We start from the raw sequence: 115,343 nt of genomic DNA, 5'->3' as shown, positions 1-115,343 counted from the left end.
AGCAAGATAATTGGCCTCTTGAAAAAGAAAAGAGCAAGCGTTTAGGTATTGCTGTGCCAAAATATGGTGATGGAATGCTTATATTTGAAAATGCACTAAAGTATTTTTGTTAAAATTTATTGGTAGGGGTTTATGGTCGAAATTATCCCCTGATATTGCAAAAAATTACTTTACAAGTTTCGCCAGTCCCCTTATTATGATAATAAGGGTATTTATGACTCAAAACTTGTTTTTGACCTGCAGGCTCAATGACAAAATTCAGTAAAAAACTCAGGGTATTTATTGGCGGATTACATAAAATTATAGCGGCTGCATGTCTTTTTTATTTTTTCTACATTCAGCCAAATCGCGCTTATTTTAAGCGTTAGCACATTATTACAGCGCCACTTACAGTAATATAGAGTCAAAACTCGCACCACGGGAGTTCTTTGCCTTTTTTTTTATTTGGTAAATTTCTTAATGTTTGTAGCTAAAGCAACTTAAGAGACCGAAAATGGTGTCATTCCAGCGCGTGACGCTGGAATCTAGTCTTTATTATGCAGCCACTTATTTAAAGTTAAGTTTTCTGGATCCAAGTAGTCAGGGCACTGGGATGACACCTTGACGATTTGAAGAATCGTCATCCCGCTACTTGTTAGCGGCTAAGAGATACCGCGGCGGTATGACGTAGGGACTCCGCCAACAATATTGGAAGAAATCTGAAACTTGAGAAAACTATTTCCCGAAAGCTTCTACAAAAAGAACAGAGAGTTGAATTTATTTATAGAGCTAGTGATCAAATAACCATATGTCTCGATGAATAATAAATGGGAGAGCTAATGGGCAACAAGAAATTAATAGTTTGTATTCGTTGTAGTTATGAAGTGAATAGATTAGCAGAGTTGTATCTATTAGATGCATATGAAAAATTAGTGTTAAGTAAACCAATAAAAGTGAGCAAAAAGGAAGAAAACTCTGAATGTAAGAAAGTAGATTTGAGGAGGGTTAAATGGTAACAGTTAGATTATATGCAAGAGTTTCTTCAGGGAGACAAGCACAAGAAGGTACAATAGCAAGTCAAATTGCTGCTATAGAGAATCAAATTAGTATGGACGGACATAAATTATTAAATGAATATAAATTTATTGATAATGGTTCTAATATAATCCGTCCTGGTTTAGAAAAATTACGTGATAAAATAGCAGAAGGTAGCATTGATAAGGTTTATATTCATTCTCCTGATCGTTTATCTCGCAAGTATGCATATCAGATGGTATTACTTGAAGAGTTCAAGAAACTAGGAGTAGAAGTCATTTTTTTTAATTAGCGATAATCCAGAATCTCAATTACTATTACAAATGCAAGGTATGATAGCAGAATATGAACGTGCAAAAATCATGGAAGGAAGCTGCCGAGGAAAGATTTATGCAGCCAATAAGGATTATATAAGTGTAATGAGAGCTGCTCCTTATGGCTATCATTATATAAATAAAAATACAGAGACAGGACAAGCCTTATTTGAAATTTATGAAGAAGAAGCTGAAGTTGTGCGTAAAGTATTTTTTTGGGTAGGAAGAGAAAGAGCGAGTATAGGAGAAGTATGTCGTGGGCTAAGTGCTATGTCCGTTATGACGCGAACAGGAAAAGAATATTGGGATAGGGCTGTAGTTTTGAGTATGTTAAAAAACTCTGCTTATAGAGGACAAGCAGCTTTTGGTAAAACAAGGTTAGGCGTAAAATTAAAACATATAAGACCAAAAAAAACTCCTGCGAGCAACCAAAAGATAATTATTCTACTTATCCTGTTCCAAAAGAGGATTGGATTTATATTAAAGTACCTAGTATAGTAAACGAAGATTTATTTGATATAGTTCAAGAACAATTAGCAGAGAATAGAAAAATAGCAAGAACAAGACAAAGAGGAGCAAGATATTTATTGCAAGGTTTAGTAGTATGTAAGCTTTGTAATTATGCATATTATGGTACTAGCACTGCAAGGAATAAGGAGGGAAAAAAACTAATAATCAGGTGTATTATCGTTGTATTGGCACGCCGTTTTGGTGGTAATAAAATGTGTAACAACAAATTAATTCGTACAGATACATTAGACATAGCTGTGTGGGAAGAAGTAAAGCATCTATTAAAAAATCCGAATAGAATATTAGAGGAGTATAAACGAAGACTTTCAGAACTTACCACTAGATCAAAAAAGCGCTTTGCTTGAAGCACAAGAAGATAAATTAAAACGTGGTATTGCAAGGTTAATTGATAGTGATGCTCAAGAATATATTGATCAAGAAGAATTTGAGCCAAGAATTAAAGCAATGAAACAAAACTTAAAAATGGTTGAAGAACAAAAGAAAAAAACATTTGATCAGAAAAAACTCACACAAGAGTTCACTCTAGTAGTAACAAATTTAGAGGGATTTTCCTCTAGTATTAACTCAAGTCTTGATAATGCAGACTGGCTAACTAAACGTGATATTATTAGAACGTTAGTTAAGCGAATTGAGATTAATTTTGAGGATGTGAACATCGTGTTTAGAGTGAAAGAGCTTCCAGACTCTTCTCATGGGGAGAAAAATCAATACTTGCAATGTTGTTGTAGGGGTAGTCATCCCGCTACTTGTTAGCGGGATCTAGAGATACTGCGGCGGTATGACGTCTCGCTTGGGTCAGCTATACCTTTTTTCTACTTAGTTTGGGTTATGCAAGAAGTCTATTATAATCAGGCTTTAAGTGTGCGGAAGTAATTTTTTGCATTAGAGTAAAAAATTTTTTCTATAGCTAATCAAAGTGGGATCAAGAGAAACTTACCACTTTCTTTACAAAGGGTTTGATGTTACCATTTGATGAACTATTCTGAATTTATTGAATGAACATTAACATAAAGAATCTAGTTCATGCTTTTTCTAAATTGCCAAGTTTAGGACCATCATCATCACGCAGGTTGGTTATACATTTACTCCAAAACAAAGAGAAAGTTATGCTACCACTTGTATCTTTGATTAAAGAGCTAGCAGATCTTATAGTAGAATGTGAGATTTGCGGAAATCTAGATACTAAATCACCTTGTTCTATTTGTACTAACCCAAAACGTGACACTAAGTTACTGTGTGTAGTAGAAGAATTGGGTGATCTATGGGCGTTTGAAAAAGGAAATATATATTCAGGTTTATACCATGTTTTGGGGGGCAGATTGTCTGCAATAAACGGCATAGGTCCAAAAGAACTTAACCTTGATACTATTCTGGAAAGAGTGACAAAATCTAAAGTTGAAGAGATAATTATTGCAATTAATCCGACATTAGAGGGTCAAGTTACTGCACAATATATAATTGAATTGCTAAAAAATTTGGATGTGAAAATATCACGTCTTGCTTGCGGCATACCAATGGGCGGAGAAATTGACTATCTAGATGAAGGAACGTTAAAAGCAGCCCTCACTTCAAGACAAGAATATGAGTTAAATATAAAATAAGGTATGTGCTTAAAAAAACTTGCATCGTTAATAACGTTCAAGAAGAAAGAAACAGCGCCACCACTTCAAGTGGCGGCTTGGGAAAATGACCGTCTAAACTATAAGCAATTTTCAGGCAAATTCAACACTATAATTAAAACGATTGATCAGTTTTTTATAATAATATCTTTAGAAGGATATGACGGATGGGGTAAGACGTTTTTTCTGAAAGAGTGGGTAAAAGAGTTAAAACAGCAAAATGAAATTGCAGCTTACTATAACGCATGGGATATCAATGCACTGGATCAACCACTTCCTTCTTTTTTAAATTTTCTATTTGAAGATTTATTTGCATCGTATGAAGTAAAAAGAAGCGTTATACAACAGTTCAAGAACATAAACCAAGAACTATTTTCTCTAAACACACTAGGAAAGCTGATCAGTAAATCTCCACTTGCTATGCTTTCCGTATTGCTTGACGCTACAAAAGAGGCTGATAGGAAAGATATTGGTTCTGTACTGAGAGAGTTGAATACTCTTCAAAGAAGAGAAGAAAACATTAAGGATTTTAAAACACAATTGGCAAAAGTAGTTAATAGAATTAGAAAAGACAAAAACATTTATATAATGGTGGATAATCTTGATGTGTGCCGCCCTAAATTCGTTGTCGATTTTTTGGAATCTATAAAGTATATGCTTGATGTGGAGGGGCTGGTTTTCATTATTTCTGTAAGTAAAGATAAGAGCAATGTGCATAAAGCCATTAGCACGATACTTGGACCAAATTTTGACCTAAAATCTTTTACTGATCTCTCTTTACATTTACCGAAGCAACCGATAGAAAAATTTACAAAAGAACTATTTGAAAATATTAAATTACCGAAAAAGTCAAAAAATTTGATTGTAGATAGTTTTATATTTTATGCAGAAAGCCTTTTACTATCGTTAAAAACAATAGAATACTGCGTAAAAAAAATAAAGCTGTGTCTTCTGAATTACACAAGAGAAGAATTACCTGCTCCAAATTTGTTTTCGTTTTTGGTAATACTGCAATCAGTAAATACTGATTTGTATGAGGAGTTAGATTCCTCATGTCAAAGAGCATTGGAAAAAATTGAAAATGAATATAAATCTTTAATTCTAAATGGTCAAGAGGAATGGGAAAAACTTAAAACCTCTCTAGAAGCTGCTTTTGCAGAGAAGGAATCAAAAATTAACAAAGCTATAAAGGATATAATATTTTGAAAAGATACCCTACCTTTGCATATACAAAGATAGGGTAATATTTGATTAACGCCCCTTTACTATGTTATTACCTTGTTCAAACTTTCTGATTAATTCGCTTACGTTGACATTAGATAATTTTTTACCTGCAGATTTGTCATTATGTGAAGCATCAGGTTTACGAAGGTCTTCCTTACTGTTACTCCTAGTAATATTACATCTGACAATGTTTGAATTATTAGACTTATCGCTTATATCTGAAATATTGCTTTTTTCACTACATGAAGACGAATTACTCGACATATTGTCTAAGCTAAAGCGCTTTTTACCTTGATAGATTGGATTCCAATCAAGTGGATTGTAAGCTTTAGCTTTTTTATCAAGAGTACTGCTACTAACATCACTGATACCACTATCCCCTGAATCACGGCGTTGTTTGTTAGAAGTGCTATGAATATTGTCTTTCATGAGTTTTTGCATTGTTGGGCCAAATGTTCTTCCAAGATTGCTACTTACTGTTTTATTACTATCATTTGCTTGGGAATGAGATGCATTTCGCTCAAAAATCGCTTTTATTCCAGCAAATTTAGCTTGGGAAGATTTCGGAGGAACAGGTGGAGCAACTTTCTTAAGCTTTACTATTTTTTCTAACTCATTCTGCGACGATAACTTGGTCTCTGGTGCTCTTGGTGGTACCGGTGGGGCAACCATACCTTTTGAGTTAATCTTTCCTTCATTTTTAGGAAAAATTTTTGGATTATTTTTTTCTACTGTAGTATTCATTTTTTTACCTCTAAGCCTATTAACTAGTAGAATTATAAACTTAGAGGTATTAATTTTGTAATAACGATGCTAATAGGTTTCAAATAAGCATCGCCAGAGGACTCTCTATATAATGCTTAAAGGCATTTAAAAATTTTGCTCCTAATGCTCCATCAACTGCTCTATGGTCAACAGAAAGTGTTACTGTCATTATTTCTGCTATCTCTATTTTCTCATTCATAACAATTGGTTGTTTTTTGGATGCACCAACTGCCATAATGCAAGATTGCGGCGGATTGATTATAGCACTGAAGGCTTTTATACCAAACATTCCTAAATTGGAAATAGTAAACCCACCTCCTTGAAATTCTTCTGGCCTTAATTTTCCAGATCTTGCTCTGCTTACTAAATCTTTCACTTCTTTTGATATAGATAAAATACCCTTTTTATCAGCATTTTTTACTATAGGAGTAATTAGCCCATCTTCAAGTGCCACAGCGATTGAAATGTCTACATTCGAGTATTTAAGTATTTTATTATCTATCCACGAAGAATTTATATCAGGAAATTTTTTCATGCTGAAAGCTGCAGCTTTTATGATTAGGTCATTAATTGTTACTTTGTTATTTTCATCTGCTGAGCTAATCTCGTTTTTTAACGATATTAACTTATCAACCTGGCAGTCTACAGTTAAATAAAAATGTGGAACATTCTGTTTGGATTCAGTTAAGCGCTGTGCTATCACTTGGCGCATATTGCTTACTTCAACCATGGTATCTTCCTCGGGCCTTTCACGACTTTCAATGCGTGTACCACTACCTAAAGACTCCAACACATCAGCCTTAATTATGCGACCATATGGTCCTGTACTTTTTAATTGCTGCACATTAACCCCTTCATTTTGAGCTATTTTCTTAGCTAATGGGCTTATTTTTATTCTACCTTCTACATAACCCTCTGTCATCTGAGTAGCTGACACTGGTTCTTTTCTTCTGGATTCCAGCGTCACGCGCTGGAATGACACCGAAGAATGACTTGTTGGCTTTCCGTTTAAATCTTGGTGTTCTGATTTTTGATTATCAACAGCACTTTTTGTCACTTCCTTTTTAACTGCACTATTGATGGAAGTTGAAGTATAGTTGTTAAGTGCACTTTCATCTTCTCCTTCTTCCAGCATTAAAGCTATTGGTTGATTTACAGGCACGCCACTTGTTCCTTCTGTTACTAAAATTTTTGCTAAAACTCCTTCATCTATAGATTCAAACTCCATTATGGCTTTATCAGTCTCTATCTCAGCAATTACGTCGCCTACTTCAACTTTGTCTTGTTCTTTTTTATGCCACTTGACAATTTTTCCTCCAGTTTTGCTCATTGTCGGTGAAAGAGCAGGCATTAATATTTCTATAGGCATTGATTTTGCATTTAAAGATCTATTCAATTTTTAATTTACTCTTTATCTTATGTCAATCTAATCGTGAATTATGATGAATAAGTCTGTTACACTATCCCTCACGTCATCCCAGTGCGTGACACTGGGATCTTGGTTCAGTACTATTATCCTATTGTTTTTATTATTTAGTCATAGCTTGTTTGCTAATAACTTTGTTTCAACAAAGTCAAACAAAATCAACATGAGAACAGGGCCAGGGTTTCACTATCCTGTAAAATGGATATACACTTGCAAAAATCTGCCCCTGAAAGTGATAGAAGAGTTTGAGAGTTGGAAAAAGGTCTGCGATATAGATGAAGACTGCGGATGGATAAAAGGCAATCTGCTTAGTGATAAGCACCACGCAATGATAAAAGAAGATACTTATGGATATCAAAAACAGAGTGTAGACAGCAAGATTACTATGAAAATAGACAAGTTCGTTGTAATGAAAATAGAAAAATGCAACGAAGAATGGTGCTTTCTTTCCACCCCAAAACGTAAAGCATGGGTACAAAAAAAACATATATATGGGGTTGATTAGGTTGATAAAGGATCTGGATTAACACTAGTTTCCGGACCTTCTGTAGCAGACTCTTCAGATGAAGCAGGAGTTGCACTAACTTCTTGAGGTTCTGGAGAATTATTTTGCCATATAGTGCTGTCACAAAAACTCTGTAACATCTCCTCAGCAGATGAGTTTAAAATTTGTACAATAGACTTTTCACTTTGTTCTCTTAGCGATTGATCCATTCTAGAAATCAACTTAAGAAACTCACTACCTGATTTTTCAGCTTCACTTTTTATTTTGCTTTCTATGCTTGCAATATTACCTTGATCAATTTTTTCTTTTGTTATGTTGAATGAATTTGCAACATCTTAATATCCAATCTTGCAATTTCCACAACCAATTATGCAAAAAGCAATAGAATTAGATATTTCATTTGCAGCCCACTTATGTATAGTGGTAGCCAAATAATTGTCATGGTATTTAATGCTAAATTGTTGTTCTATTAGCTCAGAAATTTTATTCTTTAGAGACATAAAGCACCCTCCTACATTCGTTATACCTTTTTGTTAAGATACACCATTTACTACATGCTTTACTTTAATTAATTATTAAAACGAGAGCATAATTTTCAGAGTTATATCTTTTTACCTTAACAATTCTTTTTTGATTTCCTCTTCAACTTTCTCTCTTATATTCACATTAAGGTCCTTCGTCGAAAAATCAATCATAGCTTCAAGATCATATAGATCTCTTGTCACTTTTTCAATAGCATCATTTATTTCTTCTTTGTCAAATTCCTTTATAATAGGTCTAATCTTCACATACCCTGGAGAGCCTTTACCATAAATTTCTTTGCTTTTATAAATGCAACCACCTGCACCAGGTTTACTGCTTCTCAAACCACTTCCACACTCTATTATTTCATACTTGACTTGACCATCTTCTATATATGTTATTTTATTATCTTCAGTAGACTTCAATGCACTTGCTGGTATGACTGTTTTTTCTAACTCTAAACTCGGTTCATGAATTATTGTGTCCCGATAACTTGTACGTTCAGGACCATATGTTCTATACATACCTCCACCTGCAACAGTGATTAATGGCTTGCAATCTTGTTTGTCTGAACGACACATTTTTATAAAAATAGGTCCTCCGTCCTTATCTGAGGAGTTATTTTCCTGGTTACCCCCTCCCTCTGTAACTTTCACCTTAATTACAGGATAATTAGGGTCAATTTTCAGTTTAGCTTTAATATAATCGCCTGGCATTCCTGCTCTACTTTCAGTGGAACATACAGAAGATTCGCAGTTAATAGGTGTATCTTTTATATGACCTGCTTCACCACTTCCCCACGCTTCTATTTCAACACGATCAAATTTTATTGATAAGTCATCTGTATAAACATCTTTATTTTCATGATCATAGGATTTTTCATTATTTTTTTCAAGATCTGGTTTCTTATTTTTCAGCTGTTCCTTGATTATCTCTTTTAATTTTTCTTTTAATTTCTTTTTGAGACCTTCTAAATCGAACCTACACAATTTATCAGCGTAAAAGACCTCTGTTCTATCTGCTTTAATCAGTTGATCTTTTAATTGTGTACACTTTTGTACTTCATTTTTTTCATCTCTTAATACTTTACCATACTTATCTTTACAATCCACTTCCTCATACCTTAAGTAGAATGGCTTATCATTTTCATTTTTATTCAAATATTGTTTTGAACGGCTGCATTTTCCATCAGAGCAGATGCAACCATCATCACCTTGATTACATTTTTCTCTATGCTCTACATCCGTCAATTTGTATACTACTTTCAGTCCTTTACCAGATTTAAATGCCTTGTCTATCTCATCATTTCTTTTTACACAGTAACTGCATTTCCCCTTTTCCTGTTTATTGTCGTCAGGGAAGAAAACATACCCTTGCTTATTAAATATTATTTTATCCAACTGATCTTGAAGTCTTTTTATTTTTAAGAGGTCGACTGTTTCCCTTTCCTTGCTTGGAAGATAATAGAACCGATTTGATTCCTTTGAATAAACAGCATTGTATTTAATATATTTTGTTCCCATTAATTTTAGTGGTATTATTTTATTTTCTCTTTCAAGAACAAACTCTTCTGGTTCTGGCTGCCATCCAGAAAGACAAAGCATTCTACTGTTAGAATTTTCTTTATATTTTATTTCTACTTCTGGTTGTCCTAAGCTGTTCAATTTGCATTTATTTCCTTGAAACTCTTTACATTCTGTTTCAATATCAGGAACATAGTCATATTCTTTCAGAACTTTAAATTGTTGCGGATTACTTTCTAATATACCTTCTATAATATTATCAATATAACTTTTTTCGTTATTACTATCAGTTGTTTTTTTAACTATTCTCGGTTTTACTACCTTTAAAGATAGAGGGCCAATGTTTGTAGAAGAACCAGCATTAACATTAAAAGTACATAAACCATTGCTGTAGGTTCCACGTGCTTCATAAGTACAAGTGTTCTCACTCATCTTCATTCTTATCTTTAACGTGTTACTCTGTTTTCCAGGCGTGTTACTTTTTACTATCTCTACTACTTCAGGCTCTGGAGTAGGTGGTGCCGGGAAACAGCGGACGAACTGTGGATTTTTTTCATCTATACTTTGAGTTCCAAGGTATTCAGCGCAGAGCTTATCTTTTTCTCTATAAGTTTTGAAGTAGTACGTGATGCCATCTTTGTCTAAAATAGAGCGCCACTCAGCTTTATCTTCTCCATACCCTTTAGGGAAATCTAATTTTTCTCCAATTTCTCCATCTCCTCCTTTCAGATCACCAATGATTACCTTAACTTTAGGGTTAAAGTAATCATTGTCTTCATCTGTTATAGGAACAATTCTAACTTGTGGAGGTGACATCGCAAGTTGCTCACAGAACGGAGGGGGGCCAGGTGCAAGTGGCACAGGGGCACATTTTACTTTTTCCTGATAGCAAGTATCACAAACATTTTCCATTTCTCCAGGGCGAAAGATATTTTCCCCTGAAAAAACTCTAGAATCCCATGCAGAAATACCTGATATACAAGCACCCTTTTGACTGCAAGCGCATATTTTAGGAGAGTTAGCGAATCTTCTTTTTTCCTCATCAGTAACACCATCTGCCCATTCCCACTCAAGACCCCGTGTCACCTGTCCATGAATTTTTCCACCATTCAGCATTTTATCCCCTCCCCAGTCAATAAAAGCTGCAGCAGAAACACCCCCACCTGTACTTTGTGTTCCATATATTTGGCGGCAGGATTCCCCGCTTTGTAAGTCATAACAATAACTTTTTCCATCATAAGCACATACTCTAATTTTAGGATTAAAATAGCCATCAACTCCTTGATCTTTTATTGCTTGTACTTTAATTTCTTTTACCCAATCTCCGCTAACTATTGCTTCGAACCAAGTATTACTCGTTACAAAATTCGGACAATCAGCATATCCTTGATACGAAAGACCAAGTATCAAAAAGAACATCAATAAGAAATTAAGCTTTACACTTCTCATAAAACACGGGTAACCACTCATTAACTTCTTCTCCTTTTTCCTTTATTGCCTCGTACATATACTTTATCGTCTCTTTGTTAGCTGAAAGTACATGTATTTCTTGCATATTCTTTAAATCTAAATTTAAAGTTACTAACCCTTTATACTGCTTTATCAAAAATAAACCTTCCTGTGTTGGCGTCTGCAGAATTATATTCAGCTCCTCTTTCGATAAAGAAAATGCTTTCATGTATAACCTATTTGCATTGACGTTTGGCATCAAGATCCTTGTATCAACATGTTTATCTAAATATTGAGTAAATTTGCTAGCAAATGCGAGGTTTAAGTTTTCAGTACTTAGGATTACTACAACATTTAGTTCCGTCATTCTTTGCATCCAGTTATCAAACTCTTTCTCTGTAGGAAAGATATTACTTATCTCCCATGCTTCATCCAAAACAAGTATTGCAGGCGAGCCATCACATTTTGCCTCAAAAGAATATAAAAAATAGTAAAGTATCACGGACATACATTCTTTTCGTTTTGTGAGGTTTGCGGTGTTGAGAGATATAATTTTTGTTTCCCAGTCAATATCTGATTCATTACCATCTTGAAATAAGTAAGCAAACTCACCACCGTCACACCATCTACTTATTTTACCCCCGAGGAGCAAAAGCACCTCAGAAATTTGCGCAATAGAACGTGACTCCTTGGGTATAGCAAATATAGAATCCACAATTTTTCTTATCTTTTCTTCTACGTCCACCAAGCTCGTATCGGCTACCATTCTTTTGATCAGTTCAACCAACATATTGCGATTGGAAGCACTATCTTCAATGTTTAGTGGATTAAATTTTAGGCTTTTGTCCTTATACTTCGGATCGATTATATAATATTTACCACTCACTGCTTTAGTAAAAATTATCGACTTTCCAGTGTTATCCAATATGACAATTCTTGGGTTAAACTTTCTTGATTCTGATAATAGGAAATTAATGAGTGAAGTTCTGCCTGAATTTGGAGCTCCAAGTATCGTAGTATGGCCATTATTTCTTTTTCCATAGAAATTAAAGAAGTAAGGATTTCCTTCTTTTGAGAAAAAAACTGTTACCGCTTCTTTCCACCTTCCTCCTTTTAATGTACCTGACGTAAAATCATGCAGCATAGCAAAACTGCAAACATATTTTGCTAATATATTTTTCGGTTGTGTAATAAAGGTAAAATTGCCCGGAAGTTGTGCCCAAAAATGACTTTCCATATGTAGATCAGTTCTAAATATCATGAAGCCAATTAATGACATTATAGAAGATAAATCACTAATATTTTCGGCTAACTTATTCCTATCGTCTGCAAATATTGTAAAAATAATTTTCTGTTGGCAGAAGTCTAGACTAGAGGTCTTTTCAAGCTCTATTATTTCTTCAATTCCTGAGCTTTTAAGTAAGGTATTATCCTCACTAATTTGCAGCATGTTAATTTGTTTATTAAATTCTTTTATTGCCTTACTATTACTAGTAAATATCATTATTTCTGTAATGATAAATTCAGATTCAAGCTGCAAGCACCTATCTATATTGCCTAAGGAGATTTCTCGGTATTCCTTTATGCTGAAAACAGAGCCAAATTTCTGTTGATTTTCAAAGATTGTCTGAAACGTATTGAAACCAAAAGCTATTTTAAAATTTCTAATATATTGCGACAGGTCCCTTTCATGTATTGGATAATCTTTGTGCGTTAATGTAACAATATAGTGGAGAAATTCTATCATTTCAGAATATATTTTACCTTCACTAAATCTTAGACCCAGTTTTTTAGCTCCAAAAGGTCCTAAATCATCGTGAATTAAGTCAGTTATCTTTTGCAACTCCTGGTGGCTTTCTTGTAAAGACAGCTTATGCTTATTCTTTATTCTATTAAAAAAAAATGAATTATTAGTATGCTTACCAAAATCGCTAAACAATATTACAATATATAATTCATTTATATACTGTAATTTACTATCAGTGAGTTTATCAAACCACGCTGAATGTAGCTTATCAGAGAAGTCTTCAGTTTTATTCCATTTTAAGCTCAATTTATTGCGCTTTCGGACAGTATGAATCCAAACGGTAAAATATAGGCTATTAATATTTTTTGATATGCTTTTTCTAATTTCAGTTCTAAGGTCGCTGTAATTATCAACAGAAGAATAATCTTCTAACTTGATTATTTTTAACAACTCTCCCTGTTTTGTTAGTATAGTTTCTTCATTGTAATGACAAGCATAAGGAATGAAATCTAAATCAATGCTCTCTAGTAATGCTAAGTTGTTCTTTTTTTCAAACTTAGAGTTAATTGCTTGTACTTTTAGCTGCATATGCGTATTCAATAAAGATAATTAAAAAAGATAAAAATACTATCTTAATTTTTATCTTTTTTTTCGCTATCGGATTGTAATTTTATATCTTTTGCAAAATTAAATTTTTCTTTTAAGTAGTCTGTTGCCTTTTCTGTACTACCAAACATCATGATCAGTACACCAAACATTATCATAAAAAAGATTAGACCTCTGAACACTACTGCAAGTATCACCGCAGCTATACACAACCCTATGATTGTTGAAGGACTCATATTTTCTACAGTATCTTTAATTGAAAATGAAGAAATAAAATCTTTTACTGTTTCTTGTACATCCTTTAATTCATCACTCACCGAAGCTTCGCTAGAATATGATGCAAAAATGAAACTTAATAAGGCTATAAAAACCAAAACTTTATTCAATTGAATGCGCATCAACTAAATACCCTTTAAATATTCCTCAAATATAACAACTTTTATATCAATAGGCAAGAACTGAATTCACTTATCCACTACAAGTAACACATATTTAATTTTTACAGATGTGAACATGCTGTAAGCTTTTTATCATCAACAAGAGGTTCCACATTAATGGATGTTAATTTACTTGATAGGAAGTTTGAATGCAATTCAGCTACTGCTGCTATAGCAAACACTGCAGCCATAGCAAGTAGTCCTGCTCCTACCAGTCCTGATGTCATTGCTCCTGCAACAATGCACCCTATTGTAGAGAGAGCACAACCTGCTACAAGTGCAACGTGAAGATTTCTGTTATTGGGTTGTTTAAGTGGAGTATCTTCACCCTTTTTCTCATTCACAGGAGGTTTCTGCATGGTTGTAATGGTATTTTTTTTGTCCTTTTGTTCTTCAGATTTCACTGGCTGACTACCTGTCCTCTGAGTAGCCTGACCACTTGGGTCCATATTTTCTTTTTTTTTGGATCCCAGTGTCACGCACTGGTATGACACCTGAGCTGGCTTTTTTTCTGTGGTCTGTTCTAGCAGCACTTTATTTTCAGTTTCTGCTTTTTGTGGATTACTATCTTCTTCAGTAGAGCTTATACTGCTCCTTACTGGTAATTCCAAACTTTCTTCACTCTTTCTAGGTGAATCTATTCTACTATCTGAATCATTATCATTACTGAGTTCAGAAGTCTGCTTATGCTCCTTTATTTCTTCCACAACCTTGCTATCTTTTTCAAGTATTTCTTCTGTAATACCTAAATTACTAAGTATTTTATTATCACCACTTTTTTTCTCAGCTATATTCAAGGGTGTTTCTTGTGTGTTGTTTTGCTCTTCAATATGTCCTAGCTGCATTTGATCTTCAATATTTTCTTTAACAGCACTTGGTATTGAGCTTACACTGCTGCTCTTGCTAACAACATCTAAAGTTATTAGTTCCATAATTATTTTTTCTATTTCCGTTCTTTTTGCTGTAGTTAGTTTTTTTGAGTTTGTTATTTCTACTTCCAATGCTGGAAGAAATTTCTCGGTGTAATAATTATAGTATTTTTGATATTTTTCTTGCTCTCTCAGTGATTTTTCTAATTGAATTAATACGTTAGGGTCAGCTCCTTTGTTGAACAACTCTATGCATTTTGCGATAGTTCCATCTCCATTTTTTTTTGGACTTTGATTACTATGTGTTTTTTTTGTTACCTTTTTGTATATAGTGTCGCGCAATTGTTGGTTAATATCTTTTTTAGAACTTGGCATAGACTTCTCCATACATAATAAAATGTATAGATACCTTTTTAGCGTTAATTTTACATTAAAACTGGGCAATTATGCCGTATTATGGATAATTATTTGCTCTTCTACTTCTACATTTCAATATAATTGTTTGCCTGTTGAATTAATATGTCTATCACTTCTTTTACAGGCTTTTCCCTATCAACCATGCCAACACTTTGACCGGCCATTAAAGATCCCGTTTCAACATCTCCATCAATTACTGCTCTTCTTAAAGCTCCAGCCCAGAACTTTTCTATTTCAAGCTGCCCATCTTCTTTTGAGATCTGTCCCTTTTGGTATTCATCAATAACTTTTTTTTGATGCTTCATAAAATCATCACTTGCTTTGTTGGCTATAGCTCTTACTGGAATTACAGGAAAATCAGCACTTATCTGTACAGAAGGTATTGCATTACGTGCGGCTGATTTAATAAACACTTTCTTAAAATTTTTGTGGGCAATTGACTCATTAGTGCAGACAAATAATGTACCTATTTGACAGCCACTTGCCCCCATTTCTAAGTAATTAACTATCATTTCACCTCTTCCTATTCCACCTGCAACAAACACTGGTATTTGTTCATTTTTAAAATGAGGCAATATCTCTTGTGCGAGAACAGAAGTGCTAACTGGCCCTATGTGCCCGCCTGCTTCCATTCCCTCTATTATTAACGCATCTACTCCCATTTTTACTAACCTTTTCGCAAGGCTTAATGCTGGTGCAAAGCACATAACTTTAATGCCTGCACTCTTGATTTTTTCTATATTAGGCTTCGTTGGTAATCCGCCAGCAAGCACTATATGGCTCACTTTCGTTTCAATGCACACATCTATCAACTCACTCAACTTTGGGTGCATAGTAATTAGGTTTACACCAAATGATTTGTTAGTTAATTTCTGTGTCTCTATGATTTCTTTTTTCAATAGGTCTGGAAACATTGCACCACATGCAATTACACCAAAACCACCAGCGTTTGAGATTGCCGAAACCAAGTTTCTCTCTGAAACCCAGCTCATAGCACCACCCATTATCGCAAACTCACTACCAAGAAAATCTGTTCCTTTTTTCCAGAGGCTACTTAACATATAACCTATATCATACGTTTAAAAATGTTTTGCTTATCTATAAATGTGTGTTTCAAAGCGCCAAGTATATGCAAGATTATAAAGAGTACCATAAAACATGCAAGCATCGAATGTAGCTGATTAGCCGTGTTAGCTAGATCTTTGTTTTGATTAATCAACAAAGGGATATGAAAAAAATACTTGATCTTTTTGCCAGAAGCAGAAGACATAACATAGCCAGATAGTGGCATTAGCACCATTAAAGAATATAAACCAAAGTGTACTGTTTTACTTGCATTGATTACAAATCGAGAAAAATTTGCTGGAAGTCGTGGAACATAAGTAAAGACGCGAAAAAATATGCGTACTATGATTAGTCCAAGAATAGTGATACCGCAAGCCTTATGAATAGCGTATATGTTGAACTTAATCTCATTGCTAAGTGGTAAGCTTTTCATATAAAGTCCAGAGCAAAGCATACCAATAATAAAAACAGCCATCAACCAATGGATAACTCTTAAACCTAGGCTATATTTATCGTCTTCCATTTTGATTACCCTAAAGTAGCATTTATATAATAGAAAAACTATTTTTCAATCAAAATTATTAAAGCAATTTAGATTTACCGACAATGTAGCTATATAAATTCGACCCAGCCGGGAGTCAAGTAGCTGGCCGGCACCTAAGCCATAAACGGATTAAATGCAAAACTTCCTTGACAAACTCCGCCAACCCCCTTATTGTAGTATTAAGGGTATTTCTGACTCAAAACTTGTTTTTGACCTGCAGGCTCAATGACAAAATTCAGTAAAAAACTTAGGGTATTTTTTGGCGGATTACATAAAATTATAGCGGCTGCATGTCTTTTAAATTTTTTCTACATTCAGCCAAATCGCGCTTATTTTAAGCGTTAGCACATTATTACAGCGCCACTTACAGTAATATAGAGTCAAAACTCGCACCACGGGGCTTCTTTTGCCTTTTTTTTCGTTTGGTAAATTTCTTAATGTTTGTAGCTAAAAGAGCCCAAGAGAGGTGTCATCCCGCTGCTTGTTAGCGGGATCTAGAGATACCGCGGCGGTATGACGTAGAGCTCGCGTTAGCTATGCTTTTATACTCACCAACTTAGTGTCCAATCTGGATCCCAGTGTCTGGGCACTGGGATGACATCATAGAGGCGCTGGGATGACACCCTGACAATCGTCATCCCGCTGCTTGTTAGCGGGATCTAGAGATACCGCGGCGGTATGACGTAGAGCTCGCATTAGCTATGCTTTTATACTCACCAACTTAGTGTCCAATCTGGATCCCAGTGTATGGGCACTGGGATGACATTATAGAGAGGCGCTGGGATGAACACCCTGACAATCGTCATCCCGCTGCTTGTTAGCGGGATCTAGAGATACCGTGGCGGTATGGCGTAGAGCTCGCGTTAGCTATGCTTTTATACTCACCAAATAAGTTTGCTTGCTTACAAGCAAACTTTCCTAGATTCCAGCGTCACGCGCTGGAATGACATTGTGGGGTGTTAGGTATTATCCAAGTAGCGTGACTACTTGCTGTATTACCAAGTCCAATTAAGTGCAGCATCATCACTTGGTGGAATGTCAAAGGACGGTTGTGACATTTCCTCTTGCACAGCTTCTTTAAATTCTGGGCTTTTTATATTTATCGCTGCTATATGCTTTTGTAAGGCTTGATCAGCAGCTGATGGACTTGTTCCATCTTTACCATCTTTTCCTGGATCCCCTTTCTCTCCTTGTAGGCCTTTCTCTCCTTTCTCTCCTTTTGGGCCTTGAGCTCCATCTTTTCCTGGATCCCCTTTCTCTCCTTGTAGGCCTTTCTCTCCTTTCTCTCCTTTTGGGCCTTGAGCTCCATCTTTTCCTGGATCCCCTTTCTCTCCTTGTAGGCCTTTCTCTCCTTTCTCTCCTTTTGGGCCTTGAGCTCCATCTGCTCCTTGTAGCCCTTTACCTCCTAAGAACGCCTTTGCTGTTTGGTCATTTGTACCATCATACTTTGCTTTGTCTGAGCTACCAAGAAATTCTCCTAATGTACCCACTAGAACTGATTTATTATTATCTTTTGTACTAAGTAAACTTCCAAGAGCTGTTGCTAAACCATCTACCTTGTACTCTACTGCAGGTTTTTTATCTGGTGTATATTCCAATTTAAGATCATCTCCTGTTACGTCTAAAGTATATTTATTACCCTTCTTATCTGCTAAAGTTATAATTTTAACATGACTTAAATCTGTTGCTGCTGTTCCTACAGCGCTTTCAAATTTTAAACTAGCCGACATATCACCCTCCATTAATTACAAAAACCATAGCATGCATGAAAATAGTATAATTTTCGTTAATGCTAGATTTTACATAAGATTTCCTTGAAACTTTTCATTTTAGAATTCTTCTCTTGTCATCCCACTCCCCTCTCCTGTCATCCCAGTGCATGACACTGGGATCCATTTTTCCATCATCAGAAACGTTGTACTTTAATATAAAACGGCTACTTTTTGCTCATCAACTTAACTAGATCCCAGTGTCTGGGCACTGGGATGACACCGAAGGGGCTACTTGGATGACAGCTAGCCTGACAACCGTCATCCCGCTACTTGTTAGCGGGATCTAGAGATACCGCTGCGGTATGACGGTTCGCGGTGGTATGACGTAGGACTGCTGTCATCCCGCTACTTGTTAGCGGCTAAGAGATACCGCGAATGAATCGCGGTATGACGTGTTGCTTGGGTCAGCTATACTTGCCTCCTTGTATGTATTAGATGTAGGCTGAGTTGTGGTCGTGATAAATGTGGTCGCTTGTGTAATCAAACATTTTCACAAAGCCATTCTCTAGATAAAGATTATATTCGTGATGTTGATCTGATAATACAATATTATCTTGCTCCCCTAAATTGAAATGACTTGAATCTGACAGCAATTCGTAATTTGGATTATCTATTTTACTAATGCTGCTTATTACTTTGCCATTACCACTTGATATAGCTAAACTATAACTATCACCATCCTTCATTATTTTGATGGACACCTTATCTTCAGGTAACACTATAAGCTTCTTTGTGCCACTATCGTGGATTACGAATTTGCCTTTTTCAAAATAGTATTTGTCTTACGGCAAAGCACCAACCTTATATCCTGATTCAGCCAATTTGTGCCAAAACTTTAACACAGATTGCTTTTCTGCTCCTTCCGCTCTATCATACAAGGCTTTCACATCATTATAATCTATGGTTACATTTGCCTTGTGCTTCCCTTCTGAGTCCTGCTCGCGACTCTTTTCTATTTTGAGAATTGTGTCTTTTAATACTACCTGTTCTTGCTCTTTCTCCTCCACTGAAGCTGTTCTTTTCGTTCTTGTTAAACTTTGTGATGGAATTGGCTGATCAGACTGCATTTCACTATTGTCGTTTGATACAGTTCTCTCTTCAGCAGCTTGTGCAACAACATTAGTAGTATTGTGACTTATGTGTGATGTATCAACTTCTGTCTTAGTTTCACTTACTTGCCCTTTTGGACTTTCGGTTTGTTTCTCTTTTGTGAATATTCTCTGATAGTCCGTGTAGCCTCTATTAGTGTCACCGATATCACCATCACCTTGATCGAAAGTTATTTTTTTACTTCCATTCCCCATGTCCTCAATTTCAACTTGAGGAGAAACAGATGCGAGGAAGTCGTTATAACTGTAGTTATAATCAGCAGAAAAGAATATTTTCCCTTTGAAGTTATGGAAATTATTAGATAACATTCCAATTTCTTCATCAGTATCACCATCAAATAGTTTTACTTTAGTGAAATATGCTTGATCTTTTATTCTAACTATTTCACCGCTAGAGTTTCTTTGTATTTGGTAATCATTTGGATCGTACTTTATAGCAAAAAGTTTGCCAGAGCCATATTTCTCTAAGTTTATAAGGCCCACATTTACATGTTTATGGGAATAATCTCTCTTCTCATATTCATGTGCAAATATTGGATCTATATATCTATATTCATCTGGTATGCCATTATACTCTCTCCCTTCAGAATCAGATGGTGCTAACTTATATTGTCCATCCTTTTGCACTAACTTTAGATGAGTAACTTTTTCAGGTAACTCATAGCGCACATTTTTTCCGTGATCATGAATGAACAAGTTACTTCCATTTGTAATTTCACCTCTTTCATTTTTCACCTCTTCGGTAATATAAAAGCCCATATTTTTGAATTCATGTAAGCGCTCGTCTCCTTGCTTTACAACCGCTTCGTATACATCGTCGTCTGTCCTATCTGTTCCCTTATTATCCAGTAATTTTCCTTTTTCCACGATTACTCCATTTGCCTTTTGCTCATCAGAATATTGTGCATGCTTTGAATCCTGATGATTCAAAATTTTGGTACCTCTAAGGAGCAGAGAATCTAAATCTTTTTGGATGTGTCCAGTGCTAGGATGCAACAATTCATTTTCATGTAAATGTGCTTCATCAAAGTATTCATCGCGTTCAACTGTTCTGCCATCTATCAGAGAAGCTTTATAATGACCATTTTCTTTTGTAACCGCCATATAAGCACCACCATCATATTGAACATTTAAGTTGTGCAATATCTCCTCAAAAACAAAAGTTTCTTTAGTTTGGCCTTCAACTTGCTTAAAAAATCCTGATTCGCTCAATAATTCTCCAAGCTTTGTATTTCCGTCATATATAGACAGTGCACCCATATCTCCTTGACCATGAGCTTGCATAGAAAAAATCTTACCTTCTTGTAGATTAATGTGAGTACCTCTGATTAAGTTTGGATCGATATTGATCATCTCTTCTAACATCTTTTCTACATCGATGTTCTTAGTCGCTTTTACTTGTTCTAATCCAGTGTTTATGGTTTTATCAAGCAAGGTACTTTTTAAATTTTCATACTTATCTAGTATTGCATCTTTCAGTTGTGTATATTTGTCTTGTGTAGCACTATATAATCTCTTATCTTCATTACAATAATTAGTGCTGGCTGAATTGCATTTTTCTACAAATTTCTCATAAGAGATCTCTCCTCTTTTGTGTTGCTCGTATGCATCATGATGCTGTGTTTCTTCCTGTTCACGCAGGCCTTTCAACACATCATCATATTCTATATCCTTCTGCTTATCTAAGTCTTCTAGCTCGCTCGCACGTATTTTTTCTAAGTCTTCTTTCCCATTAGAGTAAGATTTTCTTAGATCTTCACCATATTTTGATAGCATCCTTAAAGCTTGCATTTTATACTCTTGACTGTTTTGATATTCATTACCTTGTTGGTCAGAGTAAGTCAGCTTAACCTGCACATCAGCAGTTTTTACTGCCTTTAAGAAATGATATTCCTTTGATATATCGAGGTTATCATTTGTTGCCCTATTAACAGCACGAGCATAATCATAAAACGACACATGTTCTACAGGAGAAAAACTTCCAACGTTTTCTCCATCTATTTTTTCTATATTTGCTTTATAGTAGGATATGTTTTTAATTTCTCCACCAACTATTTCTTGACCAGTTGCTATAAAATCTCCTTTTGTAACTTGTAGGGCATTAATTTCTTCCATAGCAGTTTCTGTATCATTCTCAGCAAGCCAACTTTTGAAGTCAGCATCATGTCCTTTTATGTCTTTCAAGAAACTTTTTGACTCATCTGAGTTACCTTGACGTAAAGCATCTAGGTAGTCTCTTAATAAACTAGGATCTTTTTCCTGTAAGTACATTATCAACGCATGACCTGTTTTATAAACCAGGCTATTTGCTTCGCTGTCCTTTGAATATTCTAAACTTAAAATTTTATCTAAATCCAAATTTGCAGCTTCAGTTTTATCGATACTTGATCCTTGAGAATTGAATTTATGATCTGAATGATGCTCAAAGTAATCTGCAATTCCTTCCATTAATACTGTAGGTAGGTGCTTACCTCCTGTAGCCAAGTAAGTTAAACCATGTGCAAATTCATGCTGAAGGTTATGAACGCCACCTTGCTGATAGACATACATTTCAGCAAAAACATCAGCTTCCCCTTTGTAGTAACATTTACCACCCTCATCTCCAAGGTAAGAACCGAAACGCTCGCTTCCGCCAAGGTGAGTGTAATCATCCTTGTCATCAAACATATAAATTTTAAATGTTTGTTCTGAGTTGCTGTGTTTTAACTTGAATGTATCTTTAAAACTAGTAGCTGTTTCTTTTATCTCACTTTCAATTGTTGCAATTTTACTTGCTCTTAAATTATGAGAATAAACTTCTACTTTAATATTTAAATCTTTAACTTCTACAACATGTGGCGAATTAAACCCTTTGCCGTTATTGTTAAAGTATTCTTCTTTAGTTATATTTTTATTTATTTGTTGATTGATTGTCATAATTCTAACCTCTAATTTATTAACTCTTCAAATATAAGGTGATCTCTACTAAAAAAGTGTGAATTTTCATATTGGTATAATCTATATCTTAGTGAAGAAATATAAGTAATTAATTTAATATGAACAATATAAGATATAGCTATAACTAAAGCAATTTAGATTTACCGATAATTTGGTAAGCTATGAACTCGTCATTCCGCTACGTGTTAGCGGAATCTATGCTGAGATACCGCGAATGAATCGCGGTATGACGTAGGAAAACCTGACCTGCACTAGCTATAGGCTCTATAGCTTGACCACAAAAAAAATCTAAATTCTAACGTTACATTAGGATAGGGTAAGAATTTAAAAGCAAATTGACTTTCATTCCACCAAAGCACTATACTAAAACCACGATGGGTAATTAGCTCAGTTGGTAGAGCACTTGCTTGACGTGCAAGCGGTCGCTGGTTCGAACCCAGTGTTACCCACGTTTTTGTTCATGAAAAGATTTTATATGACAGCAGTGCATAACGGCAAACACTCAGCAGCACAGTCCAAGCGCTTAATCTATTCCATAATAATAGTTGCGATAACAATGTTTATGGAAATAGTAGGTGGAATAATTTCACATTCGCTTGCTCTACTATCAGATGCAGGGCATATGCTCACTGACCTCTTTGCCTTAGTTTTAAGCTGGTTAGCACACAAATTTTCAGCTAAGAAATCTGATTTGCAAAGATCATACGGGTATCATCGGTTGCAGATAATTGCAGCATTTGTTAATGGTTTAACTTTATTCTTCATTGCAGTAATCATTATAATTGAGTCAATAAAAAGATTTATTTTTCCGGTAAATGTTGAGTGGAAAGTAATGTTAGTAATTGCTACACTTGGCCTGATCTCTAATATTATAGTCTTTTTTATATTACATAGTAAATGCGAGAGCAATATAAACATAAAAAGTGCTGTACTACACGTTATAGGAGATATTTTAGGTTCTGTAGCTGCTATACTTGCATCCATAATTATCATGTTTACTGGATGGCAAATGGTGGATCCGATTTTATCGGTATTTGTCAGTATAATCATTTTGAATAGTGGCTACAAAATTCTAAAGAATTCTTGCCACATACTTCTTGAAGGCACACCTGAAGGGATATCTACTGAGGAAATAAAAAGTAAGATCACATCAGAATTATCTGAAGTGATAGATGTGCACCACATACATGCATGGTCACTGTCTGATAATTATTTTATAATTACCATGCATGCCAAAGTAAAGCAAGATGCACAACACACTGATATTTTGTATGAGATAAAAAAAATACTACTAAATAGGTTCGAGATAGCACACTCTACAGTCGAGATCGAATACGATGAGTGTGCGGATAATAAGATACTTAAACATTGACGTTTTAAATTACTATGCTATTACTAGAGCGTAATGATGTTGAAGGTAAGCTATGATAGGTATCTCTCAAATACAATTTCCTCGCAGTGGTTCCAGTAAAGTTAGAATTGCTCTCTATTTATCTTTTTATTATGCGTTAACTATAGTAACCATTCCTACTTCGATAATAGCTAGCTTAGTATCTACTCTATATGATACAGAAATTAAAACATTTCTTGGATATAAAAAAATAAAAGGTGGGGAAAAAATAAGTAATAAAGAATATTGGAAAATATTTGGTCAAGGTAACATAATCAAGTCAATCGCAGTTTCATGTATTGCTGGGCTAACAATTTATTATTTTTTCTCTAAGTCTTTAATATTAGCTTGGCTGCTGGCGCCGATACCATTGGCAATTGGAATAATCCTATTGCAGCCCGAAACAAGGCCAGCAACACTTAACCCTATAGCCTTACTTAAAGCTTCATTAAAGCTACTTTCCGATGGTTTGTATGAGAATTTAGTTGGTACAAAAAATGTAATAAATGCTATGAAAGAACATATGATGCCTCATATGGCAAATGATAGCATTATTGACAGTATTAATACACTAAAAGATAAATATGGTGAGAAGATACCAGAACCTAATGGTGTTATACATAATGATGAATTTGTTAAGTTTATTAAGTTCGTAGAAGGGGAAAAAGAGCTTGGAAACAATAATAAAAAAGAATTTATTAACTTTCTTAATGAATGGTGCAATAATGATGAACAAGTTCATGTTTCTGGACTCATGGGGGGGGCAAATTTTATATTTGGTTCTAAAGGCTTGTAATAGTGGAGATAGTGAATCAGTTGCAGTAAAAAGGCAAGAGTTAGTAAAGTCTTTAATGTATGCCATGAACTATGCTAAAGGAACAATTGTTCCTGAAACCTGCTTTACTGGTATTATTGGTGCAATGTTAAAGTCATTAGAAGGAATACACCCTGGTATTAGAGTAGAATACCTTGTAGAAGATAGAATTGGAATATGTGCAGAAGATGAGGCATGTGAGTTTATTAAGAAAGAGCTGCAAAAAAAGAAGAATCATAAAGAAATCCTCAATGCCTGGGATAAGTCAGATGATAGCAGTAACCAAATAACTTCTAATTTTATTCAAGAAATCAAGATACCTTTAATGAGAAATTTGTTTAGCTTGGATTGTAGTGAACAGAATGTAGTAGATACAATAGAAAATCTTGAATATATTAATCCAGGAAAATTAACCGACCCAAACATCGATAATATAAGAAGCAACAGGGTCAGCACATGAATTATAAAAATTTATGTTCCTTGCCTTGCAGAAGATTCATAATATTCTTGTAGTGCTTGAGAAAAACTAGTGTTCCTATAACTAGTAATGTTAAGAACAAATTCCTCTGAAAAAAAAAGGACCATGCTACAACCGTTGAAGTAGCAGTCAAAGAAGCAAGAGAAGAGTATCTAAAGATAAAAAATACCACTATCCAGGCAAATATAAACACTAATGCCACAGGTATGTTAAACGCTATCAACACTCCCAGAGTTGTTGCAACTCCTTTACCTCCTTTAAATTTTAGCCAAATAGGAAACATGTGCCCTAAAACTGCTAAAATTGCAGATACATATATATAAAAATCGTTATTATCACAAAATTGTTGTGCTATATAAACTGCGATGAATCCTTTTAAGGAATCCAGAAGTAATGCCAGAGCAGCAAGACATTTATTTCCTGTTCTTGCAACGTTTGTAGCGCCAATGTTTCCTGAACCTACTTCTCTTAAGTTTATCCCTTTTATTTTTGTAATGATTAAGCTAAACGGTATTGAACCTAATATGTAGGATAGTATAAGGACTACATGCTTTTCCATTATACCAAGAACCTAATTAATTTTATTATTCCTCAGCCTTTTTAGGTAGCACTGAACTTCATCGTTAATCTGATTACTAAACAGTATAAGCGCTGTCATATTGATGAGAGCTAAACAAGAGAACAAAGTTCCACCGATATTGGCAATAGCCATTATATCTTTAGAAAGAGCAGAAAAAAACGCTACAATTATTACTGCTATGCGATATATCACTATACTTTTTGCACCGAATAAATATAGCCACCCCATTTCACAACAATATACAAACGAAATTACTGAAGAAAATGCAAACAAAGGTGCAGCTATGGTTAAAAGTATAGGAAACCATGAAGAAACAGTTTCAAATGCCTTTTGAGTGATTAATATCCCTTCACCAACACTAGTCTGGTATGCACCTGTTATTACTATCGTTATTCCAGTTAAACAGCAAGTGAGCATTGTATCAAAACACGGTTCTATCATAGCAACAAGCCCAGTTCTTACTGGTTCTTCATCTTTAGTTGTTGCATGAGTAATTGCAGCAGAGCCGACACCAGCTTCGCTGGCAAAAATTGCTCTTTGAATTCCAGCAACAAATGCTCCTACCATCCCTCCGCCAACAGCATTAAAATCTATCATGCTGGAAAATAATATCTTAAATGTGTGACCAAGATTGTGGATATTAAATCCAATAATAATAAGGCAGCTACATATATATATGAGTGACATAATAGGCACTAGTGCAGAAGATACTCTAGCTATCCTTTTAATTCCGCCAATAATCACTAGAGCAAGCAGCGCAGAGATTATGGAAGAAAGAAACCAAGAGTGACCATCTACCCAACTTGAATAGCCAGATAATATTGAAACCATTTGGTTGGTTTGAAACGCTACACTTCCACCAAGACCTGATAATACAAAGAATACTGCATATATTGCAGCTAAAACAATACCAAGTTTTTTAAATCCAAATTCCTCCAGACCATTCCTTATATACTGAAAGGGACCACTAAACAATTGCTCCTGATCTTCTGTTCTATGTCTAAATGCTAAAGTCACTTCGGCAAATTTTGCTGACATACCAAAAAAACCTGTAATCATCATCCAAGGCACCGCTCCTGGCCCTCCCATTGAAACTGCAATTGCGACTCCAGCAACAGTTCCAAGGCCTACTGTGCTTGAAAGTGCAGTCATAAATGCCTGAAAATGCGTAATATGACCATCATGGTGATTCGTGTCATATTTTCCACATAAAATAGCAAACGCATGCTTAAACATTCTTATGTTGAGAAATCCAAAACGTAATGTTAGAAACACATAACCAAAAGCTAGTAGAAAGATTATAAATGGCACGTAAAGGATTTTGAAAAACAGCACTTCATTCATGAAGTTATTTATTCCATTCAACACAGCATCATAACTTTCATAAAAACCTGAAGCAGCGTACACATCATTAAACAATAGGCAAAATAACACCATACAAAGTAATCTATAAATCATGTTAATACCCTTTAGAATTGTAATAAGAATCTATTGTATTCAAAACTTCCCTTCTTAGTAGATATATTGCAACAGCATTTGGAATCATAAGGCACATGAACAAACTGTCGCCTAGGTAAGATATAAATTCTATATTTTTTGACATACAACTGATATATACTGAAACCACTATAAGAATTTGGAACGGTATCAGTATTTTTTTATTACCAAATAAATACAGCAGAGCAACTTCACAGTAGTAACAATAAGCTATTATTGTAGAAAATGCAAAGGAAAACATCATTAGCGGAAAAACTAACTTGCTGAACAAGGGCAAAACTGTTGAAAATACCGAACTAATTAGTGTAATATCACCCACGTTATCAGTGCTATGCATACCAGTAATAATTATCACGATACCAGTCAAAAATGAGATTAGTATTGTGTCTATAAGTGGTGCAATCATTGCAACGCATCCAACTTTAATTGGATCTTCTTCTTTTACAGCTGAATGTGCTATAGCTGCTGTTCCGGTACCTGCTTCGTTAGCAAACACTGATCTTCTCACTCCTGCTATTAATCCGCTCAATACTCCGCCTCCTATAGCTGATTTATTGAAGATGTCTTGGAATATTATGGATAGAGCATTCAGCAAATTACTTCTGTTTACATAAATTAAATATATACACATACCCATATATAGCACTATCATAATTGGTGCTAAGCTCGTTGAAACGAAAGCAATGCGCTTTATTCCTCCCAATATTACAATAAAGACAAGCAGGGATATAATAATAGATGCGTTGTATTCGAAGAGGTTATTTGACAATGCTGCTATCTGATTCGCTTGAAATGGTATACCGCCCAAAATCATTGCAATAAGTAGCATAATCGCATAAGTAAAGGCAAGAAATCTACCAGTTTTTGCAAATCCAATTTTTGCAAGCCCGTACTTCATGTAATAAAAAGCCCCGCCAGTTGCATTTTCAGAGCGATAGGTGAATGCAAGCACCACCTCGGCAAACTTTATCGACATACCAAGTATTCCGGTAATTACCATCCAAAAAACTGCACTTGGGCCCCCTATTGTGATAGCTATTGCAACTCCTGATATTGTTCCAAGACCAACTGTTCCTGAAATTACTGTTGCAAACGCTTGAATATGAGTGATTATGCCATTGTTATTGTTATTACACTTTAGATTGAATAGCGTCTGTATTCCATGCTTGAACAATCTAAAGTTAGTGAATTTGAATTGGATGGTACAAAAAACCCCAGTTGCAATTACCCAAATAATTATAAATGGAATGTTGAATATCTTTATGTACAGAAATGAATTTAACAGTTCACTTATTTTTACAATCATGCTGCTCACTACTTTTTATTACAACTTATAGCTAACGAGCTTTATACGAGTAATATATATAAAGCCCAGTGCTTACTGGAATAGTAAGTACATACACTACACCTAAAATTGGTAGCGTCATCCAGGGCTTACTGATGAAAAATATAATAAGTACTCCAAAAAATGACACAAATATATAGGATAGGCTTTTGGGAACATAAATATATTTTGCAGAGAAGGTTGGAATGTGACTTATCGAAAAAAATGAAATGGCCAGAAAGTAACAAGCTACGTTTCTTGTGTTAAAAAATCGCTCTATGAGAAGTAAGTATTCACTCTCATGAGATTGAAAGGTAATAATTATTGGTAACAAAGAAAGTAAAGCACACACTGGAGCTGGAACACCAGAAAAGAAAAATTTTTCCCAGTGTGATTGTTCTGAGTGTAGCGAAACATTAAATCTTGCAAGTCTTATTGATATGCAGATTACGTATATCATTACTAAAATCCAACCTATGACTTTGATTTCGTTTAGCTTCCAAAAATACAAAAGAAATGCAGGCGCTGCACCAAAATTTAGAAAATCTGCAAAAGAATCAAGCTGGGCTCCAAAATCGCTAGTTGATTTTAGAATTCTAGCTATTCTGCCATCCATTCCATCTATTATTGCTGCAATGATGATAAAAATTACTGAGAATTCCCATTGTTCATTAAATGTAAATTTAAGTGAAGTGAGACCAGAACATAAACCCAATAAAGTTATAAAGTTTGGGAATAATTTAGTAATAGGTAAGAATCTACTGTTACTTCCATCGTTATTCATATAACGTCAAAAGTAAGCTTCTCTTGAACGTTTTCCTTATTTAAGTTTGCTATAATTGTTTCACCACCAATAACAGTTTGCCCTTCTGAAACTCTGACTTCTATATCAGCAGGAACATAAATATTCACTCTACTACCAAATCTTATAATTCCAAACCTTTCACCTGCTTTCACATTCTGGGATACTCCTAAATTACAAACGATACGACGTGCAATTAATCCAGCTATTTGCTCCACAATAATTTCTTTTCCCTTTTCGTATTCAATCACAATAACCTGCTTTTCATTTTCATTACTAGACCTATTGCTCATTGCGGATACAAACTTGCCTTTTTTATAATTCATTTCCTTTATCGTACCAGATATTGGTATACGGTTCACATGGACGTTCAAAACACTTAAAAATATGCTAACAAGCGTGAACTTCTTCTCTTCTCCATTTTCTGCCGATAAAGGATAATTAACTTCTTCAATTTTTGAAATCACACCATCAGCAGGACTTAATATAAGATCCTTGTTGTTTGGCACAGCTCTTGTTGGATCGCGAAAGAAATAAGTACACAATAATGTCGGAAACAAGCACGTAACACCAAACCCCCAAGATATAGAGAATGCTATACACGTTACTATAAAGGCAACGACTATAAATAAATAACCTTCCCTGTTTATATTAGGTAAACTAAAACACATAATCTTATTCACAATAACCTATTGTTAACAATTTATCATTTATAATTTCTCATGAAAAGCTTTTTTTAACTGCTTCAGCAAAGTCCTCTTGATACAAGGTAACATTACAGATTAGCACACACCGTCATACTGTAACAACCCATCCAACACAAACTAAGTTTAGATCAGAACACTGATTCTTCTAAAAGTTGCTCACTATCCTCGTCTATTATAATAGAATTATCATGATTTCTGAGTAAATCTCTGATTTTCATTTCTATTTCATTTGCGACTTCTTTGTTTGTTTTTAGGTAAGTTTTTACATTCTCTCTTCCTTGTCCAAGACGTGTATTGTTATATGAATAGTAAGCACCTGCTTTTTCAAGCACACCAAGCTTTGCTCCCATATCTATTATTTCTCCGAGTTTTGATATACCTTCATTGTACATTATATCAAATTTCGCTTCTCTAAATGGAGGAGCAACTTTATTTTTTACAACTTTAACTCTTGTTTCATTGCCTGTAATATTTTCTTTGTCTTTTATTACACCAACTTTTCTTATGTCAAGCCTTACAGAAGTATAGAATTTTAATGCATTTCCACCCGTGGTAGTTTCAGGATTTCCATACACTACTCCTATTTTCATACGAATTTGATTAATAAATATCAATATACAGTTCGCTTTTGAAACGGCAGAGGTTAGCTTTCGTAGCCCGTGACTTAGAAGCCTTGCTTGCAGCCCCATATGTTGATCACCCATATCACCTTCAATTTCAGCTCTTGGAGTTAACGCTGCAACAGAGTCAATAACTATCACATCAACCGCACCAGAACACACTAAGTACTCAACAATGTGTAATGCTTGTTCCCCAGTGTCTGGTTGCGAAATTACTAAATCATCAGTGCTTACCCCAAGTTTACGAGCATATAAGACATCCAATGCATGTTCTGCATCGATAAATGCGCATGATCCTCCTTTTTTTTGTGCTTCAGCAATCACGTGCAAGGCAAGAGTGGTTTTACCAGAACTCTCGGGACCAAATATTTCAATTATACGTCCTTTTGGCAGACCTCCAACACCTAGAGCCGAATCAAGCGCAATTGATCCTGTGGATATTGTGTCTATTTTCTCTACAGGGTTTTGCTTCAACTTCATTATTGCACCTTTACCAAATGCTTTTTCAATCTGGCTTATTGCGTTATCTAATGCTTTTTGCTTATCATTATTTCTTTCTTCTGAGTTGTTTGCCATGGATCATTTATTAACTTGTATAACTTCCATGATAATCAAACGTGAACAACCTGCCAAGGGTTTTTTAATAACGAAGAACGTTATCGTAGAAAAATTAGCTACCTAAATTATATTAAGATAGAAAGTTAGATAGACTCTGCAGTGCGATACAAAATAACGATAGAATACAATGGTAGTAGTTTCTCTGGCTGGCAGAAGCAGCAACATTCTGCTAATTCAATCCAGGAAGCCATAGAAAATGCTATATTTAATTTTAGTGGTGAGAAAGTTACTTTGTACTGCGGTGGCAGGACTGATGCAGGGGTTCATGCTTTAGGACAAATTGCTCATTTTGATATGGAAAAGGAATTTGAGCTTTATAGAATAAGAAACGCAATAAATTATCATTTAAAATCAATTCCCATAGTTGTACTGAATGCAGAAGTTGTAGATGATGCGTTTCACGCACGGTTTTCAGCAAAAAAAAGATATTATGAATACAGAATAGTTAATCGCTATGCTCCTGCCGCTCTGGAGACAGGTTATGTATGGCAAGTGTTTAACCCACTTGATGTAAATATTATGCGTGAAGCTGCTAAACATCTACTTGGAAAACATGACTTTTCAAGTTTTCGTTCAAAAGATTGTCAAGCCGCAAATCCGATGAGAACAATTGATGATATCGATATAATACAAAATGGGAATCATATACACATCAAAATATCTGCTATTTCCTTTTTACATAACCAAGTGAGGATCATTGTGGGTACTTTAGTTGAATTTGGAAAAAATAGAACTAATCCACAAGAAATGCTAAATATATTAAACCAATGCAAAAGAAATGCAGCTGGAGTTACTGCACCACCTTTTGGCTTATATTTGGTAAAGATAGATTACTAATTTAATAAAAAGTAACGTTCTTAGTGAAATAAGTGTCATACCGCCACGGTATCTCCAGATCCTGCTAACAAGAAGCGGGATGACAAGTTTAAGTTCTCATTGGCATCACTACATATAATACACTTGAATCGTCTTCATCAGTGATAATTGTAGCACTATTACCATCGGCTAAGCTAAACTTACATTTATTTTTTATGCAGGATAGAACATCAAGTAAATAACGCGAGTTAAACCCTATTTCTATAGGGGCTTCATTGTAGTCCACTTCTATGGATTCAGTTGCATCATTGCACTCTTGAGAGTTTGAATGCAGAGTCAGCAGCTTTTCTTGTAGTGAGAATTTAATGGATTTTACTTTATCAGATACAACAACGGAAACTCGATCTATAACATCTGAAAGTTTTTTACTTTCAATAATCATATGCTTATCTTGAGATGCTGGAATAACTGCTTTATAATTTGGAAAAGTCCCATCTATTAATTTTGATATTAGAATATATTCACCGCATGTAAACTTGATTTTTCTGTCTGAGAGTTTTACATTAATTTCATTACAGTCGTCCAATATTTTTAACAGCTCCATAACAGTTTTACGTGGAATGATCACACCAAATTCGCCATTGATGTTCCCAGGCTTTGGTCTCTTTATACATGATAAACGGTGACCATCAGTTGCAACGCAGTACAGAAACTGCTCGTCTGTATGTAGATATATTCCATTTAAATTATACCTTGTATCATCTAGTGATACAGCAAATTTTGTTTTAGTTAATAAGTCTATCAGGTCCGTATTTAGTAGAATAAAATCATGTTTATAATTGTCTTCTTCAAGAGCAGGAAAGCTGCTTGAAACTACATTCGGTAAAGAAAAGTTTGCATTTCCGCAAGACATCAATAATTTTCTTTGGTTGTTTACTTCAAAATTGACATCCAAATCAGCGGGTAACTTCTTCACTATGTCATGTAAAGTATGCGCTGAAATTTTTACTTCTCCTTCTGTTAATACGGTTGCAGCAAGTGAGGCAAACATTGAAATGTCAAGATCAGTTGCCATTAATTTTATGCTGCCGTGTTGTGCTTTGATATTTATACATGCCAAAACATCTATTGCATTACGCCTTTCAACCACTCCACTTACTCTGGATAATGTATTTAAAAGACTTGTACGGCTCACGCTAAAACGCATCTGCTCGCACACAGAATTTTTTTTGATTTCTGTATCTACACCTGCAACCTCTGACATTGCTAACTCTCAAAAATATATTTTAAATGATATCCACATCCTATATAAAGTAAAGTGCTATTTATATTTCCATTGAAAGAGTAGTCCAGTTTATACTATAGCTGGGTATTTTGTTACAATGATTTACTTTGTATGACATAAATCATGCATTTTTTGATACGCTTTTTGAAAACCAAGTAGGGAATAAGTATCATCAATGGTCACTGTTTTTGTTTTTCCATTAACTACCATTGATAATCCCTGCTTCATTTTTAGAATGAGATCTTGATCTATTTTTGTATGCTCTGCCCACGCAAAACTTCCCTGTATTATAGGCAGTGTATATTTAATTTTTTTGTCGATATTGAGAGCTACAGGCTCCTTATCATACTGAAAACCAGAGGTAACGCTTACCTCATCTGCTTTTTTATCAACATAACTGACCATTACATACGGCTTGCGATTGGTTGTATAATGCTCGCTTTTTGTCTTAGGGTAAGATACAATGTAACACACTTTCTCTCCATCTTCTGATGCAGTATATACAAGCCAGTCTTTGTATTTTTCCTTCAATTGCACATCACTAACCGATGCAAAAGCGCCTATTGGAAAAAATATTAGAAATATAAAAAAACTACGCATGCAAACCAAATTTCAAACTTTCTGATTGTATATATTGTTTTACCTTAGCCATCGCCTGCTCAGCCAACTGTCTTATTCTTTCTCTTGAAACACAATATTTTTTACTAAGTTCATCTAGAGTTTGAGTGTTTTCAGACAAATATCTACTGATAAAAATGTCTCTTGCCCTTTCGTTAAGGCTTGCTAGTGCATTGTTTAAAATTGTTTCTTTTAATTCTTTTTCTTCATGATTCTGATAGGTTACTTCTTGACTGACCAAGTTACATGGGATCATATCTTGCAACTCCCTTTTAGAGTCATCACCTATTTTTATGCAATCGTTTAGCGACTGATCCTTACAAGCCAAACGGTAATTCATCTGCAGAACATCTCCTTCGGATACAGAAAGCTCATTAGATATTGCTTTTATTTCTTCATTGCTTAAAGTCTCTCTGTTTGTATACTGTAAAATTCTTTTTTTTATTTTACGTAAACTAAAAAATAATCTTCTTTGTGCTTGCGTTGTGCCTATTTTCACGAACGACCAAGATTTCAATATAAAGTCTTTTATTGAAGCTTCAATCCACCACACTGCATAAGTTGAAAAACGAAACCCTAAATCAGGATTAAACTTTTTTACTGCATGCATTAAACCCATATTCCCTTCCATGACCAGGTCCATCAACAATAGTCCATAATTTTTGAATTTCATTGCAATTTTCACTACCAAATTCAAATGGCTGGTAATCAATTTATGAGCAGAAGAAATATCCTTATATTGGTTCCAATTTTTTGCTAATCGTACCTCTTCCTCTTGAGACAGCATAGGAAATTTTTGCACTCTAGCAATATATTGCATGAGATTGGTTCTGCTATCAACACATAAGCTTGCCATTGGGGTCAACATAACAACTTAAATTAAAACTTCATATATATAATATATTGATTTTCAAGAAAAAATTCAAGCTTTGATTTGAAAAAAGTATAAACCTTCTATCTAATTGGGATCTTAAAGACGATAAGCCCCAGCACAGCTACCTGGGTAACACTATATATGACATCCTGCCAGCGTGTAATGATGAACATTATAGTTTAAATACTTAGTAAGTGGTGTTATTCCAGTGCCTTGACACTGGAATCCACATTTCTTTTTTCTAGATCCCAGTGGGCTTTGTTGCATAGCAACGTAAGTTTTTTCCAGAGTAAATAATTTTATGCGACTATTTCAAATTTAGGCATACCAATTGCAGTAAATTTGTTCATTAAGTAGCATTTAATAAGCAGTTTCTTCTCTCTATTTGTCTCAGATTTATTCTTAAAACTAAACCCAAATATTCGCTTCAACCTTGAGAAAAATCCTTCAATATACGATCTTTTTCCGTAATTTACTTCTTCTTTCCATCTTTTTATACCATTCTCACCATGTAATTTCATTAACTGAATAGCGGCATTTCTATCAAGCATATAATCCAATTTTGGATGCTCTGCTGCGTTGTTTTTCGGAGGAATTTTCGTTTTTATGCCATATTGATTACACAGCTTATAGAGCTTTTATAGCATATTTAACATCAAATTTCCCCAATGCTCCATAGTGATCAGAGTAAACGCCATTACTGTATTTTGTAGCTATGACTTGTTTGCTCAACATTATGTGCAATTTTCTTACTTGTTTATAGCCGTGGTACTCTCTATCTTTGCTATTCTCTTTGCTGTGTGTTGTTGTATATACTAATTCCTGTACTGTCTATAGCAATTTCGATATCTTCCATGTTATTTTTATCAACTCTGCAATCATTGATCTTAATATCAAGTTTCTTTTGATGCTTGTGAATAGCTGCAAATTTTTTCCTATTTGTTCAATGTATCCCTCTAAAAATCCCACTCAAACCTATTCTGAATAGATGGGTTATTATACGTATCAAAATTACCACTTTGTTGCTGTAAATATTGTTGCCACCCTACATTTTTGGCCCAATTTCATACCAATTTTCTATGGCTTCGTTGATATAATGAAAAATATTTCCTCTTTTTTCTAGAAATTTGTTATATTCTCTATGGTTACTGACTCTCATTTTTTGTGGCATATTTATCCTTAAATCGTCATTTTATAATGAATTTAGTCAGTAATCACTAGCTTTTCTGCTGCTATGCAACAAAGCCCACTGGGATCCAGATTGGATACTGAGTTGGTGAGTATAAAAGTATAGCTAACGTGAGCTCTGCGTCATGCCGCCACGGTATCTCAGCAGATCCCGCTAACAAGCAGCGGGATGACGATTGTCAGGGTGTCATCCCAGTGCCTCTTTTTTGTCATCCAAGTAGCCCCTTTTTTTGTCATCCCAGTGCCCAGACACTGGTTCACTCTATAATGGCAGTGCCTCTATGATGTAAGGAATCCAGTTTTTATGCAATCTCATCAAGAACGTTGTGTTTTAACGTAAGGTTGGCTACTGTTTACACTCACTAACTTAGCTGGATCCCAGTGTCTGGGCACTGGGATGACAGCAGTCCTACGTCATACCGCGATTCATTCGCGGTATCTCTTAACATAGATCCCGCTAACAAGCAGCGGGATGACACCTCTCTTGGGCTCTTTTAGCTACAAACGTTAAGAAATTTACCAAACGAAAAAAAAAGGCAAAAGAAGCCCTGGTCATTGTCTATTTTCTGTATTGGCGTTTTTTTAAGTCTTAAACACTGCAATTTAGCTGCTTTTAATTGCAACTAACCTACGCTGCAAATGTTTAAGAAATTTACTAAGCAGAAAAAAAGGCAAAAGAAACCCCGTGTTAGCTAGTTGTCACTCTCTAATCCTGCAAATTGGCGTACTATACTGTCTTAAACGACTTATAAGCGCGTTTCAGCTTATATAGGTAAAAACCCAGAAATGTTGTGAAGACATAAGGTGCACATAGTGCAAAAAATTAAAAATAAGACGCCAACTACGTTGTTTTCTTGCTGTTTAATCTGCACAGATGAAGGTAACTGAATACCTTCACTATCATAATAAGGGGGCTGGCGGAGTTTGTCAAGTAGTTTTGCATTGTGAAAACAACGATCACAAAAATCCTATATCACCGGTCATGAATACGTTATTTGCCCATTCGATTAATAACTTACCTCCTGGTAAATCTACTGAAGTCTGTTGGGCAGTCAGATATCCACGTAGTGTGGATGCAACAAGTGCTGCACAGGCTGCACTACCGCATGATGCAGTAATGCCTGTACCTCTTTCCCAAACTCTTAAAGCTATTTCTCCAGACTTTTCAACTTGTGCAATACTAATATTAATTTTCTGAGGAAATAGTACGTGATTTTCTAGCTTTGGTCCTAAATTTCGCAATGGTATTTCACTTATGTTATCAACAAAAAAAACTATATGAGGGTTACCAATATTTACTGCAACAGGATCTTTTAGCATTTCAAGCTCTATAGGTAAGTGAAGAGTGTCACACTCAGTAGACAAGGGAATTTCATGCCATTTTAGCAAAGGTTTACCCATGTTAACCTTTATGGATTTATCACCAACTTTAAAACACTCTAAAATGCGTTTGTTTACCAGCTCAATAGTGATATACTCAGTACCTTTTTCTGACATTATCAAATATCCAACACAGCGTGCTGCGTTTCCGCACATTTCAGCTCGACTACCATCAGCATTATAGATATGTATAAAGCAGTCTGCAGCATTAGACATTGTTATAATTATCACTTGATCACAACTGCTTTGATCAGCAATTTGTCTATAGTTCCAGTCTAAATTGTTTGTTGAACGTGAGTCTATGATAACAAAATTATTGCCAGTACCGTGCATCTTGATAAAATTTTTAGGACCTTGGCCACTCATCATAAAAAAATATTTCTTCTATTGGTCTTCTTTTTTTCTTACTTGTTTCAGCACCCTCTTCTTCGTAACCAACCGCTATCACTGACATTACATTAAAATCATCGGATATGTTGAATCTTTCTACTATTTTATCTCTATCAAATCCACCCATTTGATGAGCCATTAAGTTCACAGATGCAGCCTGTAGCATAAGTGCGTAATTTGCTGCACCAGTATCATGACTAGCCCAAAGATTTTCTCCTTTACCTCGTTTACGGAAGTTTTTAGCACTGAAAGATATGATTAACACTTGTGCATCTTTTGCCCATTTTTGATTAGATTCATCAAGACAATTTAGCAGCTTTTCCCATGCGCTTTGATTGTTCTGTTTGTTGCATATCACATATCTCCAAGGTTCATCACCAAAACATGAGGGAGTCAGCCTTACAGCTTCCATTAAAATATCCATGTCTTCCTGAGATATTGCTCTTGTAGTATCGTATGAACGTCCGCTGTGTCTTGCTTTCATCAACGATAATAGATCTTGTTTACTTATCATTTTTAATTTAATAGTGCATAAATAATTCATTGTAGCACAATATAAGCAAAATTTAAATTGCAAAACCTCTTATATATATTATATTTTATAAGTTATTTTTATTGGGAAGGTATGTTTATAACACAATCTAGCAGTAGATCAACACTGGCTGAAATATTGTCTTGCGTTTTACTTTTATTCTTGATGGCTCAAATAAGCGTACCATTGCAGCCTGTGCCTATCACATTGCAAACTTTAGGAGTAATGCTTATTGGGCTTAAATTTAACCGCAGAACAGCATTCTATTCTGTGCTTACATATCTATCACTTGGTGCAGCAGGATTTCCTGTTTTTGCGAATTTTTCTGGTGGTTATCACATTTTTCTCGGACCAACAGGTGGATATTTAATTGGCTTTTTAGCTGCTGTCATAGTGATGGGTGAAGTAAATGAACTCTTAAGCCTTAAATGTGAATTACTCGCGCGCAATTCTTTAAGTTGTCTGGCTGGTACAGTTGTAATCTTTATTTGTGGTGTTAGTTGGCTTGCTGTTTACTTGGGTCTGGGACAAGCAATAATGGTGGGTGTTTTACCATTTATCCTTCCTGGTTTGGTAAAAATTTTTCTACTCGTAGCGGTTTTGCAGTATTTGAAAAAGTGATAAGGTTTCGTCCTCATCATTTCATGTGCACCTTCGCGTTTCGGGGATATGGGTATTCTCAGGGTTTTGTAGAAAATTATAAAAAGATAGCAAGCAAAGTAATGAGTGATCCTAACACTCAAATCAAAGTAGTTGGCAATCTTGATAGTATTTGTAGTGCTTGCCCAAACCAGACTAAACAAGGTAAATGCACCGAACAAGCTAAAGTTTTAGAGCTAGATAGAAGGCATATGGGAATTTTAGGAATAAAAATTGGCGAGACTTTAACTTGGAATGAGGCGGTAAAAAAGATTAGAGAGAAAATGTCTTTAAAGAAATTTGATTACGCATGTGAGGGGTGCAACTGGCAGCCATATGGAATATGTAAAAATGCCCTTTTAAATTGTCGTTCCTATAAAGGTAGTTGACAAAATGTTAAGATAAATTGAAGCATTTTTGTGGAAATAGACTTCTTGCACTACCTCCCAAGCCACAACTGTCATTCAGTAGAAAAAAAACTTGCTTGACAAACTCCGCCAGCCCCCTTATTATAATAATAATGGTATTCATGACTCAAAACTTGTTTTTGACCTGCAGGCTCAATGACAAAATTCAGTAAAAACTCAGGGTATTTATTGGCGGATTACATAAAATTATAGCGGCTGCATGTCTTTTTTATTTTTTCTACATTCAGCCAAATCGCGCTTATTTTAAGCGTTAGCACATTATTACAGCGCCACTTACAGTAATATAGAGTCAAAACTCGCACCACGGGGCTTCTTTTGCCTTTTTTTTCGCTTGGTAAATTTCTTAAATATCTTCTTAAATTTTATAGCTAATCAGTACTGGGATGACATTATAGGAGTACTGGGATGACATTATAGGGGCGCTGGAATGACACCCTGACAATCGTCATCCCGCTACTTGTTAGCGGGATCTAGAGATACCGCGGCGGTATGATGCAGGAAAACCTAGCCAGCGTTAGCCATAACACAACACTTTTATACTCACCAAACCCAATGCATTACTTGCAATTAAGTTTCCTGGATTCCAGACTAGAATGACACCGTCATAAAAGAACCAGTGTCAGCTACTTGCATGACACCTTCCTGATAGACAATGTTCGTACAGTGTCAGCTACTCAGATAACAGGAAGAAGGTGCTGGGATGACAGGAGATGCCGTCTTGTTAGTCAACAAAAAAATTATAAAATTTCCCAAGTTGCATCATAAAATCAAAAAATACTTCCAATTGTGTAACAGTACACAGATTATAGTTAGTGGATATGTTGATAAGTAAATTAGTTTTATACGCACAAAACAGATGAAATTTACTTATCAACATATCCACTAACCAACAACATTCAATAAATTTGTGTAAGATACCACTTTACATAAGATAGATAGGAAGCATTTTTGATTTTAAAGTACTAAACCTTCAGTCAACCTCCTAGCCCTGTAGTTTTTGATATGGTTAGGATCAAAAGCACTTTTGGATGTCAGAATACCGAAAATGATATGGAGTAGCTTACGCATTGCAGCACCAACGATGGCCATATTATGCTTACCCTTTTCCTTTAATCTTTGGCAAAAGCTCATAATGATAGGATTGTGATTCTTAGCTACTATGGCAGGAAAGAAAAGTGCCTTACGTAATGTTTGTGAACCGGATTTACTTAATCTGGGTTTGGCATATACAGAGGAACCTGACGTCATATTTCGTGGTATAACTCCTGTATATGCTGCCAATTGCCTGGCATCTCTAAAAACCTCTATATCAGAAACTTCAGCTAAAATAGCTATTGCTGATTCTTCTCCTATGCCTGGAATAGTCAATAGAAGTTGAAAATTTTCCAACAATTCTTTGTGTTGATTTAATAGTTCACGTACGGAGTTTTTTATTGTTTCTATTTTTTGAGCTATATTCATTGCAAGGTCTTCCCAAGCATTTGCAACTTCTTTAGGCAGTCTCTCTTTTTTTTCTAAGTGGTTATTTACTAATGTTAACTCATCTTTTAACGCAACTGAGCAACGATAAAGATGTTTTAATTTTTTCATTTCAGGAGAAGGTGGTGTCCAACTAGAAGGTTCCTGTCTTTGGCAATAATCAGCAATAACTTCTGCATCGGTCTGATCATTCTTTTGTCGTATCAGCTTACTCCTTGCATAAGATTTTATGCAATAAGGATTTACAACACTTACAAAATGTCCAGCATTGTGTAGAAATTCAGCCAGTGCTTCGCTATAACAACCAGTAGATTCCATGCAGGTTTTTACTTTTTCTACATTATGTTTGTGTAGAAAATTCAGTAGACTTTGAAACCATCGTTCTTAAAGCTTCTTTTTCTAGTTTCACGCTTTCCTTTTTTGCTTATAAATGAGAGAAAAACATCAAAGCGATCTTTTGATATATCTATGCCCAAAAAGTTGTTGATCATATATAACCCCATACGTTACCATTAAAAATGAAAAGTAAGGCTAGTCTTGTGAATACAGAATTAGAACCATTCAGGTCTTTCTACGATACCGTCCAGCCTATACTTTTGAGAAGGGAATTCTTATCTCCTCTACAGATTTTATATCTAAGAAGAAGCACAGAGTTCCTCCCTTCTCCACCTAATGCTTAAGCTTAAAACATTAGATGCTTTTGACAAGATACAAGCATCGAACAGACGAAATCTGTCAAATCAGAAAGAAACACACAAATTTAAGTTTTTAGTAGTTTTCAAGTATAGTTGTACAGAGAGCGCCTCTGCAGTTATGACCGACATTTTCAATGGTGCCTAAGTGCCCGTATGCAAGCATGGTTTTGGAAGGAACGGTCAAATCATTGATGGAGTCATTTAGACTACCTCGGTTAGGAGATTGTACTATCAACCGTTCCAAGCTGAAGCGTTTCCCTATTACAAATTATATGTAGGAGTTACCATGAAAAAAGCAAAAAGTAAATTAGAAATAGTGAATCCTAATGCAGCAGGAATAGACATTGGTTCAGCTGTACACTATGTGTGTGTACCTGAAGGAAGAGATGAACAACGCGTTCAGAAATTTGGCTGCTTTACTGAAGACCTTCATAACTTAGCACAGTGGTTGAAAAAGTGTAAAGTTACAACAGTAGCTATGGAATCAACAGGAGTATACTGGATTCCTTTATTTCAAATACTTGAGTCATACAAATTCGAGGTAAAATGCACGGCATGTAAAGAATGTACCTGGTAGGAAGTCTGACGTTCAAGATTGCCAATGGCTCCAACAACTGCATAGCTACGGACTGCTTCATGGATCGTTTAGGCCAGATAATCAGATGTGTGTATTGCGCAGTTACGTGCGGCAACGCAAAAATCTCACTGAAAGTGCATCTACACATATTCTGCGTATGCAGAAGGCATTAATTCAAATGAATATACAATTACACAAGGTTATTAGTCATATTACTGGGATAACTGGTATGAAAATCATTGAAGCTATAATTGAAGGCGAAAGAGATTCTGAAAAATTAGCAGAATTCAGGGACGTGCGAATGAAAAATGATCAGTCTACTATTGCAAAAGCGTTAGCTGGTGACTATAGAGAGGAACACTTATTCACGCTAAAGCAAGAATTTGAATTATATAATATTTATCAAGAAAAAATAGCAGAATGTGATAGAAATATTGAAGCCTATTATAAAACGTTTGAAACAAAGTCTTGTGAAAGCAAACAGCTAAGTAAGCAAAAGAATAAAAATAGCAAAAGTAAGCCAAGCTTTGCTTTGTATGAGGAACTGCACCGAATAACTGGTATGGATTTCACTAAAATTCCTGGATTTGATGTATTAAGTATACAAACCATAATTTCAGAAGTTGGTATAAACCATAGTAAATGGCCAACAGAAAAGCACTTTTCGTCGTGGTTGGGACTCAGTCCTGCTAATAAAGTTACAGGGGAAAAAGTGTTTAACACAAGAACACGTAAAGTCATTAACCGTGCTGCGAATGCTTTGCGAATAGCTGCTCATTCTGTAGGAAATAGTAAAAGTGCGTTGGGTGCATACTACAGAAGATTGAAAAAACGACTAGGAGCACCAAAAGCAATAACAGCTACTGCAAGAAAAATGGCATGCATATTTTATAGTATGCTCAAATACGGACAGGAATATGTAGAAAAAGGAATGGAATACTATGAAACACGCTATAAAGATAGAACTGTAAAAAATTTGATCAAAAAAGCGAGCGAATTTGGCTACATATTAGTTCAACAAGAAGAGTTAGTTGAGTGAGTTTCTTAGGAGAAGTCTATTGTTGGTTAATGTTTTATGGCTTTACGGAAAGTTTATAGCTATACAACTTATCTTAAAAGCAATATAGTGTTCACTATGCAATGAATCAAAGATAGTAAGTAAAGTCTATGAAATTTCAAATCACTACACATTTTCAACCCGCTGGAGATCAACCGCAGGCAATCGATAGTTTAATTGCGGGGCTAAATAGCAATAAAAGAGACCAAATTTTACTTGGGGTTACTGGTTCTGGGAAAACTTTCACTATGGCAAATGTTATAGCAAGGACAAACAGACCTGCGCTGATCATGGCACACAATAAAACCTTAGCAGCACAACTTTATGAGGAAATGAAAGGATTATTTCCCAATAATGCTGTTGGATATTTCATTTCTTATTATGATTACTATCAGCCCGAAGCTTATTTGCCGCAAACTGATACTTATATCGAAAAAGACTCTGCAATCAACGACAGAATTGACATGCTGCGTTATTCTGCCGTCTGCTCCCTCTTGGAGCGCAGGGACACGATCGTAGTTGCCAGTGTTTCTTGCATATACGGTCTTGGTTCGCCTGAAAGCTACCGCAGCATGACTATATCTTTAAGTGTTGGAGATAAAATTCATGTTAATGATTTCTTGAGTAACTTAGCTGATCTCCAATACAAGCGCTCTGATACCAGGTTTGAGAGAGGATATTTCAGAGTGCGTGGCGATATTATCGATATATTTCCTGCCTATTATGAAAATAAAGCTTGGCGTTTATCGCTGCTTGGTGATGAAATAGAAGAAATTTCTGAAATTGATGCTATAACGAGTAATATTACCAAAAGCCTAAATACAATCACCATTTTTCCAAACAGCTATCACATTACATCACGTGAGACTCTGTTGCAGACAGTTGAGCTAATCAAAAAAGAGCTGCATGAATGCTTGGATTATTACTACTTGCAAAACAAGATTGTTGAAGCAAAGCGCCTCGAGCAACGCACTAATTTTGATATTGAAATGATGAGGACAACAGGAATATGTAAAGGTATTGAAAATTATTCGCGTTATCTCTATGGAATGGAAGCTGGGGATCCACCGCCTACTTTGTTTGAATATTTACCCAAAGACGTAATTTTATTTGTTGATGAGAGTCATGTCACCGTTCCTCAGATTGGTGCAATGTACAGTGGTAATGAGGCGCGTAAAAAGAAATTGATTGACTATGGCTTCAGGCTCCCTTCCGCTTTTGATAATCGTCCATTAAAATTTGAAGAATGGGAGAAAGTTAGGCCGCAGACTATTTACATTTCAGCTACTCCTGGAAAGTATGAGTTGGCAAAGACCAATAATGTATTTATAGAGCAAGTTATCCGTCCAACAGGGCTTACAGACCCAATCTGCATTGTGAAACCAATAGAGAGTCAAATTGATGATGTAATTCATGAGGCACAAGTGACAATAGGAAAGGGATTTTGTGTTTTAATCACTACACTGACAAAAAAAATGGCTGAAAATTTAGCTGAATATATGAGTGAATTAAATATGAGAGTGAGTTATTTGCATTCTGATATTGGTGCGCTGGAGAGAATAGAAATTATATGTAAATTAAGATCTAAAGAAATTGACGTTTTAGTAGGTGTTAACTTGCTTAGGGAAGGTCTTGATATTCCAGAGTGTGGTTTGGTTGCAATTTTAGATGCTGATAAAGAAGGATTTTTGCGATCAGAAACATCGCTCATTCAAACGATCGGTCGTGCTGCACGTAATGCTGAAGGTAGAGTAATTTTGTATGCAGATAAAATCACTGGTTCTTTAGATCGTGCATTAAGAGAGACTGAAAGAAGAAGAAAAAAACAAGAAGAACATAATATATTGCACAATATTGTCCCGAAGACTATAATAAAACCTATATCAAACACCTTACAGGAGAGGGCAATAGCAGAACCAAAAGTAAATACTAATAAGGATGACTTGAGAAAGCAAATGATAGAGCATGCTGAAAATTTAGAGTTTGAAGAAGCAGCAAGAATAAAAAAATTATTGCAAGGTTAAGTAATATATGATGCTATGGGCATAGCATGAAAGTGTAAACAACTAAACTTCCACTATTCTTCTTTTTATTTTAACTCATCTTTTTGAGACTTTTGACAATTTCTTAGAACTGAAGAAGGAAAGGTGTATTTTTTTATTGACTTACCTATGTATTACGGTAATCACTAAAGAATTAGTGAGTAATGGTTATAGAATATGAATGGTGGGGTACCAAGCAAGGGATTAAATGAACAATTACGTGACATTTTAGATAAGTTAGAACAGGATATCAATCTATTAGATAATCCCGGTTATATTCAACATATAATGTTTCTTCTAGGAGCAGGAGCTGATCCAAATACAACAGGAACCCAAGGTGAAAAAACTCTGTCAGATTACTCAAGTGAAAAATTACGTGACATTTTAAATGAGTTAGCAAGCAATAGCGATCTATTAGATAATTCCAATTATACTCGATATATAATGTTTCTTCTATAAGCAGGAGCTGATCCAAATACAACAGGAACCCAAGGTGAAAAAACTCTGTCAGATTACTCAAGTGAAAAATTACGTGACATTTTAAATGAGTTAGCAATCGATAGAAGTCTATTAGATAATTATGCTCAACATATAATATTTCTTCTAGGAGCAGGAGCTAATCGAGATACACAAAACCGATATGGAAAAACTCTGTCACATTACTTAGATAAAAGATTATCTGATATTTTAGGTTGGTTAGCAATCGATAGAGGTATATTAAATGATTATATTCAACGTATAATGTTTCTTCTACAAGCAGGAGCTAATCCAAATGTACAAAACCAAGATGGAAAAACTCTGTTACATTACGTTGCTGAACGTAACGATACTGACGGTATAGGATTTCTTTTAAAAGCAGGAGCTGATCGAAATGTGCAAGATCAAAGTGGAAAGACTCCATTTGAATATGTTACTGAACATAACTGCCTTCAAGCTTTGAAGGATTTAGGTTGTAGTTCTAATGATGAAACAACTTGTACTAAATTAAGTGATCCGGATCCAGACAAGGATCAGGGCTATTATTCAGATGATTCTCGTAAAAATGAAGGGAATGGCTCCGGTGATGATAATAAAACAGTTCCTACTAAAGATAAAGGGAATTTGACAAATAACTCTAGTAATTACCCTAACAAGCACAATGATGATCAGACACTTCGTGATGATCCAGGGTATAGCTCCGGTGACGATAATAAAACAATTTCTACTGAACCGAGTGATTGTGACCGGAAAGACGAGGATTCGAGCTGTAGTTCAAGTGATCATCTTTTTCTAGAAGACTTACTTTCGATGAAGCTAGAAATACCATTAACTACAAGCGAAGAGGGGCTAATTAAAGATTTTTGTGAGAAGATAAGAGGTATAACAGCACAAAATAAACAAGAATCTGAAGAAAGTATTGAGAAAATAGTAAATGAGTACTTGAAGAAAGGAATAAGGTTGAATTCAAGTTGTAATAATGGTAATGAAAATGACAATGGTGATAAAGAAACTGTAACAAGTTTAATACTTGAAGAAATAGAAGGTGTTCTTAATAATCGTGTGAAACCACGCGATGAAACCAGAGCGCGTGAAAGGCAGTCTGATGGTATCGCCGACCAAGACGACGGCAACGAAGATAAAGTTTCAGGCATCATAGAAAGCATCACTAACAAGTTATTGTTAAAAGGTGGGAAAGCAAGACAAAAATTTTTCTCCGGTAATACTGAGCTAGCACAAAATTATGGATCTAATTATATAAATGATCTCTCTAAGAAATATAAAGAAACTAAAGACAAGCTAAAGAGTATAGCATATGAAAGTATTGTAGGCAGAGATAGACAAGCTCAAAAGGGGGAGCCAGAAGAGGTAGACATAGATAATGTATGTTTTTATGTGAAATATTCACAAGATAGTATTATTGAACCTGTGAAAATCTTTAACAAAGCTGAAGATTTAAATTTAAAAGTCGGCATACTTCAAGTTGGGGAGAGTATAGTAAGAGTTGAAGGTACAAAAGATGGAAAAAGAAATTACACAGATGTCTTAGAAAGTAGCATTAAAATGTCTTTTACCACTGAGGCAGGAGAGATTAATATTTATCTAAGTCCTAGTGAGAAAGATAGTAATAAAATAGAAGTAGAAATTGATGATGAGAGTGAAGAAAGGCTTAACAAGTTAAAAGCTGAGAAGAAAAGTTTAGGAGAAAACTGTCTTTTGGGAGGAAAAAGTGTTCTGGAAGCTATAGAAGAGAAAGGTTTTAAGAAAAATGGTAATGTACCTACAGAGTCAATCGAGACTATTAAGGATGTTCCACGTACTGATGTTACGCAAGCTTGTTCGCAGCAAATTAACACAAGAGCTAAAGGCAAATAGCGATCTACCCATTATTGAAATTGTGCCACACAATAATAAGCTCACTCAAAATTGTCCGATTTGGCAGGGTTATTTTGCCGCACCAAGCGGTATGGCTTTGAGTACGAAATTTTAATGTTCCCAGAAGCCCGTTATGATGATCAGGTGGACAGTACGGTACAATATTTACAATGGATGAGAAAAACTAACACCAGTGCTTTCAGGGTCAGGCCCAACCCTACTTAAGTGGCTAAGATATATCTAACGTAGCTTTATCTTTGCTTTCTGACAGTCTTTGTTGATACTCGTTTATCAGCCTTTCAGGCTCGTTCAATACACTCTGAATACAATATGTTGCACAAGTTATGCTAGAGAGTATAATAAAACTTATATCAAATACTTTACAAGAAAAAGTGGTGGTAGAGGCAAAAGTGAACATTAATAAGAAGGAAAGCGCATGCTAGAGCTTGAAAAAGCAGCAAGAATAAAAAATATTATTGAAAGGTTAAATGGCGTATGATATAATATACATAGTGTAAAAATATAAATAATTTTATTGACATCTTTACGTTAACACTTCTTAAATGTTTAGTACTGTAGAATTAAATTATTAAGTTTTATGAAGGGAGTAAAAATGATGGAAAGCTTTTAAGGTAACAATAAAGACAGTAATTTTATTGAGGGGACAAAAATAATGGAAAATTTTTCAGATAATAACGAAAACGGTAGCTCAATCTTCCAAGGAAAAATCAGGGAGCAAGATTTCTCTGCGGAGCAGAAGTTAAATGAACTGAAAGCAGCCATAGAGAAGCTTGACAAACAAGATTTGCTCAGAAGGTTCGAGTGTGAGCGTCAGGCTTCTAGTTGTATCGATGAAATATCATCTCAAGCAGAGCTACATATCGAAGATGGTGACGGGGGCTACTTCGATTGTGAAAAACTACTCAGAGATTTCTGGAGTTTCTTTGAACCTCTCTTCAACCTCTTTGAAGTAGATGTAGATGATCCGAAAATCTACCAAATGCTCAAGGAGAAGAAAGAAAAAAACCTGATTGCTGCGATAATGAAGTTTTTGCGTGAGAAGCTTAAGGAGTTAATCAAGAAGATTTTTGCACGCGATTTAAGTTTCGATCAGAGGTTGGACAAAGAGATAAAAGAATTGCAGGAGAAATTGGGCAGTGGTGAGTTATCAGAAGAGGAGCTTGCAAGGGTGCTCGAACGTCTACAATTTTTGCAGGATCTGAAACTCAAGTTACAGCTCGCCGTTACCGGATGGATTATTACAATGTTCGCAGAGATTTTTGGAGTTGAGCTAGCAGCTATAGTAGAGGCATCTACAGAAGAAACAACTAAAGCAGAAGATAAAAAAGCAGAAAAAACATCATTAAAGGAAGAAAATAAAGAAGTTCGTGAAGAAATAAAAGTGGATGAAAGAGAAAAACCTAAAGTGCCAGTTTCCCTTTTTGAAGTTTCACCCGGATTTGTAAGGCCGGTTGTTCTGAGCAAGCCAGAACTTGAAATTGTGTCAGATCCTTTGAAACATCTATTGCGTATTACTGAGCTTGAAAGAAAATCTCATGAAAATTCACAAAAACCAGAAAAAGTGGACAAAGAAAAGGAAAAAGCGGAACCGAAGAAAGAGGTGTGTCCACCGAAAGTTCCAGAGAAGAAGCCTCTGGCAAGTGGGATAAAACTTGATTCTAAGCCAAGCGAGTATGTTAATTTTGAAGAAAGGCGTCCAAATACTAGTGTTAATGGAAGAGGAACCACGCCGCCCACTAATGGACAAGGAAACAAGCTTGATAATGGAAAGGAAAACAAGTCTGCTAGACGGCCCGCTGATGAACAAGGAAACAATAATAAAGAGAAGAAAAGCGGGTCTGCTAGTTGCGCAGAAAGCCGTCTAAATGGTAATGTTAATAGTGTTAACAAGGAAGGAATCAAATCTACTAATAAGCAGGAAACGTATGACCCTTACGCTAAGCTTGCAAAAAAAGTTGCTGAAAGGAACACTCAAAGAAAAGAATCTGCCACTATTAAACACGATTATCCAATTGATACTTGGCAAGCTCCATCAGGAACTACTGATAATGGAAAATCTAGTGCTGCTCAGCGTAGTTCTGCAAGTGATGCTAAAGAAAATCCTAAGTCAAAAGTTACTGATGTATTGAATGAACGTGCAGCAAGAGGAAATGGTAATACACTATCGAGATAGCTAGTGCTAGCTACTTATGTGATAAAGAACACCGGATCCCAGTACTGGATGACACCTATGGGTTATTTGTGATGACAAAGGAGGGTAGCCCGTGACGCTGGAATCCAGGATGTACATTAGGTTTGATAAGTGTATGGTTTTATGTTAGAAGGGAGTGTTTTTGATGGAAAAAAAACTGGATCCCAGTGTCTGGGCACTTTAGACAATGTGGCAAAAAATATTATAGAATTCAATAGGATAATCCCTAGAGAATTACTCATCTACAAAAAGCCAAATCGTGTTAATGCTGTTTAGATGTAAAAGATAAGCTAAATCTTTACAGGGAATTTAAAACAGTAGAATACCTTTGATTGAAAGAAAGCACCAACTTTATGGGGTGAGCAACTGCAACTACTACCACTAAATCAATAAATCTTAATAGGGGAAAACATTATGAAAACGTCAAAACTGACATTAGTATGTGATATATATGAGTTAACAGATAAAGATAGAAAGAATATTCAAAAACTAGCAAGAGAAATAGAGGAAGGGAAAGGTATTGCTGGAAGGTTCAGAAATAGAATATTCAAAAAGTCCAGCTATAACGCAAGCACGATTCTTTTAGCAAAAATAACTTACAAATATCAGGGTAGAGAGGAGACATTATCACTACTACATTATGCTATAAGTCATAAAAATAATCAAGCTGTAAAGGATCTTTTAGAAGAAGCCAAAAAACAAAAACTATTAAAGGAAGTTCTGAATGAAGAAATGACCACAAAACATTCAGATGGTCGGGAAGAAACTCATACAATACTTACAGATGCTATATCACGTAGAGACAATGACATTATGAGAGTAGTGTTAAAAATCTCTGAGGAAAATGGTATTTTGAAAGATATTCTAAAAAAGAGAATAATTATAAAACATTCAGATGGCGAGGAAATGATTTACACCCCATTCACCTATGCTGAAGAGTGTGAAAATAGTGAAGCTGTAGAAGAAATCTTAAAATTTTCTAGAGAACTGGGAGGTGTGCTTAATAAGAGAACAACTATAGAACAACAAGCACCATTTCTTACTGTTGTAACAGAGACTGCCACCAATGCTAGTACTACAACTGCACCATGCGATGAAGATAGTTTGAGTCTTAATGCAACAACAACTACAGAACATAAAGATACTGCTTCTGTAATTGATAGTACCAGAGCTACTGATATGCCAGCTAACGCATGTGAAATAGTAACTGAAGTATGTAGTTTTGATGTGGAGCATAAACCTGTAATTGATAAAGCTACCACTGACACCGGATTATGCGAAGATGTCAATAAAAGTAGTGAAGGTCTTCAGCCTATATGTGAAAACAGCGAAAAAGTCCAGCAAACTTCAGTGAAGACTGATGAACAAGAGTCAAATGCTTCCAATGACCTATCTCCCAAACCTCGTTTTGATGATAATGCTACAGATAAAAGAGAAAAACCATTAACAACGCAAGCAGTCATATCTGGTAGTGTTGGTGTGGCGTTACTAGTCAGTAGTGTTGTAGCTTATATATTGAAAATGTATGCCATAGCGGTGATTGGGGGAATTGTTGGATTAGCTTGTGTGAGTTATGCGTTGTATAATGCTCTAAAGCCTGGCACAAAGCTAGAAAAAGTGGAAGATGTAGAACGAATAGATGAAAAACCTCTTCCTAGTTTGTGAAGAAAATGCTCTATCGAAGCCAATATATTTACCATTATTAATAACAAATAAATATTTAAAAATTTCTTGACTTCCGCCAAAATAGATGGCTTTATGCTAATACTACTAAGAAAACAGTAGTAAACATTAAAAAAAATTGAAGCGTTAATTAGTGAGGATTTTTATATGAGTAATAATAACAATAACCGAGAATCAGTGTTAGCACGACTACTATCAAAGACCCCTGAGCAGCTAAAACTATACTGCAAACTGCTCGATAATGAGAAAAGACAAGATCTTTATCAAAAGGTGCTGAAGGAAATGCGTAAAAACCAGGAAATCAATCAGTTGAAGAAGCTGAACGAAGTAGCTGCCGTCATAGAAGAGGCCATTGAAGAGGGAAGAAAGTGAGGTTGTTAATTAATATATATAAGATATTAGCATAATTATGAATGCCCTCATGAGAGAGAATGAGCAGTGCATATAGGAATTTATAAGGGTTTTGCAGTTAATAAAAAAATAATGTTTGTGTCTGTAGAATGGAATAGTTTTATTAATTTAGTGGGGTTGGTATGTGTAATATCATAGAAAAGTATTTAGTAGATAAGAAAGATGTTAATGTTAAGAATGATAAAGGAAATACGCCTTTGCATTTAGCTGTGGAAGAAGGTAATCTTGAAGCAGTTAAACATCTTATAGAGAAAGGGGCTGATATTAATGCTATTGGTCAGTACAGATGTACTCCTTTGTGTATTGCTGCAAAAAAAGGTAATTTGTATCTAACAGCATATATTCTAATTGAAGGAGCTGATTTAAACGCTCAGGATGAAGGTAGTTGGACTCCGTTGTATTACGCTGTCTATTCAGGAAATATTGATATAGTAAGATTTTTAATAAATCAGGGTGCCAATTACAATATTACTGACAATGAAGGTACTCCCGTATATTATGCATTTCAATATGGCCATGTTAGAATAGTCAAATATTTTGTAGAAGAAAAGGGTATTGATCCTATGGCACCAATTAATGAATATGGCAGTACTTTATTTGGTGAAGCTATTGTAGGTGGTGATTTGGATACTATAGAATATCTGATGAGCCGAAAAGATGTCACTTATGACTGCAATGATCTATTGGAAATAGCGATATTAAATGGCCACTTGGACGTTGTTGAATATTTGGTAGAGGAGAAAGGAGTTGATGTAAATTTTGTGGGAGAAAACGGCTGGACACCTTTACTTAATGCTGTTGAGCGAGATAATGTTGAAGTAGTAGAATACCTAATAGAGAAAGGAGCTTATGTCAATGCTACAACAGAAGATGGCACCACTGGATTACATATAGCTGCTGAACATTGTAACTTTGACATGGTCAAATGTCTTGTAATAAATGGGGCAAATATAAATGCCAGAGACAAGAGAGATAATACACCGCTATATTTGGCTACTCAAGATAGTGAATATCAAGATAAAGATATTAAAGAGGACGTGAAGGAGTACCTTATCAGTCGTGGTGCACATATTTAGAGAAAGCAGAAACCTCTTTATACTACCGGAATTTTTTTGTTCTGAGGAGAAAATATGACAATTAATAAAAAAGGCATACAAGTGGTTTACATGGATGCAGAGTGTAACACAATTACAGAAAATACCTACGGTTATGAATGTATAGAAACTGTACAAAGTGTTATGGAACAAATATTGATGAAAGAAGCAATAACTTCAATAAAAATTACCCATTATCTCACTACATCAGAGCCATTAAAAGATGATATGGAAATTGCTAAGGACCTTGTCTTAATACTACCAAATATAGGGGTAGAACTAAAAGATTATATCATGGTTACTCAAAGTGGCTATGTAAGTCTGATTGAACAAGGTTTAACAAAAAAACTTATGGTTATTTGGCTTCGCTAGGAGGTACAAAATGGAACGCAAAAAACACTTAGATAAACGTTTACCAATTACTAACGACTCGAAAAAGTTAGTTGAATATTTGATGGAACAATCGGATAAAGAACACTTAAGAGTATTTTACATGGATGAAAAGCATTATTTATTGGTAGAAGAAGTATATGATGTTTTTAAAATAGATGAAACAGCGATATATACGAGAAAGCTTATGGAGCAAGGGGTAAGAATAGAAGCAAGTTCTATGGTAGTATCACATAACTACCCGGAAAGGGAAGCACCAACAGAAGGAGACATATCAATTGTAAGAAAGCTGGTGATAGCATGTCCAAGTGTAGGAATAGATCTAGTGGATTATAAAACAGTAACAGAGTATGGCTGTTTTAGTTTCAATGGCTTAATACGGGAGGGTTGTAAAATTCTTTGGAAAGATGAAGTAGTGTGGAAAGATGATAAAGAGTATAAAAACGCAATTAGGGAGGATAATTATAAAGTTGAAAAACTACACTAGACTCTGAAAGTGAATTTAATAGAATCTTAGATTAAAGAGTATATATGTGTCTCAAGGTATATTAAAGAGACATGACTACTGACACAAAGTTCACAGACTACGAAGTAGGGAAAAAATTAAAACATGAGAGGGAAAAGAAAAGATATACTCAGGCAGGTCTAGGAAGTAAAGTCGGAGTATTAGAGAAGCAAATGTCCAGATATGAGCGAGGGGAAAATCCGATTTCAATCATTATATTCTGTATGATAGTAGTGGAACTAATGATTGATATGGCAAAACTACTGCCTGAATCGACGATATCAGAGAAAATTGAAGGTAAAACATTAAATCTAGTTAGAGAATGTAAAAAATTTAGGAATCAGGAATTATGTAAGATGGCCTCTGCATTAAACAAATCTATCCAGATGGGCGAAGAAGAAGGTAAAAAAGCAGGAAAGATTAAAGTAGCAAAGAATCTACTTAAAGCGGGTATTTCCCTTGATATCATTCTCCAAACAACAGGCTTGTCTAAAGATGAACTTGAGAAACATAATAAAACAGAGATAGTTAATTTTATAGCCTATAAAACAGGGGAAAATATGAAAGACTGGAGGCTAGCAAGGGGACGTTCTCAGGAGGATTTAGGAAATGAAGTCGGTTTAACAGGTGGTCAAATACGACGCTATGAGCAAGGAACCCATATCATGACAATAGGAAAACTATGTAACACAGCAGACGAATTATCAACGCACGCCAAAACTCTACTGCCAAAAATTAGTGAACTAATAGAAAAAGGCAATGTTGAAATTGAAAGAAGTAATGAGGATAGAGAGGGAGAAAACGGGGTACTAGATTTAGTGAGAGAGTATAATAAAATTGATGATCAAGAAATACGTGATAAATTTTATTCATTAATTATGTCAGTATCTAAAAGAATACAGATTGATAAAGAAAAGGGTAAAAAAATAGGGAGAACAGAAATGGCAAAGAATCTACTTGAGGTAGGTGTTCCTATTAATGTAGTACATCAGGCAACTGGCCTAAAAAATCTTAAAGCTAGTGATATGCTTGAAGGACCATAATCGTCAAATAAACTTTAAAAAAAACAAGATAATCTCTAAATTATTATGGTTATCACTTAATATTTAAAGAACATCTCTCACTATTTTTTCTTTCCTTCAGAATGGGGTTCTTGAACTTCTTTACAAGATCCTTGAACATTGCTATTTCCAAGTGAACTGTGAAGGTCTGTTACAGTAATATATGATAGCAGCAGCAACTAGGCAGCAAGCTCCAACTGCTATTCCGACTGCTAACATTTCTAAGTAAACTGCAATAGCTATTCCCGAAACAACTCCAGCTATTGCCAGTGCAGAGGCAGTTACAATAGGCAGTTTACTTCTCTTTTCACTTGGTTTACTTGGTTGTAACTTTCCTGGAATTGACGGTACGTTTTCCCCTGTGATATTCTCCTGAAGATTAAATGGCTCTTGACCTGGTTGTACAAAGCGTTGCATTACTTTCACTTCTGACAATCCCTCGATGACAAGGCCGTATTCGCCTCTACTTGGTATGTTTCTATTATAATCCTGTAAAATGTCATTAATATTTTCACTAAAGCATTTATTTATCTCTGCTAAAATTTTTTGCTGTTCAAAGGTAATTTCTTCAGGTTTATCAATATCCACAGTGCATACAACAAAATCTTCTAAGGTTTCTTTTAATTCTGGATTAAGTTCTACGTGTTGAATTAGCTTATTAGCCAAACCTTCCAAAAATGGCTTAATATTTTCTTCTGTAATAGCATCTTTTTGCATTTCCCGCCTTTGTTCTTCTTCTAAATAGCGATCATATTGTGCCACGACTTCGGAGCTAATTTCGTTTATACTACCAATAATTTGACTCCATGTGCCTTGGATGCAGGCACTGCTATTTTCACCATATGTTGTTGTTGCTATATATATTTGTTTTAGGAGAATAAATTCTTTTTGCTCTCTCCAGACCTCTTCTATATTCAAACAACTGATTTCTTTGAACAACTCATCTACTTTTTTACCGTCATCTATACCATCTAATAATCCATGTAGTTCTGTTTTATTAAACTGTTCTTTATCGAGGATTACGCTATTTCCAAGTTTTTCTTTTACCTTAGATAATTTGTTCTTTACCAAATCTGGATTTTGTTCCATAAGAGTGACTAGCAACTCCTTTTTTTCTTTCAGTGGAACGGAAAAATCATCAATAAGTAGTTTTATATAACCTATAGATTCAGGTATAGTAATAAACCTTTCGCTACCCCTTGTGTAATCATACTGCATCCTATTTGTAGGATACCCTTGGTCATATTCACCGCGGAAGTTCTTTTTTAAATACTTCTGTTTTAGTGCTTGCTCGGCTTTATCAATAACAGCCTCAATAAATTTTTCATCACCTGGCGTAGGATCAGTCTCACGTAATGTTTTTTCCATCGCACTTTTTTTTTCATTATTAGTTAAACTAAGAAGCCTTAGTCTTATTGGATCATTCTGATATTGTTTAAGCAGTCCTATACTTTCCACATAAGAATTTACTGCTTGCTCTAATTGACCTTCACTAGCTTTTATAGATTCTACTAAGTTTTTAGTGATAAACTTCGTTTTCTTAACTGCTAAACCTGCGTGCACAGATTGTTTATCATTAGTAATATTTCGTAGTGTACTATCTTTTTCAGGAACTAAACCATGCTTGAACAAAAACTCTTGTATCTCAGGTGAGTGATTATAAAAATGAGATAGTGTGTGCCCTTGCTCATCTTTTGAATTGATTAAAAAAGGGTATTTATCAGGTTGTGTCAATATGTACCTAACCAAATCTCCACTATGATTACTTCTAGCTACACTAAAAATCATCCTTTTTATGCTCTCTTCATCTACGACTTGATTGTTAGAACATTTTTTCAATAGGAAATCATAAAAGACCTTCTGATCTCGATCACCTAACTTGATTCCAGAACATTGAGATCTGGCTAGAACCTCTATATGCTCAAAATCAATATTATTACCAAATAGATCAAGTTTAGTAAACCTTATAAGGTTAACATTAGCTAAAGCTTCTGCACCCTTATTACCAATGTTGTTACAACTTAAACCAAGTGAAGTAAGATTTGGAAGGTTGTCCTTAGCCAAAGCTTCTGCACCTTCAGCGCTAATGTTGTTATTAGATAATTCAAGTGAAGCAAGGTTTAGAAGATTGCCCTTAGCTAGAGCTTCTGCACCTTTATCACCAATGTTATTGACTAAATCAGGGCTAAGAAGATTTCTAACATTCTTGGTAGCGAGTAAAGCTTTTACACTTTTTGTATCAAGATGGTTCCCTAAATAAAGCAATTTAAGATTTGGAAGATTGCTATTAGCTAAAGCTTTTGCACCTTCATTACCAATCTTATTAGCTACTAACCGAAGTGAGGTAAGCTTTGTAAGATTACCGTTAGCTAAAGCTTTTACACCTTCATCACCAATCTTGTTAAAAAGTAAATGAAGTGAAGCAAGGTTTAGAAGATTGCCCTTAGCCAAAGCTTCTGCACCTTCAGCGCTAATGTTGTTACAAAATAAATGAAGTGAAGTAAGATTTGGAAGATTGCCACTAGCTAAAATTTTTGCACCTTCATTACCAATTTTGCTAAAACGCAAGATAAGCCTTGTAATGCTTTGGTTCCTTTCTAGGAAGCTTACTAAGTCGCTTATATTTATGGCGTCAGACGAAAGTAAAAGAGTATCCCCTTTGACATATTGTTTAAAATCCACTTTTTCTTCTCGCTTAACATTACCACATAGATATTTTAGTTGGTATTTCAGTGATTGTCAATCATGTAAAAGCTTATAAAAAATACCAGACTCTATAGCATCACAAAAATTTTGATTATTTACTTTCTTTAAAAACATAAAAATAGTACCTACCTTTGCGAGAACACGTTGCGTAAAAATAGTATTGTGAAAATAAAAAAGCAAAATTTTTGCAACGAAGCTAGGCAAATTAATTCGTATATAAATTTAGTTAAAGTAGGCTAATATAGCTGATTTTGTGATATGGTAAAATTATTATAAGGAAAAGTTCGAACGGTACACTTGGTAGACCAATTCATTCCAAGAAAAATTGTTCTCACGGTTGCTGATTTTGGGTGCTGGAAATGGTTATTTTACTTGAGATCTTAATAATATGTTTTGCTAAATTAATATTAATTTGCTTGCGGAAGAGTTAAGGTAAATTTACAGTAAAAAAAGAACTTAAAAGTAACAATAGATCCTATGTTGACCCTGTTAAGAGGCGTTTGTCAAAAATTACTTCAAGCTAAGAAAATTTTTCGATTAGTAGTTGACAAGTTTTAAAGAAGGAATACTATACTTAAAAGATTATTAATTGAATAAGTAGTTTTACTATATCTTCCAAAAGAGGTGGTTATGTTACGTTCAGATATTCCAAAAGTTTTATTTTCTTGTATTAAAGAAGATGATCCTTATAGAGCATCTAAGCTTTTTCAAATTGAGCGCTGGTGTTATGCAAATTGGGACTTGCACAAAAGGGGTGGTAAAAAGAGGCACAATTTTCTTTCACAAGTGCTATCTAATGAGGATTGTTGGAAGAAAGTAGACAATTTACATAAAGTTAAACTTGATAGGCAGGTGATAGGTAAAAAGCTGATAATGCCAGGCAGTCCCTTTAGTAACTCTAGCTATGAAATTGCCTGTAGGTGCTGCTTAGAGGAAGATATTATTGCTTTATTTGAGGAAAGAAAAAAAAGATTATCAGCTCAAGGTAAAAGTAGTCTGTTGGAGTATGGTCACTTAGTTAAATCTTTAACAAGCGACCTTTTAACAGGTTTTTGGTCACATTTTGTTAGCGGTTACATCTCTAAACTAAATCTAGATGGTCGTCATCCATATGAATATGGACTTAAATGTGCTATAGATTTGAAACAAGCGGAAGCAGTAGAATTCTTCTGGAATAAAATAAAGTCATTACCTGAAGATGAAATGGGCTCACAGAAAAAGGATGAGATCTTCATGAAGACAGCAGTGTATGCAGCAGGTAGTCGTTGTAATAGTTATCCTGAAATATTCGAGTTTTGTTTTAGTCAAATAAGTCCTGATAAATATCCAGAACTTCTAAAAAGAGACTTAGCTGAAAATGGTTATTATGGTAGTTTGAATACACTACAGGGTGCACTTCGCTTTGATAAATTTCAGGAATTATTTGATTGTTTAAAGCCAAATGATGTTCCAGAAGATGATTATAATATCTGGTTAGACATGGAAATCAAAAAACATTCAGAGCCTTATGTAAGTGAAAGTGTAAAGCTTTTTATGCATATGTGGATGAAGGAAGGATTTGATAGCCATCGTGCTTTAGTGATAAGAGAGGAACTAGAGGATAAATCACCTCTTTTCTGTACAGTTTTATTAACACCTTTAGTAGAAAAGGGCTGTATGGAACCAGTATGGGCGTTATTAAATAAAGCTAATTCTGATCAGATTAAAGAGTTTATGTGTTCTAAACAGGCAGGCTACATACGATCTATATTGGAAAAAAGAGATGCTGATTCATTGAATAAGTTTCTAGCATATAGAAAGTCTACAGATGAAGAGTTCACTAGCTTAACTGAAGTTGAATTAAGCAAAGCATGTGAGCAATTAGGGTTAGGCAATTAAGGTATTATAAGGCAATTCTATAAAGTAGGTGGTGGTTTCTTGTTACTACTTTAGCTTCTGTCAAAAAGATGTTGCATTGTAATACAAATGTTATATACACAAGTCAGCATGTAGGCAAAAATAGCTTTTATTATTGATATCTCTGATGGTTATACAATAAGCTTGGTATAGTGGGTTTAGTATAATATAATGAAGGGGGTTTATGTTAGTGCAATATATAGAGCAAGCTAGAGAATTTTCTCAACTTAAGCGTTATCGGAGATCTGATGTTGATTCCGAAAGTGGAAGTCAGATTAAGAGAATCGATGTTCCAGGAGACGGTAGTTGCTTGTTTTGGTCTGTTACTATGGCTTACTTAATACCCGTCAGAAACGACGATGCTTTATTTCGACAAAGGTATGAAGTACTATTTGGAAATGATGGAACTGTAACCCAAAATTTAGATCATATTAGAGGTTTGGTTCGGAATTTAGGTGCTGCGAATTATGATGATACATTTGCAAATTTAGTAAGAAACTTATTTCGTAATCGAGTAGTTGATCACATAAGTTCTTATAGAAATGAGTTCAGAGATTTTGTTGAAGGTGATTTTGAGCGTTACTTGGAAAACATGAGGAACCCTGATACTTGGGGAGGTGAACCTGAAATAAGAGCAATGAGTGGAATGCTTAGCGCAACGATTAGTGTTTCTGGTGAAGTTGAGACTCAATATGGTAATGGGGATATTCAAATACAATTATTTCATGTTGGTGCACCAGGTAAACGAAACCATTATAATTTTGGTCTTGAAAGGAATATTATTGATAATGATAAAGAGCTTGCAAAAGGCTTAAAAAGAGTCATGGGTAAAGTAAGACCACAAGACTTTGAGTTAATACAGTTATTGATAGAGGAAGCAGATAAAGAAGTTGGTATAAGCCGGCAAGATGAGGATTTTAAATCTTTTGAACCGAGATTTCAGTCATTTGTGGATCAGATTCCATCTTATTTACACTCTGTAGAAAAAGCAGGGTTTTTTACACACTTCTTCCTAGGTAGTTTTTCTACTTTGTTGGATACAGAGATGGCAAAAAAGCTAGACATCAAGGAGATTTATTTTAGCTTTGACGGTGCAAAGACTTTGAAGGTAGCTATTATAAAAAATGGTGAAATGAAGAGTCAAAAAGATGTGATCGATAAAGTAAAATTATTTGTTATATCAGAAAGTGGTTCTCATTCTTACACTCAAGAGTTTGATCAAGGTGAATTGAAGGAGGTATTAGGCAAGCTTTACTCTCTTATTGAAAATAACCTAGATAAAATTAAAGTTAAATCAATAAAAATCATTAAAGATGCCGGTCATCAGGGAGAAATAGTTGTTGATGTGAAAGATAAAGGAGTAGACATAGAACATAATTCTGAAGTTCAATTTAAAAAAGTGAGAAAAGGGTTATGGAGGGATCCCGAAGTCGATATAGCGAAGCTAGCTATTTCCAATCAGCGAACAGTTAAAGCATCTTTAAGGAGAATTCTTGATAAGATTTACACAATTCACTCCGAATATGCAGACTCACTAATCTATGCTAGCAGAGCACGTGAAGCAGCACATCATGGATTTATGGTAGGCGTTTTCATGAATTTCCACTATAGGTATAATCTTAGAGTTTATCCAGAGCAATTTGCAGGAAGGGGTTATGCAGATATTATCCTGCTAGCTCGTGGTCCTGATCGTGCATTAAACTCTATTCCCATTATTATTGAATTAAAAGCAGGGGCAGGTCCTAATGCCACTCCAGATAAGGCTTTGCAACAAGCAGAGAGGTATGCACAAGGCTTCCAACCAAATGTTATGCGGGTTTTAACCACTGCGGACGAAATTTTATGTGTTGGTGTCAATCTTGATAGTTCATCTCCTATTTCTAATATCGGAGGGTCGAGCCGTGAGGGGAGAGTAATTCCTCTTTTTCAAGATATATTAAAGTCTGCTGATGATTGGGATACGCAAGAAATCTACACAAATGAGCTAAAAAAACGAATAAAAAATAATATGGAACGTATCTATCACACGTTTCCTGGTACACCGGAAAAGGGAGATAATCATTATTTTAGTAGGTTTTTACTAGGGCAATTGTTATTATTAAGTGAAGATTCAGGAACAAGTTTAAAAAAATACATTTTTATCTATGGAGGCAATATACCTACTGAAGTGCATCCTAATCTTCGTAGGCTTAGACGTCCAGCAGCTGAAAGAGCCAGAGAAAGACTATCGGCTAATCTTGATGCAAGCCATGCAGTTGTAACAATGGTGCTTATTCCAGAAAATACAGAGAAATTGGTTTATGTGATAAATATTATTGAAGCTAACAGAAAAGATGTTCTGAACATGCTAAATGAAGTACTCCCTCTTGATAGATTAAATAGAGAAATAGGGAATAGGGAAATAGTCGAATTAAATCTTAATTTTGATACTAGATACAAGTCAGATTTTAGAAGATATCTTACTATTTGGACTGAAAAATATAATTCTTTACAAGAGTACAACAACGGAGCTGAGAGATTTCAAGGTACTTTCAAAGAAGTTCCTTATCCTAATGAGTTAAAAGAAACATTTGATAAAGCACTAGATATCCAATCCTTATCAATAAAAGGATATAGTGGATTATTAGAAAAAATTGGAGAAGGAATATTCCCTTTTAAGAGTCTCGTTAATAAAGAAGCTCATTTCCAGGGAATATTGAATGGAGTATTTAGTTATTATAGCGACCTAAAATTACAAGAATCACCAGAAACTAGAGCATTAGTTTTAACTGAGTTTCAAACTGGTAGAGGGGAACGCATTGATATGCTAGTTCATGGTATTAAGTTTGTAGCTCAAGGTGGAAATGCTGAGGAGTACACTCCAATAGGATTAGAACTTAAGACATCAAGGCAGGGCAAAGGAGCTAAAGCTTTATTGAGGGAAGCAAATGATCAAATAAATGAAGAGTATAAAGAGGGCGTTACCTATAAAACACTCACAGATGGTGATGAGGTGAAATTTATCGGTGTTGTTTTCGATAAAGGATCTAATAATCCAAATAAACTTATTTTAACAAGTAGGACAGCTAAGGAAGGATTTATTCCTGTTGGTGTAGTTCATAGTTCAGTTCATATGTTACCTACTGTAGGGCAGTGTTCTAAAGGAGAAAAAAGAGAACCTTCATCACCAGAGTATCCACCAAGTAAAAAACCAAGAAGAGAAAGAAGTGTAAATATGGCCTGCAAGGATTCGTTTGATGAAGAAGAGATTACAGAAGAGGAAAAAGAACAACGTATCAAAGAGTTGTTTAATGCTGACAAGGTAGCAGAAAGAGTAAAGAATATTGAGTTTTATGATCAGCTTTTCAAGGTTTCTGAGCGAATATCTAGAGGTGAAACTATAGACCAAAATGTTGAAGAAGCATTTATCGCAAAAGTTAAAAATATAGATCTAAGTTCAATAGATCCAGAGATTAGGGATATTGTGAAGGAGATGAAGGACAACATAGAAAATAAAGAAGAAATGAAAAATATCCTGAGAAGGTCTGGAGTAGCAGAAAAAATAGGGAAAGTAGCAGAAGGTGCAGGTCTTGCCTTTACGGTATTTTTAGTTGGTAAACATATAGCAAATGGAGATGTAGAAGGGCTAGGTTATGATGCATTAAATCTTTGGGTAATGCCAAAGATTGGTGAAAAAATCTCTGGAAAAATGTTAGAGTTAGGAACAAAGCTTGATTCTCAGATGCTAAAGGGATTTGCTCCAGTTATGGGACGTGCTATAGGTAATTTTGCGGCATTTTTAGGGTTAGCGGAGTCAATAAAAGCAAGGCAAAGTGCGACAGATCCTGCAGATATAAAGATTGCTGACCTAAACATCGCAACTAATTCTATCTTTATCGCCGCAGATGTCCCTGCGGTTGTTACTGAAACAATGTCAGTAGCAGGCTTAGAAACTGGAGTAGTAGGAGAATTTGCTGGTCCAGTTGGTGCTGCTGTCTCAGTTGCTGTTATTGTCATATCACAGTTTGTAGAAGCAGGGCTTGAGGTAGAAAAATTAGAAGAACAAATGAACCTTACAGATCAGGAAAAACATGATCTTTATTGGGATTTCTTTCTTGGTAAAAAAGTACCAGATTATATAGAACATGATATGGAAGCAGAAGAAATATATAAACAGTATATATCAAAGATCTTAGATCAATTTAAGAATAACTATGATACAATAGCTATTTCACTGCCTTCTATACTGGTTACAAAAGAAGAATATGCTACTAGCGCTCGTTCTCGAGATAAAAGACAATGGGAAGGATACGGTCTAGCATTTGGTCAAGCTTTGCATGGTGTATCGAATGAGTGCCGTGCTAAAACAAGGATAGTTGATGATACATTTGATTTTGAATCAAGAACAAATATTACACACCCATTTTATACTAGTAGCATTGCTCACAATTCTAGAATAATTCCTAGTGCTGTTGGAAACTATAATGTTGTTTGTGGACCACATGACGACAATATTGCAGTACAAATTGTAAGCAAAGAAACCTTGGCGAGTCTACCAAGTGGCGCATCATGCAGTAGTGCATCGAAGTACAATAATATGAAATTAAGTAGAACAGTAGAAAGGTGGTTTCTACAAGAACATATGACCGATTGCTATAATGCAGTTTCATATAACAGAAATAATCCTTCTGGGTCTGTAAAGATGTTATTTTATATGTCTAATAACAATGCTTTTATAAATGTGACTTCTAATTATACCGTTGATGTGATTTTCAATGGTAAAAATATATTACTTAATAGTTATGGAATCAATAATCAAGGGTCTAGTGTACAGAATAGGTATTATTTTACAAATCAGTTAAGTAATTGTGATATTCATAAACAAGGAACAAATTTCTTCTACATAGCAAAGGATAATTTTGTATGTAATTTAGGAATAGAAGGACAAAAGAACATAGTTGTAACGCAAGGTAATTTTACAGATTCAGAGAATATACATTCTATTATTGGCAGTGATAAAGCTAATCATATAGAAGTTTCTCATGCAGGTTACGTTGATGGTAAGGGTGGCAATGATGTAATAACAGCAAAAAACTTTACTGCAATAAAGGGTTATTTTGGTGATTCTATTTATGGGAAAGGCTTAGTATTATTGCCGATAAATTTTAGTGATATAGGTAGTATGACTCATGCTAATAATATAACAAATATCTACAATAAAAGTGGAGCTTTTATAAGTGTAGATAAACAAACATCAGTAAAAACAGCAGATGGTTTGTTTGTAACTCCAACAAAAGTAGACATTAATACTGATAAAGTAACAAATGTGCACATAACAAAATTAGATAATAAGTTGGATAATCTGCAAAAAATGGACAATTCAAACTTTAATATTACAAAGCAATTATTAAACACTAATTATCATGGTGTTGTAGGTAGTTCTAGTAATCATATTTTTTACCCTGATGAGGATCACCATAATTTTTACTGGAAAGCTCCAAGTAATATAAGCCATCTTTATCTTTTCGATCACAGAAACGCTAATATTATGATTGCTCAAGCAAATGGTATATTAGATTTTAGTCTACTAAATAGTACGTTAAATGATATGCCATTTATAGAAGATAATAAAGGAGAAATAAAGATTAACAAAAATGGCCTAAATATAACCCTGCTATCAAATTATAAAGATGTTACAGTTACATTTAATGGGGAAGAATATTACAAACTTCAGAATGGAGAATTAGAGCGAGATTATTGCTCTCATAGCTTAAAAGTAGATGGAAGATTTAGTGTTAATGGTACTAACCTTTTAAATCATCATAATTGTTTCACATTTGACTCAGAAAAAGTTCTTTTTTTGAAGCTAAATAATGATTTGCTATTGTTATCAGATAGAGGAGCATTATCAATATCGGATTACTATTCTTCTGTTCATAAAAACTGGGATTTATCCATAGAGTTGAGCGACAAAATTATGGAACCAGAAGAATTTGGAGAAAGAGCTGATGAATTTAGTTCTTTCAGATATTATAAGCCAGATGAGCAAGGGTTACAGATTTATCATAATCAACCTGTTAACAAGAATGATATTGGTTTAGTTGATTTGAAAGATAAGTCTATATTAGATTTCAATATGAGAGTTATAAATGATACCTTATTGCTATCACATAAAAATAACACTCTTGTAAAAGTAGAGAACTGGAATACTTATCAACCGGCAAGAGAAATGATGTTTGCTTTTAATGATGCAATAGTTTCTAACTCAAAGTGTATAGCTTCTATTTGTAACTCAGAAGATGTTATAGTGGAATTTAATAAGGAAAAAGCAATTCTATCGACAGAGCAACTGTTTGATGCTGTGAGACGAAATAATCTTAGTGAAGTTGAGAATCTTCTCAGTATGGGTGCAGATGTTAATATTAGAGATAAACGTAGTTGGGCGCCTTTGCACTGTGCTGCTGACAATGATAATAAGCTTGATATATCTAGGGCAATTTTAAATCGAAATGCTGATATTGAGGCTAGAACTAACATTGGGGAAACACCTTTACATATAGCAAATGCTTATGGTCAATTGAAAATAATTGAGCTTCTTGTAGATAAAGGGGCTAGCCTTGAAGCTAAAACTAATGATGGTTTAACGCCTTTGCATGTGGCTATTCAGCATAATAATACTACACCTAAAATAATTGAGTTTCTTCTTAATAAAGGTGTTAATATTGAAGCTAAAACGAAAAATGACTGGACACCTTTACATCATGCAATTTTCAAAGACAGGCTTGATATAGTTAGAGTACTTTCAAGTCGAGGGGCTAATATTGAAGCTAAAACTAGCGATGGAAAAACACCTTTAGACTTGGCTATTCAAGGGAATTATACAGATATAGTAGGATTTTTAAAACAAACAGAATTAGACAAAAAATTATTGACTGCTACAGAAAATGGAGATCTCTCTGAAGTCAAAAAATTTGTTGGTCAGGGTGCTAATGTTAATGTTATAGATGTGGGCATTTTTGGTAGGAAACCTATACACATTGCTGCTGAAAAAAATTACAAAGATATTATAGAGTTCCTTCTCGGTAAGGGGGTAAGCGTTGATGATACCAGTAACTATGGTTGGGCACCGCTACATTATACAGCGTCGAAAGGCTGTTTAGAAGTTGCAAAGTTTCTCGTTGACAAAGGGGCTAATATTAATCCTCAAAACGTTTATGGCAGAGAGCCTATACACATTGCTGCTGAGCACGATAATAAAAATATTATAGAATTTCTTCTTAATAAAGGAGTAAGTGTTAATGAGGTTGACAAAGACGGCTGGATGCCTCTGCACTGGGCTTCTTGGAATGGCCATCTTAATATAATAGAATACCTCGTGGGTAAGGGAGCCAATATCAATACTAAAGATAGGAATGGTAAAACACCGCTAAATCTTGCTAGAGATAAAGGACATAATAATGTTGTAGAATACTTACAACAAACACAATTAGATCTAGATAGGCAGTTGTTAACTGCAGTACAAGGTGGTAATCTTAATGAAGTTAAGGATTTTGTAGTTCGAGGTGCTAGCTTAGATACTCAAGATAGTAATAATGGTTGGACACCTATAATCTATGCCGCTCAGGGAAGTAAATGGGATGCGGTCAAGTTCCTTATAGCTCAGGGTGCCAAGTTTAATAATGAGATCACATATCAAGGAACACCCTTGCACTTTGCGGCTCAAGAAGGTAATTCAAATATGGTTCAATTTCTTCTTGATAAAGGTGCTAATATTGAGGCTCAAGATGCATACAATAGGAAACCTTTGCATATTGCTGTTGACGCAAACAGGTTGAATGTAGTAAATCTACTTCTTGACAGGGGTGCTAATTTAAAGGCTACAGACATGTACGGCAAGACATCTTTAGACCTAGCTATTCAAAAGGGTTACGAAGATATAGTAGAAGTTTTGAAACAAAAACAATTGGATCTAGATAAAGAATTATTAATTTCTACAGAAAAAGGAGATCTTGAAAAAGTTAGAGACGGTATCAGACAAGGTGCTAACGTTAATGTTCAGGGTAGGCAGGGTTGGACTCCTGTGTTCTGGGCCATTCAAAAGAACAATTTTAATATAGTTGAACTTCTTTTAGATAACAATGCTGATATTAAGGTCAAAGATGATGAAGGTTGGACACCTATTCATTGGGCTGTGCAGTTGGGTTCATTAGACGTCGTTAAGCGTCTTGTTGAAAGAGGTGCTGATGTTAATGCCTTAACTGCTGACGGTAGAACACCCTATGATTTGGCTATCAATCAGAATTATAGAGAAATTAAGGAATATTTAAGGAGCAAGTCTGCAATTCCATCTTCAGCGTTGATTTATCATGTTATCCCAGCTGATGATAGTGTAAGACAACGCAAACGCCGTCATCACCATGGAGATTATGCTCGTCATCATATGTCAAGAAAACTTCTTGCTATAGATTCAAGTAATCAACCTGAGATAGCAGTAAGTGGTAGTACAAGACCATCTTCATGGATAAATGATTTGTTTGGTTGGGTAAAGAGCTCTATAGGTGGGTTATTAGGTTCTAGAGCTGCTTTACCTGAGAAAACATTCACTCAAAGTTCAATCTCACAAATTAGTGCACCAATCGATGTAAATGGTACAATAATGTTCATTGACGTGCTCGTTAGAAAGGTTACAGGTCAAAAGTATATTTCTACAGTAGGTCAATCTATATCTCCACTAGAAGCACAGGGCTATGCACTCAATATTACAAAGGGATTTGAGAAAGTAGTAGAGCAAGCTGGATTAAAAAGTGGTTTATCAATGCATCGATTAAATACTGATTATATGGGAATGCAGAAAGAGATTACTAGAAAAGTCATGAGTGGTAAATTTAATGAAATTTCAGGGATTTTAAAATCGTATGTAGAGAAAGCATGTCCTGGTGAAGAAGCTGGTAAATTAAGTCCGAAGAAATTTGAAAAGTTTATAGCTCAATTTAATAAGGGTCTGCTAAATCAATCAATAGAGCAGATATTACACAACAGAGATGGTAGATTAGAAGTTGATGATGCAAAGCAAATGAGTTTAGAGCCTCAAAGTTATTTAAGTAATGCTTCAGTTCACAGCCATTCAAAAGTATCAACTTGTCTTTCTGATGTAGGATTAACCAAGCTTGGAAATAATCTCAATAGGTAGGTTATAATATAAGAGGTGGAGCTATAATATGCCAAGTAGTGGAAAATTTAAAGTGAAGGTAGCAAAATTAGCCAAAATAATTAGGGATACCAGACCAAGTTTGATGGTCCTAATACTAAAATGGATGAAGTAGACATCAAATGCTAAGTGGTTAATGTGTTTTCCATATTGAACTTACAGCGCGTAGCTTTGATATAGAACTTTGGGTAACGTTATGATAGTAATTTATATAATTCTATGTGCAATCTTTATAGCCATTTTAGACAGTTCACTATATTCTTAATTAGGGGATATGTCTAACTTAGAGAAGGTTTTCATAAATGTTGAAGTGAATAAGTAGGAATATTATGTTTTTTCCTTGAGTTGTAAAATTTCAGAATGAGAGAGACCGGTAATTTGAGCTATAACATCTATAGAGACACCGGCCTTGAGTGAGTTTTTTGCTACTTCAATATCCCTTTCTTTTCTGCCTTCCACTTTACCTTTTTCATGGCCAATTTGGATACCTTCTAGTCTACCTTTTTGAGTAGCATCATCAAGTTTTTGTTCCAAGATAGCAGCTTCTTTCTGTAAATCCATTACCCTTTCTTCATAAGCTAATAGGTCCTTCTCATTCCAATGGAACTTATCTAATTCATCATATGCTAGCTTTATTATTGGTGATTTTTCTGCTATTTTTCTTAAATCTTCATCAGTTGTTTCTTCTGCATATTTAAAGAAAAATAGCCAACGATCTACTACATTTTCTAGCTGCTCTTCTCTACTTTTGGGAAACTTTGGTAACTCAATGAAGATAAATTGAAAATCTTTTAAGTCATGCTCATTAGTTTTTTCATCTCTTATGGTATGGCTAGATATATAATCAAGCTTATCAGGAAATAAATTACAATTAGAGATAGCAATAAAGAAAACCTTCTTTAAATCAATGTACTTACCACCTTTATCAGCCTGCCTTGAGTAAGCCTTAGCAGCATATAATTGAGCCCGTTTTTCGAAGCCTTTATCACGAGCGAGTTGCATCTCAATCACGTATCTGGCCCCAGTGGAATCTCTGCACAGAACATCAACAATACTCTGCTTATCAGAGGCAATTTCAGGGTCCATAATGATGCTAAGGAATTCAACTTCTTGTATAGTATTTATTTCAGTAAACCCCAAAATATCATTCAAAAAGTGAATAAGGATATTCTTATTTTTTTCAGTACCGAATATTTTCTTAAATGTTAAATCAAGCTTAGGATCTAAAAATTTTGAAAGAGCCATAGGGAATCGACTTAAAAAGCATTAATAATTATACACAATTGTGAAGAAATATTCAACTAAAATGCAAACATAGAAGTTTTTGTATATCTTTGTTTGGTAGTATTAACATGTATAATATTTATGGCAAACATCTCAATAAGGTATCAGATAGCACAAAAAGTAAGGAACTGGAGGTTAAAGCGAGGATATACTCAAAAAGATTTAGCGAAGAAAGTCAGTGTAACGTATCAAGTAGTACTACAATATGAAAAAGGAACACGTAAAATTTCGATTGAAAAGTTGTATGCTATAGCAGAGATATTGTCGATTGGTATTGTAGACCTAATTCCTGTATCAAATGAAAAAATCTGTCTTGAAGATGAGGGAGAAGAAATACTAAATCTAGTAAGAGAATATAAAAAGATTAATGATCAGGAATTACGTAAGATGTTTTGTTTGCTAACCAAATTTGTCCAAGTCAGTGAAAGAAGTAGTAGGAAAGCAGAGAAAGTAAAAATTGCAAAAGGTCTGGTTAAAGCAGGAGTTTCTGTTGATACTGTTTCAAAAACAATTGGTCTATCTGCTGATGAATGTGTTGAAGAAAAAGGAGGTTCTATTTACTGCCAAATAGGAAAGAAGATAAAAGAATGGAGGCTAGTGAGAGAGTATACTCAAAAGGATTTGGCTGAGAAAATGGATACAACACGTGATGAAATAAGCAACTATGAACAAGGACGTGTAGCTATTCCACTGGAAAAATTATATGCAATAGCAGAAACATTATCGATTAATATTACAGATCTGCTAATAGAGGAAGGTAGTAAAGTAGAAAATGAACTACCGAATTTAATTGAAGAATACAAAAAGATTGAAAGTCAAGAACTACGTAATGCATTAATAAGATCTCTATTTGAAGGCATACGGATTTGCGAAGAAAAAGTGAAAAGAGCAGAAAAGATCAAAATTGCAAAAGACTTAGTAAAAAAAGGAATTTCTATCAATATTATTTTAAAAATAATAGGCATCTCTTTAGATGAAATTCGACAAGTTTAAAATAAAAAAATCACCATATATTAATATCTTTACTTATTCATGAAAAAATAAGTAAAAAAGATTGAAAAATTGATTTGACTTCACTCGGAAGCTATGGCTCTATGCCAATGCTGATAAAAAACAGCAGTAAATATCTAAAAAAAGTTTGTTGTTAGTGAAGGGTAAATTATATGAATAAAAGTAAAGAAGAAATCGAATTCAGAATATTAGAAAGCAAAGGCAAGGCATTACTTGATCGTGAAATAATGGAAACATTTTTAAGTGCAGTACATGAAAGGCCACAAGCTCAAGAAATTGCTAAAAATCTGGTGAATACTTATGCAGGAGTAGGAAGGATTTTAGGTAGAGAAATGGATGACCTGAAAGTTATAGAAGGAGTAACTGATTCTGCAGTAGCAATGATTATGTGTGTTAAGGAAACACTAGAAAGAGTACTGAGAGAAAAGCTAAAAAGTGAGCCAATAATGGACTTACAAGGGCTAGTAGAGTACTTAAACGTAAGTATAGGCCACTCAGAAAGGGAATGTGTAAAAATACTGTACTTGAATAAAAGGCGCCAATTAATCGGAGAAGAATCCTATATTGGTGAAATGGAAAAAGCACCAGTATACATAAAGGAAATTACAAGAAAAGCATTAATAAAAGATGCAACATTAGTAATAATGTCACATAACCATCCTGGAGGGAGTTTAGAACCATCAGAAGAAGATCAAGAAGTAACGAAGAGTTTAGCAGCAGCATGTAGTACTGTAAGCGTTAGATTATTTGATCACATTATTATCACAAGTGGAGGCTATTTTAGTTTTAGAGAAAACGGATTGTTATAGCAGAAAGTATTTGCAAATCTACTCATTATAATTTATACTGAGTAATAGAATGTATAAACTAAGATTTATATACTTAAAAAGTATTTTTAATATGGGGGTTATATGACTAGTAAAGACAAGTTATTGAAGAAAATATTTGGTGCTCTTGAAGGCGTTGATATAAAGCAGTCTAAGTTTGTGAGCAAAATTAATAATCAGAAGGAGATAAAACCGGAAGATGCAATGCCTTTCCCTGGTAGAGAAGTTCGCGAAAACAAAATCAACTATGGGAAAGGATTTGACTATATTTATGGCACAAAACCTTTGAGTAATCAAGCAGATTATCCAGAAGGATTAAATCCATTTGCTTCAGCTTTGCAAAAAATAAAGCCAAATACAGAAAAGTTGAGCTGGTTTAAGAGTGCTGTGGTAAGAGCAAAAAATCCAAATGAACTGCACAAGGTTGTAGACGAAGCACTAGCTGCTGGAGCAAGGCTAAATGCATGTAATGATGGCGAATGGAGTTTTGCAGAATATGTAGTATTAGGTACACATTTTCACAAATTAGAAAAAAGTGATCGTAAAAAGCTAATACGAAAATTAATGCTAAGCGGTGCAGAGTTTCATGATACTCTACTACAGAATAAACTGATAGGTGAAATCTATAATGAGCTACAACCAGAAATTCAGCCACAGAGAGATAAGCAACTAGAAGAACTAGAAAAAGCTGGCGAAAGTGCTGTTCAAGAAGGATCCTTAATAGATTTCGAGATAGACAATACAACATCATATATAGAATTTTCTGATGATAGCAAGGTAGAGGTAGCCAAAATACTGAGAGAGTTAGGAAGTAATATTTTAAAAATTGGCAATGATGCAGTTGAGGTTAAAAGTGAGAAGGGAGGTATAAGAAACTATATCGATATGTCAGATGAAAGCTCTATTATATTAGAGTTTCCTACGAGCATTGGTAAGCTAAATGTTATATTGTACCACGATGTAAAAAAATATGATCAAGTACAAGTCAGAGTAGAAAACAAGGAAATGTGGGCTGAGTTACAAAAAAGAGGCGAAGAAATTGGAAAAAATTGCCTTTTTGCTGGAGTAAAACTTAAAGAAGCAGTAGAGAAAGGTAATTTCACTAGGTGCGGCATATGGAGTGAAAAGCAGAAGGAAGTAAGTGAAAAATTGTTTTCATGGGCAGACAAAGTACGTGAAAATAGTAAAGAAACTTGTAGAGCACTTTAATTTAAAGGTTCCAGAGTCTGGCTATTATATCTGGAGCCTTTGAGCTATAGTAGAAAATATTATATATGGTTCTTTGCGTGGAAAGAAGTCTAGACTATGAAGTAGGGCAAAAAGTAAAAAGTTGGAGGTTAGAGCGAGGGTATACTCAGAAGGATTTAGCTGAGAAAATTGGTGTAAAGTATTGGGTAATACTGCAATATGAGAAAGGGAATCGTAGAGTTCCAATTGAAAGGTTATATGCTATAGCTGAGGCACTATCAATCAGTATTACGGATCTCATTCCTGTATCAAATGAAAAAATCTGTTTTGAAGATAAGGGAGAGGAAATATTAGATCTAGTAAGAGAATATAAAAAGATTAATGATCAAGAGTTACGTAAGATATTTTGTTTACTAACCAAGTTTGTTCAAATTAGTGAGAAAAGTGGTAAAAAAGCAGAGAAAATAAAAATTGCAAAGGATCTGGTTAAAGCAGGAGTTTCTGTTGATATTGTTTCACAAGCAATTGGTCTCTCTGCTGATGAATGTGTTGAAGAAAAAATAGGTTCTATCTACTACAAAATAGGGAAAAAGATAAAGGAATGGAGACTGGTAAGAGAGTGCACTCAAAAGGATTTAGCAGAGAAAATGACTACAACACGTGATGAAATAAGTAACTATGAGCAAGGAAGGGTTGCTGTTCCACTTGATAAATTATATGAAATGGCAGAGGCGTTATCGATTAATATCGTGGATCTACTTGAACCAACAGAAGATGCAGATGAAAGAGTAGGAAATGAATTACCGAATTTAATTGAAGAATACAAAAAGATTGAAAATCAAGAACTACGTAATGCACTAATAAAATCTCTGTTTGAGGGAATACGTATTTGTGAGGAGAAAGTGAGAGAGATAGAAAGGATTAAAGTTGGAAGGGATTTAGTAAAAGGGGGAATTTCTATTGATATTATTTTGCAAATAGTTGGTTTATCTGCTGATCAAATTGGATGAAAATTTATTTCTAAATAAGGTATATATGTTTGTTTCTGTAAGAGATGTTAGTTCTATACACTACAAAATAGGGCAAAAAATAGAAGATTGTAGATTAATGCAAAGGTGTACTCAAGCAGAGTTAGCAAGTAAAATCGGATTAGCATATAAAGAAGTAACCAATTATGAAAATGGGTATATTCCTATTCCGATTGAAGTACTATATGTAATAGCAAGAGTATTGTCAGTTAATGTTGTAGATCTATTACCTAAACCAATAACAGTAAGAGAGTATAAAGATGAAGACGAAGAAATACTCTATCTAACAAAAATATACGAGAATCAAAAGTTAGGCAAAATAGTACCTTCATTAGTCAGGTTTGTTCATATTAGCGAGAAAATCAATCAAGAGGAGGCAAGATTAGAAGTAGCAAAAAATCTAGTTAAAGAAGGAGTTTCAGTTGACATAATTTCCCAAGCAACCGGCTTATCTATTTACGAGTATAATGATACAGAACAAGAAATTTACACTGATTCTATATATTACAGAATAGGGCAAAGAATAAGAGAATGGAGATTGATAAGAAGATATACTCAAAAAGATTTGGCGGATAAAATTGATTTAATGCTCAAGGAAATACACGAATATGAAAAAGGATATACTGCCATCTCATTTGATAAATTATATGAAATAGCAAGAGCATTATCAGTGAATATTAAAGTTCTACTGCCTAAAACAAGAGAAAGCAAAAAGCTATTGAGTTTAATGGATGAGTACAGAGAACAAGAATCATTAGATGCATTAGTCAAATCTCTATCTGAAGATATGAAAAGCGGCAAGGAAAAAGTTAAAAAAGCAGAGAAAATCAAGATTGCAAAAGATCTAGTTAAGGCAGGTGTTGCTAGTGATATTATTGTGCGAGCAAGTGGCCTAACTGCTGATGAGTGTAAAAATTGAATTGTGTTTAAGATATAAGTAAAAATGGTTAATATATTATCTATTCTAAATCCTTATTTAGCTCTGCAGAATTTGACGTATCAAGATATAATATTACAGAATTTTTCTATCACTTTCTGATTGTCCTCTATCATTGCATTTGCCTCTTGCTGAAGAGATTTGATATTTTTTGATGTAATGTTATCCATGTCAGCCGATGCTAGCTTCAATTGCGATTGTATTCTTACGTATCTATTGCCTATTACTTGATTCATCTGATAATTTACGCAGTCCAATCCAGAGGCAAACATCACATTTAACAAAGGTTTTATCCAGCTTATTTTTCCAAATCTCTTTGAATTGGCATACTCTATGCTTCTGTCTGTTCTTCCAGTACCTATCGATAACAGTAGAATATCATCATTTGGAAATAACCTCTTACCACTTGCATATGCACAAGCCGCTGGATTATTTGCAAATACCCCGCCATCCACTAATACCATTTCCTTGTGGTTGATTTTAAGATATTTCGGTGCAAAGTAAGTAGGTGCTGCAGTTGTAGATCGTAATGCATCTTTCAATTTGATAAAATTTCTATCTTCTCTCCAGCTTTTAAAGAAGAAGGGATAATTGTTCTTAATATCGTAGCTTGTAAGCATTAAATTATTTGTTGCATCTGCAAGAGTAGAATCACCAAAATATCTATTCAGAACGCATTCAATATTTTTGCATGAATACTGTGCACAATTTAGCCAGGAAAATATTGATCTTCTGAAAAATGAAGACTTAAAGATATGTGGCTCGTCTTTCTGATAGAGATCAACTAAGTCGAGAGCAGAGTATTGTTTATTACATAATCCGGCAACGATAATACCACCTGTAGAAGTTCCGACCATTAAGTCAAACATTTGAGAGATTGGCTTTTTTGTTCTATACTCTATTTCAGCTAGAACAATAGCAGGTATAATACCTCTTATGCCTCCACCGTCGACTGAAAGAATATATTTGGCCATGTTTAGATATTTATTGATTTTTTTAACTTGTTTGCTTTTATCAGGTTGTGTTTCTTGTCCAAGTACTACTGTATGTTTCACTCCTGGAGAAAATTGCACCAACCTAATAATTGATTCCGTAGACTATGCTAAAAAATCTGTGTTGGTTCAGGCATACCAATTTACCTCAAAGCCTATTGCTGAATCCTTGGTTCAAGCTAAAAAGCGTGGAGTTGATATTAAGGTTATTCTAGATGAATCACAAACTAGTTCAAAACATAGTGTAATTAACGAATTATTTGAGCACACAATCCCGATATGGATTGACTTTAAACCCGCTATTGCTCATAGCAAGGTAATTATTATTGATGAGCAAAAAATCATAACCGGATCATTTAACTTTTCAGATGCCGCTCAGCAAAGAAATGCTGAAAACCTACTGATCATAACAGGAGATTCTCCACTAGTTGAACAATACGTCAAAAATTGGAAAAATCGCCAATCGCAGTCTAAGCATTATACACCAGACTTTAAGTTATCTTTGAATTCATCTAATTCCTCAGAAAGATTTTTTACCCTTTCCTCAAGTACTAACACTTTTTCCATTAAACCATATTCAATAAGTTTATCGTGAAATTGTACCCTTGAGTCTAATTTGGATAACCACCATATCAATGCTACGGTTTGGATTAATATGGTAATAATTACTGTAATTGGGATTTTTTGGTTTAGCATATTTTGTACTGGTTGTAAAATAACTGCAAATTACTGGTAAAAAAGAAATATATTCAGTTTCTATATTTTGCTGTGGTAGTCACTATTTGAATTCGTATTACTCTTCTGCAGATCCTTATGACTCCAATATATCTTTGATATTATTTGCTATTTTTGAGCGAGCCTTCTGCATTGGAAAGTAGTTTTATTACTTCTCTGTATTGCTTGTTTTTATCTTTATTACGTTCTTCTGATATTACAGCCATGCTTCTAGGTGTTCTTCCATCTTTAGCTACAGCAATAGGATCTGCTCCTTTGTCTAATAAAAATTTAACAATTTCCAAACGTCCTTGATCTGCAGCATAATGCAGCGGTGTCCATCCCTCATACCCCCCAGAAGCGCCTATATCAGCTCCTTTTTGCACTAGAAAATCCACAACTTCTAAACAACCTGCCTCTGAAGCATAATGTAATGCTGTTAATTTAGGAACCTGCACATTAACATCTAATAGATTTTCTACCAAAAGTTTTACAACCTCTAAGTTACAATTTTCAGAAGCAATTTGTAGTACTGTTTTATAATTACTCACAGCTTTACTCTTTGTATAGCAACATGTAACAACAACACATATAATTGTTATCATAAGCCATAGAAAATTTATCTTATTCTTTATGTTCTTACTTATTTTGTTCATGTCTAACATTTTTTTAGAATTAAATAATCATTTGCTTAAGTTTCATTTAAATAGCTTTGCTCACTTTTGCCTCTACTATAGTTTGATATCCTCTATTATTCAGAATATGTTCTGCCCTGCTGATTACCCATTCGCCTTCAATTTCCTGACAAAATCCTGAAAGGCTGATCTTAGCTTCTGCAAATAATTCTGGATTACCAGGAACAGTTACATTTAAACTTGATGTACTACGTTTTAGTTGTTTTAACTTGGCTGCTGCTGCACTAATTGCTGATTCTGCGGTAGAGTAAAGCGTTTGCAGGGTATAACTTGGGCCCTCATTTCCCACTTTCTCTTCTATAGTTTCTCCCTTTTCATAACTATGCCATTTTGCAATAACAGATCCATATTTGTTACGCACATTAAAATTTACCTCCCAATTTATAATATCTTTAGGTGTAAGTACTGTTGTACCTAACATCTTTCCAGTCGCTGATCTTGCTTCTCCCTTCGGAATAAAAATTATATATCCTCCTGCTGGTTTTACTAGTGCATCATATTTTTTGCCTAATCCTTCCAAAAAACTCATGTCGCTTTCTTCTGCTTGGATGATATGTGGTATAAATATATTTTCAAATCTTTCAGCGACTTTACCTTCATACCCATGTTCTTGTGCTATTTCTTTAATCAAATCTCCCAAGGTAATGTCTTTCCATTCCTTTGATTTTCTTTCCTTTAATGATCCTCTTAAACTTGCAGCGTCACATTTTATTCTTAAAGTTTGTGGTGGACTTTGTATTGTAATTTGATTCGCCTTATATACCCCCATAGGTAATAAACCTGTTTCTTTATATCCTAGAAAAACCTGTAAATTACCCTTAAGTTCTAAAGCGCTAGAGCTATAATTAATGCATATCTCAGCTTCGTCACTTGTAGTACCTGATCCATCAGTGACACGTAGTAATATTAAACTCTTTTTTAAAACCTCTGTTACTGGGTTATTTTTTGCTACTATATCAAAATATGGTGTCATTCATCTAAAATATTTATAACAGATTCTTTCAGTATTTTTTGAATTTTAGGAAGCTTAATTCTTAATCCAGCGGGCAAAAAACTTCCATGTTCTGCAAGGCCTGGATTTTTAAGCAATACTTCCTCCACTGTTCCATCGGTAAATCCATAATGTTTCCAGCAAATCAGATCTAACATTTCGTTTTCTTTCGTGTAATAATAAATCACTTACTGTAACCTTTTAACTTCAAAATAAACTCAACTTTTCTCGGTTTTCCATCAGGAAAAAATAATATCTGTTTTTCTTCTACATTAGTAATGACAAAATTTCCAAGTATATTTCCTGAATTATCAACCAGAACGTGCGGTTCTTGGGTATCGCGTATATTTTTTAGCTGTTCTAAGCCATTACTCTGATAACGTGGATAAATCACTCCTGTCAGATCAATACATTCAATTCCTGAGCCAATGTTTTGTAGCAACGTTTTTTCAATACATTCAATTGTATACCACCTTTTTTCTTTACTGTATCTTAGGCTTATTGGTTCAAGCTTACATTTTCCAAGCAACATCAATGTAACTCTTCAACTATATCAAAAAGTGCCCCACGTGCTTGTTCTCTAAATCGTTCTATTACTGCATCAGCAACACTGCGCACATCTTCAGATTTAATGTTGATATTAAACGTTTGATAGAATGCTTGGTTATATACTTTAGATTCCCTATTTTCATATCTACTTTTCTTGAATGCTTTCTCAACTTCTTCTTGTTCTATAGCTCTTTTTTCTTCTATAACACCTTTAACTTTAAAACTCTCAAAATTGCCTTTACTATTTTCTGAAAATTGTTTAATAGCACTATTACTTGTCAATGGGTTTCCGTTACTGAAAATGCTATTTTTAGAAAGCTTATTAACAAAATTTCCATTATTTTCAAATTTTCTAATCGGGCTATTCTCAGCAAATATGCTACTAACTGTATTTCCCATCCATGAAAAAGCTTTTCCTATAGGTTCAATGAGTGATTTCCAAAAGCTAGAGAAAAAGTCTTTCACTTTTTGCCAGTTAGTTAGAACATAAGCTGCACCAGCAACAAGACTCGCTATTAAAAGTCCAATTGGGTTAGTCATTACAGCTAGTGTTATTGCTCTTAGCCCTGTTATTACTGCAGGAAAAACTATACTTGATAAAGATGAAAATGTTGTCAGTATTGTTGCTTTAAGACCAAAAATTGTACTTCCTAATAAAGTAATTCCATAGCCTACTCCCACTACTAAGACTTTCAAACTTATCAAAGCTGCTAAAGTACTCATGATTGCCGTAGTTAAAGTTGGATATTTTTCTGCAAAAGAAGCTATACGCTCTGTTATTGCTTTCAAACTTCCAGCTACATAATTTAAAGTAGGCAACATTACTGACCCTAGATTCATGCCAGCTTCAAATACTGCATTTTTAAGTAATTGTAATTTATTAGCTGTAGTATTTGCACGATTGTTAAATTCGTCCTGCATTGAAGCGTTATATTTTTCTTTATTAGCTAAATGTTCAATAGCTTTCTTGTAAATGTCTAAGCTTCCTACTAAAAGAGCAATGTCATCTTGAAACCCAGCGCCAAATAGATTCATAAGAATACCAGCTCGCTCTTGATCATTTATTTTTTTTAAGGTTTCAAGGAATTGCAATATTGCCTCTTGAGGATTTTTTTTAATAGTTTGTTCGAGCTCTTCTATACTTGTTCCCATCTCATCTAATGCATCGTGAAATTCGGGACTTTGCTCTCTTGCGGTCTGTAGTTTACTAAGAAAGTTATTTATAGCAGTTGCTGCTTTTTCAGGTTGTTTACCTAAACTTATGAACGCACTTGCTAAGCTACTTGCTTGATCAATTTCTAAACCAAACTGTTTAGCATTACCGCCAATTCTATTCAGCGTAAGAACCATTTCCTTTGCTTTGGCAGCAGTATTATCTGAAAGATGGTTTATTATGTTACCTACATTTTCCATACCATCAACTTTAATTCCATAGACATTGGATATTTTTGCAATAGCATTACCAGCTTCTTCTGCAGACATATCAAACGCTGTGGTCATTTTGGCAACTACTGTTGTAAACTTTATAAGATCATTTTTGTCAATACCAAGTTGACCACCACTTGCAGCTATTTGTGCTAATTCTGCAGCTGACAAGGGTATTTCCCGAGATAATTTTTTGAGCTCTTGAGCAAATTTACTAGCTTCGTCTTTTTTATCATTAAACCTTACTACTTTTTTAACATCAGCCATAGCCGATTCAAAATCAATAGCAACTTTGATTGGCGCTGCAAGCGTTAGCCCTAGCCCAATAGTCTCTATAATTTGTGACTTAAAATATGCTTTGCTTGCTAAAAAACTTTGGTGACTACGTATTGCAGATCCAAGCTTACCATACTTACCTTTTAATACTTCAATAGAAGAGCCAAGTTTATATTGATCACTTACTAATGACTTAATATTTCTTCCACTTTTCCTTACTTCTTCATTAAATGAATGCAAAGCATCTCTCTTTTTCAAATATGCTTCTTTTGCTTTTGTTGCGGAGGTTTTGGCCTTGTCAAATTCTGCTTTTAAAGTTTTGCTTGGTTTCTCTATCGCTTTCATTTGTTTAGCTAAAGATTTTACTTGATCTTCAAAGCCTTTCCATGACCTCTTGCTAGTCAAAACATCATGACCTAACTGCTTAAACTTTGATACTGATTTTAAAGATGAGTCAAGCTTTCTTATATTCTCACCAAGATGAGTAAGTTGACTGCTACTTCCTTTTATTACAGTACTGAAACTGCCATCTAGGACTGCTCCAATTTTTATAGATAACGTTGACATTGTACCTTCCTCGCTGCTTCATTCCATAGGATAAATTCATTAATTTCCATTTCAAGTATTTGCTCAACCCCGCCCCCTACAACAGAGCTGAACATTAATACTTCTGACCTCAAGTCCTTTGAATAACTGGTGAAAAAAAATCCTTTAATACCTCTTGCACTTTCACATAATCAGCAATATCTAACTCTTCAATCGCTTCTTTTGCAGCTGATGTCAAATTGGCAGTCAAAGTTACTTCCTTACTTAGATCACTACCATTAAGTCTCTCAATAGCTAGATAATCTCTAACTTTTGGACGTCTAACGGTAAGTTCTGAGACAGAAATACCATCAACTGTTATTGGGTTGTTTAGTGTTATAGTTTGCATAAAATTCTCCTATAAAAAATAAAATCTTGTAAAATGTTGTAACTATTTGATCAACATCTAAAAAATAGAATTCTAAAAATCTTCATATTCCAAGCACCGTTTGAAGTAGTGCCATCTGATCAACACCATTTATCTTTCTAATCATATTTTCAGCATCGATTTCTATTAACTCATTACCACCTATAGTAAGTTTATAGTAATGAGCAGCTACAGTACACTTCAGCGTTGCTTTTTCAGCAGGTTTCCAGTTACCAAAATCAAACTCTTTAAAAATGCCTCTTAAATTGATTATTACTGCTTCAATATCATTACTACCACTCCCTTGCATTCCTCCACGGAGCGTTAAAGATACCGAATTTCCATCTATCAAGCCAAAAAGTCTAAATAGTTCTGAATCATACTCAGCGAAAGTAAAGTCTGCTTCAAGCTTTTCCATGCCCATGTCAATATTTATTGGGATATCCATACCACCAGCTCTGTACTCTTCGGTTTTTATGGTAAGCTTCGGCAAGGTTATTTCATCTATTTTTCCTGCATAACCACGGCCATCTACAAATACATTAAAATTTCTCAGTATTTTCGGTAACACTTTGCTTTCTCCTAACTTATATTTACAAGATGTGATCTGAATATTATTTGCTCAGCCGGATATGGTGGCGTGAACTCAAAATCAAAAGACACTTTCCCGCTTGCAATATTTGCCGGTGTATTGAGTTCTGGGGTTGCATAACATTTTCCGCTGATAATTGCTCCTTGCGCTTTTAAATTAGCCAAATAAGAATTCACCCCCTCAATCACATCATCTATATAAGTTTTTGTGATATTGCGATCAACTGCCCATAAATGAGCCCTAAGTAAACTATCATTGATTAAATCTGCAGTCCTTCTCACTGACAAAAAAGCCCATTTTGAGTCATTTGAACATGTTCTATTTCCCCAAAGCCTATAGCCATTTTGATGAATTATCGTTGTTACTTCATTTTCATTCAAGTGGTTTGCTCTACAATTTATATTACCGAGCGTAAAATCAATAGGCCTGCTTGTTCCAACAATACCATTTATCTCTTTATTTGAAGGTGAGTGCCAGAAGCCTTGCTCGCTGTCTATCTTAGCTATTAAACCAGCTACAAATGGACTCGATGGCAAGATTTCTTCTTTTCCTTCAATAAGTACCTTCACCCATGGGTCAACCACGTAAACTCTTGAGCTGCCTACACTTTTTCTCCACTTTATTGCTTCTTCATCATTGGTATTTGGACCATCTGCTACTATTATGCTTCTCAGTTTTTCTGCTACTCCTATCAAAGCTGCTACTACTGGGTTTTTAGGATTTTCAGATTCAGGCAATTGATGAGTAAATTGAGGTGCAATTAATATTCTTGGAGCAACATGAATTATACTTTCACTGCTGAGGAATGCCTCTATCCCTTGATACTCTCCAGTCTCTTTATCAACACCGCCAATTATATTTTTCAGCGTCTCTTCTTCTTTTAATTTTGGATTGATGTTTTCACTCTCTTCAACTCTAATTACTATAACTGTTGCACCAATTTGGGAAAATACTCCATTTATTGCTGAAAAAAGAGTTCCCTTTTTGCCAAGTTTTGCCGCTTCTTTTAAGCTTCCTGCAACTAACACTGGTTTATTTAGCGGAAATTTTTGCTCATCTGCTTCAGGTGCAGTACCAATTACACCTATCACTGATGATTTAGCCGTACGTACTGCCCTTGCTCCAGAGGTTACCTCTATAACATTTACTCCGTGCAAAAATTCTTCAGCCATTTCTTTGTATTTTTTTCCTAAAATCATCGAGCAAAGTCTTTAGCTCATTTTCACTTTTAGCTTCTTCAATCTTTCTTTTGGCTAAATCTTCAAGCTCTTCACATTTAATTATTGCTTTTACTGCTTTTTTCACTTTTTCCTCAATTATTCTTGCCATTTCAATAACCGTAATACCACGGACTTTTGCTAAAGGTTCTATAATTTCTTTATCCTTTTTATTCATAGATTCTGGTGCTGCTAGAATGCTTTTTGCGGCTTCCGCTTGAATCTCATAAGATTTAGCTTTTTGGTGAGAATGACCTGCATATTGGTGAGTATGATTATCATAATAGAAACGCATACTATCAAATGCACAAAGCTTCGCATTATCCAGTAACTCCTTTTGTATATCTTCTTTAGTACGCTGAGCAATTTCTCCTCCTTCTGTTAACTGATAACTCTTTTGCCAGTCGAAATTCTTTGGCGCTTCATACCAATCATTTCCAGTTGGCTTACTTTCAAGCGTTGTTGTTTCTACTTGTTTATCATTTTCAAATCTAATGTAGATAGACATTGTTTGTTACCTCCAAATCTCATGCGTGTTAGATAATCCTGGACATTGCCAAGCCCTTAGCGTTCTCTCTACATCTATCTCAAGCCCCGTGGTTAGAAAATTGCTGCGAAAGTTATATATTCCCCACTGAATAAATTGACCATAGATTGTGCTATACGTGTGCTCACTTGCAAAGAACTCAGGTGTCTCACCAACTCTTTCACCTTCTGAGTGAAGATTAGATGACGTATAAAGTAACACTGTAACGGTTTTTCCTGCTGGAATGAGTATGTTACCTGATGCAATAAATTCAGGACTGTTAATTTCATGCTGGTAAATACGTGTCCAAGTAATTCTCGAAATCTCTGACTTCCTTGTATTAGTTTTATCAGGTGTACCTATAAATAATCCTGCTCCTCCATAATTAACTTCATCTTTATACCACATTGCAGATCCAACAAAGTTTAGAGTTTTACTTATATCTACATTGCTTGTGTTTTTTACGAATATTAGTCCCAATGCAGCATAAGGGTATTTCAGCATATTGAATTGCTCCGAAAATCCATCATACATGAATCTTGGGTATGATTCTCCATAGATAAATGTACCTTTGCTTCCCTCTAAAAAACTGAGTTGTCTTGGCCGATAAAAACTAACATAGCTTGTATCATATGTGTGAGTACCTGCTAGTAGTTGTAGCATATAGTCTGTTTTTGTTACATCACTACTCCACTGACCAAGCTCAGTTGTAAAAGTTCCGTGGCCAAAGTAATTATTTTTTCTACTTAGTACACCAAATAAAAAAGGTAATGCTCCAGGTTCAATCATATGACGATTTCTTACTTCTTTCATGATTGATGAGCCACTTGGTACATCATTAACAGTACGGAAGTTATTCACTAAACCTTTAAGACCATCTTTATGATCATTGCCAACACTGTTTATTGCTGCAATATTGGCATTCTTTCTTGTATCAAGTAGTGATATATGTGAATCTGATGATGCTTTTAAAGTATTTAAGGAATTATCCCTAAGCTTGTTGATTTCATTAACAGACTCTGTTTTTACTGCAGTTATTGCTGATATTGAGTTTGTTTTATTGCTGTTTATATCATTTAGGTGTTTTTTTGCACTATCAAGAAGTTCTTTTAGCTTACCATCAGTCATTTGCACAATTTCAGAAACCGCACTTTTGTCGACTATTGATTCCAATGCTTTAGCAAGATATGCTAATTGATCTGGTGTACTGTTTTCTACTAAATCCTTAAGCCTCTTTTGTAGTGCATCAATTATTCCTTTTACCTCAGTCATCTGCACAATGTCAGCAATAGCTTTTTTATCTGCTATCAATTCCAGCGATTTTGCAAGATATGCCAGTTGATCAGGTGTGCTATTTGCTGCTAAATCCTTTATTCTTTGGTATATTGCTTCTTTCATTCCCAAAAATTCAAAAAAGTTTCAAATCTAAATCGTTTAAAATTATTTTTTAGTTGATTATGCTCATCTTCTCTTTCGGTAATATCTTCATCTATTTTTTCTATAGCTCTTCGAATACGTACCACATCTTGAACTGCAATATTTTCTGGATGAGGCAGTGGATATTCTCGTTTGGTTTGGTCAACAGTCATTATGTGACAATCACTCTGAGATTTTTTACCTTAGGGCGATAAACAACTGTTCCACTTAAAACTAATTTTACCCTAGTCTCATTGCCATTAAAGTTTGTCAGCACATGAGTTCTCTCTACCCAATTTTCTCCAATTGGTTTTCCTGATGTTAAATTTACTAATTGCCAATCCACGTTTTTTTGTACATATGCTTTAACATCTGCAGTGCCAGGTATTAGCGCATCATAGGTAATTGTTATCTTAGTGTTAGCTCCTGCTGTAATGCTCCTAGTTACATAATCTCCTTTTTCCCCTATATTACCCATAACTAGCTGTAACCCAGGATATAGCACTGGACTTTTTTCTCGCCCTCCTTTTAGGCTTGCTTTTACCGTTAATTCTCCATTTATTCTTTCGCGCAGTGCAAGCGGCAAATTATCAGACAAAAAGTTTTCTCTTCCCTCTTCATCTGTTAAGATAAATTCTACATTGGTATCAAATGCTACTTTTTCAACGTTCGTCAAAACTATCAAATCCGATACATTATTCGCATTGACTTTGCCAAGATTAAAAAGGTGAAAAAGTTCGCTAAATTTTGCAGCTAGTAATCGAAAGGTAAGGTCTAAATTCTGATGTGGTGTCCAGGTACTTGCATTGCTTGATGAAAGTAATACTCCTACTTGATAAGGCTGACTCGTTACCCAACGGCTATTTACTGCATCATATTTGCCAAGCTCTGCTATTTTTACTGCAGTACCAGGATCATCAGTAAGTAGCACTATTGCATACTCTTGTTCTGCATGGCAAAACACTGGTGGCCATTCTATACGTGTTGCTGTTCCATCTATCTTTATATCTTTTGGCTCAATATAACTTTCAGCAATGACAGTCTGCGAGGGCATTCCCACTGCTGTTTCTCTAATCTGCACAACAACACGTTTTTTGCCGTTATTTAGTAGGGTCGAGAACTGGCGCGCCTCTTTAGGGTTTGGTGGCTGATCCATTATTTTCATGTTGGGCCTCAATCCAAAATTCCCATGTTTACGTTTCCAATTCCCGCCTCATCAAACGCAGCATGCGGATTTCCCGCACTACGCTTTCCTAGTAGATTCTTACCAAAGTTTATAACATATTGTGCTGGTTAGGCTTTCGGAACGTAATATCTTATTCTATAGTCCGAATATAGACCAAGGGTCTCATATATACATTCGCTACTCCACCTTTTCCAACCAAATCCTTTTGCTTTTCTGGCTTGCATCATATTGCGTCTTGTTTTCTTCTCTACCCACTGTTTAACGTAGCTGAAGCTTCGACTTGAGTTTCCTATTCTAAAGTAGTTTACCCACCCTCTCAATATCGGATTGATGATCTGAATCACTCTCCGTATTGGTTGCGATTTATAGTTACTGAATACCTTCTTCAACTTTTGAAGTAGGCTTGTTCGTGTTTTCATCTGTGGTGTTATCTGTACTCTCCACTTTCCTTGTTTTGTAATTTTCTTTCGAAAGTCAAATCCTAGAAAGCTGAATGTTTCTCCTCTCTTTAGATTGGCAATTTTTGTCTTTTCTTCATTTACACTTACTTCTAGTTTTGCTAATTCTTCTTGTAACCTTTTGTACACTAATTTCTCGAGCCATTCCCATCTCTGGTACCCATCTATCAGTATCACTAAATCGTCTGCCCATCTGGCGTATTCTATACGTTGATATTTTTCTTCCCTGGTCACCTCTTTTGCTCTCTCTAGCATTTTGTCTACCTCATTGAGGTATATATTGCTCAACAACGGTGAGATCGGCGACCCTTGCGCTATTCCTCGTTTTCCTCCTACCTTAAGGATTAGCTTGATCAAGTGCATGATTTCTTTATCATTTATTCTCTTGGCAATTTTCTCCATGAGAATATGATGTCGTACGTTATCAAAATAGGATTTCAGGTCTACATCAATACATTTTGTATTGCCTTTGATTGCTGCTTTCGCTACTCTGCTTACTGCTTCATGCGCTTTTCTCTTGGGTCTATATCCATATGATCCGTCCTGAAAGTCAGATTCATATATCGGTTCAATTATTAGCTTTAGTGCACTTTGCACTATTCTATCCCGGATGCAGGGTATGTTCAACGTTCTGAGTTTTCCCCCAACTTTTGGTATTTCCTTTCTCCGGTTCCTATTTGGGCTATAGGTTTTGGTTATTAGTTCATGTCTTATTTGCTGAAGATACTTTTCTAAGCCTTCTGCCTCTATCGATTTGAATGTTACCCCATCAATTCCTGGTGCCCCATTGCTTTTCTTTGTTAGCTTATATGCTTCTTCTAGTGTCTCCATCTTGCAGACGTGTACATATATTCCCCAGAATCGCCATTCCGGTTCTGCTTTCGCTTTGATATATATCTTTCTTCTCAGGTCTTGTAATTTTATTGGCATTTTTGTCATTTTTACCTTTACCTTCCTTTTGTTAAAAGATCTCTACTAGTAGGGTGCCTTTGCTCCATGGGCGTTACCCCATTTCTTCGCTACTACACACCCATCCGCCACCCTTTCATCTTCGGTTCATTTCCTGTTTTCCAGTTATAGAACCTACCACTCCAAGGTTTTTCTCCTTGGGATGAGGAGGGTTTCTCCAGTTGCTTTATATGTCCTTATTACCATGCTGCCACTATCACCCCGCTAAAGTAGGTATGCTGTATCATTCGTGTTTCAGCCTCCTATATTGCTTTCGCCCTGGTTTGGTGGGCTCGGCCTTTAGTACTTAGAGTTTTTCGGGGCCACCCATGTGTTCGTTTTCACTGCGGCCTGGTAATTCGCCATTATCCTACGATAACGTTGTCGGTAGGCTTCAACATTTTGGTTTCCCTCCACATTGCTACCCTAGCTACAGGACTCCGACTTTTATCCTGGTGGGTCTGACTCCCACTGAACATCTTCACCTTCTCTGGACACACCAAACCATAACTCTAGACCTCCTATGTGTCTGCTCTCATTTAAAGTAAATGTTTGTGCTAAAGGATCAACTCTTCTTGCTGCGATAACTCTTCTTCTTTCTTCTATAGTAATAGTTTTTTTACCAGTATAAGTTGCCTCTCCATAGCTTCCTTTATCCCCATAAAACTGTACTAATTTAGTACCTGCTGGAATGTTTGCTGGTACTTTCACCTTTCCCTTTAATTTTCCCTGGTTGTTAGCTCTTTTTTCCACTTTTTTTTCCTCTATGCCATAGGTATAATAGAAATGCCATCAAATTTTATTTCCTTAAGCTTTTCATCTGGCTCAAAACCTTCAATTTCAAAATTCTGTACTGCTTCTCTCATAAATTCAGTTTCGTATGAAGTACTTGACAGCAGCTCTGTCGTTTCTTTAGCATTAAATACTCTGGTTACTGGACTTTTCCAATTTGTTTTTACCTCCGTCCAGTGATCAATGTTTTTATTTAGAGTAATTTGTGCCGGGACTGGATCAAAAGCTTGATATGGATTAATCTTTTCTCCTTTAGTCTGTAAAAGCTGCTCCAGTACCGGTTCAAGTTCATATGGCAAAAGATATCTTTCCCCAACTTTTTCAATATCTGCAACTTCTACATCTATTGGCAGAACTAGCTCTCTATTTACTATTGCTGCAGACTGCGAAATTCCTTGATTGCGCATATCATCATCAAAGAACGGATCTACAAATACCCCTTTTTTGGTGGTAGGTTCTCTTGAATTTGCATCACTGCGTAAACCTTCCTCTGCAACCAGCGCATAAAGATCATTTATTCCTTTTTTCATTGCTTCAAGCTCATTCATCGGTACAGCATGAATAGCATTATTCACTATTTTTACCCCTTCTTTTTCCCCGTTTTTCCACGTTTGGTGAATGTAGCAGAGCAAAAGTTGTCCACTAGGTGCTTTAGGCATCGATGGTCGCCAAGGGTGAGAAATTCCTTTTATTCTTCTTACCACTCCTTTGATATCGATAGTAATTAAATCAAAGCGGGGCATTTTCCAGGTGTAATCAACTAAAACCAAGCTATTATCAACTGCTCCTTTTACTTTACATCCCTTTTCATTTATATCTTCAGGGCTCACATGAGTACGACAGCGATAAGTTATTTGATAACTACTCCCAGGTGCTGGTTCTTTGCCAGGTAATGACCAATCAATGTTTCCTGCGTTTAGTTTATAATCTGCACTATTTTCATAAATAACGTCTCCTTGTTTAACTTGAATAATCTCAAGTACCGCAGAGTCAGGTATTGGATCAACAGCTCCTGAGTATGAACCGTGAGTAACAGTAATGGTTTTTTGAACAGTGATATCTACTTTTTTGATTTCACTTATTAGAAAATCATTAACCTTCAGTTCCATTACTCTTTGGCTATTTGGCTGAAAAGTATGTGGTTCTGATTCAACTGATTTTATATCCGGATCTTCATCAAAAGAAACACGAATACTGTGAGGAAGTTCAATCTCATAGCCATCAACATGAGCTTTGCCCTCATTAATCACAAATATTTTTTTTCCTCCTTCTCCCTCTTCCTTTTGCAGGAACATTACTTCAAGACCATTTACGACGTAGGAACCATTTGCCTCTTTGTCATAACGAGCAAGCGCAGTAGTTACTATATTTGCTTGTGGTGGCGGTGAATGTTCTATCAATACTCCATTTTCAATGTTATAAATTGGATAAAATTCGCCATTTACAGAAAAACGTGGAGAAAGACCTTCTGCTTGATAACCCCAAATGATGGAAACTTTAAGCCTTGCAGCTCCTACTTCCTGATAGTTTCTTGTACCAACAGCAGGATCACGAAGATTTGCGTCCTCAAGTTCTGTAATCGTAGATTCTACATAATAAACACCTATGCGAACTGTGGTACTCAGTGGAATAACAAATTCTTCTTTTTCAACTTTTCTAACTGCACCGCGCAGATAGATTTTTCCTGATTCAAGCGTAACTTTACCAGTTTCTCTATCTATAATACAATTGCTTCCCGTTATCACATCACCATCACGAAATATTGCATCTCCTATGCCTTTAAGCTTAGAAAGAGCATACTCCTGAGTCTCATTTAATTCTGCAGACTGTAGACCTCTTCCAGCAAGAAATAAGCTTTTCTCATATTCTTTGTCAGGATTAAAGCGGTTATAATAGGCGTTTAAAGTCATTTAATGCTAGAAAAATTCAAAAAGTTACAACAAATGAAAAAGTTTCCCTGGTTGCTGCAGTTCTGATAAGTGGTACGGTGTGTTCTAAAACTAACAAAATTCCAGGATTTTCCACGTCTTTTGGTTCAAAATATCTCTGTCCTCTAGGTAATTCTTTTTTTACTTTAGTACCAACCATAACCCCAAGCTCCCTGATAACTTGATTTGCTGCATCCGTGAAATCGAAAGTAAATTTAAGGTACAAATTATTGGTTGGTACATTTGAGGGCCTAAACCTTCCAGAAGGAGTTATAAGTTCGCCGTTTTCATCACCTGTACAGAATAGCACTTCGTCTGCAGTACGTCTGCCAAGTTCATTCAAGAGCTTTATAGAATTTATAGGTTCAGGTGGTGTGCTTTGAATGTACTCTATGGTAACTTTATCACTTACTGGAATAGAGCTATTTTCCGTACGTTTTATTACACCAGCAACTGTATAGTCAACACTTGGCTGATGCATTGTTTGTCCTGTAACAACCTTCACATCTTTAACAGGTTGATGATCAAGTTTTATTTCACCCTTAACGAAAGTTTTTTCTACTTTATGGCTACTTCCAGAGCTTGCATCACCACTGCCCCAGGCAAGATGTAGAGATTGCTCTTTTATACTTGCTGCTATTGCTGCTCGACCTGATTGTGTGAGTATTGACATTTGAAAGTTTGGCTCCTGTATTATATATATACACGGTTGCTCAACAATTCGTCCAAACAATATAAAAAAAGTTTAAATAATTTTAAGGCAGCTTTTGAAAATCAACTAAATCATAGAAAAGTAGTGCACCAATACAATATTCCACTGTTTAAATAAGATTTTTGGAAATTAGCCAGTCTTTCTAACTAGCTTATATCAAATTTCGTTATTGGGAAGACCAAGGTGAATATATTTTAAATTTCAGCAATTCACTGAAAATCAAACTCTCTCTCATCCGATTTTCATCTGTCTTATTTAATTTTAGAGAAGTCTTATTTGATCTATTAATAAAATAACTATTGTCTTATTCTATTTTTCATAATAGACAAATTACTCTTATTTAAATTCTGCAGGGTCTCGAAAGAAGAATTAGTAATAAATCTTTGATTATTCGAGGTTTTTATGAAATCTAAAAATTCTTTTTCAGGCGTTGATCCAATAATTGTTAAATATATAAAGTACTATGCTAGCTGTCTTAATCATACTAACTGTTTTATTGATAGGAGTCTTGAAGATATAGAGCTGGAACTTTTTTGTGAGGTTTGGCCTTGCCTTAGTTTGTATGATAAAACAAGAAGTAGCTTTAATACTTTTGTTGCTAATTTAACTAGACGTCGTGCTCGTAACCTCTTGCGTAACCAACTATGCACTAAACGTCAGATTAACTTTGGTATTGATGATAACATACCAGATTCTAAATATCTTGAAGATGATATAATGGTATACATTGACGTAAAAAATATAATCTCAAAATTACCGAAATCTCATAGAAAACTATGTGAGCTGCTTAAGGTTTCTACTATTACTGAAGCTGCAAAAATAACAGGTATACCAAAAACAACTGTCTACAACATTTTAAGGCAAATACGCGATAAATTTTCATCTTTAAAATGAGATTTGCTCGATAAGTTTTGGACGAATTACCTAGGTCACCGTGTATATATATCTGAGTGATTAAACCAGGAGAAAAATGAAAATAATTGATAGAGATGAACGAATGAAGACACAAACAGGAGCAAAAATTGTGATCTTTGGTCCTTACGGTATTGGTAAAACCAGCCTCTTAAAGACTATAAGTGAACCAACACTATGTCTTGACTTTGAAGCAGGTCTGCTTGCTGTTCAAGATTGGCAGGGAGATTCAATTAGTGTTCGTACTTGGAATCAAGCTCGGGATATTGCCTGCCTAATTGGTGGTCCAAACCCTGCGCTGAAATCTGACCAAGCATACAGTCAAAAACACCATGAACATGTATCTGGCAAGTATAAAGATCTTCTTTCTGAAGTTTCTAAATACCGATGCATCTTTGTGGATAGTATAACCGTTGCTTCACGTTTATGTCTTTTATGGGCAAGGATGCAACCTGAGTGTTTTTCTGATAGATCGGGAAAAGAAGATAAAAGAGCTGCTTATGGGTTACTTGCTCAAGAGATGATGGCATGGCTCAATCAGTTTCAACACATCAGAGATAAAGACATCATCATAGTTGGCACACTAGGTCAATATCTTGATGACTGTAATCGTTCAACATGGCTACCTCAATGTGAAGGGGCTAAAACTGCTAGTGAGATTCCAGGGATAGTTGATGAGGTAATCAGCATGGTTGGAATCAAGAAAGATGATGGAACAGAGAAACGTTCATTTGTCTGTCAGACTATTAATTCTTGGGGATATCCAGCTAAAGATCGCAGTGGCTGCTTGAATATGGTTGAAGAACCACATTTGGGTAAATTACTTGCAAAAATTAAAGCCAAAACTTTGGCACCTATTGCTTAATTAAAAATTGGAGAATAATTATTATGGGACAAAGCTTTTTCAATATCGGTCAAAAAATTCCCTTTTTCAGTGTGAAAGAATACTTGAATGATCAATCACCAATACCAGAAGATATAATCTCACCAAGAATTTTAACAAAAAGAGGCTTATTGGTACTGGGTGGCCCACCTAAAATCGGCAAAAGCGACTTTTTGATCTCTTGGCTTGTCTACATGGCTGCTGGTAGATCATTTCTTGGTATGATGCCAAATAGACCTTTGAAGATCTTCTACATGCAAACTGAAATTGAGTATGACTATATGAAGGAACGTTTGCAACAGCTTCAACTTGATAAGGAACTTTTGGATATAGCTGCCAATAACTTAATTATCACGCCAAAAGTGCAATTATCTTTCAGCAGTGAAGAAATAGATGAAATCAAAAATACTGTTAAAGAGCGTTTTAAACCTGATATTATTGCGATTGATCCTCTTCGTAATATCTTTAACTCAAGTGAATATGGCAACGAAAATGACAACAGCGCTATGCTATTCTTCTTGCAAAAAACACTTGAAAGACTGAGAAATGTTATCAATACAGATTCGGGCATAATACTCACTCACCACACAAAAAAACTGTCCAAAAAGATGCTGGAAGAAGATCCATTTCAAGGCCTAAGCGGTGCTGGATCTTTACGTGGATTTTATAGCACTGGCATGGTGATGTTTGCTCATGATGAGGAAAACACTGTCCGTCAAATAGTATTTGAGCTTCGTAATGGTGAGCGTGTAGCAAGCAAGCTTGTCAATAAGATAAATGGTCATTGGCAGCTTGTAGACCAATGGAGTTGATTCTTTTTTTACTTAATTTATAGGGAACAATATGCTAACAGATTTTTTAACTGATTTTAATACTGCAAAATTACAAAGTAATTTAATACCAAAAGGTACAATAGTCAAGGTAAAAATGGCAATTAAACCAGGAGGTTATGAAAATTGGTTCACTAAAAGCTATGCTACCGGCAGCATCTATTTAAACGCTGAATTTACTGTCACTGAAGGTCCATATGCAAAACGCAAGATTTTTCAAGTAATTGGTATTAAAAGTGGCAAAGCAAGAGTTGAAGGAGAAGATGTTTGGGCAGAAGCTGGACGTTCTATGCTTAGAAGTATTTTAGAGTCAGCACGGAACATTCATTCAAATGACACTTCAGAAAAAGCAGCTATTGCTAGAAAAGTCAACTCTATAGCTGACTTTAACGGGGTAGAGTTTACTGCAAAAGTTGGTATTGAAGCTGATCGGTATGGAGAAAAGAACAAGATTGCTACGGTTATTACTCCAGAACAATCTGAAGTTGATTGGTTGCCATTTTGAAGTACGACGAAGAGAAGCTCTGGATTGCTGTAATTGAGAGAGCTATCAAAGATGCAGCAGGAAAAAATCTAGAGCTAAAGAAAGAAGCAATTAAATGGTTTGATTCAGAGTCTTTTGAAACTGTTTGTGAGCTAGCTAATCTCAGCTCTAAACGTATGAAAAGTATGTATGGGGGTTTTATGCAGAGAAAGGAAATAAAAGGATTATTGATTGATAATATTAAGGAGTGTGTACCTTACCTAATTCCAAACGGTAATTTTTATCGAGAGAGGACTTATGTTGGCAACTGTGACGGGGATATGATTACAGTTAAAATAGTGGGTAAAGAAGCTGGAAATTGGCATAATTTTACTAAAGGAATTAGTGGTGATATCATTGATCTTTGGACTTTAGTGAAAGGTGATATAAATTCCGCTAAGAAGTGGTTAAATACTAAAGAAAACACAACAAAACATAAAATTACATCGTTTTCAGCAAGGCATTACTTGAATGATAAATCACCAATGCCAAAAGATATAATAGGCCCAAGAATTCTAGCTCCAAGTGGTCTTTTGGTCATAGGTGGAACTCCAAAAATAGGAAAAAGTAATTTTCTACTTTCCATGTTAGTACATTTAGCTGCTGGAGTATCATTTCTTGGTATGAAGCCTGCAAAGCCACTTAAGATATTCTATCTACAGAATGAAATGGAATATGATTACATAAGAGAGCGCTTACAGAAGCTAAGAATAAGCAAGAAAATCCTTGATGAAGGAACAGAAAACTTAGTTATTACTAAAAAAGTACAGTTAACTTTGAATGTGGAAAAAATAAAGGAAATTATGTCGGAAAATCTCGATGTAAAAACAGTTGATCTTATAGTAATAGACTCTGTTTTTGATTATAGGAGTATGATCTCTTTTCTGCAAAATAGTATTGATGAACTACGCTCTATAACTAATCCTACGGCTGGAGTAATAGTTACACATTACACAAAAAAAGTGTCAACAACCACGTTAAAAAAGAATCCATTTCAAGCATTGAGTGGTGCTAATGTTTTAAGAAGTTTATATACATCTGGAGTAATGATATTTAGGCCAGAAAGGAATACTCTGCAATTGATGTACGAACTTAAAAACGGCAAACCAATACCAACAAAATTCATAAACATGGTTAACGGACGCTGGATAGCCACAGCTTAACCAAATTTCTAAACTTTAAATATATTGGAGATTTTATGGGTATCTATTGTGATTTTAATACTGCAGCTCCACGAAAAAATGCACCGTTAGTAGAAAAAGAACAACTTAAAGCTCAGCTTCTGTTAAATATCAGATCATGCCTTTCATATCTATTACCAAGAGGAACTTTTCGTGGTGATAAGTTTTATGTAGGCAATGTACAAGGTGATAAAGGAAAGAGTCTAGTAGTAGAATTAAGTGGTAGTGAAGCTGGCCTATGGCATGATTTTGCAACAGGAGAAGGTGGTGACATTATCGACCTTTGGGCGGGAGTAAATAGAAAAAGTACAAGAATAGAGTTTCCTGAAGTAATGGCTTCTATAGCTGAGTGGCTTGGTCATTTCAAAACTTCAAGTAGTCCAACTGCATATTGGGATTATTACGGTGAAAACGGCCAAGCTATTGTTAGAATCTATCGTTACGATGATGATAATGGGAAGCGATATCTTCCTTTTGATATAAAAAAGTCCGACTTTGGTGCACCGAAGATAAGGCCACTCCATAATATTCCAGGTATTTTGAAGTCCGATAAAGTTATTCTTGTTGAAGGAGAAAAATGTGCAGAAGCGCTGATAGAGAAAGGAATAACTGCAACAACAGCAATGTCTGGAGCAAATGCACCTATTGAAAAAACAGATTGGACTCCACTTAAAGGTAAACACATTATTATATGGCCAGATAATGATGAAGCAGGTAAGAAATACGCTGAAAAATCTGCTATGAAACTTACTTGTCTTGGAGTTGAAGAACTTTGCATTTTGGAAATACCTAAAGATAAACCAAAGTGTTGGGACGCTGCTGATTGCGTGAAAGAAGGTGTAAATGTTAAAGAGTTCATCCTTAGTACAAAAAAGGCTCCTTCAAAAAAATCGTTGAGAATAGATACCAGAGCTTGGGCTAATATTGCTCCAGAAAGAGAATGGATTGTTAAAGATTGGCTTCCTATTGGAAGTGTTACGGCTCTCTACGGTGATGGTGGTATGGGAAAGTCTCTACTTGCTCAACAACTAATGACAGCAGCGAGCACAGGTAAATCTTGGTTGGGAATGGAAATTGAGCAGATGAAGACATATGGTGTATTTTGTGAAGATGATACAGAAGAGCTGTGGCGAAGACAGTGTGCTATAAATAGATTATATCAGTTAGATATGGAATCCTGTGACTTTCATGATAATATTGGCTTTTTATCGAGAGTGTGGAAAGATAATCTACTCATGATATTTGATAACAAAGATATAGGTAAATTAACTCATTGCTTTGAAGAATTACTTGAAGATATTAAATTGTTTCAACCAAAGCTAGTAGTTTTAGATACAGCAGCAGACTTATTTGGTGGCAATGAAAACAATCGCTCTCATGTGAGACAATTTATTCAAAGTTGTTGTGGAAAAATAGTGAAAGTAATAAAAGGAGCTGTATTATTATGTGCTCATCCTTCTGATTCAGGAATAATACGTAAAACAGGTACAGGTGGTTCAACTGCGTGGAATAATACAGTAAGATCTCGTTGGTACTTGTCAAAGCCAGATAAAGCTGATGCTTCTGGTAATGAACGAGTACTTTGCCGTAAGAAGTCAAATTATTCTGCATCTAACGAAGAAAAGATTTCATTTTATTGGCATAACGGTGCGTTTGTACAATCTGATGATACATTAAATTCAGAAAGAATAGTAAGGTCTAGCTATAATACTAAATTGGATTTAGAACGTCTAAGAAGATGTGATATAATTTTAGAGTTAATCTCTAATGAAGCGTATAGAGGAGAAGTATATACTGCAGCTAGCTTTGCAAAGTGTTTTGAAGGAAAGTTCGGACTTGGTAGTGATCGTAGCATTCGTGAAAGAATTAGTAATCTTGCAATGATAGGTCATATAAAATTTTTCAAGAAGTGTGATGAATATGGATTATCAAACACAAGATCGAAGCATGGTTACCTATGTGTAAAAGACATGGAGCTAAAAATTGCTGAAAATCAGTATGTATTGGTAAAACCAGATTACTATCTTGTACCAAACAATGGAGCGACTCTACCTGTGGAAAATAGGGATGTATGGGTCTTACATAACTCTGAGAAATAATATGGGAAAGATAATATACAATGTTAATTATTATTAGTATAATGAAAATATAATGTTACTCAATCTTCATTATAGATAACATCTATAGGAAAGCTAAAGAAGCAAATAGCCTCTTTATAGATAGCAAACGAATTAGGGGTCTGAAACAAAAATTTTTTGGAAGTAAATACCCATTCAACAAAATAGCAAAGTAAATACAAATGCTAAAAAGATAATTATAGAACAGATATAAACATGTCTGGCAAGCCTTTTAAAAATATCTGAAAATTTGAATATAGTAGGACTAAGGAATTAAAGAGAGGAGAGAAAATACTATTTCAATGAGCTGCTTGAGAAAGATCAGGACCTAGGAGCACAGATTATACCAAAAATTTCCAAATTATTATCTTTTACCAAATGCAGTTAACAGCTAAAAACCAAGAAATGTATAACATTGCAAAAGGAGATAGTAGAATTATATATTAAGTTGGCAAGATGGCAAGTTGGCAAACTGAAGAATCTGCCATTCTACCAACTTAAAATTGATAAAAATATAAGAAAATCAGTAGCTTAGAAAAAGTAATAAGTTGGTAGAATGGCAGAAAGTTGCCAACTTGAAATATGTTCCAAAGTTCCCTTCTATGGCTGATTTGAGCAAGTTGGCAGAATGGCAGATTCCTTTATATATATAATATATTACATATTAGTAGTATGTAATATATCTATTGTGATTATTAGCACAGAAGCAGTTGAAGAAAAATTCATCTTGATAACAGTCTATTTTTTTAATTCCTATTTTTAATGCTTTTTAGAGTAATTATACCACTTGGTGGACCCAAAATTTATAGGTTTAACCCAAAGAACTCTTGTAAACTACATTAAAAACCCAATGAGGGGCATGTGTAGCTTAACTCAATAGAAAACCTTGTGCAGCCATATCACGTTTTATTTTAGCTGTAAAGACTTAAGAAAAAACAAAAGCCTGAAAGAGACAAAAAACATACCTTATCTACAATAGGTGAATACTGTTTTTAGCAGGCTTGCATGGTGCCATTTTGGAAATCTCAACGAGTGAATCTTCTTTGAAGGAAAAAATTTGTCAATGCAAGGCAATATGAAGAGCAGTTAAAGCACCTATGCTGCAGGTGATATAAAACCAAAAGCTACTAGCCCTGCTCCAACTGTAAAATGGGAACTGGGAAACTATTTATAGGTGATTTGAACCGGAGAGACTTTAATCTACTAAAAACTTAACGAACTACTTTTATCAGCACAGTGAAAGGGTTAATACGGTAGCCATAATCTTTACGCGATGATCCAGGCCAACCAACTGTTTGAATCACATCATTACGTTCGATGTTTAATCCTAACTTTTTAGCTAAGGTGGTTTTTATTGTTCTTTGGATTGTGTTTAGTGGTTTTCTGATGTGATGTTCTGGATCTGCTTCTGGATCAAGATTTAGGCGCTTTTCTATTTCAGTTATGCTAAGCAACATGTGTTTTTCAGGAGGTAATTCTTTTTTACAATCATGCAAAAATTGTTCAAATAATATGCGAAAAACCTTCATACATGCTACAGCTTTCTTATTTAGAATCTCTATATTGTTTACGTAAAGTGAGCCCTCTATCAATTGCAACTTTAGCAATTCCTTCTCTTTAGGAGGTTCAATTAGATTAAGTGCAGTATGTAAGATTTGCATTGAAGTATTTGGTATGAACTCTAGTACTCCTCTTTGTGCTGCTTCTTGGAATACTTCAATTAACGTCTTATGCTGAAAGAAAAGGTCAACCATTTTTACTATGGGCAAATCAAGAGGTATGTTTGATGGATTTTTTCTCAGTATTATTAATACAGTTGGATTAGCTTTAAGCTTATCTATCGTTAAGAATGTTGGATTGGTGCAAAAATCAAGTATGATTAAACTTACAATCTTACCTTGTCCACCAACATGATAAACTCCACTTTCCACTTTTTGCCACATGAAATGCGTATTACTTAGCTGACCTTCAAACCAATTCATAAATTTCTCTGGGTTTAAATATGCAGATAAGCGGTGAAATCTTTGCTTCTTGTAGGTATTAGGTAAAATATCACGGTTGCAATTTTCACAAATTATATTATCGCATGCTTCGTTAAAGTCCTCATCAATGAAAATCTCATTGTTACAGTATGGATCAACTATATTTGGCCAATCTAATTTATCTTGTCTATGAGAGCAGATAATATAGGCCCTCTCTTGCATCTTAATTAATTCAAGATTCGACAAATACCTTGCTGCTTCGATATAATTTTGATTTGGATTAACCCAAGAGCTGCCAGAATTAAGAAGATCAGAGATTTGCTCTTGGCAAGATTGTAAGACCATAAAATTGTTTTATGTATGCTTTAAAATCCTCTCTTTCCCTTTTATTCAGAGGATGTTCAGAGTAGTAAATTGCTATATACTCATCACTTCGCTTGAAAAATAAGCCTATCTTTTTGCCTTGAAATATTACTTTAATCGACTCTATAAATGGCACTATGTCTCCTACAAATGGCTTTAAAACATGCAATTCCGGTGCAACAGGATCATATGGAGCAACAGTCAAAGTGATATTAGTATAGCTGTAATTGAAACGATTTGACTGAAATTTTAACTCAAAAGTGAATATATTTGAATCAGATCCATCAACACAAACTTTAATGAATTTATATACTTGCTCTGCAAAGTTTTTATCCTGCGCGTTTACAAAAACACATTCAGAGCTAAAATAACGACTCGCAATGCTATTTGCTATCTCTGTAGCTTGATCAATATTTTTGGCAGTAAGATCTACTTGAGTACCATTAACTAGAAAATCCAAAATCATCCAATCTGGCTTATGACCATGAATAACCTTATTTGAGTTTAGTAGTAAATCTATACCACTAGCTCTACGAACTAATACATATAAACGATTTTGATGGTAGAAGAAACCTTGTAATTGATTTTCAAAACCGTCATTGCGTTTAATGTCGTCTTCTTTCAGTATCTGCACTATGGTTTCCTGAGAGATGAAGTCTTTAAATGGAACATTTGGTTGTCGTGGTGTCTTTTGAAGAGCAAATGATACAGAACCTTTTCTTTGTATTTTTTCAAAGTGATAGACAGACTTTAAAAGGTTGTGATCTACATGAAACAATAGAAATAACAAAGACTTTTTGTCGTATTTATTGTTACCTTTTAGAAGGTAGGATTTCATGAGTTCCTCAGTCAATGCAGATCTTGCAATTTCACTGACAGTAGCTTCAAGCTTTGCACGTTCAAAACAGCTAATCAGATAATAAATAACTAGAGAGTCTAAATGTTTAGCAATCACTTTACGTTTATATTGTATGGATGTGTTATCGTAGTCTTGATCATCAAAGAGTTGACCATTTAGCTTGTCTTTAAAGCAGTGTTGAAAGATAACACTTAACTGCCTACCAGAAAGTGAATTCATCCAAGAATGACGGACTTCTGTATTGTGAAAACGCTCAAGTAAGTAGTTAACTGGTACTTCTAAATCATCTTCCCAGAATTTACGGTTTGGGTAAACGTTCATAAGAAATTAGCTAAGCTACGTTAGCATAATAGATTAATTACACTGTTAAGATAGAAATCTGAAAGCCTTGACCAATAATTATACAATGCTTGTTTACTGATTTTTAACCAAGTTTTTTTCTAAAAAGTTTATTTATGAAGAAGATTTTTTGGACAAAAATTTTTCAAATCCTGAATATATATTATATAGCACTCTAGCGAAACAAATTCTGAATATAAGTGTCAATCCTAACACTCGATCTCGGCAAACAAACAGGCTGGGCAATTCTAACAGATGGAATAATTGAAAGTGGAAGCAAAAGCTTTCATGGTAGTCGTTTCAGTGGAGGTGGCATGTGTTTTTTAAGTTTTCGCAATTGGCTTAATTCTTTGAAAGAGATTTCTGCAGTGTACTTTGAGGGGGTGAGAAGACATCTAGGAACTGATGCAGCTCATTGCTATGGTGGTTTTCTTGCAGTGCTGTCTGCTTGGTGTGAAGAACATCACGTACCATACAAAGGTGTTAATGTTAAAACTATAAAACGCTTTATAGCAGGCAAAGGCAATGCAAGTAAGAGTGAAGTTATTGAAGCTGTAAAGGAAAAAGGGTTTTTGCCTAAAGATGATAATGAATCTGATGCTTTAGCATTAATGTTCTATGTTATGGATTTCAGTAAAAATGTTAATAAGATGAAAAATCCATAAAAAGTGGGTCCTTTCAGCCAGAATGGCGGGTTTGGTGGTGCTGACCCCAGGCCTTCTTTAGCGTCAGAGATATTTTGAATATTAACTTTTTAATTATTAAGATATGAATTTAGCAATCCACTACTATCCTGTTGAAAACCTCGTCGAATATAAGCGTAATCCTCGTAAAAATGATGATGTAGTAAATAGAATGTGTGCTTCAATCAGGGAATTTGGCTTTCGTATACCAATAGTTGCAAAAAGCGATGGAACTGTGGTTGATGGTCATTTAAGACTTAAAGCAGCAAGAAAGCTTGGTATGGAGAGTATTCCAGTGGTTTTAAGTGATAATTTAAATGAACCACAAACCAAAGCTTTTCGGTTACTTGCCAATCAATCAGCTAATTGGGCAAAGTGGGATGATGATCTTTTAAAGGTAGAAATTCAAGAGCTAGAAGATTTGCAGTTTGACCTTAAAATGACAGGATTTGAATTGGAAAAAGTTCAACGGTTTCTTGATGATTTAGATGGTGAAGAAGAAGATCTTTCTGACTTAGTTGTTGATGACAAAAAAGTAGAAATAACAAAACCAGCTGATCTATGGATTTTAGGTGATCATCGAATCTATTGTGGTGATAGCTCTTTAGTTGAATCATATAAAGCGGTATTAGATAATAAAATGGCAGATATTACCGTATGTGATCCTCCATATAACGTTGATTACGGTAGCAGTCAGGAAAGAGAAGAGAAAAAAATATTAAACGATAATCAAGGTGAAAAGTACGAACTTTTTCTCTACGACATCTGTTCCCATATTTTAGCATATACGAAAGGTGCAATTTACATCTGCATATCATCATCAGAGTTTTCAACGTTACAAAAAGTATTTGAGGAAGCGGGAGGGAAATGGTCAACATTTATCATTTGGGCAAAGAATCACTTTACACTAGGAAGATCAGATTATCAAAGACAATACGAAGCAATGCTCTATGGATGGAAAAGCGGCAATAAACGTGAGTGGCATGGGGGTAGAAATCAAAGTGATCTGTGGTTTTATGACAAACCAGTGCATAACTCATTACATCCAACAATGAAGCCAGTAGAGCTAATGGAAAGAGCAATAGTTAATAGCAGTAGATCAGGAGATATCGTACTTGATCCATTTAGCGGCTCTGGAAGTACACTGATTGCATGCGAGAGAACAGGAAGAATTTGTAGGACAATAGAGCTAGATTCAAAATTTGTAGATGTAACCATAAAACGTTGGCAAGTGTACACAGGTAGGGAAGCAATTCTTTCTGGTACTGGTAAAACTTTTTCAGAGATTCAAGAAGAAAAACAGTAAGAAAAAAGTGGAAAAGATAACGCAAACAGAAATTTAGTAAGCCTTGGTAGTTGTAATATTAATACTGGTATATACCGTATTTTAATGAGTTTAGCGTAACAAATAACTTTGGATTAAATGTGATGTACTCAATGAATCAAGAAAAGATGTTAGCTGGAGTAGTAACTTCGCAAACAAATAATGAAGCATCGTTTTCTGAAGAAGTAGAAAATAATGTTTCAAATTCTACACTATCTGTTAAGGAGAGAATTGAATTGTTTGAAAAAGGTACGAAGCAAGAACCTGACCTGAACACTGAATGCAAACTAGCTTCTTTAAATGTGATTAGCAATAGTAGCGATAGCAGTATTACAGCAAAAATAGACGAAGCAGGTGCTGATTTTTCAGTGAGTTGTTCTTCTTTAGTATTGGATGATGGTAAAGACATAGAGGACGAATTTAATGCAGTTTGTGAGGCAAATGGAATAGAATATAACCGTCCGTATTCTCTTGATCAGTTTGAGGCAGCATCCAACACATCTTCCAACCCCAAAATAGACAATACAAAAGAAATGCAAAAAGAGGAAGAGGATAAAGAATTAGGAGATAAACCAAAGCCGTTACCTAGGAATGGAATGTTGGAGAAGGACAATATTAGAAATGTAGCTCCACCTTCACCTAGAACAGCAGAAAATCATCGGTTGAGTATTATTCAGGATATTGCACCACCAAAGCTACCACATTCTTCTTTCCAATTAAATGGAGAAAAATGTGATGAGCAAGAAGCTATAGGAGAACCTATGTATGCAACTATAGACCAAAGTAAAAGATTCTCGAAAAGAGGTTTAGATGGTGAAATAAATGATCAAAGTCCAGAGATAGAAAAGTCAAATTCTGAAGAAACATCAATTAAGAAAGAATCAGAAGATATAACTGATGAACCTGTAGATCTGAATACGAAATTTTTAAAAAAAAGTTTGGAAGGAAGCGATAGTGGGATAGACAATAGAAGTGCAGAGGTGACAAGATCAAATTCTCAAGTAACAGAAATGAGTGAGTTTTGTGGCAGGCAAGGATGGGAGAATATGTCATTAAATCATGATAGTCCAGTTACACTTTCAACTAGCCCATCAGAAAAAAGTGATAATGAAGAAACCCCGTTAATTAAAAAAGAAAAGAAAACAAATAGAATTTTGCCAAGAGTAAAATATGCAATGCAGCAGAAGGAATTTGTAATTTTCGGTATAGATGCTGTTGCACTTAGCGCTTCTGCAGCTTTGGTATATCTACAGGATAAAGGACAATTTATTGCATTTTTTGCAAACAGCCCTCTCTATATTACTATGCCAATGATAGCAATTACTTCATTGCTTGCAATTAGCACAATATTTTGTGGAATAAAGCAATTTAGAGATACTGAGGAGTGTCAAATAGGGGGAAAGAATGCGAATGAAACTTTGAATCAGGTGCTAAAGTATCAACCAAAAGATAAAGTAATAAAATCAGTCAAACTGGAATACAGCAATGGTACTCATTCACATTTTACACTTAACGCTTGGAAGGGTAAGAACAACTTCATTAATATTGACGACAAAGTCATTAGTAGAAGAAATAAAGTAGAATCAGTAATCAAAGATAGGCCATTATTTACAGCATTATTAAGCAGTTTGGTTGCTGCAAATATAGTATTGCCTTTATTACTGTATGTAGAAGGTGGTATTAATAGTGTACAGAAGTTTTACCAGAACGCTTTGATTAATAACGTAGGGTTATCACTACTTATAGGCTCGAGTATACTTGCACTATCAGTGATATTCCTTGGAGTACATTACTACAGAAAAACAAATTGCACAAATCTTGTATATTGTGAGGAAAGAATTGAACCAGAAAAAGTTAATGGAAAGTTCATTGAGGAAATAAAGGAAGCAAGGACAAAAGTGCTTGAAGAAAACCATAGTAAAGATGCCAAATGCAGCAGTTTAACGCTAGAGCAAGTAGTGGTTGAATCTCATAACTACAAAGATGCAATTTATAGTATTAGTTGAAAATAGCCAAATTTCACTATGTAAAAAGAAAGCAGCTATAAACCGGAGTACTTCGCTCTATATTAGTAAAATATCTCTAAGACGCCGGCAAGTATAAACAGGTAGGGAATTGCTGATACTGGCAAAACCTTTTCAGAGATTCAAGAAGAAAATTCGTAAAAAGGAGCAAAAAGAGTGGAAAAAATCACGCAGACGGAATGGGCAAGAGAGATAGGAGTGTCAAAGCAATATGTCTGTTATTTAGTAAAAAAAGGAATAGTTGAGTTGGAGGATGGACTCATTGACCGAGAACAAGCAAACAGGGCTATAGAAACAATCAGAGATCCAAGTCAACCACTGAGAAGAAAAAACTATTCAGAAAGCGGAGAAAAACTTTCCACGATGTTGCTTAAAACGCGAATAAAAAATGAAATGGAACGAGGTAAACTTCTTGAGGCAAAAGCTAGGGCTGAGATAGGAGAACTTGTAGCAGTAGAAGAAGTAAAGCGCGATGCATTTAATGTAGCAAGAGTTGTCCGTAATAATTTACTTAATATTCCAAATAGAGTTTCAGCATTGCTTGCATCACTGAGTGACACTGAAAAGATTCATATGGCGCTAACTGAAGAGATTACAAACTCATTACAAGAATTATCTAATACTAAATTTCAAATATAAAAAAGATTTTGAATATAAAATGGCTAAGTTTAGAGTTAATAAAATGCCTCATTAATCAACCTGGATTAGATGTTAATGTCAGAGGATTAAATGGAAAAACCCCACTACATTGCGCTATAGAGTTTGATGAATTAAGTATGGTAGATCTGTTACTCACGAAAAAGAACATTAATCCTTTTATAGAAGATAATGATGGTAAAACATCTCTTGATTACGCCAAAGAAGGGAAAAAAGCAGAAATATTACAAGCGCTAATTAATAACAAATACGGGTCAGAACAAGATAGCTTACTTCATTTGGCTGCAATGATAGGTGAAGTTAATGCAGTTAGATATTTGATAGGAAAAGGTATTGACGTTAATGTACGAAATGCTTTGCACCATACGCCATTACATCTAGCAGCAGGCATAGGACATGCAGAAGTTGTAAAGATTTTGATAAGAGAAGGAAAAGCTGAAATCGAGGTTTTTGATGCACGAAATCAGACACCGATGCACTATGCAGTTAACAACAAAAAATTGGAGATAGTAAAGTTATTACTGGAGCTAGGAGCAGATGTAAATAGCGCACGTGTAGGACAAAACTCGATGAAATTATCACCTGTTCATATAGCTGTAAGTAATACTAATTATGATGAAAGAGACTTATGTCTTGATATCCTCAAATGCTTAATAAAGGAGCCTAATGCTCAAGTAAATTTGCAGGACTACGAAAATAAAACACCACTACATTATGCTGAAAGACTGAAAACAATAGAAGTTTTACTAACGCGAGAAGATATAGACCCTCTGGTAAAAGACGATAGCGGCAAGACACCATTTGATTACGCTAAACCTGAGATAAAGAAGGCTTTGATGAGTAATAAATACGGTTCTGAAAAGAATAGTCTACTCCATTTAGCTGCACAAAGAGGAGAAATTGAGATTGTAGATGCAATTTTAAAAGAAGAAATCAATATTGATATTGTAAATAATAAAGGTCTATCACCAATTTATCTTGCTGCAGAAAAAAGGCATTTACATGTAGTAAAGTTATTGCTGAAAAAAGGAGCAAACTATACACCTGTTTTGCACTTAGCAATCAAGTCAAATAATTTAGAATTGCTAAAAACTTTATTTAAAGAAAAGAGCATCAAATTACCAGACGAGATAGGCAAGTCTGTACCAGTTTATTATAGGTGTATAGAACATAGAGATGCAAAAGTAAGAAAATACAACAATGTGATCTGTGTTTTTACCTCAGTAAGTGCAGTAGCAATAGCGGTATGTATAGGGTTAACAGCAACAACAATAAGCAATGCAATCATTTTTGCAACAATAACAGGGATATTTGCACTTATTATAGCAATAATGATAAGTGAGGTGAGCAAAAGATATATAGAAAACGAATTTCAGAAAAAGATGTTTATGGAACTGGAGGAGTGTAGTTCTACTGTTAATGACGTTGAGTTAGAACCAATTACTAGTAGATGCAGACAATGATATACGCTAGAGCTTTTTCTGAAGGTTTAAGACCAGATCCCCAGCTTAAAGTGTCAGAGTGGGCAAATGAGTATCGAGTTTTAGCACCAACTGCAGCATCAGAGCCAGGAAAATGGAGAACAGAGAGAACTCCTTATTTAAAAGAGATCATGGATTCACTTTCTCCGTCCTCACCAGCAGAAAAAGTAGTATTCATGAAAGGAGCGCAGATTGGGGGAACAGAAGCTGGCAACAATTGGATTGGCTATATCATCGATCAAACACCAGGTCCAATGCTGGTAGTACAGCCAACAGTTGAAATGGGAAAACGTTGGTCGAAGGGAAGATTTGCACCGTTAATAGAGAGTACACCATGTTTAAAAAGTAAAGTAAAAGACCCAAGGTCAAGAGATTCAGGGAATACTGTACAAAGTAAGGAGTTTCCAGGTGGAATAGTAGTAATAACTGGAGCGAATAGTAGTGTAGGACTGAGATCTATGCCAGTAAAATATCTCTTTCTTGATGAAATAGATGCCTACCCAGGAGATTCAGGAGGAGAAGGAGATCCAGTACTGCTCAGTATTGCTCGAACTAATACATTTGCAAGGCGAAAGATTTTTTTAGTATCGACACCAACGATTCATGGAATAAGCAGAATTGAGAAAGAATTTGAAGCAACAGATAAGAGATATTTTTTTGTTCCCTGTCCGTATTGTAATTACTATCAAGTTCTAAAATGGTCACAAATAAAATGGGAAAATAACGACTCAAGAACAGCACATTATGTCTGCACTGAATGTAGCGGCAAAATAGAAAATCATCAAAAGACAGAGATGCTAGAACGTGGAGAATGGAGAGCTACAGAGGCAAAAGAAGGGGAGAAAAAAGGATTTCATCTTTCAAGTCTTTATAGTCCAGTTGGCTGGTATAGTTGGCAACAAGCAGTAGAGGACTTTCTCCATGCAAAGGAAAGTGAACAATTACTGAAAGTTTGGATAAATACCACTTTAGGAGAAACTTGGGTAGATAAAGGAGAAGTACCAGACTGGAAGCAATTATTTAACAGGAGAGAATTTTTTCAGATTGGCACAGTACCAAAAGGCGAAGTAGTTCTCACAGCAGGAGTAGATGTCCAAAAAGATCGTCTAGAGGTGGAAGTTGTAGCATGGGGAAAAAGCCGCGAAAATTGGTCAATAGACTACCGAGTATTTGAAGGAGATACAGGAGGTGGGGAAGTATGGGGAAAGCTTTCAGAATTACTTAATCATCATTTTATCGGTGAAAATGGGCTTGAATATATAATAAGTATGATGGCGGTTGATGCTGGATATGCAACACAAGAAGTATACAATTGGGTAAGGAGTCATCAGGGGTCTGGGAAAGTAATGGCAGTCAAAGGTGTAAATAAAGCCCTAGTGCCACTGAGCAGCCCAAGTAGAGTAGATATAACAGTTGGTGGTCAAAAGCTAAAAAGAGGAATAAAGCTCTGGCCAGTAGGAGTATCGATATTAAAGTCAGAGCTTTTTCAGCTACTTAATATTTTAAAAGAAGAAGAGAAAGTGCCAGCAGGATATTGTCATTTTCCTGAGTATGCACCCGAATATTTTAAGCAGTTAACGGCAGAGCAATTAGTCAGTAAGGTAGTAAAAGGATACACCAAACAAGAGTGGCAAAAGGTAAGAGAAAGAAATGAAGTATTAGACTGTAGGATTTATGCAAGAGCAGCATCGATAGCACTGGGAATAGACAGATGGCCAGAGAGTAAGTGGAATAGTTTGAGTGGAAAAATGGAAAGTAAAAAGCCTAAAAAAGTGAGACAAAGTAAATGGTTGAATGAGAAGTAAAATGTACAATCAGGAATATTTAAGTCAAGTCGAAGAAGCGATAAAAAAACTGCAAAGCGGAGAAAGAGTTGTCTCAATTGCATATGGTGACCATGTTGTGCGGTACGGAGAAGTTCAAATAAATGATTTATTGAATTTAAGACAACGAATTAAGGCTGAGTTAAAAGTTGCAGGCATGAGGCCAAAGAGGAAAATTGTTTTTTCAACGAGTAAAGGAATTTTATAAATGCTGCTAAAAACCTTCAAGCAATTATTTAACAAACCAAAGATAAAAAGCTCAGCGTGGGATGCAGCAGGCTCAGGAAGAAGATTTTTTCACTTTCAACCAGAGTTAGGAAGTATAAACAATTTGCTGTCTCAAAGCCTTGAGCACTTGCGTAGCCGCTCTCGTGATATGGTGAGAAAAAATCCATATGCAGCAAATATTATTGATACAATAGTAAGTAACTCTATTGGAACAGGAATAAAGCCGCAATCAAAAGCAAGAGATGGAGAATTTCGAAAGAAGGTGCAAGAATTATGGCTAAAATGGACAGATGAAGCAGATAGCTGTGGAATAAGTGATTTTTATGGATTACAAGCTCTAGTATGCAGAAGTATGATAGAGGGAGGAGAATGTTTTGTACGTTTAAGAACGAGAAAGCTGGAAGATAGATTTTCTGTACCACTACAACTGCAAGTACTTGAGTCTGAACATTTAGACAATAAAACAAATCAAACTTTAGCAAATGGTAATGTAATAAGAAACGGGATTGAGTTTAACAAGCTTGGGCAAAGAGAAGCATATTACTTATTTAGAGAACATCCAGGCGAAGGCTCATTTGGAGAATCAGTAAGAGTACCAGCAAATGATGTTTTACATATTTATAGACCACTAAGACCTGGGCAAATCAGAGGTGAGCCTTGGCTTTCGAGTATACTGCTAAAGCTTTATGAGCTTGATCAATATGATGATGCAGAGCTGGTGAGAAAGAAAACTGCAGCGATGTTTGCAGGGTTTATTACAAGGCTCGATCCTGAAGCAAATATCATGGGAGAAGGTGAAGCAAGTGAGCAAGGAGTAGCACTATCTGGCCTAGAACCTGGAACAATGCAGCTTTTAGACCCAGGAGAAGACATCAAATTTTCGGAACCATCTGATGTTGGGGGAAGCTATGAAGCATTCATGAGACAGCAACTCAGGGCAATAGCAATAGGCATAGGAATAACATATGAGCAGCTAACAGGAGATTTAACCGGTGTTAATTATTCATCCATTCGAGCAGGGCTGATAGAGTTTCGCAGAAGGTGTTCAATGTTGCAGCATAACGTGATAGTGTTCCAGTTTTGTAGACCTATTTGGAATAGATGGCTAGAGTTAGCAGTACTTTCTGGAGAACTGAGTATAGATGAAAAAGTAGTAAAAGCAGCGAAAGAAGAAGTAAAATGGATACCACAGGGATTTGATTGGGTGGATCCGCTAAAAGATCAGCAAGCACAGCAAATGGCGGTAAGAAATGGCTTCAAGAGCCGCTCAGAAGTAGTATCAGAAATGGGTTACGATGTAGAAGAAATAGACCAAGAAATAGCAGAAGATCAAAAGCGAGCTAATTCTTTTGGACTTTGTTTCGATTCTGATGTTAATCATAAAAGGGAAGGAAGGTGATGTGGATAAATAAGCCAATAATGGTAGAGAGAAGAAGCTTTGAACTACTATCATTATATAACAGCAAACAACCTATCTTTAAGAATTTAAAGCATTTTCATATAAACCCAAAAGGAATAGCAATAATACGTATTTATGGAGTTTTGACTAAAAAAACAGAAGCTTTTGATCATATTTTAGACATGACTTCGTATGAAAATATTCATGAAGAGATAGAGAGTGCTTTAGAAGATAAAAGCATAGAGACGATTCTACTTGACATAGACAGTCCCGGAGGGGAAGTAAACGGTGTCTTTGACCTAGCTGATTTTATTTATGAATCAAGAGCAAAAAAGAGAATTATTGCAATAGCAAATGATGATGCATATTCTGCTGCGTACGCTATAGCCTCTAGCGCTGAAAAGGTATTTGTGAGTAGAACTTCAGGAGTAGGAAGTATTGGAGTAATAGCAAGTCACATAGATCAAAGTAGGTTTGATGAAAGGCAAGGTATTAAGTATACCACAATCTTTGCTGGTAGTCGAAAGAATGATTTAAACCCGCATGAGCCAATGACGTCTGAAAGTTTAGAAAGCTTACAAAAAGAAGTAGGCCGACTATATGAAATGTTTTTGCAGCTAATAGCGAGGAACAGAGGTCTTTCAATTGAAAAGATTCGATCAACAGAAGCAGGTCTATATTTTGGCAAGAAAGCAGTAGAAATAGGTGTTGCAGATGGAGTTACAACATTTTTTGAATTTATCAATAATCATAGGAGTGTTAGTATGACAACTAATGAGTTAACTGAGGAAGGCTACGAGAACTGTCGTAGAGAAATTTTAGAGATAATAAGATTATGTAATATATCAAAGATGCCAGAAAAGATAGGAGAATTTATAGAGCAAAGCGTAAGTGTTGAGCAAGCCAGGGAAGTGTTAATGGAACTACTAGCAGAGCGAACAATAAAAGATAAAATTTTCAGCACTTTACCACAAAATTCATCAGAAGATTTGATGATACAAGTAGCTAAAGCTAGAGCACAATCAAGTATTTAAAGTATTTTTATAACCGCCGGGTACAACAACTACAAACATGGCAGTAAACTAAAGGGAAAAAAAGGAGAAAAGAAAATATGACATGTATAACTGAACAAAATAATCTAGGTGACTTATTAAAGTATGAGGTATCAAGTCTATATTCAAGAGACCAAATAACTGTAGCGAAAGGTCAAAATATTAAACTTGGTACAGTAGTTGCCAAGAAGACAGATGATGGTTTTATTAGAGTGCTGAACCCCACTGGAACAGACGGTACGCAAACAGCAGTAGGAGTAATTACAACCGATATACATAGCAAAGATTCTGATATGAAAGGAGTAATTATTACTCGCAGTGCAATGCTAGCAGATCATGCAGTTGTGTGGCCAGCAAATATCACTGAAGAACAGAAAGCTGCAGCAATAAAGCAACTTGAAGCACGAGGGATCATTATCCGCAAGGGAGCTTAAAAAACTATTAAAAATACAAAAGGGGGAAAAGAAAAAATGCAAAATCCATTTACAAATACGGCATTTAGCATGACGGCACTAACAAATGCGATGAATATATTGCCGATAAATTATGGACGTGTTGAAAATTTAAACTTGTTTCCAAATAGGTCAGTAAGATTTAGACATATCACCATAGAAGAACATAATGGAGTTTTAAGCCTATTGCCAACACAAGTACCTGGAGCACCAGCAACAGTAGGAAAAAGAGGAAAAAGAAAGGTAAGAACATTTACAATTCCACATATTCCGCATGATGATGTAGTACTGCCAGAGGAAGTACAGGGAATAAGGGCATTTGGATCAGAAAGTGAACTGAAAGCGCTGGCAGACGTAATAACTGACCATTTACAGCTAATGAGAAACAAGCATGCAATAACGTTAGAGCATTTGCGAATGGGAGCGCTGAAAGGGATTATTCTAGACGCAGATGGCAGTGAATTATTAAATCTGTACAACGAATTTGAAATAACACCAAAAGTAGTAAATTTTGCGCTAGGAACAGCAACAACTGATGTAAAACGTAAGTGTCTGGAAGTATTGCGGCACGTAGAAGATAACCTAAGTGGTGAATATATGACCGGAATTCATGCTTTAGTAAGCCCTGAGTTTTTTGATGCACTTACTTCTCATACTAAAGTAAAAGAAGCATACGAGAGATGGCAAGAAGGAGCAGCATTAAGGAACGATATGAGATCAGGATTTACGTTCTGTGGAATAACGTTTGAGGAATATAGAGGGCAAGCAACTGATCCTGAAGGAACCGTAAGAAGATTTATAGAAAGAGATACAGGACACTGTTTTCCAGTAGGAACAGCGAGCACATTTACAACATATTTTGCACCAGCAGATTTTAATGAAACAGTAAATACACTAGGACAGCCACTCTATGCAAAACAAGAGCCAAGAAGATTTGATAGAGGGACTGATTTGCATACGCAGTCAAACCCTCTGCCAATGTGCCACCGTCCAGCAATACTAGTCAAGATCGTTGCAACATAGGTAGAGCAAATATAAAGCGGTGTGAGGCAGAAGAATGCTTTACCTCTTCTTAGCATATAAATGTTAGTATATAGCGGAGAAACGTGCAAGAGAATATTAAGAGATTATTTAAAGATTGTTTTGCCCATTTAGGAGAAGTGGCTTTATATAAATCAAAGGATAAGTCATATATGGTACAGGTATTAAAGCAACAGCCAGATAAATTATACGAGATTGGTGAAGGACAATTTGTGGGAGAGATGCTTTTTCTTGAGGTAAGCATTTTTGATATACTGAGGCCAATTGTAGGAGATATTTTTGTTATAGGTGATTGCAAATACAAAATACACACACCACCACTTAGAGATAAATCTGGAATGGTCTGGCGAATCGAAGCGTATGGGGTGTAAAATGTCTGTTCATATAGAAGTTGAGGTAATAGAAAGTGTAAATGCTAAAAGAAAAAAAATAGAATTAGCAATAGTGAGAGCGTTAAACAGAACAGCACTATGGCTAAAATTGAAGACAGCAAAAGAAATTAGTGAGGAAAAGAAGATAAAATTAAGTTTGATAAGAAAGAGATTAAGAATTTTTAAGGCGAAAACTAGCAGATTAGAAGTGTTAATTAGAGCAAATCTCTATGACATTAGAGCATCGACAATTGGCAAGATACAAAAAACAAGAAGAGGATCGAAAGTAGGAAAGCATGAGTTTATAGGAGGATTTGCAGCAGTTATGCCAAAAGGAAATAGCGGTATGTTTAAACGTAAAGGAAGGGCAGCATTGCCAATAAAGGAAGTTAAGTTGCCACTGAAACCTGAGGCTTCAAGGATAATAGGGAATCTTGTTAATTATGAAGTTGAAAAGGTATTTGAAAAATATTTTATACATTACATGAGTTAAATTATATGCATGACAAAGTTCTGGAAAGATTTACATCAAGCAATTTGCAGCACACTGAAGGAAGAAATACCGTCTATACAGACATGTGAAATTTATCCAGCAATAAGGAAAGAATTATTAGCGCCAGCGTTATTTGTAGAGCTTGTGAGTTTAGAATCGGGAAAAGATCCTGGAACAGAGGAATTAGCGCTGAAAGCAAGATTTGAAGCGAGAATTGTAGTTGATGGAACAGTCGAGTATTCCTCGTTAGTTGTAAGGTCATTAGCAGCAGAAGTAGCAAGAGTAGTAAATAAAAATACTTGGAACGTGAAAAATGTTTCACCAGGAGAATTTATATCAGGAGGAGGAGATGATTTTAGGCCAGAGCTCGATGCATATTTAGTGTGGTTGGTTGAATGGGTTCACTATCTGCATTTTGAAGAATCAGTCTGGTTAGAGGGGAAAATTAAGCCACATAAAATAGCAGTGGGAGAAATGCATGTTGGAAAATAATTTTGCCATTGCAGAGTTACAGAGAAAAGTAGCGAATATTATTCGTATCGGAATTATTAAAGAAATAGATTATGAAAAAGCAAAAGTAAGAGTGAAAATAGGAGAATTTTTAACAGATTATCTGCCATGGGTAACGAGCAAAGCAGGAAAAGATAGAGATTGGTCTCCACCAGATATCGGTGAACAGGTTATGATATTTTCTCCTTTTGGTGAATTATCATTAGGAGTGGTATTAGGAGGAATATATCAGGAAAAATACCCTGCACCAGAGAATAAAAAAGAAATAAATAGTATAAAATTTCAAGATGGAACAAGATTGTTATATGATAAAGGGAAGCATCATTTAGAGATTGAAGTAGTGGACAAAATAACACTGAAGGCTGGGAAATCAAGTATAGAAATGACAAAAAGTGGAATAAAACTGAAAGCAGAAAGGATTGACTTAAATTGAACAAAGGAATAGTAAGG

At 35.1% G+C, this 115,343-nt stretch carries 100 protein-coding genes, 1 tRNA gene and 5 pseudogenes (2 of these 106 cut by a window edge); 58 read left to right on the top strand and 48 right to left on the bottom strand.

From position 1 onward, the window contains the following. From ABWU23_RS06230 to ABWU23_RS06195, 8 genes are all read left to right on the top strand, one after another. Positions 1–113, top strand: the end of a protein-coding gene (locus ABWU23_RS06230; RefSeq protein WP_264687850.1) for a phosphoribosylformylglycinamidine synthase subunit PurQ. It extends 685 nt beyond the left edge of the window; the window shows 113 of its 798 coding nt (coding positions 686–798); its start codon lies off the left edge, out of view; its stop codon occupies positions 111–113. A 705-nt stretch (positions 114–818) separates the two neighbouring features. Continuing rightward, entirely contained in the window at positions 819–995 is a 177-nt protein-coding gene (locus ABWU23_RS06225) for a hypothetical protein (RefSeq protein ID WP_264687851.1), read from the top strand. Beyond that, complete coding sequence (locus ABWU23_RS06220) at positions 989–1,306, top strand: recombinase family protein (RefSeq protein ID WP_264687852.1); 318 nt, start codon at positions 989–991, stop codon at positions 1,304–1,306. Before ABWU23_RS06225 ends, ABWU23_RS06220 begins: the two co-directional genes overlap by 7 nt. A gap of 31 nt (positions 1,307–1,337) precedes the next feature. Then, on the top strand, positions 1,338–1,826 hold the full coding sequence (locus ABWU23_RS06215) for a recombinase family protein (RefSeq protein ID WP_353270967.1): 489 nt from the start codon (positions 1,338–1,340) through the stop codon (positions 1,824–1,826). An 89-nt stretch (positions 1,827–1,915) separates the two neighbouring features. After that, positions 1,916–2,203, top strand: a complete 288-nt coding sequence (locus ABWU23_RS06210) for a zinc ribbon domain-containing protein (RefSeq protein ID WP_253307215.1) — start codon at positions 1,916–1,918, stop codon at positions 2,201–2,203. Continuing rightward, positions 2,196–2,612 carry a hypothetical protein gene (locus ABWU23_RS06205; RefSeq protein WP_253307214.1) on the top strand — a complete coding sequence of 139 codons (417 nt, stop codon included), beginning with the start codon at positions 2,196–2,198 and terminating at the stop codon, positions 2,610–2,612. Before ABWU23_RS06210 ends, ABWU23_RS06205 begins: the two co-directional genes overlap by 8 nt. Before the next feature lie 248 nt (positions 2,613–2,860). Continuing rightward, positions 2,861–3,460, top strand: a complete 600-nt coding sequence (gene recR / locus ABWU23_RS06200) for a recombination mediator RecR (RefSeq protein ID WP_253310001.1) — start codon at positions 2,861–2,863, stop codon at positions 3,458–3,460. 3 nt (positions 3,461–3,463) lie between these two features. After that, positions 3,464–4,684: a P-loop NTPase fold protein gene (locus ABWU23_RS06195; protein ID WP_353270966.1), complete on the top strand. Its 1,221-nt coding sequence runs from the start codon at positions 3,464–3,466 to the stop codon at positions 4,682–4,684. A 45-nt stretch (positions 4,685–4,729) separates the two neighbouring features. Here ABWU23_RS06195 and ABWU23_RS06190 read toward each other — a convergent pair whose 3' ends face one another. Both ABWU23_RS06190 and ABWU23_RS06185 read right to left on the bottom strand, forming a co-directional pair. Then, positions 4,730–5,446, bottom strand: a complete 717-nt coding sequence (locus tag ABWU23_RS06190; RefSeq protein WP_253307212.1) for a hypothetical protein — start codon at positions 5,444–5,446, stop codon at positions 4,730–4,732. Positions 5,447–5,525: 79 nt separating this feature from the next. Further along, positions 5,526–6,836, bottom strand: coding sequence for a pyruvate dehydrogenase complex dihydrolipoamide acetyltransferase (locus ABWU23_RS06185; RefSeq protein WP_265045554.1), 1,311 nt, complete (start codon positions 6,834–6,836; stop codon positions 5,526–5,528). A gap of 70 nt (positions 6,837–6,906) precedes the next feature. Between ABWU23_RS06185 and ABWU23_RS06180 the strand changes: the two genes are divergently transcribed. Next, positions 6,907–7,398, top strand: coding sequence for an SH3 domain-containing protein (locus ABWU23_RS06180; RefSeq protein ID WP_264687854.1), 492 nt, complete (start codon positions 6,907–6,909; stop codon positions 7,396–7,398). Here the strand turns inward: ABWU23_RS06180 and ABWU23_RS06175 are convergent. From ABWU23_RS06175 to ABWU23_RS06125, 10 genes and pseudogenes are all read right to left on the bottom strand, one after another. Continuing rightward, on the bottom strand, positions 7,395–7,607 hold the full coding sequence (locus tag ABWU23_RS06175) for a hypothetical protein (RefSeq protein WP_253307210.1): 213 nt from the start codon (positions 7,605–7,607) through the stop codon (positions 7,395–7,397). The two genes, ABWU23_RS06180 and ABWU23_RS06175, sit on opposite strands and share 4 nt — an antisense overlap. Positions 7,608–7,733: 126 nt before the next feature. Next, the gene (locus tag ABWU23_RS06170) at positions 7,734–7,898 is read right to left on the bottom strand and encodes a hypothetical protein (protein WP_265016560.1); all 165 of its coding nucleotides are present in this window, start codon (positions 7,896–7,898) and stop codon (positions 7,734–7,736) included. Positions 7,899–8,009: 111 nt separating this feature from the next. Beyond that, positions 8,010–10,913 (bottom strand): hypothetical protein, encoded by a 2,904-nt coding sequence (locus ABWU23_RS06165; RefSeq protein ID WP_353270965.1) that lies wholly within the window; start codon positions 10,911–10,913, stop codon positions 8,010–8,012. Continuing rightward, positions 10,873–13,227, bottom strand: coding sequence for a type VI secretion protein (locus ABWU23_RS06160; protein ID WP_353270964.1), 2,355 nt, complete (start codon positions 13,225–13,227; stop codon positions 10,873–10,875). The genes ABWU23_RS06165 and ABWU23_RS06160 overlap by 41 nt, the downstream gene beginning before the upstream one ends. Positions 13,228–13,271: 44 nt before the next feature. Further along, the gene (locus ABWU23_RS06155; RefSeq protein WP_187297371.1) at positions 13,272–13,643 is read right to left on the bottom strand and encodes a hypothetical protein; all 372 of its coding nucleotides are present in this window, start codon (positions 13,641–13,643) and stop codon (positions 13,272–13,274) included. Between the two features lie 101 nt (positions 13,644–13,744). After that, positions 13,745–14,926, bottom strand: a complete 1,182-nt coding sequence (locus tag ABWU23_RS06150) for a hypothetical protein (RefSeq protein ID WP_253307205.1) — start codon at positions 14,924–14,926, stop codon at positions 13,745–13,747. Positions 14,927–15,033: 107 nt separating this feature from the next. Continuing rightward, entirely contained in the window at positions 15,034–16,029 is a 996-nt protein-coding gene (locus ABWU23_RS06145; protein WP_253307206.1) for an NAD(P)H-dependent flavin oxidoreductase, read from the bottom strand. Between the two features lie 5 nt (positions 16,030–16,034). Next, a complete protein-coding gene (locus ABWU23_RS06140) occupies positions 16,035–16,556 on the bottom strand; it encodes a cytochrome b (protein ID WP_253307207.1) in 522 nt (173 codons plus the stop codon). Positions 16,557–17,572: 1,016 nt separating this feature from the next. Beyond that, positions 17,573–18,307: a hypothetical protein gene (locus ABWU23_RS06135; RefSeq protein WP_353270963.1), complete on the bottom strand. Its 735-nt coding sequence runs from the start codon at positions 18,305–18,307 to the stop codon at positions 17,573–17,575. 473 nt (positions 18,308–18,780) lie between these two features. Beyond that, positions 18,781–22,374 (bottom strand): annotated as a pseudogene (locus ABWU23_RS06125) (peptidase M2). Between the two features lie 397 nt (positions 22,375–22,771). On the opposite strand from ABWU23_RS06125, the gene ABWU23_RS06120 reads away from it, so the two are divergent. The 4 genes from ABWU23_RS06120 (at position 22,772) to ABWU23_RS06105 (ending at position 25,059) form a co-directional block, all read left to right on the top strand. Continuing rightward, a tRNA-Val gene (locus ABWU23_RS06120) sits at positions 22,772–22,844 on the top strand. Between the two features lie 11 nt (positions 22,845–22,855). After that, entirely contained in the window at positions 22,856–23,767 is a 912-nt protein-coding gene (locus ABWU23_RS06115; RefSeq protein WP_265017443.1) for a cation diffusion facilitator family transporter, read from the top strand. A gap of 52 nt (positions 23,768–23,819) precedes the next feature. Beyond that, positions 23,820–24,581, top strand: coding sequence for a hypothetical protein (locus ABWU23_RS06110; RefSeq protein WP_265017442.1), 762 nt, complete (start codon positions 23,820–23,822; stop codon positions 24,579–24,581). After that, positions 24,562–25,059, top strand: coding sequence for a hypothetical protein (locus tag ABWU23_RS06105; RefSeq protein ID WP_265016554.1), 498 nt, complete (start codon positions 24,562–24,564; stop codon positions 25,057–25,059). Before ABWU23_RS06110 ends, ABWU23_RS06105 begins: the two co-directional genes overlap by 20 nt. Before the next feature lies 1 nt (position 25,060). Here the strand turns inward: ABWU23_RS06105 and plsY are convergent, their stop codons facing one another. The 6 genes from plsY to recA form a co-directional block, all read right to left on the bottom strand. Beyond that, a complete protein-coding gene (gene plsY, locus ABWU23_RS06100; protein WP_253309423.1) occupies positions 25,061–25,636 on the bottom strand; it encodes a glycerol-3-phosphate 1-O-acyltransferase PlsY in 576 nt (191 codons plus the stop codon). A gap of 12 nt (positions 25,637–25,648) precedes the next feature. Further along, entirely contained in the window at positions 25,649–27,115 is a 1,467-nt protein-coding gene (locus ABWU23_RS06095; RefSeq protein ID WP_253309422.1) for an alanine/glycine:cation symporter family protein, read from the bottom strand. A 1-nt stretch (position 27,116) separates the two neighbouring features. Beyond that, positions 27,117–28,460, bottom strand: coding sequence for an alanine/glycine:cation symporter family protein (locus tag ABWU23_RS06090; protein ID WP_253309421.1), 1,344 nt, complete (start codon positions 28,458–28,460; stop codon positions 27,117–27,119). A gap of 31 nt (positions 28,461–28,491) precedes the next feature. Next, complete coding sequence (locus tag ABWU23_RS06085; RefSeq protein ID WP_182183504.1) at positions 28,492–29,262, bottom strand: CDP-alcohol phosphatidyltransferase family protein; 771 nt, start codon at positions 29,260–29,262, stop codon at positions 28,492–28,494. After that, positions 29,259–29,951 (bottom strand): phosphatidylserine decarboxylase, encoded by a 693-nt coding sequence (locus ABWU23_RS06080; protein WP_253309960.1) that lies wholly within the window; start codon positions 29,949–29,951, stop codon positions 29,259–29,261. The genes ABWU23_RS06085 and ABWU23_RS06080 overlap by 4 nt, the downstream gene beginning before the upstream one ends. Positions 29,952–30,115: 164 nt before the next feature. Continuing rightward, complete coding sequence (gene recA / locus ABWU23_RS06075) at positions 30,116–31,183, bottom strand: recombinase RecA (RefSeq protein ID WP_264687864.1); 1,068 nt, start codon at positions 31,181–31,183, stop codon at positions 30,116–30,118. A 141-nt stretch (positions 31,184–31,324) separates the two neighbouring features. Here recA and truA point away from each other — a divergent pair, with 141 nt between their 5' ends. Continuing rightward, positions 31,325–32,062, top strand: a complete 738-nt coding sequence (gene truA, locus ABWU23_RS06070; RefSeq protein ID WP_096617503.1) for a tRNA pseudouridine(38-40) synthase TruA — start codon at positions 31,325–31,327, stop codon at positions 32,060–32,062. Positions 32,063–32,150: 88 nt separating this feature from the next. On the opposite strand, the gene dnaN is transcribed toward truA, so the two are convergent. The 7 genes from dnaN to ABWU23_RS06035 all read right to left on the bottom strand — a co-directional run bounded on the left by dnaN (position 32,151) and on the right by ABWU23_RS06035 (position 38,320). Then, complete coding sequence (gene dnaN, locus ABWU23_RS06065) at positions 32,151–33,305, bottom strand: DNA polymerase III subunit beta (protein ID WP_353270960.1); 1,155 nt, start codon at positions 33,303–33,305, stop codon at positions 32,151–32,153. Between the two features lie 123 nt (positions 33,306–33,428). Then, a complete protein-coding gene (locus tag ABWU23_RS06060; RefSeq protein WP_353270959.1) occupies positions 33,429–33,926 on the bottom strand; it encodes an invasion associated locus B family protein in 498 nt (165 codons plus the stop codon). Beyond that, positions 33,919–34,812, bottom strand: coding sequence for an RNA polymerase factor sigma-32 (locus ABWU23_RS06055; RefSeq protein ID WP_253309418.1), 894 nt, complete (start codon positions 34,810–34,812; stop codon positions 33,919–33,921). The genes ABWU23_RS06060 and ABWU23_RS06055 overlap by 8 nt, the downstream gene beginning before the upstream one ends. 305 nt (positions 34,813–35,117) lie before the next feature. After that, positions 35,118–35,369, bottom strand: coding sequence for a hypothetical protein (locus ABWU23_RS06050; RefSeq protein ID WP_253309417.1), 252 nt, complete (start codon positions 35,367–35,369; stop codon positions 35,118–35,120). A 494-nt stretch (positions 35,370–35,863) separates the two neighbouring features. Next, positions 35,864–35,989 carry a hypothetical protein gene (locus ABWU23_RS06045; RefSeq protein WP_264732015.1) on the bottom strand — a complete coding sequence of 42 codons (126 nt, stop codon included), beginning with the start codon at positions 35,987–35,989 and terminating at the stop codon, positions 35,864–35,866. Between the two features lie 974 nt (positions 35,990–36,963). Continuing rightward, the gene (gene dapF / locus ABWU23_RS06040; protein ID WP_253309959.1) at positions 36,964–37,752 is read right to left on the bottom strand and encodes a diaminopimelate epimerase; all 789 of its coding nucleotides are present in this window, start codon (positions 37,750–37,752) and stop codon (positions 36,964–36,966) included. Continuing rightward, complete coding sequence (locus tag ABWU23_RS06035; protein ID WP_253309416.1) at positions 37,733–38,320, bottom strand: nitroreductase family protein; 588 nt, start codon at positions 38,318–38,320, stop codon at positions 37,733–37,735. Before ABWU23_RS06035 ends, dapF begins: the two co-directional genes overlap by 20 nt. 81 nt (positions 38,321–38,401) lie before the next feature. On the opposite strand from ABWU23_RS06035, the gene ABWU23_RS06030 reads away from it, so the two are divergent. Continuing rightward, positions 38,402–38,929 (top strand): biotin transporter BioY, encoded by a 528-nt coding sequence (locus ABWU23_RS06030; protein ID WP_264687867.1) that lies wholly within the window; start codon positions 38,402–38,404, stop codon positions 38,927–38,929. After that, a complete protein-coding gene (locus ABWU23_RS06025; protein ID WP_353270958.1) occupies positions 38,926–39,336 on the top strand; it encodes a DUF1284 domain-containing protein in 411 nt (136 codons plus the stop codon). The genes ABWU23_RS06030 and ABWU23_RS06025 overlap by 4 nt, the downstream gene beginning before the upstream one ends. Positions 39,337–40,329: 993 nt before the next feature. On the opposite strand, the pseudogene ABWU23_RS06020 reads toward ABWU23_RS06025, so the two are convergent. Beyond that, positions 40,330–41,345: pseudogene (locus ABWU23_RS06020) on the bottom strand (IS110 family transposase). Positions 41,346–41,835: 490 nt separating this feature from the next. On the opposite strand from ABWU23_RS06020, the pseudogene ABWU23_RS06015 reads away from it, so the two are divergent. The 12 genes and pseudogenes from ABWU23_RS06015 (at position 41,836) to ABWU23_RS05955 (ending at position 54,915) form a co-directional block, all read left to right on the top strand. Further along, positions 41,836–43,165 (top strand): annotated as a pseudogene (locus ABWU23_RS06015) (IS110 family transposase). A 128-nt stretch (positions 43,166–43,293) separates the two neighbouring features. Then, positions 43,294–45,207 carry an excinuclease ABC subunit UvrB gene (uvrB, locus tag ABWU23_RS06010; protein WP_253309707.1) on the top strand — a complete coding sequence of 638 codons (1,914 nt, stop codon included), beginning with the start codon at positions 43,294–43,296 and terminating at the stop codon, positions 45,205–45,207. 195 nt (positions 45,208–45,402) lie between these two features. Then, positions 45,403–45,684, top strand: coding sequence for a hypothetical protein (locus ABWU23_RS06005; RefSeq protein ID WP_353270957.1), 282 nt, complete (start codon positions 45,403–45,405; stop codon positions 45,682–45,684). 282 nt (positions 45,685–45,966) lie between these two features. Continuing rightward, positions 45,967–47,577 (top strand): ankyrin repeat domain-containing protein, encoded by a 1,611-nt coding sequence (locus ABWU23_RS06000; RefSeq protein WP_353270956.1) that lies wholly within the window; start codon positions 45,967–45,969, stop codon positions 47,575–47,577. A gap of 673 nt (positions 47,578–48,250) precedes the next feature. Beyond that, complete coding sequence (locus tag ABWU23_RS05990) at positions 48,251–49,771, top strand: hypothetical protein (RefSeq protein ID WP_353270955.1); 1,521 nt, start codon at positions 48,251–48,253, stop codon at positions 49,769–49,771. A 141-nt stretch (positions 49,772–49,912) separates the two neighbouring features. After that, on the top strand, positions 49,913–50,065 hold the full coding sequence (locus ABWU23_RS05985) for a hypothetical protein (protein WP_353270954.1): 153 nt from the start codon (positions 49,913–49,915) through the stop codon (positions 50,063–50,065). Between the two features lie 138 nt (positions 50,066–50,203). Beyond that, entirely contained in the window at positions 50,204–51,454 is a 1,251-nt protein-coding gene (locus ABWU23_RS05980) for a hypothetical protein (RefSeq protein ID WP_353270953.1), read from the top strand. 165 nt (positions 51,455–51,619) lie between these two features. Next, positions 51,620–51,844, top strand: coding sequence for a hypothetical protein (locus tag ABWU23_RS05975; RefSeq protein WP_265016469.1), 225 nt, complete (start codon positions 51,620–51,622; stop codon positions 51,842–51,844). A 161-nt stretch (positions 51,845–52,005) separates the two neighbouring features. Continuing rightward, positions 52,006–52,959 carry an ankyrin repeat domain-containing protein gene (locus tag ABWU23_RS05970; RefSeq protein ID WP_353270952.1) on the top strand — a complete coding sequence of 318 codons (954 nt, stop codon included), beginning with the start codon at positions 52,006–52,008 and terminating at the stop codon, positions 52,957–52,959. 54 nt (positions 52,960–53,013) lie between these two features. Beyond that, positions 53,014–53,349 carry a JAB domain-containing protein gene (locus tag ABWU23_RS05965; protein WP_265016467.1) on the top strand — a complete coding sequence of 112 codons (336 nt, stop codon included), beginning with the start codon at positions 53,014–53,016 and terminating at the stop codon, positions 53,347–53,349. Positions 53,350–53,359: 10 nt separating this feature from the next. Continuing rightward, positions 53,360–53,854, top strand: a complete 495-nt coding sequence (locus ABWU23_RS05960; protein WP_265016466.1) for a JAB domain-containing protein — start codon at positions 53,360–53,362, stop codon at positions 53,852–53,854. Positions 53,855–53,925: 71 nt separating this feature from the next. Next, positions 53,926–54,915, top strand: coding sequence for a helix-turn-helix domain-containing protein (locus ABWU23_RS05955; RefSeq protein WP_353270951.1), 990 nt, complete (start codon positions 53,926–53,928; stop codon positions 54,913–54,915). Between the two features lie 141 nt (positions 54,916–55,056). On the opposite strand, the gene ABWU23_RS05950 is transcribed toward ABWU23_RS05955, so the two are convergent. Beyond that, positions 55,057–57,615: a hypothetical protein gene (locus ABWU23_RS05950; protein ID WP_353270950.1), complete on the bottom strand. Its 2,559-nt coding sequence runs from the start codon at positions 57,613–57,615 to the stop codon at positions 55,057–55,059. Positions 57,616–58,269: 654 nt separating this feature from the next. Here ABWU23_RS05950 and ABWU23_RS05945 point away from each other — a divergent pair. Together ABWU23_RS05945 and ABWU23_RS05940 are read left to right on the top strand one after the other, a co-directional pair. Then, positions 58,270–59,517, top strand: a complete 1,248-nt coding sequence (locus ABWU23_RS05945; RefSeq protein WP_341814223.1) for a hypothetical protein — start codon at positions 58,270–58,272, stop codon at positions 59,515–59,517. A gap of 202 nt (positions 59,518–59,719) precedes the next feature. Further along, entirely contained in the window at positions 59,720–68,704 is an 8,985-nt protein-coding gene (locus ABWU23_RS05940) for an ankyrin repeat domain-containing protein (RefSeq protein WP_353270949.1), read from the top strand. A gap of 345 nt (positions 68,705–69,049) precedes the next feature. Here ABWU23_RS05940 and ABWU23_RS05935 read toward each other — a convergent pair whose 3' ends face one another. Then, positions 69,050–69,967, bottom strand: coding sequence for an Rpn family recombination-promoting nuclease/putative transposase (locus tag ABWU23_RS05935; RefSeq protein ID WP_353270948.1), 918 nt, complete (start codon positions 69,965–69,967; stop codon positions 69,050–69,052). Positions 69,968–70,087: 120 nt separating this feature from the next. Here ABWU23_RS05935 and ABWU23_RS05930 point away from each other — a divergent pair, with 120 nt between their 5' ends. From ABWU23_RS05930 to ABWU23_RS05910, 5 genes are all read left to right on the top strand, one after another. Beyond that, the gene (locus ABWU23_RS05930) at positions 70,088–70,999 is read left to right on the top strand and encodes a helix-turn-helix domain-containing protein (RefSeq protein WP_265037741.1); all 912 of its coding nucleotides are present in this window, start codon (positions 70,088–70,090) and stop codon (positions 70,997–70,999) included. 170 nt (positions 71,000–71,169) lie between these two features. After that, positions 71,170–71,826, top strand: a complete 657-nt coding sequence (locus ABWU23_RS05925) for a RadC family protein (protein WP_265037738.1) — start codon at positions 71,170–71,172, stop codon at positions 71,824–71,826. A gap of 102 nt (positions 71,827–71,928) precedes the next feature. Continuing rightward, the gene (locus ABWU23_RS05920; RefSeq protein ID WP_265037736.1) at positions 71,929–73,053 is read left to right on the top strand and encodes a hypothetical protein; all 1,125 of its coding nucleotides are present in this window, start codon (positions 71,929–71,931) and stop codon (positions 73,051–73,053) included. Positions 73,054–73,118: 65 nt separating this feature from the next. Beyond that, positions 73,119–74,042, top strand: a complete 924-nt coding sequence (locus ABWU23_RS05915) for a helix-turn-helix domain-containing protein (protein ID WP_353270947.1) — start codon at positions 73,119–73,121, stop codon at positions 74,040–74,042. A 25-nt stretch (positions 74,043–74,067) separates the two neighbouring features. Next, positions 74,068–74,979 (top strand): helix-turn-helix domain-containing protein, encoded by a 912-nt coding sequence (locus ABWU23_RS05910; protein ID WP_265037926.1) that lies wholly within the window; start codon positions 74,068–74,070, stop codon positions 74,977–74,979. 80 nt (positions 74,980–75,059) lie between these two features. On the opposite strand, the gene ABWU23_RS05905 is transcribed toward ABWU23_RS05910, so the two are convergent. Further along, entirely contained in the window at positions 75,060–75,971 is a 912-nt protein-coding gene (locus tag ABWU23_RS05905) for a patatin-like phospholipase family protein (protein ID WP_353270946.1), read from the bottom strand. On the opposite strand from ABWU23_RS05905, the pseudogene ABWU23_RS05900 reads away from it, so the two are divergent. Further along, a pseudogene (locus tag ABWU23_RS05900) lies at positions 75,970–76,476 on the top strand (phospholipase D family protein); the annotation flags it as partial. The gene ABWU23_RS05905 and the pseudogene ABWU23_RS05900 sit on opposite strands and share 2 nt — an antisense overlap. On the opposite strand, the gene ABWU23_RS05895 reads toward ABWU23_RS05900, so the two are convergent. The 17 genes and pseudogenes from ABWU23_RS05895 to ABWU23_RS05815 all read right to left on the bottom strand — a co-directional run bounded on the left by ABWU23_RS05895 (position 76,467) and on the right by ABWU23_RS05815 (position 91,327). Then, positions 76,467–76,685, bottom strand: coding sequence for a hypothetical protein (locus tag ABWU23_RS05895; RefSeq protein ID WP_353270945.1), 219 nt, complete (start codon positions 76,683–76,685; stop codon positions 76,467–76,469). The pseudogene ABWU23_RS05900 and the gene ABWU23_RS05895 overlap by 10 nt on opposite strands. A 140-nt stretch (positions 76,686–76,825) precedes the next feature. Continuing rightward, positions 76,826–77,368: an ankyrin repeat domain-containing protein gene (locus ABWU23_RS05890; protein WP_353270944.1), complete on the bottom strand. Its 543-nt coding sequence runs from the start codon at positions 77,366–77,368 to the stop codon at positions 76,826–76,828. A 37-nt stretch (positions 77,369–77,405) separates the two neighbouring features. Beyond that, positions 77,406–78,371, bottom strand: coding sequence for a phage late control D family protein (locus tag ABWU23_RS05885; RefSeq protein WP_353270943.1), 966 nt, complete (start codon positions 78,369–78,371; stop codon positions 77,406–77,408). Then, complete coding sequence (locus ABWU23_RS05880; protein ID WP_410530047.1) at positions 78,368–78,577, bottom strand: tail protein X; 210 nt, start codon at positions 78,575–78,577, stop codon at positions 78,368–78,370. The genes ABWU23_RS05885 and ABWU23_RS05880 overlap by 4 nt, the downstream gene beginning before the upstream one ends. Continuing rightward, positions 78,574–78,921, bottom strand: coding sequence for a phage tail protein (locus ABWU23_RS05875; protein ID WP_341817562.1), 348 nt, complete (start codon positions 78,919–78,921; stop codon positions 78,574–78,576). The genes ABWU23_RS05880 and ABWU23_RS05875 overlap by 4 nt, the downstream gene beginning before the upstream one ends. Continuing rightward, complete coding sequence (locus tag ABWU23_RS05870; protein ID WP_353270942.1) at positions 78,921–81,206, bottom strand: phage tail tape measure protein; 2,286 nt, start codon at positions 81,204–81,206, stop codon at positions 78,921–78,923. The genes ABWU23_RS05875 and ABWU23_RS05870 overlap by 1 nt, the downstream gene beginning before the upstream one ends. 109 nt (positions 81,207–81,315) lie before the next feature. After that, positions 81,316–81,573: a phage tail assembly protein gene (locus ABWU23_RS05865; RefSeq protein ID WP_353270941.1), complete on the bottom strand. Its 258-nt coding sequence runs from the start codon at positions 81,571–81,573 to the stop codon at positions 81,316–81,318. 82 nt (positions 81,574–81,655) lie between these two features. Next, positions 81,656–82,162: a phage major tail tube protein gene (locus ABWU23_RS05860; RefSeq protein WP_341814276.1), complete on the bottom strand. Its 507-nt coding sequence runs from the start codon at positions 82,160–82,162 to the stop codon at positions 81,656–81,658. A gap of 11 nt (positions 82,163–82,173) precedes the next feature. Next, complete coding sequence (locus tag ABWU23_RS05855; RefSeq protein WP_341814391.1) at positions 82,174–83,355, bottom strand: phage tail sheath subtilisin-like domain-containing protein; 1,182 nt, start codon at positions 83,353–83,355, stop codon at positions 82,174–82,176. After that, positions 83,348–83,908, bottom strand: coding sequence for a hypothetical protein (locus ABWU23_RS05850; RefSeq protein ID WP_341814277.1), 561 nt, complete (start codon positions 83,906–83,908; stop codon positions 83,348–83,350). The genes ABWU23_RS05855 and ABWU23_RS05850 overlap by 8 nt, the downstream gene beginning before the upstream one ends. A gap of 6 nt (positions 83,909–83,914) precedes the next feature. Then, a complete protein-coding gene (locus ABWU23_RS05845) occupies positions 83,915–85,324 on the bottom strand; it encodes a hypothetical protein (protein ID WP_353270940.1) in 1,410 nt (469 codons plus the stop codon). After that, on the bottom strand, positions 85,321–85,515 hold the full coding sequence (locus ABWU23_RS05840; RefSeq protein ID WP_265022291.1) for a hypothetical protein: 195 nt from the start codon (positions 85,513–85,515) through the stop codon (positions 85,321–85,323). Before ABWU23_RS05840 ends, ABWU23_RS05845 begins: the two co-directional genes overlap by 4 nt. Next, entirely contained in the window at positions 85,515–86,507 is a 993-nt protein-coding gene (locus ABWU23_RS05835; protein ID WP_353270566.1) for a hypothetical protein, read from the bottom strand. Before ABWU23_RS05835 ends, ABWU23_RS05840 begins: the two co-directional genes overlap by 1 nt. A 128-nt stretch (positions 86,508–86,635) precedes the next feature. After that, positions 86,636–87,925 carry a group II intron reverse transcriptase/maturase gene (ltrA, locus tag ABWU23_RS05830; protein ID WP_353270565.1) on the bottom strand — a complete coding sequence of 430 codons (1,290 nt, stop codon included), beginning with the start codon at positions 87,923–87,925 and terminating at the stop codon, positions 86,636–86,638. A 510-nt stretch (positions 87,926–88,435) separates the two neighbouring features. After that, a pseudogene (locus ABWU23_RS05825) lies at positions 88,436–88,687 on the bottom strand (hypothetical protein); the annotation flags it as partial. Between the two features lie 11 nt (positions 88,688–88,698). Further along, positions 88,699–90,636 carry a DUF4815 domain-containing protein gene (locus ABWU23_RS05820; protein WP_353270939.1) on the bottom strand — a complete coding sequence of 646 codons (1,938 nt, stop codon included), beginning with the start codon at positions 90,634–90,636 and terminating at the stop codon, positions 88,699–88,701. A gap of 16 nt (positions 90,637–90,652) precedes the next feature. Continuing rightward, positions 90,653–91,327: a hypothetical protein gene (locus ABWU23_RS05815; protein ID WP_353270938.1), complete on the bottom strand. Its 675-nt coding sequence runs from the start codon at positions 91,325–91,327 to the stop codon at positions 90,653–90,655. A 441-nt stretch (positions 91,328–91,768) separates the two neighbouring features. Between ABWU23_RS05815 and ABWU23_RS05810 the strand changes: the two genes are divergently transcribed. The 6 genes from ABWU23_RS05810 (at position 91,769) to ABWU23_RS05785 (ending at position 97,794) form a co-directional block, all read left to right on the top strand. Continuing rightward, complete coding sequence (locus tag ABWU23_RS05810; protein ID WP_264374869.1) at positions 91,769–92,260, top strand: sigma-70 family RNA polymerase sigma factor; 492 nt, start codon at positions 91,769–91,771, stop codon at positions 92,258–92,260. Positions 92,261–92,336: 76 nt separating this feature from the next. After that, positions 92,337–93,143, top strand: a complete 807-nt coding sequence (locus tag ABWU23_RS05805; protein ID WP_353270937.1) for an ATP-binding protein — start codon at positions 92,337–92,339, stop codon at positions 93,141–93,143. A 23-nt stretch (positions 93,144–93,166) separates the two neighbouring features. Beyond that, positions 93,167–93,973, top strand: coding sequence for an AAA family ATPase (locus tag ABWU23_RS05800; RefSeq protein WP_353270562.1), 807 nt, complete (start codon positions 93,167–93,169; stop codon positions 93,971–93,973). Positions 93,974–94,004: 31 nt separating this feature from the next. After that, a complete protein-coding gene (locus ABWU23_RS05795) occupies positions 94,005–94,496 on the top strand; it encodes a hypothetical protein (protein ID WP_264374871.1) in 492 nt (163 codons plus the stop codon). Next, on the top strand, positions 94,493–95,677 hold the full coding sequence (locus ABWU23_RS05790; protein WP_353270563.1) for an AAA family ATPase: 1,185 nt from the start codon (positions 94,493–94,495) through the stop codon (positions 95,675–95,677). Before ABWU23_RS05795 ends, ABWU23_RS05790 begins: the two co-directional genes overlap by 4 nt. A 35-nt stretch (positions 95,678–95,712) precedes the next feature. Beyond that, positions 95,713–97,794: an AAA family ATPase gene (locus tag ABWU23_RS05785; RefSeq protein WP_353270936.1), complete on the top strand. Its 2,082-nt coding sequence runs from the start codon at positions 95,713–95,715 to the stop codon at positions 97,792–97,794. 1,229 nt (positions 97,795–99,023) lie between these two features. Here ABWU23_RS05785 and ABWU23_RS05780 read toward each other — a convergent pair. After that, positions 99,024–100,139 carry a hypothetical protein gene (locus tag ABWU23_RS05780; protein ID WP_265027164.1) on the bottom strand — a complete coding sequence of 372 codons (1,116 nt, stop codon included), beginning with the start codon at positions 100,137–100,139 and terminating at the stop codon, positions 99,024–99,026. Next, positions 100,105–101,337, bottom strand: a complete 1,233-nt coding sequence (locus ABWU23_RS05775; protein WP_353270935.1) for a hypothetical protein — start codon at positions 101,335–101,337, stop codon at positions 100,105–100,107. Before ABWU23_RS05775 ends, ABWU23_RS05780 begins: the two co-directional genes overlap by 35 nt. 218 nt (positions 101,338–101,555) lie before the next feature. Here ABWU23_RS05775 and ABWU23_RS05770 point away from each other — a divergent pair, with 218 nt between their 5' ends. The 16 genes from ABWU23_RS05770 to ABWU23_RS05695 form a co-directional block, all read left to right on the top strand. After that, positions 101,556–102,020: a Holliday junction resolvase gene (locus ABWU23_RS05770; RefSeq protein WP_353270934.1), complete on the top strand. Its 465-nt coding sequence runs from the start codon at positions 101,556–101,558 to the stop codon at positions 102,018–102,020. A gap of 103 nt (positions 102,021–102,123) precedes the next feature. Continuing rightward, complete coding sequence (locus ABWU23_RS05765) at positions 102,124–103,344, top strand: DNA modification methylase (RefSeq protein ID WP_353270933.1); 1,221 nt, start codon at positions 102,124–102,126, stop codon at positions 103,342–103,344. Between the two features lie 131 nt (positions 103,345–103,475). Beyond that, positions 103,476–105,368: a hypothetical protein gene (locus tag ABWU23_RS05760; RefSeq protein WP_353270932.1), complete on the top strand. Its 1,893-nt coding sequence runs from the start codon at positions 103,476–103,478 to the stop codon at positions 105,366–105,368. A gap of 174 nt (positions 105,369–105,542) precedes the next feature. After that, positions 105,543–106,025 (top strand): hypothetical protein, encoded by a 483-nt coding sequence (locus ABWU23_RS05755; protein WP_353270931.1) that lies wholly within the window; start codon positions 105,543–105,545, stop codon positions 106,023–106,025. A 14-nt stretch (positions 106,026–106,039) separates the two neighbouring features. Next, positions 106,040–107,506 carry an ankyrin repeat domain-containing protein gene (locus ABWU23_RS05750; RefSeq protein WP_410530049.1) on the top strand — a complete coding sequence of 489 codons (1,467 nt, stop codon included), beginning with the start codon at positions 106,040–106,042 and terminating at the stop codon, positions 107,504–107,506. Then, the gene (locus tag ABWU23_RS05745; RefSeq protein WP_353270594.1) at positions 107,503–109,329 is read left to right on the top strand and encodes a phage terminase large subunit family protein; all 1,827 of its coding nucleotides are present in this window, start codon (positions 107,503–107,505) and stop codon (positions 109,327–109,329) included. Before ABWU23_RS05750 ends, ABWU23_RS05745 begins: the two co-directional genes overlap by 4 nt. Position 109,330: 1 nt before the next feature. Continuing rightward, complete coding sequence (locus tag ABWU23_RS05740) at positions 109,331–109,555, top strand: gpW family head-tail joining protein (RefSeq protein WP_353271023.1); 225 nt, start codon at positions 109,331–109,333, stop codon at positions 109,553–109,555. Continuing rightward, positions 109,556–110,974: a phage portal protein gene (locus ABWU23_RS05735; RefSeq protein ID WP_353270593.1), complete on the top strand. Its 1,419-nt coding sequence runs from the start codon at positions 109,556–109,558 to the stop codon at positions 110,972–110,974. After that, positions 110,974–112,008 carry a S49 family peptidase gene (locus ABWU23_RS05730; RefSeq protein ID WP_353270592.1) on the top strand — a complete coding sequence of 345 codons (1,035 nt, stop codon included), beginning with the start codon at positions 110,974–110,976 and terminating at the stop codon, positions 112,006–112,008. Before ABWU23_RS05735 ends, ABWU23_RS05730 begins: the two co-directional genes overlap by 1 nt. Before the next feature lie 77 nt (positions 112,009–112,085). Continuing rightward, the gene (locus tag ABWU23_RS05725; protein ID WP_353270591.1) at positions 112,086–112,460 is read left to right on the top strand and encodes a head decoration protein; all 375 of its coding nucleotides are present in this window, start codon (positions 112,086–112,088) and stop codon (positions 112,458–112,460) included. Between the two features lie 36 nt (positions 112,461–112,496). Further along, a complete protein-coding gene (locus ABWU23_RS05720) occupies positions 112,497–113,501 on the top strand; it encodes a major capsid protein (protein ID WP_353270590.1) in 1,005 nt (334 codons plus the stop codon). Between the two features lie 83 nt (positions 113,502–113,584). Next, positions 113,585–113,890 carry a hypothetical protein gene (locus tag ABWU23_RS05715; RefSeq protein WP_052265018.1) on the top strand — a complete coding sequence of 102 codons (306 nt, stop codon included), beginning with the start codon at positions 113,585–113,587 and terminating at the stop codon, positions 113,888–113,890. A 1-nt stretch (position 113,891) separates the two neighbouring features. Further along, positions 113,892–114,383: a phage tail protein gene (locus ABWU23_RS05710; RefSeq protein WP_353270589.1), complete on the top strand. Its 492-nt coding sequence runs from the start codon at positions 113,892–113,894 to the stop codon at positions 114,381–114,383. Positions 114,384–114,392: 9 nt separating this feature from the next. Then, positions 114,393–114,875 carry a hypothetical protein gene (locus ABWU23_RS05705; RefSeq protein ID WP_353270588.1) on the top strand — a complete coding sequence of 161 codons (483 nt, stop codon included), beginning with the start codon at positions 114,393–114,395 and terminating at the stop codon, positions 114,873–114,875. Then, positions 114,862–115,326, top strand: a complete 465-nt coding sequence (locus tag ABWU23_RS05700; RefSeq protein ID WP_264328558.1) for a phage baseplate assembly protein V — start codon at positions 114,862–114,864, stop codon at positions 115,324–115,326. The genes ABWU23_RS05705 and ABWU23_RS05700 overlap by 14 nt, the downstream gene beginning before the upstream one ends. Then, a protein-coding gene (locus tag ABWU23_RS05695) for a PAAR domain-containing protein (protein ID WP_250295033.1) crosses the window boundary here: on the top strand, positions 115,323–115,343 show its beginning. 234 nt of this gene lie beyond the right edge of the window; 21 of the gene's 255 nt are visible here — the first part of the coding sequence; it begins with the start codon at positions 115,323–115,325; its stop codon lies beyond the right edge, outside the window. Before ABWU23_RS05700 ends, ABWU23_RS05695 begins: the two co-directional genes overlap by 4 nt.

The sequence above is a fragment of the Wolbachia endosymbiont (group A) of Hedychridium roseum genome (genome assembly GCF_964028325.1).
GTDB lineage: Bacteria > Pseudomonadota > Alphaproteobacteria > Rickettsiales > Anaplasmataceae > Wolbachia.
This window is presented reverse-complemented; position numbering and strand designations above follow the sequence as displayed.

Bases quoted from the DNA above. Each gene is read 5' to 3' on its own strand.
- ABWU23_RS05960 (WP_265016466.1), top strand. From the start codon at position 53,360: ATGGAACGCAAAAAACACTTAGATAAACGTTTACCAATTACTAACGAC.
- ABWU23_RS05835 (WP_353270566.1), bottom strand. From the start codon at position 86,507: ATGAAAATAATGGATCAGCCACCAAACCCTAAAGAGGCGCGCCAGTTC.
- ABWU23_RS06145 (WP_253307206.1), bottom strand. From the start codon at position 16,029: ATGTTAAGTAGCCTCTGGAAAAAAGGAACAGATTTTCTTGGTAGTGAG.
- ABWU23_RS05725 (WP_353270591.1), top strand. From the start codon at position 112,086: ATGACATGTATAACTGAACAAAATAATCTAGGTGACTTATTAAAGTAT.
- ABWU23_RS06190 (WP_253307212.1), bottom strand. From the start codon at position 5,446: ATGAATACTACAGTAGAAAAAAATAATCCAAAAATTTTTCCTAAAAAT.
- ABWU23_RS06225 (WP_264687851.1), top strand. From the start codon at position 819: ATGGGCAACAAGAAATTAATAGTTTGTATTCGTTGTAGTTATGAAGTG.
- ABWU23_RS05720 (WP_353270590.1), top strand. From the start codon at position 112,497: ATGCAAAATCCATTTACAAATACGGCATTTAGCATGACGGCACTAACA.
- ABWU23_RS06085 (WP_182183504.1), bottom strand. From the start codon at position 29,262: ATGAATAACGATGGAAGTAACAGTAGATTCTTACCTATTACTAAATTA.
- ABWU23_RS05955 (WP_353270951.1), top strand. From the start codon at position 53,926: ATGACTACTGACACAAAGTTCACAGACTACGAAGTAGGGAAAAAATTA.
- ABWU23_RS05920 (WP_265037736.1), top strand. From the start codon at position 71,929: ATGACTAGTAAAGACAAGTTATTGAAGAAAATATTTGGTGCTCTTGAA.
- ABWU23_RS05775 (WP_353270935.1), bottom strand. From the start codon at position 101,337: ATGAACGTTTACCCAAACCGTAAATTCTGGGAAGATGATTTAGAAGTA.
- ABWU23_RS06185 (WP_265045554.1), bottom strand. From the start codon at position 6,836: ATGCCTATAGAAATATTAATGCCTGCTCTTTCACCGACAATGAGCAAA.
- ABWU23_RS05985 (WP_353270954.1), top strand. From the start codon at position 49,913: ATGTTAGAAGGGAGTGTTTTTGATGGAAAAAAAACTGGATCCCAGTGT.
- ltrA (WP_353270565.1), bottom strand. From the start codon at position 87,925: ATGACAAAAATGCCAATAAAATTACAAGACCTGAGAAGAAAGATATAT.
- ABWU23_RS05965 (WP_265016467.1), top strand. From the start codon at position 53,014: ATGACAATTAATAAAAAAGGCATACAAGTGGTTTACATGGATGCAGAG.
- ABWU23_RS06195 (WP_353270966.1), top strand. From the start codon at position 3,464: ATGTGCTTAAAAAAACTTGCATCGTTAATAACGTTCAAGAAGAAAGAA.
- ABWU23_RS06095 (WP_253309422.1), bottom strand. From the start codon at position 27,115: ATGATTTATAGATTACTTTGTATGGTGTTATTTTGCCTATTGTTTAAT.
- ABWU23_RS06035 (WP_253309416.1), bottom strand. From the start codon at position 38,320: ATGAATTATTTATGCACTATTAAATTAAAAATGATAAGTAAACAAGAT.
- ABWU23_RS06140 (WP_253307207.1), bottom strand. From the start codon at position 16,556: ATGGAAGACGATAAATATAGCCTAGGTTTAAGAGTTATCCATTGGTTG.
- ABWU23_RS06115 (WP_265017443.1), top strand. From the start codon at position 22,856: ATGAAAAGATTTTATATGACAGCAGTGCATAACGGCAAACACTCAGCA.
- ABWU23_RS06050 (WP_253309417.1), bottom strand. From the start codon at position 35,369: ATGCTTGATAGAAATGCCGCTATTCAGTTAATGAAATTACATGGTGAG.
- ABWU23_RS05780 (WP_265027164.1), bottom strand. From the start codon at position 100,139: ATGGTCTTACAATCTTGCCAAGAGCAAATCTCTGATCTTCTTAATTCT.
- ABWU23_RS06045 (WP_264732015.1), bottom strand. From the start codon at position 35,989: ATGCCACAAAAAATGAGAGTCAGTAACCATAGAGAATATAACAAATTT.
- ABWU23_RS05820 (WP_353270939.1), bottom strand. From the start codon at position 90,636: ATGACTTTAAACGCCTATTATAACCGCTTTAATCCTGACAAAGAATAT.
- ABWU23_RS06215 (WP_353270967.1), top strand. From the start codon at position 1,338: ATGCAAGGTATGATAGCAGAATATGAACGTGCAAAAATCATGGAAGGA.
- ABWU23_RS05760 (WP_353270932.1), top strand. From the start codon at position 103,476: ATGAATCAAGAAAAGATGTTAGCTGGAGTAGTAACTTCGCAAACAAAT.
- ABWU23_RS05705 (WP_353270588.1), top strand. From the start codon at position 114,393: ATGACAAAGTTCTGGAAAGATTTACATCAAGCAATTTGCAGCACACTG.
- ABWU23_RS05850 (WP_341814277.1), bottom strand. From the start codon at position 83,908: ATGTCTATCTACATTAGATTTGAAAATGATAAACAAGTAGAAACAACA.
- ABWU23_RS05940 (WP_353270949.1), top strand. From the start codon at position 59,720: ATGTTAGTGCAATATATAGAGCAAGCTAGAGAATTTTCTCAACTTAAG.
- ABWU23_RS05915 (WP_353270947.1), top strand. From the start codon at position 73,119: ATGGTTCTTTGCGTGGAAAGAAGTCTAGACTATGAAGTAGGGCAAAAA.
- ABWU23_RS05845 (WP_353270940.1), bottom strand. From the start codon at position 85,324: ATGAAAGAAGCAATATACCAAAGAATAAAGGATTTAGCAGCAAATAGC.
- ABWU23_RS05885 (WP_353270943.1), bottom strand. From the start codon at position 78,371: ATGACACCATATTTTGATATAGTAGCAAAAAATAACCCAGTAACAGAG.
- ABWU23_RS06080 (WP_253309960.1), bottom strand. From the start codon at position 29,951: ATGTGTTTTAGTTTACCTAATATAAACAGGGAAGGTTATTTATTTATA.
- ABWU23_RS05700 (WP_264328558.1), top strand. From the start codon at position 114,862: ATGTTGGAAAATAATTTTGCCATTGCAGAGTTACAGAGAAAAGTAGCG.
- ABWU23_RS05945 (WP_341814223.1), top strand. From the start codon at position 58,270: ATGTTACGTTCAGATATTCCAAAAGTTTTATTTTCTTGTATTAAAGAA.
- ABWU23_RS05795 (WP_264374871.1), top strand. From the start codon at position 94,005: ATGCTAACAGATTTTTTAACTGATTTTAATACTGCAAAATTACAAAGT.
- ABWU23_RS05745 (WP_353270594.1), top strand. From the start codon at position 107,503: ATGATATACGCTAGAGCTTTTTCTGAAGGTTTAAGACCAGATCCCCAG.
- ABWU23_RS05765 (WP_353270933.1), top strand. From the start codon at position 102,124: ATGAATTTAGCAATCCACTACTATCCTGTTGAAAACCTCGTCGAATAT.
- ABWU23_RS05815 (WP_353270938.1), bottom strand. From the start codon at position 91,327: ATGTCAATACTCACACAATCAGGTCGAGCAGCAATAGCAGCAAGTATA.
- ABWU23_RS05905 (WP_353270946.1), bottom strand. From the start codon at position 75,971: ATGGCCAAATATATTCTTTCAGTCGACGGTGGAGGCATAAGAGGTATT.
- ABWU23_RS05875 (WP_341817562.1), bottom strand. From the start codon at position 78,921: ATGTTGCTTGGAAAATGTAAGCTTGAACCAATAAGCCTAAGATACAGT.
- dnaN (WP_353270960.1), bottom strand. From the start codon at position 33,305: ATGTCAGAGGTTGCAGGTGTAGATACAGAAATCAAAAAAAATTCTGTG.
- ABWU23_RS05990 (WP_353270955.1), top strand. From the start codon at position 48,251: ATGGAAAATTTTTCAGATAATAACGAAAACGGTAGCTCAATCTTCCAA.
- ABWU23_RS06000 (WP_353270956.1), top strand. From the start codon at position 45,967: ATGTTTCTTCTACAAGCAGGAGCTAATCCAAATGTACAAAACCAAGAT.
- ABWU23_RS05840 (WP_265022291.1), bottom strand. From the start codon at position 85,515: ATGACTGTTGACCAAACCAAACGAGAATATCCACTGCCTCATCCAGAA.
- ABWU23_RS05710 (WP_353270589.1), top strand. From the start codon at position 113,892: ATGTCTGTTCATATAGAAGTTGAGGTAATAGAAAGTGTAAATGCTAAA.
- ABWU23_RS06030 (WP_264687867.1), top strand. From the start codon at position 38,402: ATGTTTATAACACAATCTAGCAGTAGATCAACACTGGCTGAAATATTG.
- plsY (WP_253309423.1), bottom strand. From the start codon at position 25,636: ATGGAAAAGCATGTAGTCCTTATACTATCCTACATATTAGGTTCAATA.
- ABWU23_RS05785 (WP_353270936.1), top strand. From the start codon at position 95,713: ATGGGTATCTATTGTGATTTTAATACTGCAGCTCCACGAAAAAATGCA.
- ABWU23_RS05970 (WP_353270952.1), top strand. From the start codon at position 52,006: ATGTGTAATATCATAGAAAAGTATTTAGTAGATAAGAAAGATGTTAAT.
- ABWU23_RS05735 (WP_353270593.1), top strand. From the start codon at position 109,556: ATGCTGCTAAAAACCTTCAAGCAATTATTTAACAAACCAAAGATAAAA.
- ABWU23_RS06090 (WP_253309421.1), bottom strand. From the start codon at position 28,460: ATGATTGTAAAAATAAGTGAACTGTTAAATTCATTTCTGTACATAAAG.
- ABWU23_RS05895 (WP_353270945.1), bottom strand. From the start codon at position 76,685: ATGCTAAACCAAAAAATCCCAATTACAGTAATTATTACCATATTAATC.
- ABWU23_RS06110 (WP_265017442.1), top strand. From the start codon at position 23,820: ATGATAGGTATCTCTCAAATACAATTTCCTCGCAGTGGTTCCAGTAAA.
- ABWU23_RS06055 (WP_253309418.1), bottom strand. From the start codon at position 34,812: ATGTTGACCCCAATGGCAAGCTTATGTGTTGATAGCAGAACCAATCTC.
- ABWU23_RS05890 (WP_353270944.1), bottom strand. From the start codon at position 77,368: ATGTTAGACATGAACAAAATAAGTAAGAACATAAAGAATAAGATAAAT.
- ABWU23_RS05870 (WP_353270942.1), bottom strand. From the start codon at position 81,206: ATGTCAACGTTATCTATAAAAATTGGAGCAGTCCTAGATGGCAGTTTC.
- ABWU23_RS05800 (WP_353270562.1), top strand. From the start codon at position 93,167: ATGGGACAAAGCTTTTTCAATATCGGTCAAAAAATTCCCTTTTTCAGT.
- ABWU23_RS05855 (WP_341814391.1), bottom strand. From the start codon at position 83,355: ATGGCTGAAGAATTTTTGCACGGAGTAAATGTTATAGAGGTAACCTCT.
- ABWU23_RS05930 (WP_265037741.1), top strand. From the start codon at position 70,088: ATGGCAAACATCTCAATAAGGTATCAGATAGCACAAAAAGTAAGGAAC.
- ABWU23_RS05810 (WP_264374869.1), top strand. From the start codon at position 91,769: ATGAAATCTAAAAATTCTTTTTCAGGCGTTGATCCAATAATTGTTAAA.
- ABWU23_RS05975 (WP_265016469.1), top strand. From the start codon at position 51,620: ATGAGTAATAATAACAATAACCGAGAATCAGTGTTAGCACGACTACTA.
- ABWU23_RS05865 (WP_353270941.1), bottom strand. From the start codon at position 81,573: ATGCAAACTATAACACTAAACAACCCAATAACAGTTGATGGTATTTCT.
- ABWU23_RS05730 (WP_353270592.1), top strand. From the start codon at position 110,974: ATGTGGATAAATAAGCCAATAATGGTAGAGAGAAGAAGCTTTGAACTA.
- dapF (WP_253309959.1), bottom strand. From the start codon at position 37,752: ATGAGTGGCCAAGGTCCTAAAAATTTTATCAAGATGCACGGTACTGGC.
- ABWU23_RS06220 (WP_264687852.1), top strand. From the start codon at position 989: ATGGTAACAGTTAGATTATATGCAAGAGTTTCTTCAGGGAGACAAGCA.
- ABWU23_RS06160 (WP_353270964.1), bottom strand. From the start codon at position 13,227: ATGCAGCTAAAAGTACAAGCAATTAACTCTAAGTTTGAAAAAAAGAAC.
- recA (WP_264687864.1), bottom strand. From the start codon at position 31,183: ATGGCAAACAACTCAGAAGAAAGAAATAATGATAAGCAAAAAGCATTA.
- ABWU23_RS05935 (WP_353270948.1), bottom strand. From the start codon at position 69,967: ATGGCTCTTTCAAAATTTTTAGATCCTAAGCTTGATTTAACATTTAAG.
- uvrB (WP_253309707.1), top strand. From the start codon at position 43,294: ATGAAATTTCAAATCACTACACATTTTCAACCCGCTGGAGATCAACCG.
- ABWU23_RS06155 (WP_187297371.1), bottom strand. From the start codon at position 13,643: ATGCGCATTCAATTGAATAAAGTTTTGGTTTTTATAGCCTTATTAAGT.
- ABWU23_RS05740 (WP_353271023.1), top strand. From the start codon at position 109,331: ATGTACAATCAGGAATATTTAAGTCAAGTCGAAGAAGCGATAAAAAAA.
- ABWU23_RS06175 (WP_253307210.1), bottom strand. From the start codon at position 7,607: ATGGATCAATCGCTAAGAGAACAAAGTGAAAAGTCTATTGTACAAATT.
- ABWU23_RS06150 (WP_253307205.1), bottom strand. From the start codon at position 14,926: ATGCCAAGTTCTAAAAAAGATATTAACCAACAATTGCGCGACACTATA.
- ABWU23_RS06170 (WP_265016560.1), bottom strand. From the start codon at position 7,898: ATGTCTCTAAAGAATAAAATTTCTGAGCTAATAGAACAACAATTTAGC.
- ABWU23_RS06165 (WP_353270965.1), bottom strand. From the start codon at position 10,913: ATGAGTGGTTACCCGTGTTTTATGAGAAGTGTAAAGCTTAATTTCTTA.
- ABWU23_RS06060 (WP_353270959.1), bottom strand. From the start codon at position 33,926: ATGCGTAGTTTTTTTATATTTCTAATATTTTTTCCAATAGGCGCTTTT.
- ABWU23_RS06180 (WP_264687854.1), top strand. From the start codon at position 6,907: ATGATGAATAAGTCTGTTACACTATCCCTCACGTCATCCCAGTGCGTG.
- ABWU23_RS05805 (WP_353270937.1), top strand. From the start codon at position 92,337: ATGAAAATAATTGATAGAGATGAACGAATGAAGACACAAACAGGAGCA.
- ABWU23_RS05980 (WP_353270953.1), top strand. From the start codon at position 50,204: ATGAAAACGTCAAAACTGACATTAGTATGTGATATATATGAGTTAACA.
- ABWU23_RS06135 (WP_353270963.1), bottom strand. From the start codon at position 18,307: ATGTCGGCTAGTTTAAAATTTGAAAGCGCTGTAGGAACAGCAGCAACA.
- ABWU23_RS06005 (WP_353270957.1), top strand. From the start codon at position 45,403: ATGAATGGTGGGGTACCAAGCAAGGGATTAAATGAACAATTACGTGAC.
- ABWU23_RS05925 (WP_265037738.1), top strand. From the start codon at position 71,170: ATGAATAAAAGTAAAGAAGAAATCGAATTCAGAATATTAGAAAGCAAA.
- ABWU23_RS05910 (WP_265037926.1), top strand. From the start codon at position 74,068: ATGTTTGTTTCTGTAAGAGATGTTAGTTCTATACACTACAAAATAGGG.